Annotated in this window: 104 protein-coding genes, 6 pseudogenes and 1 riboswitch (2 of these 111 only partly in view); of the genes and pseudogenes, 42 read left to right on the top strand and 68 right to left on the bottom strand. The window is 53.0% G+C overall.

Translation table 11 applies throughout. The features are described from left to right. The 7 genes and pseudogenes from yhdP to csrD form a co-directional block, all read right to left on the bottom strand. Positions 1–1,871: pseudogene (gene yhdP / locus ACM5QY_RS06645) on the bottom strand (AsmA2 domain-containing protein YhdP) (it extends 1,956 nt beyond the left edge of the window). Between the two features lie 98 nt (positions 1,872–1,969). Next, the gene (gene rng / locus ACM5QY_RS06640) at positions 1,970–3,439 is read right to left on the bottom strand and encodes a ribonuclease G (protein ID WP_416119810.1); all 1,470 of its coding nucleotides are present in this window, start codon (positions 3,437–3,439) and stop codon (positions 1,970–1,972) included. Beyond that, positions 3,429–4,022, bottom strand: a complete 594-nt coding sequence (locus tag ACM5QY_RS06635) for a Maf family protein (RefSeq protein ID WP_416119809.1) — start codon at positions 4,020–4,022, stop codon at positions 3,429–3,431. Before ACM5QY_RS06635 ends, rng begins: the two co-directional genes overlap by 11 nt. A gap of 7 nt (positions 4,023–4,029) precedes the next feature. Further along, positions 4,030–4,518: a rod shape-determining protein MreD gene (gene mreD / locus ACM5QY_RS06630; RefSeq protein ID WP_416119808.1), complete on the bottom strand. Its 489-nt coding sequence runs from the start codon at positions 4,516–4,518 to the stop codon at positions 4,030–4,032. Then, a complete protein-coding gene (mreC, locus tag ACM5QY_RS06625; RefSeq protein ID WP_416119806.1) occupies positions 4,515–5,522 on the bottom strand; it encodes a rod shape-determining protein MreC in 1,008 nt (335 codons plus the stop codon). The genes mreD and mreC overlap by 4 nt, the downstream gene beginning before the upstream one ends. A 256-nt stretch (positions 5,523–5,778) precedes the next feature. Further along, positions 5,779–6,822, bottom strand: coding sequence for a rod shape-determining protein MreB (gene mreB, locus ACM5QY_RS06620; protein WP_013577291.1), 1,044 nt, complete (start codon positions 6,820–6,822; stop codon positions 5,779–5,781). A 355-nt stretch (positions 6,823–7,177) separates the two neighbouring features. Continuing rightward, positions 7,178–9,112, bottom strand: coding sequence for an RNase E specificity factor CsrD (csrD, locus tag ACM5QY_RS06615; RefSeq protein WP_416119805.1), 1,935 nt, complete (start codon positions 9,110–9,112; stop codon positions 7,178–7,180). Between the two features lie 395 nt (positions 9,113–9,507). Between csrD and msrP the strand changes: the two genes are divergently transcribed. From msrP to fis, 12 genes and pseudogenes are all read left to right on the top strand, one after another. Then, a complete protein-coding gene (gene msrP / locus ACM5QY_RS06610) occupies positions 9,508–10,509 on the top strand; it encodes a protein-methionine-sulfoxide reductase catalytic subunit MsrP (protein ID WP_416119804.1) in 1,002 nt (333 codons plus the stop codon). Positions 10,510–10,525: 16 nt separating this feature from the next. Then, positions 10,526–11,128 (top strand): protein-methionine-sulfoxide reductase heme-binding subunit MsrQ, encoded by a 603-nt coding sequence (msrQ, locus tag ACM5QY_RS06605; protein WP_416119803.1) that lies wholly within the window; start codon positions 10,526–10,528, stop codon positions 11,126–11,128. Positions 11,129–11,369: 241 nt separating this feature from the next. Then, positions 11,370–11,822, top strand: coding sequence for a type II 3-dehydroquinate dehydratase (gene aroQ / locus ACM5QY_RS06600; protein ID WP_013577295.1), 453 nt, complete (start codon positions 11,370–11,372; stop codon positions 11,820–11,822). A gap of 32 nt (positions 11,823–11,854) precedes the next feature. After that, positions 11,855–12,319, top strand: a complete 465-nt coding sequence (gene accB / locus ACM5QY_RS06595) for an acetyl-CoA carboxylase biotin carboxyl carrier protein (RefSeq protein WP_104924226.1) — start codon at positions 11,855–11,857, stop codon at positions 12,317–12,319. Between the two features lie 11 nt (positions 12,320–12,330). Further along, the gene (accC, locus tag ACM5QY_RS06590; protein WP_416119802.1) at positions 12,331–13,680 is read left to right on the top strand and encodes an acetyl-CoA carboxylase biotin carboxylase subunit; all 1,350 of its coding nucleotides are present in this window, start codon (positions 12,331–12,333) and stop codon (positions 13,678–13,680) included. A gap of 76 nt (positions 13,681–13,756) precedes the next feature. Beyond that, positions 13,757–14,005 carry a YhdT family protein gene (locus ACM5QY_RS06585; RefSeq protein WP_416119801.1) on the top strand — a complete coding sequence of 83 codons (249 nt, stop codon included), beginning with the start codon at positions 13,757–13,759 and terminating at the stop codon, positions 14,003–14,005. Next, complete coding sequence (gene panF / locus ACM5QY_RS06580) at positions 13,995–15,440, top strand: sodium/pantothenate symporter (RefSeq protein WP_416122831.1); 1,446 nt, start codon at positions 13,995–13,997, stop codon at positions 15,438–15,440. The genes ACM5QY_RS06585 and panF overlap by 11 nt, the downstream gene beginning before the upstream one ends. A gap of 44 nt (positions 15,441–15,484) precedes the next feature. After that, entirely contained in the window at positions 15,485–16,369 is an 885-nt protein-coding gene (gene prmA / locus ACM5QY_RS06575) for a 50S ribosomal protein L11 methyltransferase (RefSeq protein ID WP_416119800.1), read from the top strand. Positions 16,370–16,517: 148 nt separating this feature from the next. Next, positions 16,518–17,254, top strand: a pseudogene (locus ACM5QY_RS06570) (carbonic anhydrase). A gap of 131 nt (positions 17,255–17,385) precedes the next feature. After that, positions 17,386–17,691, top strand: coding sequence for a hypothetical protein (locus ACM5QY_RS06565; RefSeq protein WP_416122967.1), 306 nt, complete (start codon positions 17,386–17,388; stop codon positions 17,689–17,691). Beyond that, the gene (gene dusB, locus ACM5QY_RS06560; protein WP_104924220.1) at positions 17,655–18,620 is read left to right on the top strand and encodes a tRNA dihydrouridine synthase DusB; all 966 of its coding nucleotides are present in this window, start codon (positions 17,655–17,657) and stop codon (positions 18,618–18,620) included. The genes ACM5QY_RS06565 and dusB overlap by 37 nt, the downstream gene beginning before the upstream one ends. A gap of 21 nt (positions 18,621–18,641) precedes the next feature. Continuing rightward, complete coding sequence (fis, locus tag ACM5QY_RS06555) at positions 18,642–18,938, top strand: DNA-binding transcriptional regulator Fis (protein ID WP_004097144.1); 297 nt, start codon at positions 18,642–18,644, stop codon at positions 18,936–18,938. Positions 18,939–19,101: 163 nt separating this feature from the next. Here the strand turns inward: fis and ACM5QY_RS06550 are convergent, their stop codons facing one another. From ACM5QY_RS06550 to ACM5QY_RS06475, 16 genes and pseudogenes are all read right to left on the bottom strand, one after another. Then, positions 19,102–19,452 (bottom strand): hypothetical protein, encoded by a 351-nt coding sequence (locus tag ACM5QY_RS06550; protein ID WP_416119799.1) that lies wholly within the window; start codon positions 19,450–19,452, stop codon positions 19,102–19,104. Next, entirely contained in the window at positions 19,449–20,045 is a 597-nt protein-coding gene (locus ACM5QY_RS06545; RefSeq protein WP_416119798.1) for a tail assembly protein, read from the bottom strand. The genes ACM5QY_RS06550 and ACM5QY_RS06545 overlap by 4 nt, the downstream gene beginning before the upstream one ends. Before the next feature lie 11 nt (positions 20,046–20,056). Beyond that, the gene (locus tag ACM5QY_RS06540) at positions 20,057–21,718 is read right to left on the bottom strand and encodes a terminase large subunit (protein WP_416119796.1); all 1,662 of its coding nucleotides are present in this window, start codon (positions 21,716–21,718) and stop codon (positions 20,057–20,059) included. Further along, complete coding sequence (locus tag ACM5QY_RS06535; RefSeq protein ID WP_416122830.1) at positions 21,702–22,058, bottom strand: phage terminase small subunit P27 family; 357 nt, start codon at positions 22,056–22,058, stop codon at positions 21,702–21,704. The genes ACM5QY_RS06540 and ACM5QY_RS06535 overlap by 17 nt, the downstream gene beginning before the upstream one ends. A 262-nt stretch (positions 22,059–22,320) precedes the next feature. Then, a complete protein-coding gene (locus tag ACM5QY_RS06530) occupies positions 22,321–22,758 on the bottom strand; it encodes an HNH endonuclease (RefSeq protein WP_416119795.1) in 438 nt (145 codons plus the stop codon). Beyond that, the gene (locus ACM5QY_RS06525; protein WP_416119794.1) at positions 22,758–23,048 is read right to left on the bottom strand and encodes a head-tail connector protein; all 291 of its coding nucleotides are present in this window, start codon (positions 23,046–23,048) and stop codon (positions 22,758–22,760) included. Before ACM5QY_RS06525 ends, ACM5QY_RS06530 begins: the two co-directional genes overlap by 1 nt. Beyond that, on the bottom strand, positions 23,048–23,386 hold the full coding sequence (locus ACM5QY_RS06520) for a phage head closure protein (protein WP_416119793.1): 339 nt from the start codon (positions 23,384–23,386) through the stop codon (positions 23,048–23,050). Before ACM5QY_RS06520 ends, ACM5QY_RS06525 begins: the two co-directional genes overlap by 1 nt. Beyond that, positions 23,383–24,611 (bottom strand): annotated as a pseudogene (locus tag ACM5QY_RS06515) (phage portal protein). Before ACM5QY_RS06515 ends, ACM5QY_RS06520 begins: the two are co-directional and overlap by 4 nt. 1 nt (position 24,612) lies before the next feature. Then, positions 24,613–25,173 (bottom strand): HK97 family phage prohead protease, encoded by a 561-nt coding sequence (locus ACM5QY_RS06510; protein ID WP_416119791.1) that lies wholly within the window; start codon positions 25,171–25,173, stop codon positions 24,613–24,615. A gap of 51 nt (positions 25,174–25,224) precedes the next feature. Continuing rightward, positions 25,225–26,391, bottom strand: a complete 1,167-nt coding sequence (locus ACM5QY_RS06505; protein WP_416119789.1) for a phage major capsid protein — start codon at positions 26,389–26,391, stop codon at positions 25,225–25,227. 247 nt (positions 26,392–26,638) lie between these two features. Continuing rightward, a complete protein-coding gene (locus ACM5QY_RS06500; RefSeq protein WP_416119788.1) occupies positions 26,639–26,923 on the bottom strand; it encodes a hypothetical protein in 285 nt (94 codons plus the stop codon). A 45-nt stretch (positions 26,924–26,968) separates the two neighbouring features. Further along, the gene (locus tag ACM5QY_RS06495; RefSeq protein ID WP_416119786.1) at positions 26,969–27,487 is read right to left on the bottom strand and encodes a hypothetical protein; all 519 of its coding nucleotides are present in this window, start codon (positions 27,485–27,487) and stop codon (positions 26,969–26,971) included. Between the two features lie 480 nt (positions 27,488–27,967). Beyond that, entirely contained in the window at positions 27,968–30,634 is a 2,667-nt protein-coding gene (locus ACM5QY_RS06490) for a DUF927 domain-containing protein (RefSeq protein ID WP_416119785.1), read from the bottom strand. Further along, positions 30,624–30,827, bottom strand: a complete 204-nt coding sequence (locus ACM5QY_RS06485) for a hypothetical protein (protein ID WP_416119784.1) — start codon at positions 30,825–30,827, stop codon at positions 30,624–30,626. The genes ACM5QY_RS06490 and ACM5QY_RS06485 overlap by 11 nt, the downstream gene beginning before the upstream one ends. Beyond that, entirely contained in the window at positions 30,817–31,050 is a 234-nt protein-coding gene (locus tag ACM5QY_RS06480) for a hypothetical protein (protein ID WP_416119783.1), read from the bottom strand. The genes ACM5QY_RS06485 and ACM5QY_RS06480 overlap by 11 nt, the downstream gene beginning before the upstream one ends. Continuing rightward, entirely contained in the window at positions 31,043–31,234 is a 192-nt protein-coding gene (locus tag ACM5QY_RS06475; protein ID WP_416119782.1) for a host cell division inhibitor Icd-like protein, read from the bottom strand. Before ACM5QY_RS06475 ends, ACM5QY_RS06480 begins: the two co-directional genes overlap by 8 nt. 133 nt (positions 31,235–31,367) lie before the next feature. Between ACM5QY_RS06475 and ACM5QY_RS06470 the strand changes: the two genes are divergently transcribed. Continuing rightward, entirely contained in the window at positions 31,368–31,562 is a 195-nt protein-coding gene (locus ACM5QY_RS06470) for a YlcI/YnfO family protein (RefSeq protein ID WP_416119781.1), read from the top strand. Positions 31,563–31,755: 193 nt separating this feature from the next. Here ACM5QY_RS06470 and ACM5QY_RS06465 read toward each other — a convergent pair whose 3' ends face one another. From ACM5QY_RS06465 to ACM5QY_RS06445, 5 genes are all read right to left on the bottom strand, one after another. Further along, positions 31,756–32,568 carry an antA/AntB antirepressor family protein gene (locus ACM5QY_RS06465; protein ID WP_416119780.1) on the bottom strand — a complete coding sequence of 271 codons (813 nt, stop codon included), beginning with the start codon at positions 32,566–32,568 and terminating at the stop codon, positions 31,756–31,758. A gap of 139 nt (positions 32,569–32,707) precedes the next feature. Continuing rightward, positions 32,708–32,989, bottom strand: a complete 282-nt coding sequence (locus tag ACM5QY_RS06460; RefSeq protein ID WP_416119779.1) for a helix-turn-helix transcriptional regulator — start codon at positions 32,987–32,989, stop codon at positions 32,708–32,710. A 512-nt stretch (positions 32,990–33,501) separates the two neighbouring features. Further along, positions 33,502–34,155 carry a hypothetical protein gene (locus tag ACM5QY_RS06455; RefSeq protein ID WP_416119778.1) on the bottom strand — a complete coding sequence of 218 codons (654 nt, stop codon included), beginning with the start codon at positions 34,153–34,155 and terminating at the stop codon, positions 33,502–33,504. Further along, on the bottom strand, positions 34,152–35,381 hold the full coding sequence (locus ACM5QY_RS06450) for a tyrosine-type recombinase/integrase (protein ID WP_416119777.1): 1,230 nt from the start codon (positions 35,379–35,381) through the stop codon (positions 34,152–34,154). The genes ACM5QY_RS06455 and ACM5QY_RS06450 overlap by 4 nt, the downstream gene beginning before the upstream one ends. A 241-nt stretch (positions 35,382–35,622) precedes the next feature. After that, the gene (locus tag ACM5QY_RS06445) at positions 35,623–36,351 is read right to left on the bottom strand and encodes a GGDEF domain-containing protein (protein WP_416119776.1); all 729 of its coding nucleotides are present in this window, start codon (positions 36,349–36,351) and stop codon (positions 35,623–35,625) included. 427 nt (positions 36,352–36,778) lie between these two features. Here ACM5QY_RS06445 and ACM5QY_RS06440 point away from each other — a divergent pair, with 427 nt between their 5' ends. The 8 genes and pseudogenes from ACM5QY_RS06440 to ACM5QY_RS06405 all read left to right on the top strand — a co-directional run bounded on the left by ACM5QY_RS06440 (position 36,779) and on the right by ACM5QY_RS06405 (position 44,240). Further along, on the top strand, positions 36,779–37,207 hold the full coding sequence (locus ACM5QY_RS06440; RefSeq protein WP_416122829.1) for a DoxX family protein: 429 nt from the start codon (positions 36,779–36,781) through the stop codon (positions 37,205–37,207). Positions 37,208–37,627: 420 nt separating this feature from the next. Then, positions 37,628–38,548: a kdo(2)-lipid IV(A) palmitoleoyltransferase gene (gene lpxP, locus ACM5QY_RS06435; RefSeq protein WP_416119775.1), complete on the top strand. Its 921-nt coding sequence runs from the start codon at positions 37,628–37,630 to the stop codon at positions 38,546–38,548. A gap of 82 nt (positions 38,549–38,630) precedes the next feature. Continuing rightward, positions 38,631–38,807 (top strand): hypothetical protein, encoded by a 177-nt coding sequence (locus ACM5QY_RS06430; protein WP_192938031.1) that lies wholly within the window; start codon positions 38,631–38,633, stop codon positions 38,805–38,807. Positions 38,808–38,962: 155 nt separating this feature from the next. Then, positions 38,963–39,649 (top strand): CTP synthase C-terminal region-related (seleno)protein, encoded by a 687-nt coding sequence (locus ACM5QY_RS06425; protein WP_416119774.1) that lies wholly within the window; start codon positions 38,963–38,965, stop codon positions 39,647–39,649. 371 nt (positions 39,650–40,020) lie between these two features. Further along, positions 40,021–41,046 carry an amino acid ABC transporter substrate-binding protein gene (locus ACM5QY_RS06420; RefSeq protein WP_416119773.1) on the top strand — a complete coding sequence of 342 codons (1,026 nt, stop codon included), beginning with the start codon at positions 40,021–40,023 and terminating at the stop codon, positions 41,044–41,046. Positions 41,047–41,173: 127 nt separating this feature from the next. Continuing rightward, positions 41,174–42,352 (top strand): amino acid ABC transporter permease, encoded by a 1,179-nt coding sequence (locus tag ACM5QY_RS06415; protein WP_416122828.1) that lies wholly within the window; start codon positions 41,174–41,176, stop codon positions 42,350–42,352. A gap of 9 nt (positions 42,353–42,361) precedes the next feature. Continuing rightward, positions 42,362–43,471 carry an amino acid ABC transporter permease gene (locus ACM5QY_RS06410; protein WP_416119772.1) on the top strand — a complete coding sequence of 370 codons (1,110 nt, stop codon included), beginning with the start codon at positions 42,362–42,364 and terminating at the stop codon, positions 43,469–43,471. Between the two features lie 8 nt (positions 43,472–43,479). Then, positions 43,480–44,240: pseudogene (locus tag ACM5QY_RS06405) on the top strand (amino acid ABC transporter ATP-binding protein). 325 nt (positions 44,241–44,565) lie between these two features. Here ACM5QY_RS06405 and ACM5QY_RS06400 read toward each other — a convergent pair. Next, positions 44,566–45,360: a YaeF family permuted papain-like enzyme gene (locus tag ACM5QY_RS06400; RefSeq protein WP_416119770.1), complete on the bottom strand. Its 795-nt coding sequence runs from the start codon at positions 45,358–45,360 to the stop codon at positions 44,566–44,568. 321 nt (positions 45,361–45,681) lie between these two features. Between ACM5QY_RS06400 and ACM5QY_RS06395 the strand changes: the two genes are divergently transcribed. Next, complete coding sequence (locus tag ACM5QY_RS06395; RefSeq protein WP_416119769.1) at positions 45,682–47,100, top strand: glutamine synthetase family protein; 1,419 nt, start codon at positions 45,682–45,684, stop codon at positions 47,098–47,100. Positions 47,101–47,169: 69 nt separating this feature from the next. Here ACM5QY_RS06395 and ACM5QY_RS06390 read toward each other — a convergent pair whose 3' ends face one another. From ACM5QY_RS06390 to ACM5QY_RS06380, 3 genes are all read right to left on the bottom strand, one after another. Beyond that, complete coding sequence (locus tag ACM5QY_RS06390) at positions 47,170–48,819, bottom strand: Na+/H+ antiporter (RefSeq protein ID WP_104924212.1); 1,650 nt, start codon at positions 48,817–48,819, stop codon at positions 47,170–47,172. Between the two features lie 814 nt (positions 48,820–49,633). Next, positions 49,634–51,001: an NCS2 family permease gene (locus ACM5QY_RS06385; RefSeq protein WP_416119767.1), complete on the bottom strand. Its 1,368-nt coding sequence runs from the start codon at positions 50,999–51,001 to the stop codon at positions 49,634–49,636. 468 nt (positions 51,002–51,469) lie between these two features. Further along, positions 51,470–52,138, bottom strand: coding sequence for a glutathione S-transferase family protein (locus ACM5QY_RS06380; RefSeq protein ID WP_416119766.1), 669 nt, complete (start codon positions 52,136–52,138; stop codon positions 51,470–51,472). A gap of 266 nt (positions 52,139–52,404) precedes the next feature. On the opposite strand from ACM5QY_RS06380, the gene ACM5QY_RS06375 reads away from it, so the two are divergent. Beyond that, positions 52,405–54,498, top strand: a complete 2,094-nt coding sequence (locus ACM5QY_RS06375) for a putative bifunctional diguanylate cyclase/phosphodiesterase (protein WP_416119765.1) — start codon at positions 52,405–52,407, stop codon at positions 54,496–54,498. A 19-nt stretch (positions 54,499–54,517) separates the two neighbouring features. Here ACM5QY_RS06375 and ACM5QY_RS06370 read toward each other — a convergent pair whose 3' ends face one another. Then, positions 54,518–56,086, bottom strand: coding sequence for a methyl-accepting chemotaxis protein (locus tag ACM5QY_RS06370; protein ID WP_416119763.1), 1,569 nt, complete (start codon positions 56,084–56,086; stop codon positions 54,518–54,520). Positions 56,087–56,310: 224 nt separating this feature from the next. After that, complete coding sequence (locus ACM5QY_RS06365) at positions 56,311–57,117, bottom strand: inositol monophosphatase family protein (protein ID WP_416119762.1); 807 nt, start codon at positions 57,115–57,117, stop codon at positions 56,311–56,313. A gap of 152 nt (positions 57,118–57,269) precedes the next feature. On the opposite strand from ACM5QY_RS06365, the gene ACM5QY_RS06360 reads away from it, so the two are divergent. From ACM5QY_RS06360 to ACM5QY_RS06350, 3 genes are all read left to right on the top strand, one after another. Further along, on the top strand, positions 57,270–57,902 hold the full coding sequence (locus ACM5QY_RS06360; protein ID WP_416119760.1) for a LysE family translocator: 633 nt from the start codon (positions 57,270–57,272) through the stop codon (positions 57,900–57,902). 111 nt (positions 57,903–58,013) lie between these two features. Further along, positions 58,014–59,102, top strand: a complete 1,089-nt coding sequence (locus tag ACM5QY_RS06355; RefSeq protein WP_416119759.1) for an ABC transporter substrate-binding protein — start codon at positions 58,014–58,016, stop codon at positions 59,100–59,102. 49 nt (positions 59,103–59,151) lie between these two features. Next, positions 59,152–59,892: a molybdate ABC transporter substrate-binding protein gene (locus ACM5QY_RS06350; RefSeq protein ID WP_416119758.1), complete on the top strand. Its 741-nt coding sequence runs from the start codon at positions 59,152–59,154 to the stop codon at positions 59,890–59,892. Between the two features lie 8 nt (positions 59,893–59,900). On the opposite strand, the gene ACM5QY_RS06345 is transcribed toward ACM5QY_RS06350, so the two are convergent. Beyond that, positions 59,901–60,758 carry a PA4780 family RIO1-like protein kinase gene (locus tag ACM5QY_RS06345; protein WP_104924203.1) on the bottom strand — a complete coding sequence of 286 codons (858 nt, stop codon included), beginning with the start codon at positions 60,756–60,758 and terminating at the stop codon, positions 59,901–59,903. Between the two features lie 448 nt (positions 60,759–61,206). On the opposite strand from ACM5QY_RS06345, the gene ACM5QY_RS06340 reads away from it, so the two are divergent. Continuing rightward, the gene (locus tag ACM5QY_RS06340) at positions 61,207–62,322 is read left to right on the top strand and encodes an SDR family oxidoreductase (protein ID WP_416119757.1); all 1,116 of its coding nucleotides are present in this window, start codon (positions 61,207–61,209) and stop codon (positions 62,320–62,322) included. A gap of 131 nt (positions 62,323–62,453) precedes the next feature. Here the strand turns inward: ACM5QY_RS06340 and ACM5QY_RS06335 are convergent, their stop codons facing one another. The 3 genes from ACM5QY_RS06335 to ACM5QY_RS06325 form a co-directional block, all read right to left on the bottom strand. Continuing rightward, a complete protein-coding gene (locus ACM5QY_RS06335; RefSeq protein ID WP_416119755.1) occupies positions 62,454–63,077 on the bottom strand; it encodes a glutathione S-transferase family protein in 624 nt (207 codons plus the stop codon). 24 nt (positions 63,078–63,101) lie between these two features. Further along, the gene (locus tag ACM5QY_RS06330; RefSeq protein ID WP_416119754.1) at positions 63,102–63,632 is read right to left on the bottom strand and encodes a GNAT family N-acetyltransferase; all 531 of its coding nucleotides are present in this window, start codon (positions 63,630–63,632) and stop codon (positions 63,102–63,104) included. A gap of 97 nt (positions 63,633–63,729) precedes the next feature. After that, on the bottom strand, positions 63,730–64,608 hold the full coding sequence (locus tag ACM5QY_RS06325; RefSeq protein ID WP_416119752.1) for an AraC family transcriptional regulator: 879 nt from the start codon (positions 64,606–64,608) through the stop codon (positions 63,730–63,732). 188 nt (positions 64,609–64,796) lie between these two features. On the opposite strand from ACM5QY_RS06325, the gene ACM5QY_RS06320 reads away from it, so the two are divergent. Next, complete coding sequence (locus ACM5QY_RS06320) at positions 64,797–65,705, top strand: DMT family transporter (protein WP_416119750.1); 909 nt, start codon at positions 64,797–64,799, stop codon at positions 65,703–65,705. A gap of 115 nt (positions 65,706–65,820) precedes the next feature. Here the strand turns inward: ACM5QY_RS06320 and ACM5QY_RS06315 are convergent, their stop codons facing one another. The 3 genes and pseudogenes from ACM5QY_RS06315 to ACM5QY_RS06305 form a co-directional block, all read right to left on the bottom strand. Beyond that, positions 65,821–66,165: a type II toxin-antitoxin system PemK/MazF family toxin gene (locus tag ACM5QY_RS06315; protein ID WP_416119748.1), complete on the bottom strand. Its 345-nt coding sequence runs from the start codon at positions 66,163–66,165 to the stop codon at positions 65,821–65,823. Then, the gene (locus ACM5QY_RS06310) at positions 66,165–66,413 is read right to left on the bottom strand and encodes an AbrB/MazE/SpoVT family DNA-binding domain-containing protein (protein ID WP_195825261.1); all 249 of its coding nucleotides are present in this window, start codon (positions 66,411–66,413) and stop codon (positions 66,165–66,167) included. The genes ACM5QY_RS06315 and ACM5QY_RS06310 overlap by 1 nt, the downstream gene beginning before the upstream one ends. A gap of 186 nt (positions 66,414–66,599) precedes the next feature. Then, positions 66,600–67,288 (bottom strand): annotated as a pseudogene (locus tag ACM5QY_RS06305) (SDR family NAD(P)-dependent oxidoreductase); the annotation flags it as partial. 112 nt (positions 67,289–67,400) lie between these two features. Between ACM5QY_RS06305 and ACM5QY_RS06300 the strand changes: the two are divergent. Together ACM5QY_RS06300 and ACM5QY_RS06295 are read left to right on the top strand one after the other, a co-directional pair. Continuing rightward, on the top strand, positions 67,401–68,306 hold the full coding sequence (locus ACM5QY_RS06300) for a LysR family transcriptional regulator (protein ID WP_416119746.1): 906 nt from the start codon (positions 67,401–67,403) through the stop codon (positions 68,304–68,306). 53 nt (positions 68,307–68,359) lie between these two features. Then, positions 68,360–68,845, top strand: a complete 486-nt coding sequence (locus ACM5QY_RS06295) for a hypothetical protein (RefSeq protein WP_416119744.1) — start codon at positions 68,360–68,362, stop codon at positions 68,843–68,845. Between the two features lie 53 nt (positions 68,846–68,898). Here the strand turns inward: ACM5QY_RS06295 and ACM5QY_RS06290 are convergent, their stop codons facing one another. Both ACM5QY_RS06290 and hpxO read right to left on the bottom strand, forming a co-directional pair. Further along, on the bottom strand, positions 68,899–70,467 hold the full coding sequence (locus tag ACM5QY_RS06290) for a hypothetical protein (protein ID WP_416119742.1): 1,569 nt from the start codon (positions 70,465–70,467) through the stop codon (positions 68,899–68,901). A 142-nt stretch (positions 70,468–70,609) separates the two neighbouring features. Beyond that, the gene (gene hpxO, locus ACM5QY_RS06285; protein ID WP_416119741.1) at positions 70,610–71,767 is read right to left on the bottom strand and encodes an FAD-dependent urate hydroxylase HpxO; all 1,158 of its coding nucleotides are present in this window, start codon (positions 71,765–71,767) and stop codon (positions 70,610–70,612) included. Between the two features lie 235 nt (positions 71,768–72,002). Here hpxO and ACM5QY_RS06280 point away from each other — a divergent pair, with 235 nt between their 5' ends. Continuing rightward, positions 72,003–72,857 carry a LysR family transcriptional regulator gene (locus ACM5QY_RS06280; protein WP_416119740.1) on the top strand — a complete coding sequence of 285 codons (855 nt, stop codon included), beginning with the start codon at positions 72,003–72,005 and terminating at the stop codon, positions 72,855–72,857. A 96-nt stretch (positions 72,858–72,953) separates the two neighbouring features. Beyond that, entirely contained in the window at positions 72,954–74,372 is a 1,419-nt protein-coding gene (locus ACM5QY_RS06275; protein WP_416119738.1) for an amidohydrolase family protein, read from the top strand. Between the two features lie 98 nt (positions 74,373–74,470). On the opposite strand, the gene ACM5QY_RS06270 is transcribed toward ACM5QY_RS06275, so the two are convergent. Further along, positions 74,471–75,019: a single-stranded DNA-binding protein gene (locus ACM5QY_RS06270; protein ID WP_416119737.1), complete on the bottom strand. Its 549-nt coding sequence runs from the start codon at positions 75,017–75,019 to the stop codon at positions 74,471–74,473. A 347-nt stretch (positions 75,020–75,366) separates the two neighbouring features. On the opposite strand from ACM5QY_RS06270, the gene uvrA reads away from it, so the two are divergent. Further along, entirely contained in the window at positions 75,367–78,222 is a 2,856-nt protein-coding gene (gene uvrA, locus ACM5QY_RS06265) for an excinuclease ABC subunit UvrA (RefSeq protein WP_416119735.1), read from the top strand. A 63-nt stretch (positions 78,223–78,285) separates the two neighbouring features. On the opposite strand, the gene ACM5QY_RS06260 is transcribed toward uvrA, so the two are convergent. Together ACM5QY_RS06260 and ACM5QY_RS06255 are read right to left on the bottom strand one after the other, a co-directional pair. Further along, positions 78,286–79,467 carry an alpha/beta hydrolase-fold protein gene (locus tag ACM5QY_RS06260; protein WP_416122827.1) on the bottom strand — a complete coding sequence of 394 codons (1,182 nt, stop codon included), beginning with the start codon at positions 79,465–79,467 and terminating at the stop codon, positions 78,286–78,288. A 90-nt stretch (positions 79,468–79,557) separates the two neighbouring features. Beyond that, a complete protein-coding gene (locus tag ACM5QY_RS06255; protein WP_416119733.1) occupies positions 79,558–80,487 on the bottom strand; it encodes a LysR family transcriptional regulator in 930 nt (309 codons plus the stop codon). Positions 80,488–80,588: 101 nt separating this feature from the next. Between ACM5QY_RS06255 and ACM5QY_RS06250 the strand changes: the two genes are divergently transcribed. After that, the gene (locus ACM5QY_RS06250; RefSeq protein ID WP_416119731.1) at positions 80,589–81,209 is read left to right on the top strand and encodes a glutathione S-transferase family protein; all 621 of its coding nucleotides are present in this window, start codon (positions 80,589–80,591) and stop codon (positions 81,207–81,209) included. A gap of 6 nt (positions 81,210–81,215) precedes the next feature. Continuing rightward, positions 81,216–82,136, top strand: a complete 921-nt coding sequence (locus tag ACM5QY_RS06245) for a pyridoxamine 5'-phosphate oxidase family protein (protein WP_416119729.1) — start codon at positions 81,216–81,218, stop codon at positions 82,134–82,136. Here the strand turns inward: ACM5QY_RS06245 and ACM5QY_RS06240 are convergent. From ACM5QY_RS06240 to ACM5QY_RS06225, 4 genes are all read right to left on the bottom strand, one after another. Next, positions 82,118–82,471: an MmcQ/YjbR family DNA-binding protein gene (locus tag ACM5QY_RS06240; RefSeq protein ID WP_416119728.1), complete on the bottom strand. Its 354-nt coding sequence runs from the start codon at positions 82,469–82,471 to the stop codon at positions 82,118–82,120. The genes ACM5QY_RS06245 and ACM5QY_RS06240 overlap by 19 nt on opposite strands. A 150-nt stretch (positions 82,472–82,621) precedes the next feature. Further along, positions 82,622–83,815, bottom strand: a complete 1,194-nt coding sequence (locus ACM5QY_RS06235; RefSeq protein ID WP_416119726.1) for an amino acid aminotransferase — start codon at positions 83,813–83,815, stop codon at positions 82,622–82,624. Between the two features lie 147 nt (positions 83,816–83,962). Continuing rightward, complete coding sequence (locus ACM5QY_RS06230) at positions 83,963–84,595, bottom strand: YitT family protein (RefSeq protein ID WP_104924181.1); 633 nt, start codon at positions 84,593–84,595, stop codon at positions 83,963–83,965. A 264-nt stretch (positions 84,596–84,859) separates the two neighbouring features. Next, positions 84,860–85,324: an Lrp/AsnC family transcriptional regulator gene (locus ACM5QY_RS06225; protein WP_416119725.1), complete on the bottom strand. Its 465-nt coding sequence runs from the start codon at positions 85,322–85,324 to the stop codon at positions 84,860–84,862. A 125-nt stretch (positions 85,325–85,449) separates the two neighbouring features. Between ACM5QY_RS06225 and ACM5QY_RS06220 the strand changes: the two genes are divergently transcribed. After that, positions 85,450–86,229 (top strand): transporter substrate-binding domain-containing protein, encoded by a 780-nt coding sequence (locus tag ACM5QY_RS06220; RefSeq protein WP_416119723.1) that lies wholly within the window; start codon positions 85,450–85,452, stop codon positions 86,227–86,229. A gap of 3 nt (positions 86,230–86,232) precedes the next feature. Here ACM5QY_RS06220 and alr read toward each other — a convergent pair whose 3' ends face one another. After that, positions 86,233–87,312 carry an alanine racemase gene (alr, locus tag ACM5QY_RS06215; RefSeq protein WP_416119721.1) on the bottom strand — a complete coding sequence of 360 codons (1,080 nt, stop codon included), beginning with the start codon at positions 87,310–87,312 and terminating at the stop codon, positions 86,233–86,235. Between the two features lie 107 nt (positions 87,313–87,419). Beyond that, positions 87,420–88,826: a replicative DNA helicase gene (dnaB, locus tag ACM5QY_RS06210; RefSeq protein WP_416119719.1), complete on the bottom strand. Its 1,407-nt coding sequence runs from the start codon at positions 88,824–88,826 to the stop codon at positions 87,420–87,422. A gap of 193 nt (positions 88,827–89,019) precedes the next feature. On the opposite strand from dnaB, the gene ACM5QY_RS06205 reads away from it, so the two are divergent. Further along, the gene (locus ACM5QY_RS06205; protein WP_416119717.1) at positions 89,020–90,009 is read left to right on the top strand and encodes a quinone oxidoreductase; all 990 of its coding nucleotides are present in this window, start codon (positions 89,020–89,022) and stop codon (positions 90,007–90,009) included. Positions 90,010–90,536: 527 nt separating this feature from the next. On the opposite strand, the gene pspG is transcribed toward ACM5QY_RS06205, so the two are convergent. Beyond that, a complete protein-coding gene (pspG, locus tag ACM5QY_RS06200) occupies positions 90,537–90,773 on the bottom strand; it encodes an envelope stress response protein PspG (protein ID WP_416119715.1) in 237 nt (78 codons plus the stop codon). Positions 90,774–90,976: 203 nt separating this feature from the next. After that, positions 90,977–91,984 (bottom strand): tRNA dihydrouridine(20/20a) synthase DusA, encoded by a 1,008-nt coding sequence (gene dusA / locus ACM5QY_RS06195; RefSeq protein ID WP_416122826.1) that lies wholly within the window; start codon positions 91,982–91,984, stop codon positions 90,977–90,979. Positions 91,985–92,264: 280 nt separating this feature from the next. Between dusA and zur the strand changes: the two genes are divergently transcribed. After that, positions 92,265–92,774, top strand: coding sequence for a zinc uptake transcriptional repressor Zur (gene zur / locus ACM5QY_RS06190; protein ID WP_416119713.1), 510 nt, complete (start codon positions 92,265–92,267; stop codon positions 92,772–92,774). 168 nt (positions 92,775–92,942) lie between these two features. Here the strand turns inward: zur and ACM5QY_RS06185 are convergent, their stop codons facing one another. The 3 genes from ACM5QY_RS06185 to ACM5QY_RS06175 all read right to left on the bottom strand — a co-directional run bounded on the left by ACM5QY_RS06185 (position 92,943) and on the right by ACM5QY_RS06175 (position 94,590). After that, a complete protein-coding gene (locus ACM5QY_RS06185) occupies positions 92,943–93,152 on the bottom strand; it encodes a CsbD family protein (RefSeq protein WP_416119712.1) in 210 nt (69 codons plus the stop codon). Positions 93,153–93,493: 341 nt separating this feature from the next. Then, complete coding sequence (gene lexA, locus ACM5QY_RS06180; RefSeq protein WP_416119710.1) at positions 93,494–94,102, bottom strand: transcriptional repressor LexA; 609 nt, start codon at positions 94,100–94,102, stop codon at positions 93,494–93,496. A 119-nt stretch (positions 94,103–94,221) separates the two neighbouring features. Beyond that, positions 94,222–94,590 (bottom strand): diacylglycerol kinase, encoded by a 369-nt coding sequence (locus ACM5QY_RS06175; RefSeq protein ID WP_152327435.1) that lies wholly within the window; start codon positions 94,588–94,590, stop codon positions 94,222–94,224. A 138-nt stretch (positions 94,591–94,728) separates the two neighbouring features. Here ACM5QY_RS06175 and plsB point away from each other — a divergent pair, with 138 nt between their 5' ends. Continuing rightward, the gene (plsB, locus tag ACM5QY_RS06170) at positions 94,729–97,209 is read left to right on the top strand and encodes a glycerol-3-phosphate 1-O-acyltransferase PlsB (RefSeq protein WP_416119709.1); all 2,481 of its coding nucleotides are present in this window, start codon (positions 94,729–94,731) and stop codon (positions 97,207–97,209) included. Positions 97,210–97,294: 85 nt separating this feature from the next. Here the strand turns inward: plsB and ubiA are convergent, their stop codons facing one another. From ubiA to pgi, 4 genes and pseudogenes are all read right to left on the bottom strand, one after another. Then, on the bottom strand, positions 97,295–98,173 hold the full coding sequence (gene ubiA / locus ACM5QY_RS06165) for a 4-hydroxybenzoate octaprenyltransferase (RefSeq protein WP_416119707.1): 879 nt from the start codon (positions 98,171–98,173) through the stop codon (positions 97,295–97,297). Between the two features lie 58 nt (positions 98,174–98,231). Further along, positions 98,232–98,741, bottom strand: a pseudogene (ubiC, locus tag ACM5QY_RS06160) (chorismate lyase); the annotation flags it as partial. An 89-nt stretch (positions 98,742–98,830) separates the two neighbouring features. Continuing rightward, positions 98,831–99,238, bottom strand: coding sequence for a phosphate-starvation-inducible protein PsiE (gene psiE, locus ACM5QY_RS06155; protein ID WP_101074851.1), 408 nt, complete (start codon positions 99,236–99,238; stop codon positions 98,831–98,833). A 250-nt stretch (positions 99,239–99,488) separates the two neighbouring features. After that, positions 99,489–101,135: a glucose-6-phosphate isomerase gene (gene pgi, locus ACM5QY_RS06150; RefSeq protein WP_416119705.1), complete on the bottom strand. Its 1,647-nt coding sequence runs from the start codon at positions 101,133–101,135 to the stop codon at positions 99,489–99,491. 232 nt (positions 101,136–101,367) lie between these two features. Next, positions 101,368–101,557: riboswitch (Lysine riboswitch) on the top strand. 111 nt (positions 101,558–101,668) lie between these two features. Here pgi and lysC point away from each other — a divergent pair. Both lysC and panS read left to right on the top strand, forming a co-directional pair. After that, positions 101,669–103,057 (top strand): lysine-sensitive aspartokinase 3, encoded by a 1,389-nt coding sequence (gene lysC, locus ACM5QY_RS06145; RefSeq protein ID WP_416119704.1) that lies wholly within the window; start codon positions 101,669–101,671, stop codon positions 103,055–103,057. A gap of 94 nt (positions 103,058–103,151) precedes the next feature. Beyond that, positions 103,152–104,069, top strand: coding sequence for a ketopantoate/pantoate/pantothenate transporter PanS (gene panS, locus ACM5QY_RS06140; protein WP_104924165.1), 918 nt, complete (start codon positions 103,152–103,154; stop codon positions 104,067–104,069). A 52-nt stretch (positions 104,070–104,121) separates the two neighbouring features. Here panS and ACM5QY_RS06135 read toward each other — a convergent pair whose 3' ends face one another. Beyond that, positions 104,122–105,774: a Na/Pi cotransporter family protein gene (locus tag ACM5QY_RS06135; RefSeq protein ID WP_416119703.1), complete on the bottom strand. Its 1,653-nt coding sequence runs from the start codon at positions 105,772–105,774 to the stop codon at positions 104,122–104,124. A gap of 508 nt (positions 105,775–106,282) precedes the next feature. Between ACM5QY_RS06135 and ACM5QY_RS06130 the strand changes: the two genes are divergently transcribed. After that, the gene (locus tag ACM5QY_RS06130; protein ID WP_463366388.1) at positions 106,283–110,341 is read left to right on the top strand and encodes a S6 family peptidase; all 4,059 of its coding nucleotides are present in this window, start codon (positions 106,283–106,285) and stop codon (positions 110,339–110,341) included. 82 nt (positions 110,342–110,423) lie between these two features. Here ACM5QY_RS06130 and ACM5QY_RS06125 read toward each other — a convergent pair whose 3' ends face one another. From ACM5QY_RS06125 to ACM5QY_RS06100, 6 genes are all read right to left on the bottom strand, one after another. Beyond that, a complete protein-coding gene (locus tag ACM5QY_RS06125) occupies positions 110,424–111,080 on the bottom strand; it encodes an HAD family hydrolase (RefSeq protein ID WP_416119699.1) in 657 nt (218 codons plus the stop codon). Next, positions 111,077–112,069, bottom strand: a complete 993-nt coding sequence (locus tag ACM5QY_RS06120; protein ID WP_416119698.1) for an ABC transporter ATP-binding protein — start codon at positions 112,067–112,069, stop codon at positions 111,077–111,079. Before ACM5QY_RS06120 ends, ACM5QY_RS06125 begins: the two co-directional genes overlap by 4 nt. Before the next feature lie 2 nt (positions 112,070–112,071). Beyond that, positions 112,072–112,857, bottom strand: a complete 786-nt coding sequence (locus ACM5QY_RS06115; RefSeq protein ID WP_416119697.1) for an ABC transporter permease — start codon at positions 112,855–112,857, stop codon at positions 112,072–112,074. Positions 112,858–112,878: 21 nt separating this feature from the next. Beyond that, entirely contained in the window at positions 112,879–113,721 is an 843-nt protein-coding gene (locus tag ACM5QY_RS06110; RefSeq protein ID WP_416119695.1) for an ABC transporter permease, read from the bottom strand. Positions 113,722–113,747: 26 nt separating this feature from the next. After that, positions 113,748–114,545 (bottom strand): alkaline phosphatase family protein, encoded by a 798-nt coding sequence (locus ACM5QY_RS06105; protein WP_416119694.1) that lies wholly within the window; start codon positions 114,543–114,545, stop codon positions 113,748–113,750. A gap of 80 nt (positions 114,546–114,625) precedes the next feature. After that, positions 114,626–114,919, bottom strand: the 3' end of a protein-coding gene (locus ACM5QY_RS06100) for an ABC transporter substrate-binding protein (RefSeq protein ID WP_416119693.1). The gene runs 765 nt beyond the window's last position; 294 of the gene's 1,059 nt are visible here — the last part of the coding sequence; its start codon lies beyond the right edge, outside the window — the gene reads right to left on this strand; its stop codon occupies positions 114,626–114,628.

Raw genomic sequence — 114,919 nt, 5'->3', positions numbered from 1 at the left:
TCGATGAACAGTTTTTCTTTCAGATAGTCCGGAATATTCGCCACGACGTTATTGCCGTCGACGTTGCCCAGTTTGGTGTGCGCGGCTTTCATAAACAGGCCGTCATTCAGGAAATCGAGATCGATATCAAGATCGGTGAGCGCGGGCCATTCCGGCTGGAACTGGAAGGTCGAATGGCGCAGCGGAACCCAAACCTGGAACTGCCCTTCGTTCTTTTTGAACGGGAAATCATGCGGGTTACCGTTAAACGTCAGCGTCGCGTTATCTACCTGCCCGGCCTGGATCGCACCGCTCAGGTAATCCACCAGATGTTTGCCCATCAGCGGTTCAGGGAAATAGCGCCAGGCCTGGCCCGCATCATACAAACGAATACCGGCCAGAATGTTCAGCCACGGTTCGCCTTCGGCAGGCTGGTTGTAGCTGAAATCGCCTTTCGCCCACAACGCACTGGCTTTGACATCCACGTCTTTGCCCGACAGCGACCAGCCGTCATTGCCGTGGGTCCAGTTGAATGTACCTGTTGCCGCGCTTACGTCGAGCGGCGCACGGAACATGTCGCCATACGGCAACAGGCTGTCCTGAAGATTAACGGTCAGTTGCCCGCCCGACATGCTGCCTTTCAGGCTGCCTTTAAAGTGATTGATGCCCGGCAAAATCGTCCAGTGCTGCCAGCTGACATCGTTCCAGCTCGCATCAAAACGGGTCTGGTCAGGTTGTTTGAGCGGGATATCCAGCGCGAGGCGATCGACATTTCCGGCGGGTTTCAGATCCTGCCAGCGCTCAAGCAGCGACGGCGTCAGGAAGGAAAACGTCGGAATGATCGGCCCTAAACGTTCGAGTTGCAGGTTTGCACCACGGATTCGTAATTCTTCGCCCTGCGTGGGCCCGAGGAAATCATTGTTTTCAGGCAGATACAGCGCTTCGAGACGCCCTTTGGGCCACTCAACGCCGTCGGTTTTCAGATTCAGCTGCTGCGTGCCGAGCTGCCAGCCATTGCCCTGACGGTTGCCGTGAAGAGCCAGATTATCAACGTCCAGACGGTGTTCGTCCGCACCCGTTTTCCAGGTCGCCGAACCGTTTTTCAACAACGCATCGCCCGCATAAATATCGCCATTGCGCACTGTCAGCCAGGCCGCGAGGCTGAAATTGGCGCTTTCTAAACCGGTATTGCTGCGCAGCCAGCGGCTGAACCACGGCTTCATATCAATATCGTCGGCTTGCAGATAAATTTTGCCGTTATTGAGCAGACCGTTGGTATCGTTGAGATCCATACGCACCTGCACAATACCGTGCTGCCCGTTGAAACTGGATAAACTCAGTTGTCCCTCGGCGCGGTGGCGGTTATGCGTGTTCAGCCAGGTCAGTTGCGGGATATCAAATTCAGCGCGCGGGCCGGAAGGCGTCAGAAAAGAAATGCGGCTGTCGCGCAGATCGAAATGGTCGACCTGCCTGAGGAAGATGTCGCTGATACGGTTAGCCTGAACGCCGTGACCTTTGTTGGTATCGCCGCCCAGCGTGCTGTTGAGATCCAGCTGCAAATTATAGAAAGTGAGATCGCGGAACTGCCAGCGGAAATGCAGGAGTGATTGCCAGACGTCGAGCGCCATCGTGATGCGCTGAACCTGCCACTGAGAATCCGGCAGGGTCACATGCAGACCACGGATTTCCATGATCGGGCCAAAAGTTTGCCAGCTCGCACTGATTTGCGACAGCTGGATCGGCACGCCCGTGACGGATTCTACTTTGCTGACCAGTTGTGTCTGAAAGCGGGTAAGATGAGGCAATGCCAGACGCAAGCCACTGATTACCAAAGCCACTATCACGACAAGGGTGGCACTGGTCGTTAATAAAATACCGGGCAGTCGCCTCAAACCTCTCTCCTTGTTTCCGATTCCATACGGGTTTTCACCCGTACAGACGGCAATGGAAACCTTTAACTTCTTGATGTTGCTGGCTTGTGGCCATCAGATCACATCATCACCACGTCGAACTGCTCCTGACTGTAGAGCGGTTCAATCTGCACTTTGACCTGTTTTCCGACGAAGATTTCGACTTCGGCCAGCGCATGTGATTCTTCGCCTTTCAGCGCTTCACCGACGGCCGCAGACGCGTAAACCAGGAAACGGTCAGACTCGTAGGCATGATGCACGCGCACGATCTCACGCAGAATTTCATAGCACACCGTTTCGACCGTTTTCACGGTGCCACGCGCGTGACAGGTCGGGCAATCGCTGCATAGCACATGCTCCACGCTTTCGCGCGTACGCTTGCGGGTCATTTCCACCAGACCGAGCGCAGAGAAACCGTGAATGCCGGTTTTCACGCGGTCTTTGGATAAAGCCTGCTCGAGGCTGTGCAACACGCGACGCCGGTGATCTTCATTCGACATGTCGATGAAGTCGATAATGATAATGCCACCGAGGTTACGCAACCGGAGTTGCCGGGCGATGGCCTGCGTCGCTTCGGTATTGGTGTTGAAGATGGTGTCTTCAAGATTACGATGGCCGACAAACGCACCGGTATTGATATCCACGGTGGTCATGGCCTCTGTCTGATCGATGATCAGATAGCCGCCCGATTTCAGCTCGACCTTGCGCTCGAGCGCACGCTGGATTTCGTTTTCCACATCGAAGAGGTCGAAAATCGGTTGCTTACCGTTGTAATGCTCCAGCTTGCTGGTCATCTCAGGCATGTATTCACTGGTAAATTCCACCAGTAATTCGTAGGTCAGGCGCGAATCGACACGAATGCGATCCAGTGCTTCACCAGCAAAATCACGCAGAACACGGTGCGCCAGCGCCAGTTCGCCATACAGCTTGTACTTGGTTTTGTTTCGACGCTTGCGTTCCATGACTTTGGTCCACAGGCGTTTTAAATACGCGGCATCCTGCTTGAGCTCTTCTTCGCCCACGCCTTCGGCGGCGGTACGAATAATGTAACCGCCATGTTCGTCACAATATTCTGAGACGATACGTTTGAGGCGATCACGTTCTGCTTCGCTTTCAATGCGCTGAGATACGCCGACGTGGGATGCTCCGGGCATAAACACCAGATAACGGGACGGCAACGTAATGTCCGTCGTCAGGCGCGCGCCTTTGGTGCCCAGCGGATCTTTCACCACCTGAACCATCAGATCCTGGCCCTGATGCACCAGCTCTGCGATGTCGCGCACATGGAAATTTTTCTGCTCGTCACGCGCCACACATTCTGTGTGAGGCATGATGTCTGAAGCGTGTAAAAACGCTGCTTTTTCAAGGCCGATATCCACAAATGCTGCCTGCATTCCAGGCAATACACGGCTGATACGTCCTTTATAAATGTTGCCGGCAATCCCGCGCTTGGTCTCACGCTCAATATGGATTTCCTGCAGAATTCCACCATCAATGTAGGCCACGCGGGTCTCAGACGGGGTGACATTGACCAGTAATTCAGCTGTCATGCTTTCTCCTAAGCTCGCGTAAGGCAGAAAATTCATTTAGCAGTTCCTGAGTTTCCACCAAAGGGAGACCCACCACTGCATAGTAACTGCCGCGAATTTCACGGACGAAACAACCGCCCTTTCCCTGAATACCATAAGCGCCCGCTTTATCCATGGGCTCACCGCTCAGAATATAATGTGCAATGTCGTCGGAGGATAGTGAACGGAAGGTGACATCGGTCACAACCAGCGTACTGAGGCACTCCCGACGATCTGCAAAGGCGATGGCGGTCATCACCTGATGCTGTTTTCCAGACAATGCCTTAAGCATAACAGCGGCTTGCGCTTCGTCACGCGGCTTTTCCAACACTTTACCGTCAAGAACCACAATCGTATCGGCACCCAGCACCGGCAAATCTTCTGCTGCGACCGCAACGCCGGCTCTCGCCTTATCTTCGGCAAGACGAATAACGTAATCCTGCGGAGCTTCGTCAGGCTGACGCTCTTCTGCCACTTCGGTCACCAGACGCTCAAAAGGAAGGTCAAGCATAGCCAGTAATTCACGGCGGCGCGGTGATCCGGAAGCGAGATAAAGTGCGGTCATAACATCCTCATTGCACAGCAAACTGACGACGAATTTTACGCATCAGCAGGAACAGCCAGGGCCAAAGAACGCCGTCAACCACACTACTCCAGAACACTTCCGGCCGGAATGAAACATTCACAACAAGGAACTCGCCCCAGAACACCATGACGTCCACGGCCAGCGAAAGCACCATAACAATCAGGGCTTGCTGCCAGAGTGCCAGGTTACGGAATAGCTGGAATTTAAAGGCGACCAGATAAGCGGTAATCGCAAATGCCAGTGCCCGGATCCCCAGCGTTGAACCGAGGATCAAATCCATGATGAAGCCGACGACAAAACCGGTACCCACGTTGACGCGATGCGGCAATGCCATCACCCAATAAATCAGGATCAGCATCAGCCATGATGGCCTGAACATGTAGAGCTGCTCAGGCCACGGCATCACTTGCAATAACATGGCTATCAGGAAGGATAGCCAAATAATCCAGCGTCCGTGGCTCCGGTAACTGTTCATCGCGTAGCCCTCTGTGCAGGCGCAGCACTCACGGGTGCTGTCACCGTGCCCGTTGCCGGTGCCGGAACAGGGGCCGGAGGCCCCATATCACCCGGCGGCGGCAGAACCTGCGGCATCATTTGCATCAGACGTTCATTGGCAACCCGATGTACTTCATCCGGCGGCAGCGGGTGTTCGCCATTACGGTCAGAACCCCACAACAACAGAAGATAGCGCAGACGTTGCAGGCCGGCTGTAGGACGAGCCTGAATCACGGTATAAGCGCGCTGGTTATCCACTTTGACAGAAGACACCACGCCCACAGGGTAACCCTCAGGGAAACGCCCACCCAATCCGGACGTCACCAGTACATCGCCGACGCGAATATCAGTATTGCTTGGAAGATGTTCGAGTTGCAGATCGTCTGCGCAGCCGCTGCCGGCCGCAATCACGCGGATATCGTTACGCAATACCTGAATCGGCAACGCATGAGACGCATCGCAAATCAGCAGAACGCGGCTGGTCAGTGCGGCCACAGCCACAACCTGGCCGACTACGCCTTTGTCGCTGATCACCGGCTGCCCGATATAAACGCCGTTGTTACTGCCTTTATCGATGACAACCTGATCGCTGTACGGATCATTACTGGTGGAAAGTACCTGCGTCACCATTTTGTGCTCGTCCTGACGCAGTGGTGAGCCCAGCAATTCACGCAAACGGGCGTTTTCTTGTTTGTACTGGCCGAGCAACATCAGATCACTGTTTTTCAACAGCAATTCCTGACGCAGTGCGCGGTTTTCCAATTCAAGCTGGCCACGTGTCGCAAACGTCGAGGAAACCTGATCTAAGAATTCACGCGGGGCGTTAGATAGGAAATAGAAGGGACTTACGGCAGTATCCATATAGGTGCGGATTTTAACAAACGTACCTATTTTACTGTCGGCAACAATCAGGACAATGGCCGTAAGAATAGCCAAAAAAAGTCGCAGTTGCAGGGAAGATCCCCTGCTAAAAATTGGCTTCATAAAATATGCGAGTTCCTCGGCAACAGAAGGTTTCAGCCAGTTGAAGTCATTGCTTCATCTGACAGAAAAGGCGGCAATCTCATGGGATAGCCAAAAACACCGCCTGAACAATTACGCTCAGACAGTGTTTGCGCGGATCCACATTGAACACTGCACACTTCACGTTGCAGGTTTTACCTGACGGACAACCACCTTCCCGGGCAGACTATTCCTGCTTACAACGGGTCTTGTTAAAACAACAAGTCTTCGCTGAGAATTACTCTTCGCTGAATAAGTCGCCGCCGTGCATGTCGATCATTTCCAGTGCTTTACCACCACCGCGCGCTACGCAAGTCAGTGGATCTTCTGCGACAACCACCGGAATACCGGTTTCTTCCATCAGAAGGCGATCGAGGTTACGCAGTAATGCGCCACCGCCGGTCAGCACCATGCCACGTTCGGAGATGTCGGAAGCCAGTTCTGGCGGGCACTGTTCCAGTGCAACCATCACAGCGCTAACGATACCGGTCAGCGGCTCTTGCAGCGCTTCCAGGATTTCATTGGAGTTCAGCGTGAAACCACGAGGAACACCTTCAGCCAGGTTACGGCCACGCACTTCAATTTCATGCACTTCATCGCCCGGATATGCGGAACCGATGCTGTGCTTAATGCGTTCTGCGGTGGCTTCGCCGATCAATGAACCATAATTACGACGCACGTAATTGATGATGGCTTCATCGAAGCGGTCGCCGCCGATACGGACAGAAGAAGAGTACACGACGCCGTTCAGGGAAATCACGGCAACTTCCGTTGTACCCCCACCGATATCAACAACCATAGAACCTGTGGCTTCTGAAACAGGCAGACCTGCACCGATTGCCGCAGCCATCGGTTCTTCAATCAGGAACACTTCACGCGCGCCTGCACCTTGGGCAGATTCACGGATAGCTCGGCGTTCAACCTGCGTTGCACCAACAGGCACACAAACCAGCACACGTGGGCTCGGGCGCATGAAGCTGTTGCTATGAACTTGCTTGATGAAGTGTTGCAGCATTTTTTCAGTCACGAAGAAGTCAGCGATAACGCCGTCTTTCATCGGACGAATAGCCGCGATATTGCCAGGCGTACGGCCCAGCATCTGTTTTGCGTCGTGACCTACAGCAGCAACGCTTTTAGGTGAACCAGCACGATCCTGACGAATAGCCACAACAGATGGCTCATTCAGCACGATGCCTTGTCCTTTTACATAGATAAGGGTATTGGCGGTACCCAGGTCGATGGACAAGTCGTTGGAAAACATGCCACGAAATTTCTTAAACATAACGAAAGGATAATCCTGCAAGCTGGGGGCGGAAAATAAAATCCGCCTACTTTACCAACCACGCGAAGCAGCGACAAGGCGCAAAAACGTCCTGCTTCCGTGAAAATTGTCCGCGATGTCGCCATTCACTGGTTGTTACTTTTTGAGGCTGATGGCACTGCGAAATAATTCTGTATCGCAGGCTCGGTTTACCTCGGGCAGGCACCCAGGCGAAGTAGCAACACCGCACATAAATTCTTACACTTTCACCCACGTTTTCCGTCCATCTGCGGCCATAAAGCGTGCACCGGATACCAGATAAGGGAGTGGGTCGAAAGCTGGCTCATTCTACGTTAAATAATCCAATAACGGTCACTTAAACATCGCAGTTGTGTGAATATTTTTTACCGACCCGTTCAACAGGCTTTGGTTCGGCAAAAAAATCCCCCTGACCGCCGTGGATCCCGCTTTTCTGCAGCGTGGTCCACTCTTCTTTGGTCCGGACGCCGGCGGCAAAAACCAGCGCCTGAGTCCCCTCACAGGCACTGAGCAGACTTTGGACAAAGAGCTGATTCTCCACTCTTTTATCGATGTCACGCACTAAGCCGGGGTGAAGCTTAACCCTTTCCACCGGAAAAGTTTTCAGATAAGACGTGCTGACCACCGTCAGACCGGCCTGTGAAACTGCCAGACGACAGCCTAAACCTTGCAATAACCGGATTGCAGGCCGCAGACGGTCGGTATGTTGACAGAGATCTGCCTCAGCAAGTTCAATCAAAATTCGGTTTCGCTGCTTTCTTTCACACTGAAGCAGTGTGTCGCGCAACCAGCGAACAAATGAGCGCTGCAATAATGAATCAACCGTCATGTGAAATGCTAACGTTTCGTCCGGCCAGCGGTTAAGTAACGGAATAATCTGACTTAACATCACCCGATCAAAGCTTTGAGATAGCCCGAACTGCACCACAAGAGGAATAAATTCGGCAGCCAGCAATTCCTGCTCGCCGTCAAAAACACGCCGCTGTACCTCGCGGTGATCGAGTTTCCCGTCTCTGCCGAAAGCCGGTTTCTGATACAAACGCGGGCCGCCGCGCGCCAGCGTGTTTTCCAGCAATGTACGCCAGCGCACGCTACCACGGCCTTTCTCCGGGACATTTTTATCGAAAATAAACCAGCTATTGCTGCCCTGGAATGCCGCATGGCGCGTCGCCTGCTCGGCCATATCCATTGCCTGATCCGGCGTCTGGCCGAAACGGTATGCGGTGATCCCGATATACATCAGGGCGTCGCGGTCGATCAGTGAAGATGTCGGCAAAACGCCCAACGCATTTATTAATTGTGCGGCCATCACTTCGGCATCTTTCAGCGTGCGGTGAGGCAGCAGTACGGCGAAATCGCTGTGGAAGTAGCGTGCCAGCAGCGCATCAACGTGACGCATCACAAAAGTCGACAGCAGATTTACCATCGCCGACCGCAATTCTTCAACCACCGTCTGCCCGTGGATTTCGCGCATCATGTCAAAATCCGGTAACCGCAGCAGCATGAGCACGCCATGCGCGCCCGCTTCTTCGAGCTGCGTCGCCAGTTGGTTATCAAAAAACAGACGGTTGCTGAGCCCGGTTTGCGCGTCCTGCTGCGCATACGCGCGGATCAGCGTATCGACGCGGCTGCGCTGTTCGCGCGCTTCATTAAGATCGGTTAACAGGAGATCAATGGCGCTGCTGGCGGAGTGCGGCCATTCGCCGACGGTGCCTGCCAGCCCTTCCCGCTCACCGCGCAAAATCCTGACTGCGCGGTCTTCCAGTTTTTCCACACCGGCGGTTTCCTGGCGTAACCAGCGGAAACTGAGCAACAACATGCAGAGCATCGCCACGATGGCAATTCCGATGGTGAACGTAGAACGCAGGGAACGAATGTAACTGCTGACCGGATCGATGTAAGAAACATGCAGCGACATCGCGTGGTTTTGCATCAGCGGGAAAACGGCCGAGTCATATTCCGGCATCACACTGTCCCAGGAACGGTGTAAATCCGGGCGCTCATGGTATTCATAAACCGTGGAGTTCTCGAGTTTCACCTCGATATCGGTGACATCCAGCATGCGCATGGCCTGTGGTAGCCAGCGCTCGGCATCAGCCGGTGTGTGCGTCAGTAATGACTGATCATAAGTGGTCGCCAGCGCCTGCAGGTGCTGCTCGGTACTTTGCTTATTGAGGTAGATAAAACTAAACGTCACGCCAAGCAACATTAACAACATTGCCAGCGCGACTAACATCGAAATGAGTGCCGATAGTCTGGTAGTAAATCGCATCCCTGTGCCTTACTCGCTACGGTGAGGTGAAAACAGCGCCCTTGTTCTGTAAGCCTGCCACGAAAAAACGCCGCTACTATAAAACAGAAAAACTTGGCCGCAGGAGAAATTTACCCAACAGGCATGAAGGAATGTTTCGGGTTTAACGTCCACCGGGCTGATATTCGCCCCCGTCAGAACGTTTTGTAACCAGGAAAGTTGCATTTACATACATTCATAGCATAGCAACTCAAAAGTTAATCAATTTAGAATTCTTATATTGTTGGGGAAAATGAGCCAAAACCGGTTCATTAAAAATCGCTATTTCACTTACCTGTCTCGCAAAACCCTGTGTTTCACGCCATGCTGTCTACATAACGATAAAAACATTAATAAGATGAATACCGGAGACTGCAATGTCCAAACTTCACAAACTGACGGAAGCAGATGTCACCCCCGAGGATATCTTTCAGGATCGCCGTAAAGTTTTGCAGGCGCTGGGGATCAGCGCCGCCGCTCTGGCGATCCCGACGAGCGCGCAGGCAGATATTCTTTCCTGGTTTAAAGGGCATGACCGCCCGCCCGCGCCCGCAGGTAAAGCGCTGGATTTCACCAAACCCGCCGCCTATCAGAATTCACTCGCGTTAACCCCGAAAGACAAAGTGGAAGGCTACAACAACTTCTACGAATTCGGGCTGGACAAAGCAGACCCGGCCGCCAATGCCGGCCAACTGGTGACATCACCCTGGACGATAAAAATCGACGGAGAAGTCAATAAACCGCTCACTCTCGATATGGACGACATCATGAAACGCTTCCCGCTGGAGGAGCGAATCTACCGGATGCGTTGTGTCGAAGCCTGGTCAATGGTGGTGCCGTGGGTCGGATTCCCGCTCAGCTCGCTGCTTAAACTGGCCGAACCGACCAGCAATGCGCGCTACGTGGCATTCACCACACTTTATGATCCGGCGCATATGCCGGGGCAGAAAGACCGGTTTATCGGCGGCGGGCTGGATTATCCGTATGTCGAAGGATTACGTATAGATGAAGCGATGCATCCGCTGACCATGCTGACCGTCGGCGTTTACGGCAAAGCCTTGCCGCCGCAAAACGGCGCGCCCATTCGCCTGACGGTGCCGTGGAAATACGGTTTCAAAGGGATTAAGTCGATTGTGAGCATCAAATTTACCCACGACGAGCCGCCGACCACCTGGAACCAGATTGCGACCAATGAATACGGTTTTTACGCCAACGTGAATCCGCAGGTTGATCATCCGCGCTGGTCGCAGGCCACTGAACGGTTTATCGGTTCAGGCGGATTGCTCGACGTGCAGCGCCAGCCGACATTGCTCTTCAACGGCTATGCCGAACAGGTCGCGTCGTTGTATCACGGGATGGATTTACGCAAGTTCTATTAAGGAAGGCCGCTTTATTATGCGTCGTTTAAGCCCTGCAAATATTACCTGGCTGAAAGTAGTCATCTATCTTGCCGCCATTTTGCCGTTTTTCTGGCTCGTACTTTCTGTCGATCAGGGCTGGTTCAGCGCCGATCCGGCAAAAGATATTCAGCATTTTACCGGCAGGATGACGCTAAAATTTTTACTGGTGACGCTGCTGGTCACGCCTGTCGCGCGCTACGGAAAACAGCCGCTGCTCATCCGCACACGCCGTTTGCTGGGTCTGTGGTGTTTTGCATGGGGATCGCTGCATCTGCTAAGTTATTCGTTCCTGGAGCTGGGCATCAGCAATATACGCCTGCTCGGCAGTGAACTGATTTCGCGCCCGTATCTCACGCTGGGGATTATCTGCTGGATATTGCTGCTGGCACTGGCCTGTACTTCCACGCTGTGGGCGCAGCGTAAAATGGGCGCATCCTGGCAAAAGTTGCATAACTTTATCTATCTGATCGCCATTCTTGCGCCGATCCACTACCTTTGGTCGGTGAAAGTGTTATCGCCACAACCGATCATTTACGCAACACTTGCCGTCATCTTGCTGGCATTTCGCTATAAAAAATTCCGCCAGTGGCTGCGATAAGTGCCGGAACTTTTCTGTGTTCAGCCCCTCAAAATTCGGGTAATCCCCCTCTCATTCACAGGACGAGGGTTGATTATCTTCGCTGATAAGACCAGTATTTAGCTGCGAATTGCCACGATATCATTATAATGCCCGACCTCATGCCGAAGAGTCGGGTCGATTTGCCGCGAAATAGGTGACAAATCGGTGACATCAGGGTATTTTCTACAATCTTTGTCTAATTGCCGGAGATAGGCTCACAATGGCGCATAAGTTTGACATTTTGCTACTTAACGGTCCTAACCTGAATTTGTTAGGCACCCGTGAGCCCGAAACGTACGGACACACCACGCTCAACGATATTGTTAAAGGTTTGGAAGTTCAGGCTGCTGCCGCTGATGTGGCACTAAGCCATCTGCAATCGAACGCAGAACATGTCCTGATTGAACGTATTCATCAGGCACGCGGAAATGTCGATTTTATCTTGATCAATCCCGCGGCCTTTACCCATACCAGCGTGGCGCTGCGCGATGCATTACTGGGGGTATCGATTCCGTTTATCGAGATCCATCTGTCGAATGTACATGCCCGTGAAGCGTTCCGGCATCATTCCTATCTTTCCGACATCGCAGTGGGCGTTATCTGCGGACTTGGCGCAGATGGCTACCACTTTGCATTACAGGCAGCGGTTAACCGCTTGTCAAAAACCCACTAATTTCTACGCAAAAAGAGTACGGAATCACACCCATGGATATTCGTAAAATTAAAAAACTGATCGAACTGGTTGAAGAATCAGGTATTTCTGAACTGGAAATTTCTGAAGGTGAAGAGTCAGTTCGTATCAGCCGTGCTGCACCTGTGCAGGCTTATCCTATGATGCAACAGGCTTACGCAATGCCTGCACAACCACAGCCGGGTCTGGCTGCTGCGGTTGCGCCAGCTGCTGCGCCTGTAGAAGCGGCTCCTGCTGCAATCAGTGGTCACATCGTTCGCTCTCCAATGGTGGGTACGTTCTACCGCACGCCAAGCCCTGACGCGAAAGCCTTCATCGAAGTGGGTCAGAAAGTCACTGCGGGCGATACCCTGTGTATCGTTGAAGCGATGAAAATGATGAACCAAATCGAAGCTGACAAATCCGGTGTTGTTAAAGCAATTCTGGTAGAAAGCGGCCAACCGGTTGAATTCGACGAGCCGCTGGTCGTCATCGAATAACGAGGCGTTCCATGGTAGATAAAATTGTTATCGCGAACCGCGGCGAGATTGCCCTGCGTATTTTGCGTGCCTGTAAAGAAATGGGCATCAAAACCGTTGCTGTGCACTCCACTGCTGACCGTGACCTGAAACACGTGCTGCTGGCAGACGAAACCGTCTGTATCGGCCCTGCACCTTCAGTAAAAAGCTATCTGAACATCCCTGCCATCATCGCGGCGGCGGAAATTACTGGCGCGGCGGCTATCCACCCGGGCTACGGTTTCCTGTCCGAGAATGCGGATTTTGCTGAGCAGGTTGAACGTTCTGGTTTTATCTTCATCGGCCCGAGAGCTGAAACTATCCGCCTGATGGGGGACAAAGTTTCTGCGATCCACGCCATGAAAGCTGCTGGCGTACCTTGTGTACCCGGCTCTGACGGCCCGCTGGGCGACGACATGGATTTAAACCGTGGCTTCGCCAAACGCATCGGCTATCCGGTCATCATCAAAGCCTCTGGCGGCGGCGGTGGTCGTGGTATGCGCGTTGTGCGCGGCGACAAAGATCTGGAACAGTCCATCAACATGACCCGTGCGGAAGCCAAAGCGGCTTTCAACAACGACATGGTTTACATGGAAAAATACCTGGAAAACCCACGTCACGTGGAAATTCAGGTACTGGCAGATGGTCAGGGCAATGCCGTTTATCTGGCTGAACGTGACTGCTCCATGCAGCGTCGTCACCAGAAAGTGGTGGAAGAAGCGCCAGCACCAGGCATTACGGAAGAACTGCGTCGCTTCATCGGCGAACGTTGTTCCAAAGCCTGTGTGGATATCGGCTACCGCGGTGCGGGTACTTTCGAGTTCCTGTATGAAAACGGTGAGTTCTTCTTCATCGAAATGAACACCCGTATCCAGGTTGAGCATCCGGTTACCGAGATGATCACGGGTGTGGATTTGATTAAAGAGCAGTTGCGCATTGCGTCCGGCCAACCGCTTTCAATCAAACAAAGCGACGTGCATGTCAAAGGCCATGCGGTGGAATGCCGTATTAACGCGGAAGACCCAAACAGCTTCCTGCCAAGCCCGGGCAAAATCACACGCTTCCACGCACCTGGCGGCTTCGGTGTTCGTTGGGAATCACACATTTACGCGGGCTACACAGTGCCTCCGTACTACGATTCCATGATTGGTAAACTGATCACTTACGGCGAAACCCGTGAAGTGGCCATTGCCCGCATGAAAAATGCGCTGGCTGAGCTGATCATCGACGGCATCAAAACCAACATTGAACTGCAAATGCGTATTATGGACGATGAGAACTTCCAGCACGGTGGAACCAATATCCACTATCTGGAGAAAAAACTCGGTTTGCAGGAAAAATAAAAAAGACCGTACCGTTGTGTACTCTCTTATCAAGGCCGGATATTCCGGCCTTTTTTACGTTTTGGGGGACAGGAAAATGATCACTGATAAGCGTTTTCTGCAAGCTAACCGCGAAGCCCGCTGGGCATTTGGGCTGACGATCGCCTATCTGCTGGCGTGGTGTGTTGCGGCCTATATTCCAGATGATAAACAGGGTATTACCGGGTTGCCGCACTGGTTCGAAATGGCCTGTCTGCTGGTGCCTCTGGTCTTTATTCTTTTGAGCTGGCTGATGGTTCGCGTGATTTACCGCGATATTCCGCTGGAGGATCATGATGCAAATTGAAGTTTTATTACCGCTGATCGCCTATTTGCTGCTGGTTTTCGGCCTGTCGGTGTACGCCTATACCCGCCGCCAGCAGGGCAATTTCCTGACCGAATATTTCCTCGGTAACCGCTCCATGGGCGGCTTCGTCCTGGCCATGACCCTGACCGCCACCTACATCAGCGCCAGTTCCTTTATCGGCGGCCCCGGTGCGGCGTACAAATTTGGCCTCGGCTGGGTTTTGCTGGCGATGATCCAGTTGCCCGCCGTCTGGCTGTCGCTGGGCGTTCTCGGTAAGAAATTCGCGATTCTGGCGCGCCGTTACAATGCTGTCACACTCAACGACATGCTGTTTGCGCGCTACCAGAGCCGTTTGCTGGTCTGGCTGGCAAGCCTGAGTCTGCTGGTGGCGTTTCTGGGTGCGATGACCGTGCAGTTCATCGGCGGTGCACGTCTGCTGGAAACCGCAGCCGGGATCCCTTACGACACCGGCCTGCTGATTTTCGGCATCAGTATCGCGCTGTACACCGCATTTGGCGGCTTCCGCGCCAGCGTACTCAACGATGCCATGCAAGGCCTGGTGATGTTGCTGGGCACCATTTTGCTGCTGTTTGCCGTAATCCACGCCGCCGGTGGCCTGCATACCGCTATCGACAAACTGCAACAAATCGACCCGAAACTGGTTTCAGTCCATGGTGGAGATGACGTCCTTTCGCTGCCATTCATGGCATCTTTCTGGATTTTAGTGTGTTTTGGCGTCATCGGGCTGCCGCATACTGCCGTTCGTTGTATCTCCTATAAAGACAGCAAAGCGGTGCATCGAGGGATTGTGCTTGGCACGATTGTGGTCGCGGTATTAATGCTCGGTATGCATCTGGCGGGCGCTCTCGGACGCGCCGTTCTGCCGGATCTGAAAATCCCGGATCAGGTGATCCCCACGCTGATGATCACCGTATTGCCACCTTACGCTGCCGGGATCTTCCTCGCCGCGCCGATGGCCGCCATTATGTCGACGATCAACGCACAGCTTTTACAGTCATCTGCGACTATCGTTAAAGACTTATACCTCGGCATCAAACCGGACCAGCTGGCGAACGAGCGTAAGTTAAAACGCTTCTCGAGCTGGGCCACGTTTGTGCTGGGTTTACTGGTTCTGCTGGCCGCATGGCGTCCGCCGGAAATGATTATCTGGCTGAACCTGCTGGCCTTCGGCGGGCTGGAAGCAGTGTTCCTGTGGCCGCTGGTGCTCGGTTTATATTGGGAGCGCGCGAACGCGACAGGTGCGCTGAGCTCAATGATTGTTGGCGCGGTTTGTTATACCCTGCTCGCCAGTATCGACCTGCACATCGCCGGTCTGCATCCGATTGTGCCCTCACTTTCGCTGAGTCTGCTGGCGTTTTATATCGGCAATAAATTTGGCTCACCGGCGGGCGAAACCGCACTGAAGCCGTCCTGACCGGGCGGCACTGATTTTTACAGATTGTTAAGAAGAGAATGGCTATGCCTTGGATCCAACTGAAAATTAATACCACCGGCGATAACGCGGAAACGCTGAGCGACGCGCTTATCGACAGTGGCGCCGTGTCCGTCACCTTCCAGGATACGCACGACAATCCGGTGTTTGAGCCGCTGCCGGGCGAAACCCTGCTCTGGGGCGATACCGATGCCATCGGCCTGTACGACGCCGAAACCGACATGGAAGAAGTGGTCGCCATGCTGGAAAACGAACCGCTGCTGGGCAAAGGTTTCGTACATAAAATCGAACAGCTCGAAGACAAAGACTGGGAACGCGAGTGGATGGATAACTTTCACCCGATGCAGTTTGGTCAGCGTCTGTGGATTTGCCCGAGCTGGCGCGATGTGCCGGATCCGACTGCGGTTAACGTAATGCTGGATCCGGGGCTGGCGTTTGGTACCGGCACGCACCCGACGACCGCCATGTGTCTGCAATGGCTCGACAGTCTGGATCTGACCGACAAAACCGTGATCGACTTCGGTTGTGGTTCCGGCATTCTGGCGATCGCGGCCCTGAAGTTGGGCGCTAAACACGTTGTCGGGATCGACATCGATCCGCAGGCAATTCAGGCCAGCCGTGACAACGCCGAACGTAACGGCGTCTCAGAGCGTCTCTCGCTGTATCTGCCAAAAGACCAGCCGGAGAACCTGTCTGCCGATGTCGTCGTCGCGAACATTTTGGCAGGCCCTCTGCGCGAGCTGGCCCCCCTTATCAGCGTGCTGCCGGTTGCCGGCGGTCATCTGGGGTTGTCGGGCATTCTGGCCAGCCAGGCGCAAAGCGTAGTCGATGCTTATCGTGATAAGTTCGAACTGGATGCGGTAACCGAGAAAGAAGAATGGTGCCGTATTACGGGCGTTAAGAAAGCCTGATTTGTTGCGTACGACCCTTTCTGTTTGTGCAGAAAGGGTTAGTTTTATCCGAAAATCTTCCCCGCCCTCCTGTCACTCTGTTCCCTTCCCGCGAAAACCCTTAATATCAGCACGGTTTTTTTACTCAATGTTATGAAAGGGATATTTCATGAAACGCGCATTACTGTCAGTTGTGCTGGCCGCTTTGACATTCACAGCCGCCGCCAGCGAAACCCCGCACTGGTCTTACAATGGCGACGAAGCCCCGCAAAACTGGTCAAAACTCAGCCCGGATTTTCATCTTTGTGAACAGGGAAAAATGCAGTCTCCGATCAATATTAAAGATGCATTACAAGTTCACCCGCGTCCTCTGCAAGTCAGTTACGGATTACCCCGGTGAGCGTAATCAATAACGGTCACAGCGTGCAGGTGAATGTTCAGCAGGGGGATTTTATTACGCTGGATGGTGAGAAATTTGTTCTTCAGCAATTCCATTTCCATGCGCCAAGCGAAAACACCATCAACGGTAAATCTTTCCCGATGGAAGCGCATTTTGTGCATATGAATGCTGACGGTGAGATTGCCGTGGTAGCCGTGATGTTTGAGACCGGTGCCGCAAACCCTGAACTTGAAAAAATCTGGCAGCAGATGCCTGAAAAAATGGGTGAAACGCAACCGCTTAACGGCAAAGTTGTGCTTTCCGGTTTACTGCCAAAAGACCTGACCCATTACCGTTTTAGCGGATCGCTGACCACGCCGCCATGTTCAGAAGGCGTTCGCTGGCTGGTCATTAAACAGCCTCAGACGCTGTCTGAGCAGCAGTTAGAGAAATTCCAGCATGTCCTGCATCATGCGAATAACCGCCCCGTACAAAGCCTTCACGGCCGCGTAATCGTCGCGGAATAAAAACCTCAGCACATCAGGGCCACAGAACCGGCTTTTGTCGCCCTGAATCCTTTCCGAAAACAAGATGTTATCCCAACGTAAAATAAGTCACTTTTTAACCAAAAGGCGATCTGCATCACGGAATTTTGTGGTTGTTGCTGCTTAAAACGGCAAATCAACCCTTAGAATCAACTGTTATATCAGGATGTTTCAGAGAGATATTAGGAATTTGCCCAAGCGCACAATTTGACCGCCATCACATAACTCAATGTAAAACCAAGATAAAAGGCAAAAACACACTGAGTTTTCCCGTTGGCAAGGCTTTTTCTTATCAAATTGCTCAAAGTTTGGCCTTTCATATCGTGGCGAAAATGCGTAATATACGCGCCCTTGCGGACATCAGTATGGTCATTCCTAGTTCATGCGCATCGGACACATACAGCTTACAAATTGCCTGATTGCGGCCCCTATGGCCGGTATCACTGACCGACCATTTCGTGCCTTATGTCATGCGATGGGGGCTGGGATGGCAGTATCTGAAATGCTCTCCTCCAATCCGGAGGTGTGGCGTACGGATAAGTCACGTTTGCGCATGGTACATAACGATGAACCGGGGATCCGCGCCGTGCAAATTGCCGGTTGTGACCCCGAAGATATGGCGGCGGCTGCACGAATTAACGTGGAAAGCGGTGCGCAAATCATTGATATCAATATGGGCTGCCCGGCCAAGAAAGTGAACCGCAAACTGGCAGGATCTGCATTACTGCAGTATCCGGATTTGGTCAAACAAATCCTCACTACCGTTGTGAATGCGGTAGATGTGCCGGTCACGTTGAAAATCCGTACTGGATGGGCACCGGAACACCGTAACTGTGTACAAATTGCCCAATTGGCTGAAGACTGTGGAATTCAGGCCCTGACTATTCATGGCCGAACCCGTGCCTGCCTCTTCAATGGAGAAGCAGAGTACGACAGTATTCGGACAGTTAAGCAGAGTGTTTCCATTCCGATTATCGCGAATGGCGACATAACTGACCCGCATAAAGCCAGGGCGGTACTCGACTACACCGGAGCTGACGCTTTGATGATAGGACGTGCCGCTCAGGGGAGACCCTGGATCTTCCGGGAAATCCAGCATTATCTGGACACAGGGGAGCTGTTACCTCCACCGCCTATGGGTGAGGTTCAGCGCTTGTTAATAGGGCACGTACGGGAATTGCACGACTTTTACGGTCAAGGCAAGGGATTCCGTATCGCCCGTAAGCACGTTTCCTGGTATCTCCAGGAGCATGCCCCGAATGACCAGTTTCGGCGCTCCTTCAACGCCATAGAGGATGCCAGCGAACAGCTGGAGGCGTTGGAAGCATATTTCGAAAATCTTGCGTAACAAAAAAGAGCTGACAGAACTATGTTCGAACAACGCGTGAATTCTGACGTACTGACCGTTTCTACCGTAAACTCACAAGATCAGGTGACTCAAAAACCTCTGCGTGACTCGGTAAAACAAGCACTTAAGGGCTATTTCGCTCAATTGAATGGTCAGGACGTGAATGACCTGTATGAGTTGGTTTTGGCTGAAGTTGAACAGCCTCTGTTGGACATGGTGATGCAGTACACCCGTGGCAACCAGACTCGTGCGGCCCTGATGATGGGTATCAACCGCGGTACGCTGCGTAAGAAACTGAAAAAATACGGCATGAACTGATACTAATCAGTCAACCTATTGAAAAAAGGCGCTTTTCCTTAATTGGTTGGCGCCTTTTTTATTGGTATTTATACGGATGTTTATACATAAGTTTCTGAACAGATGGCACAACACGAAAACAAAAAAGGCCGCCTAAGCGACCTCGTTTGTCAGAAAACAATTTTCAGTTGATGCTGTTAGATGCAGCCGGGAAGTGTTCAGAGTTATGCGTCAGCGTATCTTTCATATGCGTTGCCCGAGTATCAAAAATGGCTTCTGACGCCCCTTCATAGGCTTGCAGGTACATCATGAGCACATTGTCAGTCAGTTTTTGTTGCTGATCCCAATCAACCAAGAACTGACGGAACAACGGATAGGCTTTCTCCGGGTCTTTATTCTGCCAGGTTTCTACTACCACCTCGAAAGGCGGCACAATGTAGGTGATTTCTACGTCAAGTGGGCCAGTGTTAGTCTGGATTGTGACTGGCTTGGTGAACTGTTCGCCTTCAGGCCAAATGCGTTGTGCTGAATTCATAGCTGATCCTCAACATAGATGCCAGCGGATATAATAGCCCCACCAACTCGGCGACGGCCATACCCCAAGGGAACGGGATAGCCTTGTGAGGCAGTATTCGTCACGCCACCAAAGGCATATGAGGCTTGATTAGCTGAGTCCTGCTTACTGGCAAGCCCAGTAGCTTGGGGGGAAAGCATTTGGACTACCCCACCCACTGACATTGAAAGACCACTTGCCATCAAGCCAACCCCAACAGCTGATGTTGTACCGAAAGCAAAGAAGCCAACGGCGACAAGAACAGCGCCCAGAATGGTTTGTAGCAAACCGGCTTTTTTACTGCCGATAATGACAGGGACAATTTTTATAACCTCAGATGTCACCGGGTAACCTAAATCATCTTGACCGATATTCACCTTTCCGCGAAAAACAGCATAGGTTAGGCCACGTCGCTTACTGGTCGCCATAAATTGCTCAAACCCTTTTACGGTGGCACTCAGTGCTCGGGCGGCTTCGTGAACGGTGCGGATCGAGCGCCGATGTTCTTTTCCGAACAACTCGCCTAATTGCCCATACAGTCTAATCGTTGTCATCGTTTCAGTTGCTTGACTCATAATTTCCTCGCTTATATGCCTGTAAATTCAGAAAGGCGTTGTTTGTATTTGTCAGACATGTCGAATGCAAAATCCTCGTGCTCAGCCTGCCAGGTACCGAACGCCATCAGGCCTGCGATCGCCGGGTCAATTTTGTTGGAGGATTTCTTTTTGTTGGGTTTGATATTGGCGTTGGCGTCTGACTCCATCACCACGTTACCGATAGCCCAGGCCAGCACCGGATCGCCGTTATGGCGCACAACTTTGCGGTTAACGAAAACCTCAAAGGATTTAGCTACCGGGCTGAATTTAAGATAGGTTTGCGGGAACGGTTCAACATCGAGGCCAGCCCCTTGCAACTGAGTGCGCAGGTGTGTGGCGTTCCACGTATCGAAGCCCACCAGCTTAATATTAAAGCTCTCAGCATCTCGCAGAATGTCATCGCGGATCCGGTCATAGTCGATACAGTCACCTGGCGTTGTGCGTATCCAGCCAGCCTTTACCCACTGACGATAAATGGCGCGGTTTTTGTTGGCGACGTTCTGTAGCTGTGCTTCTGGCAGGTAATGCCGGGTGAGAAGGCGGATTTCGCGGTCGAACGGGAAGGCATAACTCACGCTGGTAATGTCGCTGGTAGAGGACAAGTCAAACCCGGCGTAACACTCCATCCCGGCCAAATCCTCCTCACTGTAATCCGTCTTGCAAGCATCCCAAGCGCCGGTACCCATCCACGGCGTGGAACCCTGACACCAGATATTGAAACGCTTCGTCAGCATCTCTACCCACTGAGAGGGAATTCCGCGGGCTTTTTGAATGGTTGCTTCCAGTTTTGCCGCATCAACGGATACATCCAGATTGGGATTGGCCTTGATCCACATTTCCGGCGTGTCAACTTCGTTTTCGTCGTCTAGTTCGTAGATCAGGACAAACAGCGAATCGTTGGTTTCTTCTCCAGCCAAAATCTGACAGCAATAGTCATAATGCTGCTTACAGGCGGACACAACGTTACTGCCTGCGGTGGTGATAGCGAATAAAATCGCTTCCGGACGTGCGCCCATCCCCAGCTCAAGCGCAGAATAAACGCCGTTATCAGGGTGAAGGTGGTACTCATCCACGATAGCCAGGCTTGGGTTTGTCCCTTCAATGGTCGCCGCCTTAGCTGCTAGCGGCTTTAAAAGGCTATTGCTCTTCGGGAAAATGACCTTATGAGCCTGGATATTGACGCGCTTTTTCAGTGGCTTCGACAGCAGGCACATCTGACGGGCATCATCGAACACAATACGGGCCTGATCCCGACTCACCGCCGCCGTGTAAATATCCTGCTGGCCCTGTTCCATCACCAGGAACCAGTTAGCCAGCATCGCGGCCACAGTGGATTTAGCGTTCTTGCGCGGCACCTCGATAAAGGCGCTGCTGTATTTCCGGCGGCCAGTTTCCCGAACCTTGAAGCCCAGCAAGTTAGCAAAGGCGAACTGCTGCCATGGTTCCAGCTCAATCGGCTTACCGCGCAATGGGCCTTTGACGTGCGGGCATAGCCGTGAGAAGGCGACAAATCGCTCCACGGTTGCCATATCGAACAAATAAACCGGATTGTTGAGGTCGGCAAAATAGCGCTCTACAGCCTGTTTAACACGCTTACAGGCAAGTAGATCACCGTTTCGAACTGACTCAGCGTAATCATTCCATACGGTCAATTTCGTCCTCCTCATCAGTTTCGACTGGAGTTCTGCGGCGACTTACTGGATCAAAGCCCAGCAGAGACGACATTTTGATCATGATTTTTTCGGCATCAGATTTCGCGCTGAGTGATGGGTTTCGGCTTTCCCCACCCTGACTATTCACAATGCTGAACCCGCGCTTGGCAAGGTCTTCCACTGCTTTTCGGTACATTGAGTAATTGACGCAGTACAGTTCAAGATTGTTCCAGTCAGCGGCCGTCAGATCGCCACGTTCGGCAAGCTGTTTCGCTTTGGCTTTCCACTGCTGAGCGGCTATCTCATCAAGATAAGTCGGCGGTTTAGGTGCTCTGCTCATAATTTGTTGTTTTACCTGTCGTTTTATTTTCAAAAAAATCGCCGTGCGTAAAAATTTGAGGAGGCGGGTGGTGCCGCCGGGCGGGAGGCTCGTCTTTGAAACTCCCCCCACCCCGTCAGATGAGAATTGCTATCGGTTGCGAAAGGCCTCGCGGAGATCACGCTCTCTGTCGTCCATACGCTTGGGCGGCTTGCTGCTGCGTCGCCTGCTGAACTGTTCACGACAGCGCGTCAGTCCTGCTATCAGTTGCCTGGTCTCTTGCTCAGTCATGGTCGTACATCCAGTCATGGCGATGTCGGGCAGCGTCTTCCTGCTCACGGTATTCACCTGCCTTTCGTCTGACCTTGGTCATTGGGTCGGTGGTCGTGGTCTTACGAGAGTGGCAGGACTGGCATAACGGCTGGTGGTTACTGGCAGGCCAGAACAAGACATCATCTCCACCATCAATCGGGATAATGTGATCCACTATGGTGGCTGGCGTGTAGAGCCCAGCAGGCAGACAGTGAGCACACAGCGGATTAGCCTTGAGAAAGGTCAGACGGTATTTATCCCACTCCGACGTATAGCCACGTTCACGACGGCTTCCGCGTTTGGCGTTCTGCTGCCTCGAAGCTACTCGCTTGTGCTCGTCGCACTTGCCGCCCTTAACGCGCTTATTGCATCCCGGTTCAGTGCACCGGCTAAGTGGTTGCCACGGCATTAGTACACTCCCACATTACGGTAAACAGACCACAGCGCAGAGATTGCCAGCGGTATCTCTTTGGCTTCCACGTCGCTAATCATCGTGCGGTATTCGTACAGCAGAGAGATGTACATCAGGCATCCAATCTTGATAGCTGGCGTGAACGTCAGGCCATCATCGAATCGCTTACCGATATGCTTCTGGCAGACTTCCAGCGCCGCATCGATATACGCCTGAATCAGCACGTCCTCTTCACCGCCATCAGCCCGGCAATGCAGCTTTGCTTCAGTAAGGGTAATTTCAGCCATTATTTTTCCGTCCCCTGTTTACAGAGAATCTCAAGCCGGGTCATGCCGGTATCAGGTATTGGCGGCCCGATGATGTTTAGCGTGCTGCCAGCGTAGGCACCGCTCAGGATTTTCAGGCGTGAAGCCGCGGTGATATCCCGACGAAAGCGCACCCAGACGCGAATCGTTGCTTCAGCAATGACGGCACCGGATGAAACCAGTTCGCGCCCGCTGATACCCTTTACCTCGGCCCAGATGGTCGCTCCGTCTTCCCACTTCTCAATCAGCTGGCCGGATGGTGCGCGCGATGTAGTGAATTTTCGGATGGTAACTCTGTCTCTCAATCCTCCGGCTCTCACGCGTCGCCCTCCTTCTTGCTGCCCTTGCTCACCAGGACTTCCTGTTTCCACGCCTGGCTGAATTCATCACCACCTTCACGCGGCGGCATACCTTCCAGCAGGCGGGCATTATTCGGGCTGAGGAAGCCGTTTTTAATGCCGGTCTGGTAATTCTCATAGCGTTCTTTCGGCGTGCCGCGCAGCAGGTCAGCGGTATCAAACTCCACCTGATAGCGGATGCCGGGAACGGATGGAGACATCACCAGTGCGGATTTGATTTGTTGCTCAAAGTTGGTCAACCACGGGCGCATTGTCATGGTGGCAAAAGCGCGGCTGGCCTCACTGAAATTACTGTATGTGCTGTTGCTGTATTCCTGCAGGAAGATAGGCGACACGTTGAACATACGGGCTATGTCTTCGATGGTGAATCGCCGGGAAGCCAACCACTCAGCATCCTGATTGCTCATGCCCAGTTGTTCGTATTCCATGCCACCTTCGAGGATCGGCGTTTTACCGGCATTTCTGGCACCTTTGTAACGCTCCAATGCGTCCAAAGCCTGCTTACCCTTAGTGCTGTCGAGCCACTCTTTCGCTTTCACGATACCCGAGGCCATCATGCCGTCTTTCATGATGCTGGCGCCGTGGCGCTGCTGAGCCAACCCAAGCCCGAGTGCCTCACGGCATACGGAGATCGGCGAACGCCCCAGAAAGCCATCATCGGTGGCATAGCGCAGGTGTAGAATTTCTTCCTGAAGGTAAACCCGCACATTACCGGTATAGGGTTCGGTGATGGTGTAGCGGTATCTGCGTTCGCCAATACGCTCGGGCACAACTGATCCCGGCGCATACGGATATAAAGACTGTGGCTGACCGTCAGCCCCCACGTAATTACTGCATAGGCGTTACCGCTCAGCAGGCAGTGACGCATCATGGTGCGTTTGAACTGATACGCCGTCTGTACATCATTTGGCTGCTCGTTCAGCAGAAAATCTATCGGATGATTGCTCAGCCATTCCCGTTCTTCCTGCCCGTTCAGGTGGCGCACCTGATAGAGAAAGCACGGCATGGTGGCCACCGCTTCGCTGATAACTGAGACTGCGTTCATCACCGCCGGCAGGGATTCCGCCGTACCCGGAGACACATACTCGCCTGATCCGGTATTCGGGATCCCTGCCATCGCCATAAACTCATCTATGGTCATGCTGCGTTGTTCTGATTTACGGGCAAAAGGCCAGATGTTCCACATATCAGAGCCCCGCTAAGTCGGCCCAGAGGCGGCGGTTATCGCCAGCGCGGCGCAATTCTGGATGTTGAGCAAAGAGCGACCGGTGGGCGATCTCTACGTCAGATTCTGGGTAGGCTGGCATGGATGTGACTGTGACTTCTCGCAGCTCCGCCGCGGTGACAGTGCGCAGATAAGGGGACTGAGCGATATCCCATGCCTCTTTAAGCGCACGGAAACCAAAGCTCATGCCGGAAATATCTCCACGCTCCACCAGCGCCAGCACGTCGTTACCAAGCTGTGTATTGGGTGGGGTAAGTTCAAAACGCAGGCCAGTATCATCCTCTGACAGCACCAGCGTGCCCGATTTGGTGCGGCCCAGCAGCTGGGTGTAGTTATGCTCGAACAACGCCCGGACATCGCTACCGGAGGCCAGGCTTTCGCTAAAAGCGCCAGGCGCGAACTGCTCACGGAACTCATCCCAGATAATTTCTGAGAGGCTATTCCAGCGCACGGCATATCCCACAAGTTTTTTATTACTGGCGGTCAGTTCAGAGGTGCGGATTTCAAAATCGATTGTTTTCATTATTGGACTCCGTGCAAGCCAGAAAGGGGCCGCAGCCCCTTATGCGGAAACTCAGGAAGTTGCTTCTGAAATTTCCAGTACCTTGATCGCATTGGAGTCCACCACGCCGCCGCCCAGGTATTTATCAGTGTGAACTTTGTAAAAGCCCGGCTCGGTGATGTTGTCAGGACGGGTGCGCACGCCAGTGGTGTGATCCACGATGAAATAACCGCGTTTGAAGTCGCCCACAGCCAGGAATGGATTACCAGCAGAGGCATCAGGCATAGTTTCAAGATACTGAACCGGGCGGCCCAGCAACGTATCGGGAGAATCGGCCACCAGGCGATCGCGCCAGATGTAATCACCGTTACCGTTTTTCAGCTTCTGGAGGGTGGCGGCAGTCGTGGAATTCATTACCCACACGGCATTTTTGCGGTATTTCGCTTTCAGCTTATAAAGCAGATCAATCAGGCCATCAGAGGTCACGGCAGCCGTTTCCATTTTCTCAAGCGTACCGAACGAGCGGGTTTTGTCGCTGGTGGCCGCGCGTGGGTAAGACAACCAGCCTTTCGATTTTTTAACACCGTCGCCGTTCACCAGATCATCCTCTTCGGTGAGCGTGAATGTGTCGGCAACTTCAGAGGCAAGCCAGCCCAGAATATCTACCTCGGAGAAGTCGAGAATTTCCTGAGTGGTTTTTGGGTAGGCGTAGATTGGGTTCAGTTTGATATCCACTCGCTCAAGTTTTGGCGTGGCCGTCTCGGTCCGGTCTTCACCTTCGGTGCCGCGCTTAACGGTTGTACCACCGACAGATACCAGCTTTTGATATTCGTTGGTTTTGGTGGTCTTCACCGTCGCAATAGAGCGCATGACGCTATCATCTTGCAGCTGGCGCATAATCTCTTTGTCCAGCTCGGGAATAACGGTATAGCCACCATCAGCAGGTACCAGTGTGGTGAGTGAACGGGTGTCACCGGTCATAATGTAAGTGCGCAGTTCATCGTTGCTCACGCCTTTGCCTTCGACAGAGGTTCCGGGCAGATTGCGCTGATCGTCGGCAACAGCTTCAAGGCGGGTGATTTCAATTTCGAGGGTGTCAGCCTGGGCTCGAAGTTCGTCGAACTTCTTGCCTTCTTCATCGTTCAGGCTGCGTTTCTCACTGTCGGCTTTTTCCAGCATAGAGCGCATCTGGGTTTTGAGTGCCGTTTTCTGCTGGCGTAATTCGAGTAATTTTTTCATGTGTGGTTTCCGTAACAATAAGATGTTGAGACGTGAAACCAGCTCGGGAGGGATTTGGCCGTTTAATCTTTTTCTGCCTCTCGCAGGCTGTACTCGCTACAGCTTGATTAAACGGCCAGTGGCGGCTCACGTCTGAGTGCCACTTATCAAGATATACATGAAAAATATAAAGAAAACCCCTCAACAATAGAGGGGTAAACACTCATAAACATCAGAACAAAACATTTACAAAACTGTTAGATATTAATTATCCCAACTTTGCAGAAGTCATTTTTTCTTTAAGCTGGTGCAACTGTTCAATGAGAATATCAACCTGTTCCGTGCTTGCGGCCAAAATTTCACCAGAAAACTGATGGCGAAGACAATCGTGATGATCAACCCAGAAATAAGCCTCATTTTTAACTATTTCTCTGTAGTCGTTATCCGGCATTAGCCACAGTTTGTCAGGTATACCAAACACACTTTTATGTTCTGTAATTTCCGCAATAACACGTTTTGAGTTTTCTATGTCTTTCTGCGCTTGGCTGCTCATGATTTAACACCTCATAATTTATCTATATAAGAAAAGTGGATTAGGTCAGTCGCAATATGTTTCCGAACCATATTTACTTAAAGAACCATGGCAAACATTGCCGGTGCCATCAAAACTATGGGCTTCAATGCTACCGTCCGGGTTTACTGTGCTGAATGAATCACCACCATGCTTCTTAGCATATTCGCTGTGAACTTCGTATTGATGCTGTTTTGCTGAGTCGAGGCGCTTATATGCCTCGGCAGTTAATTTTTCGGCCTGCTGTTGCGCTTCGAGGTTTCCCGCTTTCGCAGCTGCGTATACGTCACATTGGAAAGGAATGTTCGAAGGAATTAAAGCCGAATGGGAGGTACGAGCTTTAAGATCCGATTCATAAACCTGCTTGAGATAAAAAGCGCGTTGGCCGCACAGCTGATTAGCTTTCGTTTGAGCGTTTTGCATGTCATTAGTGCTATATATTTTTACCCACCCGTATTCTCGGTCTATCTGGTCTTCCAGGACGGGACGGTTAACGCAACCAGAAATTACTACTGCAAATAAAATTATACTGACTGTTTTTTTCATAAAATTGGTTGTCCTTTTTGAATAATAATCCTTCATGAACCAAAGAGGGCTTTCCTTAACCCGATCATCCTATCTAGTGGTAATCGGTAGTCAACACGCGCAAAAAAAACAGAGCTTAAGACGTATATAAAAAGAAATGTGTTGGTTCAGTCAGTTCAGTTGGTTCAATTTGTAAAGATGATTGTTTTATAAGGCTTATTTTTCAGAAAGTGAACCAACAAACCTTCATTTTGAACCAACAAAACTACTAAACTGAACCAACAAATCTTTTCTACTTTTAAATGTTAACTTCATTCACAACAGCCAGCCAGAAAAAGAGTGTTGGTTCAAAACCACCGATTGTTGGTTCAAATATAGTAATTGTTGGTTCAGTGTTGGTTCAATTTAAAAACAACTATTCATTTAAATACAACAAGTTAATCTAAAAACATAAACCCTGAACCAACTGAACCAACAAAAAAACACTTCACACAGATACTTTTATTCTTCTACCTCTGAATCATCCTGCCGGTACTGGAGCACATAAACGTTGATCTGCCGCCCATCAATACGAGGTGATTTCCGCTGATAGCCCCTTCCACTGGCTGGGGGTTTAAGTACGCCAGCATTTTCCAACACTCGGGCGAACTGTTTTGCGTTGAACCCTTGAGAAATTTCCTTCTCAAATGCTGCCGGGAATGTGTAGAAAATCATTGGGCTTTCGTCGTGTTCTCCCTTCTGCCTATAACCTGCCAAATCCCTGATTGGTAGATCAGATGGACTATATGGGAAAGGCGCAAAACGACTCAGGCCATAAGCATTAAGAAAAGCTTCGGCCTGTTCTACTATCTGTTTGTGCTCGCGGTTTCCGGTTCCGAACTCTTTGATCCAGGCGTTAAAGCTATGCTGAATAGCGTCACGGCTTTCTTGATCGCTCCAGCCAGTAATATGCATTCCCAGCAATAATGCAGCCTCGAGAATGGCAAAGCGTTCTGATACTCGGTGGACTTGCTCACCATAGTCTGAGGGGATTAAGCCGCGCCAGCGCTCCTGTACATTTTTTACAGTTTGCTTAACCTCATTCTGATGACCTGCAAGCCACTTAATCCACTCTCGCCCGGCTGCGCCATGGTTATCCTGATATGCCTCTTTCAATGCGTCTGCGTGTTGCTTTCCGTTCTGGTATTCGTGATGCGCTACGGATTTTTCCATCGGCACATTAAGCAGTCGCACCAGTTGCCCGGCCTTCACTTTCAGCCCCCCAGCAGAAAGAAACGTCTCTATATCCATCTCACCGGTGCTGATAGCCACAGTGCGCCAGCGCTTTAAATCACGATTCCCCCCTTCTTTAGCACCTTGCAGCTTCCCTGCACCGTTGAAAAGCGTGTAAGCCGAGGTGGCAATGTCTTTAGCGCTGCTGCCCTGCCCTACCTCATCGAGTGGCAAAAGCCCGTCATTGTGTGCTTCTGCCTCATTGGCAATACCTAGAGCGGTACCGTACCACGTCAGCCGTAATGCATCCGGTTCACCATAGAGGCTGCTGGCAATATTAGCGGTGGTAGTCTTTCCGGCGCTAGATTGCTCGAAGAGATGAACACCAAATCCGTCAGCACCGACCAATCCGATCAATGGTGCTGTAAGCGCTGCTGCTACTCCCAACATCATCGAAGGATTACCGCCAGAGAGACGTGCTACTGACCCTCTCCAGCTTTCAGGCGTACCGCTAACGCTATAACCGCCAGCTGCTGCACTTCGACCGCTGAACAGCAGAGGGATTTCTGAGTCACCAATCACATCACCATCTGGCATAATGTATGCGCCGTTGTGCCACCCTGCCGCATGGCTGATTAACCATTCCTGTCCATTAACGCTACGTTGAAGCCAGTCGGCGAGAATCGCTCTTAGTGACGGCTTAGTTGTCACACTGACCCCGCCATTTTTTATCATTCTCCATCCTTCTCGGTCGCCGATATCCTCCCAAGGAATGGCACGAGTGACTGTTGCGATGTTGCCAGGCATTTTCCACCGGAGAATAAGAAATCGCTGTCTGGCGCTGTCACTGCCGTCCCCAGCAATCTCCAGAGGTGAGCAAAGCCATGCCTCAGTGTTGATGATTTCACCAGTATCCTTATCTACCTTCGGTGTAATCCAAAAAATGCCATCTTCTCGGCTTTCAACACGTGGCTTGAGTTCTTCCTCCTGCCGTGGCTTAGCTTTTTGTTTTCCACCCTCTATCGCTGTCAGTTTTCCTGCCACCTTAGTAGCCTCAAGTTGATGAATAGAATTGTTAAATGCTGCTGTGGTCGCTTCAAGCCCGGATTTCTGGTGATAATCGTTCCAGTCGGCCTTGTGATCTGTCGGTGGCAGCGATACCCACCCGTTCACAGATTTAGCGGCTTTATCGGCTGCTATTTTCCCTGTGTTAGGTTCGCCCGGCTTAATGTCGTTATCTGCGGCAACGATGATCCGTGCCTCCGAGTGTTGCTGGCGTATGACCTGCGCAACAGGCAGCAGGTTTCCGGCATCAATCGCGGCGATAATTGTCGCATCCGGGCGTATCTGCTGAACCGAAAGCGCTGTAGCAATTCCCTCTGCAATAATCACCGTTTCCGGCGTTTCACCGGAACTAACCACGTAAAAAGAGCCCTTCTTAACCGTTCCGGCCACCAGCCGCTTAATGCCATCAGGCTTAATTACTTGCGCGCCTGTCGTTGCGCCAGCGCCGTTTTTCAGCACCAGCAGCAGCGAGCCATCGGACAGCAGCGGGAAGGGGCTTTGAAGCCCCTTTGATGTAAGGTAGGCAGACTGCCCCGGAGAAGCCTTAGCGGCCAGCGCGGCAACTTTTCCTGCTACGTCCGTTTGAGGCTTCTCTCTGGCTGGTTTGGGTTCCGGCAACGGTAGTGCCATTACCCCGGCCACCAGCTCAGCCGCTTCTCTCGCGCCGCACTGGTTGACCTTCATCACTAGATCCAGCCCGGAACCCGCTCCACAGTGTGAACAGTAATAGGTTCCGCGCCCTTCCCGATCATCAAAACGGTAACGGGTATTGCCGCCACAGTTCGGGCATTCGCCTTCGCTTCGGTTGGTCGGGATATCAAGACGTTGGAAAATACTTTCCCAATGACCGTTAGCCTTTTGCCTGACTTCACCGACAAAATCATTTGGCATCAGCTGCCTCCCGCTGTGACTGTTCTTCAATAAGCCATGCAGAAACATAATCAATGAGCCCCTGTGCCAGATTCACGGCAGTTTCAATCTCTGAGGTATCCATATCTTCAATGGAACGACGCAACATCAACAAAGTCACATTCGCCTGATCAGCGCGGTCTGCTGCCTGCTGGATTGTTATTTCATGCGACATGATTAGCCCCCGGTTCCTGAGCGCCAGACCAAACTGCGGTTTCAAGTTCCTGACTGGCGAGATGCGCCAGCGTTAACAGCGCTCCGATCTGCCAGGCATCCTCTGAATCGCGGTCGCTGTATTTATCATCAAGAAGGCCGATAAGGCCGCGCAGCTGTTTGATATAACACTGAGAACTTGCAGCTGCATCGATAAGCTCCATTCGTGTCAGGTTCTTACGCATGGCAAACCTCCGCTGGTAGGCGAGCAGTGAAGACCATCACGAAACCAGCGGGAGACATTGCACGTGCTGCATGTTCATCAGATGCGGTGATGTGGATAATGGCGCTGCCAGTCGCGCAGAGAGCCAGGAAGCGGAAACGGTACTGAAATTTCGTGTGAGTTTGGGTATGCTGTGATCCAGCCATAATCGTTACTCCTATTAACGGTTTGGTCAGACGCCCCGCATGTGTTGACGCACTGTGGGGCGTTGTTTTTATAGGTTTCATCGTGGTAGTGTATGTACCTATTGATAAAAACATTACGCCAATAGGTACATACATGTCAACAATCATTAAGCGCGATAAACAACCAAAGGGAACAGGCAAAGCCCCTACATTCCAGATTCGTATCCCGCATGACTTGAAAGAACAGTTCGAGACAGAAGCAAAAAATGATGGGGTAAGCCTAGGTAACTGGCTTAAAGATTTAGGCCGTGCCGAACTAAAAAAACGTGGTATCGAACCAAAAGGCTGAACAGGCCCTCTCAAAGAGGGTTGGTTATCCTGCAACTTTGCAAGATGCTGATTTTCGCAGGTACATCCATGTGGGATGGCCTGCAAACCTAAGTAATATTTATGTTCAGCCGAACCGGAATAATTTTCCGGTTTAAACGAAGCCGAATAATGTTCGTGTTTGGTTTGCGTAACTCCGATTGAGTTGTGCAAAATCATGCAACACCTCCCACACGTTGAGCCAGCCAGCGTTGCGCCAGTTCAGTGAGTTTCGCCTTGCGTTCATCAGCGGCAGTGTCCAGATCCAGCAATGCACAATCTCGGCTCTCCAGGTAGGCCACTAGCGCCAGTTGTTCAGAGTTCATGTGGTCGCGCACCTGTTTGGCTTTGATGCCGTTCAGTTTTGCCCACACTGGCGGATGCATTCCCAACACCAAGCGATTCAGGAACGTGCATTCGTTGCTGTAGGCGTAACCTTTTTGATTTTCGCCAGTACGCTCGATGTAGCCCTTCATCGCATCAGTCAGGCTTTTGTGGTCTTCACAAGCGGCTACGCGATTTTTACGCCATGTTGCTAAAGCAGCCTGGTGTTCCTCTGGAGCAATCCGACGCAGGCGCTCTTCACAGTCAATGAAGTATTGGCGGGCTGACTTGCCCTGATCGTTACGTTCGACCATTGAAAGCTCTTTGCCCATATTCAGGCTGATAATGTAATCATGTTCGATGCGCTGGCGAGATTTTGAGCTCCCCCGTTTGGGGGCGGTCAAATCTTCAACAATTACATAATCTTTACCCTCGGCAAAACCGTACTGTTTAATTCGGGCTTTAAGCCATGTTGTGAAGTCACGGCCCACAGCCAGAAAGTCATGAAGATTTCGCCCACGCACTGACTGGATTTCTTTATCGCCGATGGTGTTCATTGTCACTGGAATCCGCGCAGCAAAGTCATTGTTGGAAATATCTTTCTGGCTGGATTCAGGGTGAGTTTGGGCGCTGCCAGCTAAGGCAGTAATTTTTTTCGATACCATTTTCAATGCTCCAATAATTTAGTTAATTAGAGCCGCCGCGACAGCATTGGGGATACTGCAATATTTTTCGTGCAAGTTACCGCAACTTAATTCTTTTCGCTGATCAGACGAATTTGCGGTTAATTGCGCAGAGATGCTGTTAAGCCGATTTGCGGCCATATGGTGTGTTTACGTTATCAACAGTTGGTGGATTGCGAACCCAGCAAAGTAGATCGCTGAGTAGCCACGCGCAAGAGTTGCGGCCAAGGGTTTTACGGGCTGGAAAACGACCTTCATTCTCCATCGTCCAAGCGGTAGAACGGGAGATAGAAGTTATGCGCTGACGCTCTTTTTCACGGCAAAGACGGTCATAGGGTTCGCCATAATCAGCTAGCATGATGCGGCGTTCTTCTGGGGTTGGGTAAGCATAAAGGTTTGTCATGTTTCTTCCACTGTTCGTGTGCTGTAGAAGAAGAGTAATGGATAGGCATCCAGTTATTCCAGTGAGTCTGGAATCTTTTGAAAGAACATACTATTTTAGTGAAAGATAATAATTCCAGTGAAAGAGTTAAAATTATGGTAACGTCATTCAATCAAGAGGTTAGGTTAAAAAATCATAATTTAAGTTGTTGTTATATCACTGGATTTAATATTATTTTTCAACATTAGCGAATAGGTAAAATGGCAACACTGTTGAAAGTTGTAAAACGAAGTAAATCGTTATCAAGTGTTATCAAGCGTTCATAGGTGTTCATAGGTGTTGTAAGGGTTTTGGAGGGGTTCAAAGGGGTTTCCATAGGTTTGACGGCGCTGTAAGTCTTACTCGTACTTCTTCAGACATATGAATCAGGTGCAAAAAGCTGCTCCTGAAAAACAAGCGTTGGCGAACAATGACGAACGCTGAGGAACTTAGGCGAACTATATCGCCCAATAATAATGGTTCCGCTTAGCTAATCACTCCGATTCATATTCAAGAGCAAGTAGAGAGTCACCTATTTTCTTGTATATAGTAGATTTCGACATTCCAGTCATAGATATTTTTTCATCTTCTGCCAACTTAACTAAATCGTTATAAATAGTAGCAATAACCGGTTTATGCACATTCCCGTATGAATGCCCGATTTTCTTAGAAAGTAGTTTCACCAACAAACCAATTAACTTATCCGTATTATCTCGCTCATCTTCCTTTCGGTGTAAACCACGCTTATTTTTACTTAGCTCAAGGCCTACCTGATAAAGTTCGACACCTCCCATTCGGAGAAGATGGTCTTTACCACTATTTCTTATGGCGACAAGCTCTACAGCTTCCAAGCATCTCCTTTGAATTGGCTCGGGGGTTAATTCGCTATCAATCATTGGATAAGCTAATGCAAACATGTAATCAGCTTCATGAGCAGCGCCATTCCCGCCTCGGAAAAGATCAGAAGCGGATAGCCACTTGCTGATATGTCGATAATAAATGTTATAAGCCTCTGTTTTATTTTCTGGAATTTCTGCCGTTTTAGTATCCGGATCTTCTCCGCATAGTAGAAGCGATAATTGCTTAACATTCAACGCTGGAGTTTTGGCTTCGCGTTCGAAGATACCAAGCTTAATAAAACTTGTCATGATATGACCTTCTTTAAATTTAAAATGACCACATTCTCATGCATCCCTGATAACACATCCAACCTTTCAATCCATTTATTTAAAGCATCGAGCTTTTCAGTTAGATATTGGCTCCGATTATAAATAGCCATCACGCCGGGCATAGAATGTCCTAATAATTGCTCTACCACATGCGGAGCTATTCCAAGCTCATTCAACTTAGTAGCCAGAGAACGGCGGAGATCGTGTAAAGTCCAAGGCTCAACTTGCTCAAGCCTTTTATGCATTTGTCGCCCCGTCTGACTTACGGCCTCAGACTTTTTCAAAGTACCTAACACATAACCAGTATTTTTAGTATTTTTATTAAGTTCTGTAATGAAGTCGCGTATTTGTAATGGTACAGGCCTGATAATTTTTTCTCCTGATTTACTATGCTCTTTTGGTACAGTCCATAACCATTGTTCTAAATCCCATTCTTGCCATTCAGATAGCCTAGCTTCTTGTGATCGACAACCAAACGTGATCAAGATAATCAAAAGTGAAGAGTAATATGGTGAGAAAAAATTTTGGTTATTTGCGGCTGTCCATAGCTGGCCTAATTCATAATCAGTCAGAACCCTGTCTCTTTTTTGTTGTTTCTTTCCTACATCAGGGATAGTTAAATCATCTAGCCAGTTACTTACTGCAAATCGACGTACACGGCAAAACTTAAGGGCTTGCTTACACATTTGAAAAACATACCCAGCAGCCACGGGAGATTCCCGCTTAATACGGTCAAAGCACTTAAGCCAATAACGAGTTTCACAATCGGATAATGCCATTTTCCCAATGTAAGGAAAGATATGCTTTTCAAGCTGGGCCTTATGCCTCTCAACATTGGTTCGGTTATTGGTGGCATATTCATTAATCCAATATGTCAAAGCCTCTTTCACAGTCACCGGTTTTAAGCTTTCTTCCATTGTAAGATTAAACTGCATCTTGGGGTCTTTACCATCAGCCAGCCAGGAACGGCATTTATCTCGGGCTTCTCGTGCCAGCTTAAGGCTCATGTCGGGATAGTTGCCAAGGGTGACGCGATACAATTTCTTACCGACCAATCGGTACGTGAACACCCAACTGATCCCGCCCACTTTAGAACATTTAGCGCTTAGACCAGCACCATCGGCAATGAACTCTATATTCTGGCGTGATGTTCCCTGAAGGTTTTTTAACCTCTTATCACTCAACTTATTGAGTTCGCCAGCCATACATGCCCCAAGTATTTATACAGATGTTTATACACATTCTGCCGCAATAATGACAAAACGTCAAAAAGCACTGGAACAGTGTAGAACCACAAAACACAGTAATACATTGAAATAAAACGTTATTAAATAACCATGAGAAAACGCGAGAACTGATAATTTGAACCTACGGCATGAACTGATACTAATCAGTCGTTGTCTTGAAAAGGCGCTTTTCCGCAAGGAGAGCGCCTTTTTTGTTGGTTCAACGTTCCCCCGAAGAACGGACAACGCCAAACTCAACCCGATCCCGGCCGCCTTCTTTGGCCTTGTAAAGCGCGGTATCGGCACTGTTGATCACCGTATCCGGCATGCAGTTTTTTTCGCACAACGCCACACCCGCTGAGATAGTGAGGCTGAGCGTCGTGTCGCCCTCAAAATTGACGAATTCATTACAGCGCACAGCCCGTAGCAAACGTTCCAGTGTGCTTTCCGCTGTTTTCTTGTCGGGGGCATCGATGATCAACATGAATTCTTCGCCGCCAAAGCGCCCGAGATAATCGCTGCTGCGAATGTTGCCGCCAATCAGCGCCGCGATTTCTACCAGAACTTTATCTCCGGTAAGGTGCCCGTAGGTGTCGTTGACGACCTTGAAGAAATCGACATCGATTAAGGAAAGATAAAATTTTTCCCTGCCTATTACCCTTAACAAATGGGTGAGTCCGCCAAAGAACAACGCATACGGACCAAAAATCAGTGACACCAAAACAATAGGACACAGCGTCAGCCCCAGCAGGGCATCGCTGCTGAGTAAAGTGTTTTTATAAATATAATTCGCAATCAGCCCGCTAAAAATGCCGATACCTATCTGGCAAATTCGGGAATCTACTTTTTTATGCGCCATCAGATACAGAGAAGGAATTGAGAGAGCAAAATAGACTACGCTGATGATATGAAAAGAGGTGGTTATCATAGGCAAGAGCAGGGTATGCATTGAATAATCCTTTACATGTTATTTGTTCCATTTCATTTAAATTGCCAAACCATATAAAATAACAATATAACTTACTGCCATTGAGGAACCAGACATTAAACATCGATATAAATAACAATAACAATAAATACTTTAAATCCTGTCGATCGTTTTATTTAATAGTTCTGCTGCTTTTTTGATGCGCCTTCAAAAAATGAATTAGCTTCAAGTTTAAAAAATTTTCTTATTGACAGGAATTAGCTATGCCTGCCCTGATTCCCCGCACCGGCTCCATCAGAGTGACCTCTTTTTTCACGCTTTTTCATGGCTCCGGATTAACTGAACAAAACTTAACCCAGATCAACCCAAATGAGAATAATTCTCTCCTTAGGTTGGCAATTAGGAATTACTTTATAGAGACAAAAAAACGTCTCTGGGAGTGACAATGATGAAGCAACTTTATATCCGTTTTACCACTGCGCTGAACAAACCTGATTTAGCCATTTTACTGCTGCGAATTACTTATGGCCTGCTGATTTTCCATGGCTGGCATAAGCTGCACGACGGTCTCGGCGGCATTCAGGGTATGCTGGCCGGGTACGGCATTCCGGCGTTCGTGGCATATGGCGTGATTATCGGAGAAGTGATTGCCCCGATCATGATGATTTTGGGGATTTTCACCCGTCTGGCCGCCTTGTCGGCGGCGGCAACGATGATCGTGGCCTGGCTGATGGTAGGCATTAACCACACTTTCGCGCTGTCACCGGTCGGTGCGTGGGCGATTGAAGATATCGTGTATTACTTCATGGCAGCCGTCGTGATTGCGCTGTACGGCAGCGGCCGTTATTCCGTTATGAATAATCCGTTATACCGCTGACTTTCCCTCGCAGCGTGTTTCCCACCCGAAGCACGCTGCGTTTTCTGTAAAGCGTGATTAAACTTCAGAAAAGCAGCCCCTTCTTTCCACAACACTTTCGTTAAAACAGCCCAAAATGGGCGTAAATAAACGGTAAAGAGTGCACTTATCGGACAACTCCCCTCTCCGGTTAGAGAGCCCGCCATGCTATACTTACGTTAAGAGTCGTGTTCGCTCCGCTCAACGCCTACGGATAGCCCTTCAGCTTCGCGATCCCGCCTTTTAGCACTGTCTGTACAAAGTAAAAATTGCGTCAACACATGTCGTTTTCAAAACATTTTTGAGCGTCTGTTGTCCCAGTTTTTGCCAGACAATTCGTATCGCGACTGAGCTATTTCCTTACGCGTAACTCCGGTTTTTTATGCAGATGATTAGGGTTTTATGACTTCTCCTCGCTTTAGTGCATCATTCTTACATCCACGCTACTGGCTCACCTGGTTTGGGTTGGGTGTCTTGTTCCTGCTGGTTCAGCTTCCTTATCCAGTCCTTTACAGGCTCGGGATCTGGCTTGGCCGCACGTCCATGCGTTTTCTGAAGCGCCGTGTGTCGATTGCCCGCCGCAACCTGCAACTGTGCTTCCCGGACTTGCCTGCCGAACAGGTCGAAGCCCGGATTGTCAGCAATTTTGAATCGCTCGGCATGGGTTTGCTGGAAACCGGGATGGCCTGGTTCTGGTCTGATGCCCGCGTCAAACGCTGGTTTGATGTCACCGGCCTGCAAAACCTGAAAAAGGCGCAGGAAAACAAACAAGGCGTGCTGGTTATCGGTGTTCACTTCATGTCACTGGAACTCGGCGGCCGTGCGATGGGTTTATGTCAGCCGATGATGGCGATGTACCGTCCGCATAACAATAAAGCGATGGAGTTTGTGCAGACCTGGGGCCGCATGCGTTCGAACAAAGCGATGCTGGATCGCAAAGATTTACGCGGCATGGTCCACGCGCTGAAAAAGGGCGAAGCCGTGTGGTTTGCACCGGATCAGGATTACGGCCCGCGCGGCAGCGTCTTCGCGCCGCTGTTTGCCGTTGATCAGGCCGCCACCACCAGCGGCACATTTATGCTGGCACGTCTGGCAAAACCAGCGCTGGTGACGGTGGTTCTGATACGTAAGCCTGACGGAAAAGGTTACGAACTGGTGATCCAGCCGCAACTAGAGGATTACCCGATTGACGACGAAATGGCCGCAGCCGCTTACATGAACCGCGTGATTGAAAAAGAGATCATGCGTGCGCCAGACCAGTATCTCTGGTTGCACCGACGCTTCAAAACTCGTCCGGCGGGAGCGCCTTCGCTTTATCGATAGCCGCTTACGCAATAAGATATCAGGCCCGATGCCACTGCATCGGGTTTTTCGTTGAAAACCTATACGCGAGACTCATCTTCTTATGGCTAAAAAACCCGATGCGACACCTTCCATCTTTGACCATCTCAAAGATGACGACAGCTTCGATCTCTGGGGCCGGTCAGGCCTCAGCACCGCGCTCAATAATGCCAAAGCGAAAGCGCCGGACAACGACCAGATCGCCGCTGCACGTAAATTAATTAAGGGCGACAAAAAATAAGGCCGGATGAAGATGTCAGGCCGCCTCCGGTAAACCCACCTTGCGTGGGTTTTTTAATGCCTGCTGTGCAACAAAAAATGCGATTGAGAATTTTTCAAACGACAAATTAATCCCATTTCTGTAACCTCTCTTTTTACCTGCCCTGGAGAGAAGTGATGAAAACCTTAGTACGTCTGGCGCTGGTCGGAGATTACAACTCCGCATTTACAGCCCATCAAGCTATCCCCCTTGCCATCGACCTCGCAGCACAACACTTCAGCATAGAAATACACGCCGACTGGCTCGCAACCAACACAATTACCCCTGAAATTCTCAACACTTACGATGCCTTTTGGTCTGTCCCAGGCAGCCCGTACCGCTCAACCGAAGGGGCGCTGAGCGCCATCCGTTTTGCCCGTGAAAATCGCAAACCTTTCCTGGGCACCTGCGGCGGATTCCAGCACGCCATCATTGAATATGCACGAAACGTCATGGACTGGCAGGATGCCGGACACGGTGAAACCGACACCGAAGGCCGTCTGGTCATCAGCGCGCTGTCTTGCGAAATGGTGGAAGTCAAAAGTGCCATCACGTTTGTGCCGGGCAGTATTCCCGCACGCGCTTACGGCAAAACGGAGGCCGAAGAAGGCTACCACTGCCGCTATGGCATCAATACAGAATTTCAGGCCGCGCTGGAGGCTCAGCCGATGAAAATGGTCGGGTACGATGCCGCCGGTGAAGTTCGCGCCATCGAATTGCCGGAACATCCGTTTTTTGTCGCCACACTGTTCCAACCCGAACGCGCCGCACTACAGGGTCGGCTTCCGCCGCTGGTGGCTGCACTCATAAAGTCCGTACTCTGAACAACATCTTTTCAAAATGTCTCTCAGGCCTTCGGGTCTGAGGGATGACTTCATCGTTTTGCCTCATTTTTTTACCCAATATGACGTCCTGTTTCCCCCTTCTTCAAAGACCGCGATCTGCACTCCAATATTGAAATATACCGCACCGTTTTAAGGCGTTCACATTGACCGCGCACCCAAACGGGGCAATAAATTTTATAACGCCCATCAATGTTACTGTGCAAAGCCTCAAGGTGACTTGATTGATCGGGCGTTTTGCATGTTGGCACTCCCTTTGCAAAGACAGGTGCAGAGGGCGTTGCCCCATAAACAGACAGGGTGCTCCGGCACTCACACAATAATAATTTTCAGTTTGTCTCACAGGACGCTTAATGAAAAAAATATTGCTCTCAACGCTGATTGCCGCAGCAAGTTTCGTGACTCTGGCTGGCCAGGCTCACGCAGGTACCACTTTGGATGCTGTTAAAAAGAAAGGATTTGTTCAATGCGGTATCAGTGACGGCCTGCCAGGCTTCTCCTACGCTGACTCCAAAGGCAAATTCACCGGTATCGATGTTGACGTCTGTCGCGCGGTGGCTGCTGCCGTGTTTGGTGATGCTGAGAAAGTGAAATACACCCCGCTGACCGCAAAAGAGCGCTTCACCGCCCTGCAGTCTGGCGAAGTGGATATCCTGTCCCGTAATACCACCTGGACCTCTTCCCGCGATGCGGGCATGGGGATGATCTTCGCCGGCGTGAACTACTACGACGGTATCGGCTTCCTGACCCACAAGAAAGCGGGTCTGAAAAGCGCGAAAGAGCTGGACGGCGCAACCGTTTGCCTTCAGGCCGGCACGGATACCGAGCTGAACGTAGCAGATTACTTCAAGGCCAACAAAATGACGTATACGCCGGTGACCTTCGACCGTTCAGACGAAAGTGCGAAAGCGCTGGACTCAGGCCGTTGCGATACCCTGGCATCCGACCAGTCACAGCTGTACGCACTGCGTATCAAACTCGGCAAACCTGACGAGTTCATCGTTCTGCCAGAAGTGATCTCTAAAGAACCTCTGGGCCCGGTCGTTCGTCGTGGTGATGAAGACTGGCTGGCCGTGGTGCGCTGGTCGCTGTACGCCATGCTGAATGCCGAAGAAATGGGCGTAACGTCTAAAAACGTTGAGCAACTGGCCGCTAACCCGACCACGCCTGACATGAGCAACCTGCTGGGCAAAACCGGGACTTACGGTGCTGATCTGAAAGTGCCTAATGACTGGGTGGTGAAAATCGTTAAACAAGTCGGTAACTACGGCGAAAGCTTTGAGCGCAACGTCGGTCAGGGCAGCGAGCTGAAAATCAAACGTGGCCAGAACGCATTGTGGAATGCAGGCGGTATTCAGTACGCACCACCAGTCCGTTAAATATCCTTCGCTTATGAAGTCAGATATTCCCGTGATTGAAATGCTTTAAGGATGTTGATGCACCGGTCGTTCCCCGGTGCATCACTTCCACGGATTTACCGCATATTGAGGTTCACCCTATATGTCGATGTCGCAACGCCCAACCGGAAAAGGATCGTTCTCGCTGACCAACCCAGCCGTTCGAGCCTGGATTTACCAAATTTTCGCGGTGGTGTTGCTGGTAGCCTGTCTCGGTTACCTGCTCCACAACACCATTACCAATCTGACTACACGAGGGATCACCTCGGGATTCGCGTTTCTTGAAAAAGGTGCCGGTTTCGGCATTGTTCAGCATCTTATCGATTTCCAGGAAGGTGACACCTACGCACGCGTATTTGTTATAGGTCTGCTGAATACATTGCTGGTTTCCGCCCTGTGTATCGTTTTCGCTTCGATTCTCGGCTTCATTATCGGTTTAGGACGTCTCTCCGATAACTGGCTGATCCGTAAAGTTTCGACGGTATACATTGAGACTTTCCGTAATATTCCACCGCTGCTGCAAATCTTCTTCTGGTACTTCGCCGTGTTGCGAAACCTGCCGGGTCCGCGTCAGAGCCTGAACGCTTTTGACACGATTTTCGTCAGCAACCGCGGCCTGTATTTGCCGTCTCCTGAACTGGCACCGGGCAGCCTCGCGGGTTTTATCGCGCTGCTGCTGGCGATTGCCGGGATCGTGGCGCTAAAACGCTATAACCATTTTCGTCAGATCCACACCGGACGCGTCTGGCGCATCTGGCCGTGGGCTGTCGTGATGCTTATCGTCCTGCCGGGGCTGGCTCACCTAATTTTCGGGCCCGCGCTGCACTGGGATATGCCTGCGCTGCGCGGATTTAACTTCCGTGGCGGCATGGTACTCATCCCGGAACTGGCGGCGCTGACCCTGGCGCTGTCGGTCTATACCTCCACGTTTATCGCGGAAGTGATCCGTTCAGGCATACAGTCGGTCTCGCACGGTCAGCATGAAGCCGCCCGTTCGCTTGGCCTGCCGAATCCGGTGACGCTGCGTCAGGTTATTTTGCCGCAGGCCATGCGGGTGATTATTCCGCCGCTGACCAGCCAGTATCTGAATATCGTGAAAAACTCCTCTCTGGCGGCTGCCATCGGCTATCCCGATATGGTGTCGCTGTTTGCCGGTACCGTGCTCAACCAGACCGGTCAGGCGATTGAAACTATTGCCATCACGATGTCCGTTTACCTGATTATCAGCCTGATCATCTCCTTCCTGATGAATATTTATAACCGGCGTATTGCGCTGGTCGAGCGTTAAGGGAAACCCATGACGATGACAACACTTCCTCCCGGAGTCAGAGCCGTCAAGCCCGGTACGCCAGTCGGGACTGCCGTGCTGTGGGCGCGCAAAAATCTGTTCTCCAGCTGGTTTAACAGCCTGCTGACACTGTTTTGTATCTGGCTGATGTGGCTGGTGATCCCTCCCCTGCTGAACTGGGTGATTTTCCAGGCCAACTGGGTCGGCACCGCAAGAACGGACTGCACCAAAGCCGGCGCATGCTGGGTGTTTATCCATGCACGTTTCGGGCAGTTCATGTACGGACTGTATCCGTTTGATCAGCGCTGGCGCATCAACGTCACCCTGATTGTCGGTCTGCTGACGCTGGCACCGATTTTCTTCAAAGCCATGCCACGTCGCGGGCGCTATATCACGGCCTGGATTGTTCTGTTCCCGATTTTCACCTGGATCATGCTGTACGGCGGATTATTGGGTCTGAGCCTCGTCGAAACCCGCCAGTGGGGCGGCCTGACGCTGACGCTGATCATTGCCGCCGTCGGTATCGCCGGTGCGTTACCGCTGGGGATTTTGCTGGCGCTGGCACGACGTTCGCGTCTGCCGATCGTGCGTATTCTGTCGGTGATTTTCATCGAGTTCTGGCGCGGTGTACCGCTGATTACCGTGCTGTTCATGTCCTCGGTGATGCTGCCGCTGTTCATGACCGAAGGAACCAACATCGACAAACTGGTGCGCGCACTGGTGGGTGTGGTGCTGTTCCAGTCGGCATATGTCGCGGAAGTGGTGCGCGGCGGTTTGCAGGCACTGCCGAAAGGCCAGACCGAAGCCGCCGAATCGCTGGCACTCGGCTACTGGAAAACGCAGGGTTTAGTCATTCTGCCGCAGGCGCTGAAAATGGTGATACCGGGTCTGGTCAACACCATCATTGCGTTGTTTAAAGACACCAGTCTGGTGATCATTATCGGTCTGTTCGACCTGTTCAGCAGCGTCCAGCAAGCCACCGTCGATCCTGAATGGCTCGGCATGTCGACCGAAGGCTACGTCTTCGCCGCTGCCGTCTACTGGATTTTCTGTTTTAGCATGTCGCGTTATAGCCAGCATTTGGAAAGACGCTTTCACACCGGGCGATCCGCACACTGAGGTAAACCATGAGCGACCATCAAGTCACTGAAAAACAAAATATGATGATCACGCTGGAAAACGTGAACAAGTGGTACGGACAGTTCCACGTATTGAAAGACATCAATCTGAACGTGAAACCGCGCGAACGTATCGTCCTGTGCGGCCCTTCCGGCTCGGGTAAATCAACGACCATTCGTTGCATTAACCATCTGGAAGAGCATCAGCAGGGGCGCATTGTGGTGGACGGCACCGAACTGAATGATGATTTGCGCAACATCGAGCGCGTGCGCACCGAAGTCGGGATGGTATTCCAGCACTTCAACCTGTTCCCGCATCTGACCGTGCTGCAAAACTGCACGCTGGCTCCGTGCTGGGTGCGTAAGATGCCGAAGAAAGAGGCGGAAGAACTGGCGATGCATTACCTCAAACGCGTGCGTATCGCCGAACATGCTCACAAATTCCCCGGTCAGCTTTCCGGCGGACAACAGCAGCGCGTGGCAATCGCCCGTTCGCTGTGCATGAAACCGAAAATCATGCTGTTTGATGAGCCGACGTCTGCACTCGATCCTGAGATGGTGAAAGAGGTGCTCGACACCATGATCACGCTGGCCGAAGAAGGCATGACCATGTTGTGCGTCACGCATGAAATGGGTTTTGCCAGAACGGTGGCCGACCGGGTGATCTTTATGGATCGCGGGAGATCGTTGAAGAAGCGCCACCGCTGGAGTTCTTTGCGAATCCTAAGTCGGCGAGGACACGGGAGTTCTTATCGCAGGTTATTCATTAACGCTTAAACACTTGGCGGTATTTAAGCCGCCTAAAGATAGATTAGTGAAAGTTTCGGTTTCTCAATAGCAGTGCTCACGTAGCCTTTCGAGCCGAAACCGACCAAAAGAGGGAAGTGCTTTCCCTCTTTTGGATTTCTCCCCGCTTTTTTACTCCGCGCTGTCGCGGGGACGACGGACGTATTCCGCAACACCCGCGTGTGGCGCAAATCTCGCCGCTGCGCGGTGCCTTCACTCGGTTTCGAGACTCAGGTCTCGAAACACTCAATCAGCAAGATTTTGAGCGCGCCATTGGGGCATTTTTGAAAAGCGTGGGGTCAGGCGTTTCTAACCAAATACAGCGTTATAGAGATTCCATTTTTTCAGATGACCCACGTACTGCAAGGGCTGGACGGGAGTGAACGAGGAAATATCGCCTTCACGCATGTGGAGTAAATCGGCGGGTGAAATCCATAATGCGTTTGAAACGGTAATCGGGTTGCCTGCGTAATTGAATGCTTCAATCACAAACTGCGAACAGAAGAATGTCTCCTGCGCATCTGCCGGATCACCAATCTGCACGGTGGCAAGCGTATCAAAACACTGGCTGCGGCCTTTGCCAAAGAATACCGGCAAATCGCAAACCCGGCGCGATAGCGTATACGGCGCGATAATCACGATGCCTTTGTAATTATATTTCTTCCCGCGTTTGCTTTGCGCGAAGAATCTTAACCGTTGCAGCTGTACATCGCTAAATCCCGGATGGCGCAAACTCACCATCGAGTTACTGTGAGACAACGCCTGTTCTAAAGAAACAATCTGCACGCCTTCACCCACCGCTTCGGCGACTTCCCCGTTCCCCAGATAAACCGATGCATGGCTGACACCCGAAAGGCTGAATAAACGGATCCCCAGCGACGTCACGCCCGTGGTCGACGAAAGCAGAATATCGCCAGGCTGAAGCTGCTCCGCGCCGATGGACACCGCGTCGTTGCTCTCAAGCGTTGAAATGCGCTGCATGTGTAACGTAGTTGCACTGGCCGAAGGCTGCAACGCCGCCTGCGGAGAAATATTCGTCTGCGTACTGCATCCCGATACGAATAAAAGACCCGCGAAAACCGCTGCCCGTGTCAGATAAATCATCTTGCATCCTTGCCATGAATTATTGAAATTCCAAATGTTCTTTTTATTAAGATTTTTCCTGCATATACAACAACTTCACAGAAAATATAACCGACGGCATTCTAGCAGAAAAAATAAACAAAATGCTGCTTAACAAAATGGTGCAAGACGTTAAAGAGGCTCGAAGACCGGGAGAAGATACCGCGCAGTGGCGAGCCTGGGGTCTTGAATTTATACTTTCTTTACGCCGGCAACTTTAATCTTTATGTTGCCGATATATCCTTTTTTCTGCGCTTAAATTAATCTCAATTTATCGCCGAAAGGTATGCGTGAAAGAAAAAAATGAATCCGACATTCAAGCCTTCACTATTAAAATACTCACCTGCTTTATTCAATACTCCGGTAATTTCAAAATTGGTAGCTAATGAAAGCCAGCTTACCCTTGAAAAAACGATGACTGATAATAGCAGCGTCTTTCGTCAGGAAGCCGAACGTTATTTATCAAACAACCCGAACACGAAACATATTGATGTTTATCTTAATGATATCAACGGTTCGTTCAGGGGGAAAAGGATGAATATTACCTCGCTGCTTTCACTGGAAAAAGGCGCGTATTTTCCTCAGTCCGTTTATTCCATGGACAAAGAGGGCAAAGTGCTGGGCAACCAGAATGATGATCTGGCCATGAATGAACCGGACAGAATATGTTTTCCCGTCGCAGGAACATTGCGTCCGTGTGGCCACAATCCGGCTGAGAATGCGCAGATATTACTGACGATGAAGAACGATCAGGGTCATCCCTATGCGCTCGAACCCCGGATTATTCTTGCTAACGTATTACGTAAATTCCATGAACATGGATTATATCCGGTGATCGCACCCGAAATAGAGTTTTATCTCGAAGACGCTCAGAACCGAAAAATACAAAATTCCGGGTGTTTTCATTTAGCCGTTCCGTCAGAACATGCCGCATTTATCGAAGAACTTGAGAAGATGGCGACGCTGCAAAACCTGCCTTTATCAGGCATTGTGTGTGAGGCAGAAGCCGGGCAGTTTGAATTAAACCTGCAACACTCCGGGCAGGTTGCGGACATTTGCGAAAACGTTCTGGCGCTTCGCCGCTTAACCAGTATCGTGGCCCACAAGTTCGGGTTTAACGCCAACTTTATGGCCAAACCGTATTCGCAGATGTCAGGCAGCGGCCTGCATTTTCATATCAGCCTGAACGACGAAGAGGGCAATAATGTTTTTGCCTCCGGCGACAAAAACCTGAATGAAATGATGCGCCTTTGTCTCGCCGGAATGCTCAATCTGATGCCTGCGTCTATGGCAATTCTGGCACCCAACGTCAATTCATTCAGACGGTTGAGAAAAAATCTGAATGAGCCGCTGTTCAATTCCTGGGGCGTAAACCAGCGTTCGGCGGCATTACGCATTCCCTGTTCAGGCGAAGCGCATCGCCGCATTGAGTACCGTCTGGCGGGGTCAGACGCCAACCCTTATCTGGCGATGGCCACCCTACTGACGGGGATGCTTTACGGGCTGGAGAAAATAGAAAACGACCCGGTGGCCGATCTCACAGCCTGCTCGCCTGTTTTGCCGTTATTCCAGCAGCACGCCCTTGATGAATTCCGGCAATGCCCGTATTTAACCGAATCGCTGGGCGAGGCATTTTCCCAACAGTGGATCCAGACCAAACTCTCTGAACTGACGTGGTTCGAAAGTATCGTCACGCCGGAGGAAAGCACATTTTCCTACTAAAAAGGGGCTTCCCGCACGTTTCGCGGGAAGCCCCTTTTTGCAGCAGATTAACGCCGGAAAGACGCCCTTTTAGACTTCTTTTTCGACCAGCAACGCTTCCAGTAAATCAAGGTCATGCAGCAGTTTTTGCAGCGTTTCGTTACTGATCTTCTGGGTAGCGCGCAGATGATAAAGCTCACCGCGTTCGGCCCGCAGCGCGGTCAGACGGAAACGGCGCTCTAAGTTTTCGAGCTTCAGCGCGGTTTCCATATCATCGCGATTCGCCGTCCGCCGTCGCAGTGTGCCTATCACGCGGGAACTGATTTCCTTCAGCGTCTGTTCGTCGATGTTTTCTTCAGTATCCGCCGCCAGACGTTCTTCCATCTTATGCAGGCTTTCTATCGCCACTTCTGCCGCCACGGATTTCGCCATGCGCTCTTCTTCGCGATACGTCGTTCCGTCGGCCACCACCACGCCTTTCAGCAGGAACGGCAAGGCAATCACACCGGCAATCAGGGAGAACAAAATGACGCCCGTCGCCAGGAACACCAGTTGATAACGCGACGGGAAGGCCGAACCGTCGGCGAGGAACAGCGGAATCGACAGCACACCGGCGAGGGTAATCGCCCCGCGAACACCGGCAAACGACGCGACCCACAGCTCACGCGTACTGTAGCTGCCAAACAGCAACGGTTTCTTTTTCAGGAAGCGGTTGCTGAAGTTTTTCATCACCCACAGCCAGACGAAACGCAGGATCAGCAGCGCAAAATAGATAATCCCGACGTCGGCAAACAGGTGCCAGGTGACGATTGACGGGTCATGCGTGGCCTGATCAATCGAGTTTTCCAGAATGCCCGGCAACTGCAAACCGAGCATGATGAACACCATCCCGTTGAACACGAATTCCAGCATCGCCCAGACGCTGTTCGCGCGCAGACGCATCGCCAGCGGCGCGTTGCGGATAATGCCTGACTGGCTGATGGTCATCCCGGCGGCGACGGCAGCCAGAATGCCCGACACGCCGATATGTTCGGCAATCAGGTAAGACGCGAACGGCAGCAGCAGCAGGAAAACGATTTGTGTCGCCGGGTCATCGCCGCTCCAGCGGCTCATGATGCGCAGCGATTTACTGTACAGCCACGTCACCGCGACACCCGCCATCAGGCCGCCGATGGCGACTTTGAGGAATTCAACGGTCGCGCCGCCCACGGTGAAAATCATGGTGCCCATCGCCACGGCGATCGCAAATTTGAGTGATACCAGGCCGGACGCGTCATTCATCAGCGCTTCACCTTCGAGCACGCCCATGATTGATTTTGGAATGCGGCCTTTGCCGACAATCCCACCCAACGCCACGGCATCGGTCGGTGACAGCACCGCCGCCAGCGCAAAGGCCGCAACCAGCGGAATATCCGGCACCATCATATAAATCAGATAACCGATACCGACGACGGTGAGTAACACCAGCACCAGCGCCAGCCCGAGAATTTCGCGCCCGTGGTGGAGGAATTCACGGGTCGGGGTTTTCCAGCCATCGGCAAACAGCAGCGGCGGGATGAAGAGGACGAGAAACAGTTCCGGGTCGAAATCCACATGCAGACCAAAACTCGGCACGGCCAGTACCGCACCGACGGCGATCTGCATTAATGGAAGAGGAACCTGAAATGGCAACATTCTGGTGACGACACCGGAGAGCGACACCACCAGAATCAAAATCAGAATGGTAAAGAAGATTTCCATGCTTTCCTTAGACTCTTGTTTTTATGATTTCAATCAGACGGGGTCTGACACATACAGGGGGAATAGTAGATCAAAAGGGGGCATGATTTAAATCGATGCGTGCGGTTGGGGGCTGCGCAGAGCTGTTTTAAAACCAAAATCAAAACCTTGAGTTGCCACTCACACTGGCTTTAAGGTCAAAACCTTGGGCTCGCCGCCCAAACTGGCCCAAAGGGTTTTAAACGAAACCCTTTGGAATCCTGCGTTTTTTTAACTGCGCGCTGTCGCTGGGTCGATGGACGTGTTCTGTTACTCCAGCGTGTGGCGCAAATCCAGGCACTTCGTGCTGCCTTCACTCGGTCTTCGAGCCATAGGTCTCGAAGCCGCTCCGTTCAGCTGGATTTTGAGCGCGCCAGCTTACCCTTCTTAAAGATAAAACCAGTCTGCATTTGAATTGAGAGAAGCCAGTGGCCGCTTTCAAAACGACGTCGAGCGAGGAGTGAGAAACGGCGAGAGTCTTTTTTCGAGCAGGTTCGAACCCGAGGCGAGAGCACCGCGCAGCGGCGGCGTTTGCGGCACTAGCTAGAGTCGCTGAAACATAGCCAGCCAGCGACAGCGCGCAGTAAAAAAAGCGAGGAGAGTGCAGAGAGGAAAAGCACTTTCCTCTCTGCTCGGTTTCGGCGCGAAAGGCCATGTGATAACCGCACATGAAAAACCGAAACTTACGCCAGTCTGTCTTTAAAAATCGCTAATAGTAGCGTGCAGATCCTCTTGACCAGAGCTAAAAGCCCCGATGCAATCGGACAAAAACCGCCCCGAATGCCCGGTCTGGCATTCAGATCGCCCATCCACCGGCATAAAACACCACCAACGCCACGGCGATAATCACCGTTCCGACGTTCAGTTTGCGCCATTCGCCGGAGAAGATGCGGCCAATCACCAGCGCGCTGAAGCCCAGCATGATGCCGGTGACAATGTTACAGGTCAGCACAATGAATACCGCACACAGTAAACCGGACATCGCATCGACGAAGTCGTTGAAGTCCAGTTTGGTCACGTTGCTGAGCATCAGCAGGCCGACGTACATCAGCGCTGGCGCTGTCGCGTAAGCCGGAACCAGATAGGACAGCGGAGACAGGAACAACATCAGCAGGAACAGCACGCCGACCACGGTGGCCGTCAGGCCGGTTTTGCCGCCTGCCGCTGTACCCGCTGCGGATTCAATGTAAACCGCAGCCGGTGATGCGCCGACCAGAGAGGCAAAAATGCTGCTTACGGAGTCAGCCGTCAGGGCTTTGCCGCCGCTGATGATCTGGCCGTTTTCGTCGAGCAGGTTTGCCTGCCCGGCAACGGCGCGGATGGTGCCGGTGGCATCAAAGACCGCCGTCATGACCAGCGCCAGAACGCTGGGCAGCACGGCGGCTTTCAGCGCGCCCATGATATCGAGGTCGAAAATGACCGATTTGCCGTCTGCGCCTGCCAGTGAAGGCATCGCGAACAGGCCCTGATATTTCACCGCTGGGTCGAAAATCAGGCCAATAATGGAAATCGCGATGATCACCAGCAAAATGCCGCCGGGAACACGCAGTTTCTCAAAACCGAAGATCACCGCCAGACCGAGCAACGTCATCACCACCGGGAAAGAGGTAAATGCGCCTAGCGCGACCGGCAAACCGTCCAGCGGGTTTTTCACCACCAGGCCAACGCCGTTAGCAGCGATTAACAACAGGAACAGGCCGATACCGATGCCGGTTCCATGCGCAACGCCGGCCGGCAGGTTGCGCAAAATCCACGAGCGGATGCCCGTGACTGAGATAATCGTGAACAGCACGCCCATCAGGAACACCGCGCCTAACGCCACCGGTACGCTGATGTGCTGACCGAGCACCAGGCTGAATGCCGTAAACGCCGTCAGAGAAATTGCACAGCCAATCGCCAGCGGCAGATTTGCCCACAAGCCCATCAGCAGGGAGCCAAAACCGGCAACCAGACAGGTCGCGACAAACACCGCGCTCGGCGAAAATCCGGCTTTGCCCAGCATGGACGGCACAACAATCACCGAATAGACCATCGCCAGAAACGTCGTTAAACCGGCGATCACTTCCTGGCGGACGTTGCTGCCACGCGCACTGATTTTGAAAAATGCATCAAACGGGCCTTTTGGCGCAACTGCGCTGCCCGTCTGAGGGTGTTGACTCGACATGGAAAATCCTCTGAATGTCTTGACTGATTAGCCGGCGTGGTCATTATGAAATCGTTTCTGCACGTTCGCTTCCTTACCCGTCGCCTGAAACCGCCGAAATCAGCGTCAGACTGACAAGGCAAACGTTTAACTCACATCGCATATGGCGGGACAAAATAATTAAGCAAACGATTATCCGGCCTTTAAACCCCTCATTTCAACTACGTTCGACGACATTTTACCGTTGTCCGGTCAATAAAAACGCGGTTGTGGTGCAAATTCATCCGGCTGGCGATTTACTGTGCGGTAACGGTTGCGCATCAGCGTTATCAGACGGGGTTTTGGCGGGATAAAAGTGCGTGGAAGGAAAAACGAAAAAAATCGCAGAGAAATTGCGCGGCAAATAACAGGATTATTTTCAGGGTTTATTATATTGCGCTCATGGCATCCCTCACCCATCGCCTGAGCGCAACAAAATAGTCCTGACAGTTAACGCAATATAGTGAAGGGTCCGCCATTTTCCAGTGCCTTTTGATAAGCAGGACGCCCCGTCACATTCGATAACCATGCATTTAAGTGTGGGTACTTCCCGAGCCCGGCGCGTGCATTTATTGCCTCTATCGGGAAACTCATCTGAATATCTGCCGCGCTGAACTGATAACCGGCGAAATAAGGATGCGTGGCGAGATGATGTTCCAGATAATCCATGTGGGTATAAATCTGTTTATCCAGATAGTTTTTCTGCACCCCCTGCCCGATCGCACCCGCAATAGGGCGAATCAGCCACGGCATCGGCGGCTTGCCTAAACGGCTGAAAATCAGTTTCATCACCAGCAACGGCATCAGCGAACCTTCCGAATAATGCATCCAGTAGCGGTATTGCTGGCGCTCAGCGAAGGCCGCCGGTTTGAGCGTCCCGGCCTCATCATAAACTTCCTGCAAGTATTCGATGATGGCACCGGACTCCGCGAGGATCAGCCCGTTGTCTTCCAGCACCGGCGATTTGCCCAGAGGATGCACTTTTTTCAGCGAAGCGGGGGCCAGCATCGACTTTTCGTCCCGCTGATAACGCTGAATTTCGTAGGGAACGCTCAGCTCTTCCAGCATCCATAAGATTCGCTGCGAACGTGAATTATCCAAATGATGCACTGTGATCATAAATATTTCCCATCCTGTTTCATTTAATTATTTGTTAACTATAGACAAGGTATGAATAGCCGGTTCAGATTCATTTAAAAACCATGATGTTTATCCGGTTTATTAACAACGAGATTCGCCCGTAAATTATTTTCATTTGATTAAAATCACTTACGGATTAATCTTAATTACACGAAAAAATTATCGTAACTTCATTCGCCTTTAATAAATCTTAATGCCATTATCGCCGAATCTAAAATAGACCCCCTGCTTGCGTGGAGCCTGACATGTTTTCCAGTAATTACAACAATGTGCTTGTAATGTTTTCGTTCATTGTTGCAATGCTTGCCTCTTATACCGCGCTTGATATGGCTGGCCGCGTTGCCACAACAGAGGGAAAGGCTTCCCGTCTCTGGTTAAGTGGGGGTGCCATTGCCATGGGCATCGGGATTTGGTCCATGCATTTTATCGGCATGCTGGCCTTTAATTCTGCAATGCCAATGGGTTACGACCCGTTCATCACGTTGCTTTCTATGGTGATCGCTATTATCTCGTCGGCCTTTGCGCTGTGGCTGGTCTGCCTGCCGCATTTACCGGCGAGACGTTTGCTGGCCGGCGCGTTGCTGATGGGCGGCGGAATTGCCGCGATGCATTACACCGGCATGGCCGCGATGCTGATGATGCCGACGATTATTTATGATTACTGGTGGGTGGCACTGTCCGTTATCGTGGCGATCGTCGCCTCGGGCGCCGCCTTGTGGATGGCGTTCCATCTGCGCCAGCAATCCCCCAACGTCCGGCTGTTACGCGTCAGCGCCGCAGTGGTAATGGGCACGGCGATTGTCGGTATGCATTACATCGGCATGGCGGCGGCGAAATTCCCGATGGACAGCCACAGTATGGCGGCGTTCAGCGGTGTGGATAACAACTGGCTGGCGCTGCTGGTGATCGTGGTGACGCTGGCGATTCTGGCGATCACGCTCATTATTTCAGTTCTCGATGGCCGTATGCAGGCGCGCACGTCCATTCTGGCGTCGTCGCTGGCGAAAGCCAACCGCGAGCTGACGCAACTGGCGCTGCACGATAATCTCACCCGTTTGCCGAACCGCCTGCTGCTGGAAGATCGCCTCGGGCAAGCCTTCCAGAAAGCGTCGCGCGGTGAATCTCAGTTTGCCGTGCTGTTTCTCGATCTCGACGGTTTTAAAGCGGTGAATGACGCGTTCGGCCACCATATCGGCGATCAGTTGCTGATCTCGGTGACAGAACGTTTGCAATCTCAGCTCCGTGCAACAGATACGCTGGCGCGTCTGGGGGGTGATGAATTTGTACTGCTGATGGAAATAACAGAACCGGCCGATGCTTCGCAACTGGCTGACCGGCTGGTGCATCTGATTGCGCGTCCGTTTTACGTTTCCCGCTACGAACTGCTGGTGTCCGCCAGTATTGGCATTGCCGTCTATCCGGGTGACGGCGAAAACGAACGCGAGCTCATCCTCAATGCGGATGCGGCGATGTATCACACCAAAAACTCCGGCCGCAACGGGCACAGTTTCTTCCAGCCGTCGATGAACGCCAACGCGCAAAATCAGTTGCAGATGCTCAATGATTTGCGTCTGGCGATTGAACACCACGAGCTGCGTTTGCATTACCAGCCCAAATTTATTGCGCCTTACGGGCCGGTCAGCGGATTCGAAGCGCTGCTGCGCTGGGAGCGCAACGGCATCACCCTTAGCCCGGACGTCTTCCTGCCACTGGCGGAAAAAACCGGTCTGATCATTCCGATAGGTGAATGGGTGCTGAACGAAGCGTGCCGGCAATTGCGCGAATGGCATCTTGCCGGACACATTCACTGGAGCGTTGCCGTTAACCTTTCCACCCTGCAGTTTGAGCAGGCCAATCTGGTGGAAATGGTGATAGACACCATCGAACGTCATCAGATCCCGGCGGAAATGCTGACGCTGGAAGTGACGGAAACCACGGCGATGCGCAACCCGGATGTCAGCGTGGAAATTCTCGAACGCCTGACGCAATACGGCGTTAAGGCGTCTATTGATGATTTCGGTACCGGCTATTCCAGCCTGCTGTATCTGAAACGCCTGCCCGCCAGCGAGCTGAAAATCGACGGCGCGTTTATTAACGATCTGATTGCGGGAAGTGAAGATGCCAGCATTGTTTCGGCGATCATTGCGCTGGGGCAGACGCTGAATCTGAAAGTGGTGGCCGAAGGCGTGGAAACCATCCAGCAGCAGGATTTCCTGACGCAACTGGGCTGCGACACGTTACAGGGCTATCTGCTGGGGCGTCCGATGACGCCGCAACAGATTGCCCAACATCCCGATTCTGACTGGGAGGCTCAGGTCAAAATCATCGATAAAATCTGACGCTGTGCAGCCCTGACGTTCAGCTTTGAACTGCCGCCGTGCGGAAAAACCGCACGGCATTGCGCAACTCGATGCTCTGTTCCGTCAGGGATTGCGCCGCAGCGGCGGCCTGTTCAACCAGCGCCGCATTCTGCTGCGTCACCCTGTCCATCTGATCAACCGCAATCCCGACTTCGTGAATCCCCGTGTGCTGTTCCGAACTCGCGGTCGAAATTTCACTGACGATCCCGGCGACTTTATTCACTGAACTGACGATATCCTGCATCGCTTTACTGGCACGATCCGCCTGCTGTGACCCCTCAGCGATTTTGCTGACCGTCCCCTGGATCAGGTCTTTAATTTCTTTCGCCGCCTGCCCGCTTTTTTGCGCCAGAACGCGGACTTCGCTGGCGACCACGGCAAATCCTTTCCCTTGCGTTCCCGCGCGGGCGGCTTCCACGGCCGCATTCAGCGCCAGTAAGTTGGTCTGAAACGCAATGCCCTCAATCACGCTGATAATGTTGATGATCTCGCGGGAACTGCCGGAAACGTCGCGCATATGCGCCTGCATTCCGGTCACAATCGCGCCGCCCTGTGAGGCTGTTTTCGACGTTTCATGCGCCAGCGCGCTGGCTTCACGGGCATTTTCGGCATTCTGGCTGACGGTCGTTGTCAGGTTTTGCATGTTTGAACTGGTCTGCACCAGCGATGCCGCCTGTTCTTCCGTGCGCTGCGACAAATCGATATTGCCTTGTTCGATTTCGCTGGCGGCGTGATTGATGGACTCGCTGCCTTCCATAATCTGATGAATGGTTTTGTTGAGCTGCTGATTCATCCCTTCCAGCGAGGCCAGCAGGCTGCCGGTATCGCCCGGTTTGAGCGCAATTTTCGCCGCCAGATTTCCGGCGGCGATTTCACGCATGATCGACGCCGCATACGCCGGTTCGCCACCCAGCTGTTTCACCAGATTGCGCGCCAGCAGTAACGCCATCGCCAGCGAGACAAGAAAGGTGAAGCCCACCAGCGCCAGGAACATCATGCTGGCATTGTGATAACGGCTGCGGGCCTGCGCGGCGGCCTTTTCACTGTTTGCCAGCTCGTCGCTGACCAGCGTCGCCAGATCGGCCATCAGCTGTGTGCGGTATTTGCGTGAGTTGTCGCCGCTGATTTGTGTCGCCTGCGCAATGTCGTTGCGCTCAACGGCGGCAATGACGGCGTCGTTAGCCAGCGAGAACTGCTCAAAGTTATTCACGATTTGCGTAAACAGCGCGGATTTACTGCCGCCGCTGTCCAGTTTGTGGTAGGCATTTTCGGCGGCTTTAAAATTCGCCACGGCCTGCAAGATTTCGCCCCGGTGGCCGTCGCGCGACGCCCCCTGTGGCGAGGCGATGTACTGCACCTGTTGCAGCCGCAATTCGGCCAGCGTCCCGCGCATGACTAACGGATACTGAACGCCGGGCAGCCGGTAGGCGCGGTAACTTTCAATTTGCTGATTGCTGCCGTTGAGCAGCCAGGCAGACATCGCTGCGAGGATCAGCATCAGACCCAGAACGAGCGCGAAAGCACCCAGTAAGCGCGTCAGTACAGAGAGATTGGTTATTTTTTTCATCCGGACACTTCGTTAAGTCAGTGACTTGAAACTGTGATAACGGCAACCGGAGGAAGAACTTTAGGATAAATGAAACTATATTTCACTTTGTTAAACACTGACTTTCAAAATGTAATTCGGGCGTTACTGAACGAATTTTTCGTGTTACCTGCGGGGGATGAAAACTTGATGTGGCTGGCATTTTTGGCGTTACGCTCGTTTATGCTGAGAATAACGCCAGAAGGTTATTGGGGTGCAAAATCCGGCCATAACGGCTGAACCACGGACAGCAGATGGGCCGTTACGGTGGCTACGGACATGTGGCGATAATTCTCGGTGCCGTCCGGCAATTGCGTGAATTTCACCACGGTTTCCAGCCCGGCTTCCTGACATAACACCGCGCCTCCGGCGATATCCCACAACGTGGTACGCCGTTGCAGATGGCCGTCGATAATCCCTTTGGCGGCAAACACCATGCCGACAGTCGTACAGCGGTAACAATGCACCGACCATTCTGCCGCGCGCAGCCCCTGATAAAATGCCGACGCCTCATCCAGCTTGTCGTCCGAACTGTCCCCCAGCGACACAATCTGGACATCGCCAAAACGGTCGTCGCGGCAGAAAGGTTTACCGTTATGGAAAATGCCCTTTCCGGATTCTGCGGCAAAAAGTTCGTTCAGCACCGGCAACGCAACCACGCCGATCACCGGTTTTTTCTGTTCGACCAGTCCGAGCGAAACGCCCCACAGCGGCGAACCGCGCAGGAAATTCGACGTACCGTCGATCGGATCAATCACCCAGCAGGCCGCATCCGTAAGCGTGCCGCCCAGCTCTTCGCCGATAATCGCATCCTGCGGAAAATGCTGTGCCAGCTGCGCGCGGATAAACTGTTCAACCGCCACATCGGCTTCCGAAACAAAATCCTGCGTCCGTTTACTGCTGACTTCGATACTGTCCCGGCGGTTGAAAAAACCTATCGCCAGTTCTGCCGCCTGAGCCGCAATCTGACTGGCTAACGCCAGCTTTGCGGACATCGTAGTGTGAGTCATCATAAATCCTGATTTTTCAGTCTGAAGAAAAAATACGCGGTCATAGAATGCACCGGATTTGATGAATAAAAAATGACAACTGGCCGCTTGCCAAAACAACGCAAAATCTTCTATATCTGTGTGCTTAACTTTTCAGCGTGAAGCCGGAGAAAACCATGCCAGATGCCGCCCATTGGATCCCCTTTTTACTGATTTGTATTGGTCTGGTGTTAACACCCGGCCCGAATATGATTTACCTGATTTCGCGCTCGCTGTGCCAGGGGCCGAAAGCCGGGCTGATTTCCCTCGGCGGCGTGGTGCTGGGTTTTCTGTTTTACATGTTGTTTGCCGCGCTCGGCATTACCGCGCTGCTGATGGCGGTGCCGTTTGCCTATGACGCCCTGCGGATCGGCGGCGCAGCGTACTTGCTCTATATGGCGTGGCAGGCGGTGAAACCCGGCGGACGCTCGCCGTTTCAGGTCAGAGATTTGCCGCGCGACAGCAACAGAAAACTGTTTACCATGGGGCTGGTGACAAATTTACTGAATCCGAAAGCCGCAGTGTTGTACCTGACGTTATTACCGCAATTCATCGTTCCTGAGCAAGGTCACGTCCTCATGCAATCTCTGGTGCTGGGCATCACGCAAATCATCGTCAGCTTTACCTTCAACGCCCTGATCGCGCTCTCGGCGGGAAATATCGCCCTGTTTCTGGCTGGCCGCCCGTTGTGGATGGTGCTTCAGCGCTGGTTTATGGGCGCAGTGCTTGGCGGGCTGGCGGTGCGTATGCTGCTCGACGGACGTAAATAGCGCCATAAAACAGATAAAGCCGTTTCTGAAAGCGGCTTTGTCTCCGGTCATATTCAGTCTCTGACTAACGCTATATAATCCTCTGCACAACGAAAACAGAGGAATTCATACGTGCGCGCATTCACTTCCAAATTACTGCCATTCGCTTTACTGCCCGGCCTTGTCCTGAGCTTTTCATCGCAATCTGCCCTGGCTTCACGCCAGATCACCGACCAGCTCGGGCGTCAGGTGACGATCCCCGATCAGGTTGATCGCGTTGTCGTGCTGCAGCACCAGACGCTGAATCTTCTGGTCCAGCTTGATGCTACAAAAGATATCGTCGGCGTGCTCAATAACTGGCAGCAACAGCTGGGCAGCGGGTATGTACGTCTCGCGCCGTCTCTGGAAAAAACGCCGGTGGTGGGCGATTTAACCAGCGTGAATCTTGAAAGCGTGGTCGCCCTGCATCCGCAGGTGGTGTTCGTCACCAACTATGCGCCGCAGGAAATGATCGACCAGATCAGCCAGACCGGTATCGCGGTGGTCGCCGTTTCTTTGCGTGATGATCCGAAAGGGGAAGAACATAAGATGAATCCGGTGCTGCCGGATGAAGATCGGGCGTATAGCGAAGGATTGAAAAAAGGGATCCAGCTGATCGGGGAAGTGGTCAACCGTCAGAAACAGGCGCAGTCATTGATCGACTATACTTTTGCTCAGCGCCAGTTAACCGGCACGCGGCTAAAAACGATCCCGGCTGACCAGCGCATTCGCACTTACATGGCTAACCCTGACCTGACCACTTACGGTTCCGGCAAATATACCGGGCTGATGATGTCCCATGCCGGTGCGTTTAACGTCGCCGCGGCGACCGTGAAAGGCTACAAGCAGGTATCACTTGAGCAGGTGATCGTCTGGAACCCGCAGGTGATCTTTGTGCAGGACAGGTATCCGGAAGTTGTCAGTCAGATCAGCAACGATCCGAAATGGCAGAGCATTGATGCGGTCAAAAATCATCGCGTTTATCTGATGCCGGAATACGCCAAAGCGTGGGGCTACCCGATGCCCGAAGCGCTGGCGATCGGTGAATTGTGGATGGCGAAAAAACTGTATCCGCAAAAATTCGCCGACATCGATATGCAAAAACAGGCTAACGCTTATTATCAGCGCTTCTACCGGACAGACTTCAAACCTGCCGCCGAAGCGGCGCACGCGGGAAAATAACCTCGTCCCGGTGCCGTACTTTTTTGGGGTAATGTGACAAGGAGATCTGATGACAAACTCAATCAAAGTGCTGGCTGCAGGCAGTCTGCGCCGCGCATGGGCACCGTTGTGTGAGGCTTTCCAGCAAAAGACCGGCAGCAAGGTTGTGACGGAATTCGGCCCCGCCGGGCTGCTGCGCGACAGAATTGAACAGGGGGAAAAAACCGACTTATTCGCTTCGGCCAACACCGCGCATCCGCTGGCGTTGCAGCAGCACGGCAAGGCGCTGGAGGTCGAAGCCTTCTGCGGAAACAGTCTGTGCGTGACGGCGCGCAAAGGGCCGGCGCTGGACAAGCTCAACTGGTTGAGTGTTTTACTGGATCCGCGTTTTCGCCTGGCGACATCAACACCGCAAAGCGATCCTTCCGGCGATTACACCTGGCAGATGTTTGAGCTGATTGAACGGCGTCATCCGGGCGCGGGCGAAGCCTTGCGCAATAAAGCGCTGCGTCTGGTCGGTGGTGAGAAATCGGCAAAAATCCCGGAAGGGAAACTGGCAGCAGAATGGCTGATTGGCAGCGGGCAAGCCGACGTGTTTATCGGCTACACCAGTTACGCGGCTTCGCTGCGGGAAAACGATGCGCTGGAGGTTTACAACATTCCGGCCGATTACAACGTGCGAGCCAGGTATGCACTCGCGACGTGTACGGAAAAAGCCAAACCGCTGGCAGAATTTATTCTTGCAGAGACCGGCCAGCATATTTTGCAGAATGCCGGTTTCTGTGGGAAACACTCGGTGATGCAGGAATAGTCGTCGGGTTAGTGGTCTAAATCACGCTCTTTCATTGCGCGCTGACGGTCATAATACTCATCTTCAGCGGCGATGATTTCATCGAGCAGGGAATCCACATCGGCTTTATGCGTATCTTCGGCAAACAGGCCGGTCAGAGGCGTTTCCGGGGTCAGTTTACCGTCCTCGTATAGCGCCCAGATTTCTTTCGCATAACGCGTTTCCAGCAACTGCGGTGCGAACTGACCATAATATTCGGTCATGTTATTCACATCGCGTTCAAACATCGATTCGGCATGATTGTTCGCGGCGGCGTCCACGGCCTGCGGCAGGTCAATTATCACCGGCCCGTCGGCATCCATCAGCACGTTAAATTCTGACAAATCCCCGTGAACAATCCCCGCGCACAACATGCGCACGATATTGCGGATCATGGTTTCGAAATCCGCCACGGCTTCTTCTTCGGTCAGAATGACGTCGCTCAGACGCGGCGCAACCACGCCGTCAGCGTCCGTGATCAGCTCCATCAGCAGCACGCCATCCAGACAAATGTACGGTTGCGGCACGCGCACCCCGGCGTTCGCCAGACGGAACAACGCATCCACTTCAGCCGTTTGCCAGGACTCTTCCTGCTGCTTACGTCCGAACTTTGACCCTTTTTGCATCGCACGCGCGTTGCGGGTATTACGGACTTTGCGGCCCTCCTGATATTGCACGGCTTGCTTGAAGCTACGCTGCGTTGCTTCTTTATAAACTTTTGCGCAACGGATCTCTTCACCGCATAAAACGGTGTAAACGTCGGCTTCTTTGCCACTTTTCAAACGACGGACCACATCGTCTATCAGGCCGTCATCCACCAGAGGTTGGATTCTATTTGGGATTTTCATGCAGCCTTGTACCTCATTTCAGCGCATGAGGGAATGACCTGCGCAATATTCCCTGCATTACACACCAGACACGCCGTTCGCGTCATCCTTTCTTAATCCTTCTTTTTCACTATACTCAAGCCTACAGTCTAACGTAGTGGCGGTTGAGTGGATACTTTCTGCACGCAGGTTCTTGCCATTCTGCGATGAAAATGTTGTCCGGTGCCCGCTGATATCCCGTTAGCGCCCCGCTTTAATTTGACTTAATTATTTTATTCACACCTGATAATTATTTCCTGTTGTAAGTAATGGTACCCGATTATTTAATTTTCATGACAACGGAACCTTTTCCCTTTTTTAAGCTTTTCGTGCTGTTGAGGTTGTGTTTACTTGCGGCAAAATCTGGTATACGTTCCGTTTAGAATAAGGGTGATACTGTGCCGTTAATTTCCCGTTGCAGGTCATCATTATGAACACTATTTTAATTACAGGCGCTACTGGTTTCGTCGGCGGAGCTGTCGTTGAATATATTCTCCGTCAGCAATTAAGTTCTAAAAACCAATTATTACTTTTAGTCAGGGCTGACAATAATGCGACGGGACTCGCCAGAATTATCGACAATTTGAAAAAATTCGGATTATCAGACGAACTGCTTGCGACTATTAGCGAGCAATCTATATTAACCGGCGATCTTGCCGAACCCGAAAAATTTATTCAAGACCCGCGTTTAGATACTGTCACGCATGTTATTAACTGCGCCGCGATTGCTTCATTTGGCAATAACCCGGCTATGTGGCGTGTCAATGTTGAAGGCTCGCTGATTTTTGCCAAACGTATGGCAGAGGTCCAGGGCTTACAGCGGTTTGTCCACGTCGGCACCGCGATGGCGTCAATGCCGGATAAAGACAGCGTGTTTTATGAAGGCATGCCAGACAACGAGCACAACGAAGACCTGGTGCAGTACACGGCGTCCAAGCGCGCCATCGAAAATCTGGTGCGCAGCGAATGCCCGAATCTGCCGTTTGTGGTCGCCCGTCCGTCAATCATTGTGGGCCACACGCAGTATGGCTGCCAGCCGTCGAGCAGCATATTCTGGGTCTTCATGATGGCGATTAAACTGAAGAAATTTACCTGCACGCTCGACGATCAGGTGGATGTCATTCCGGTCGATTATTGTGCCATGGTACTGGTTAAACTGTGCCTTGCAGCTGAACTCAGCCACAGTTTCTATCATATTTCTTCCGGTGAAGAAATGTGTACGCCATTCCATGAAATAGATACGTCTGTTGCAAAAGCCAATAATACGTCACGTATTATCAGTGAATATCAGCAGATCAGTTATCAGGAATTTACCGGCATCCGCAAACAATTTAAAGACGTGCTCGGCCCGTGTAATGATAAAATCATTCTGCGTGCAATAAAGCTTTATGGCGGCTTTGCACAATTAAATGTGAAATTTGATAACTCACGCTTGCTGAATATGGGTATTCCTAAACCCGCTGCATTCAAAAGTTATATTGATAAATGTGTTTCGTCTACTCGCGGTCAGACAATAACTGAACTGATGAGAGTGGACTTTAAATAAACCGATGCGTCTGTTTGAGTCATCAAACGACCCTCTGTTTTTTATCGCTGCCTGAAAGACAAAGAGGACGGTTTAGAATACCACGACGCCGCAAAGGACATTGCGGCGTCGTTTTTTTACGGCACGGCGGCTCAGACCAGGCCGTTTCGCCCATAAAGCCGGAAGCCTTCACGCTGGTTTAACCGGTCATAATAGGCGGATACCGCAGGCAATGCCGGGCGCGACATCGGTGTCATTGACCAGCGGTTTACCGCCAGCCCGAGCGGAATATCTGCCAGCGTAAAATTATCGCCCAGCACGTAATCGCCGCTGTGCTGTAATTGCGCTTCAAACATCTGCATGTGGCGGTTCCATTCGCTGACACTGGCATCAATCAGCGCCTGATCCTGATGCTGCGCGCTGTTGCGCGCCAGCGCCATAAACGCATAACGCCATGAATTATTCAGTTCGCCCGCCTGCCAGTCCATCCACTGTTCCGTCAGCGCACGACGTTTCGGGTCAGAAGAAAGCAAATCCTCGCGCCCTTCTCTGGCAACCAGATAACGGCAAATCACGTTGGATTCCCACAAAACAAACTCGTCGTCGAGCACCACCGGCACCATCGCATTCGGGTTCAGCGCCTTAAATTCCGGTGTCTGCGTGGACTGAAATCCCGCGCCAAACTGCTCCTGCTCAAAATCCAGCCCCAGCTCGTGGCAGGTCCACAAGACTTTACGCACGTTGATTGACGGCGATTTACCCAAAATCTTCAGCATGACTTCCCCTAAATGTGGAACCGATTAACGGCGGATAAAAATCCGCGTTTTTTCACCGTGATACGTCGTGTCTGTTTGTGCAACAAAACCACACTTCTCCGCCAGCCGGATTGAGGCCTGATGTTCCGGTGCGATAATGCAGCACAGCGGACGATCAAGACGGGTTTCAGCCCAGTTCAGCACCGCCTGCGCGGCCTCAAAAGCATAGCCTTTGCCATGATATTTTGGCGAAACTACCCAGCCCATTTCCGCCATGCCGTTCAGCGAAGGCGTGGTTTCACGCTGATAATCGGCCAGGCCGATTTCCCCGACAAACGCCCCTTCGGCACCTTCATGTTTTTCAAACACAATCCAGTAGCCAAAACCGAGCATCGACCAGTGGCCGGGATAACGCAGCAACCGGCTCCAGCTGGCCTCGCGGGTGGACGGCGTGCCGCCGATATATTTCACGACGGCCGGATCGGCCCACTGCGCGACGATATCTTCGAAATCATCCACGCAATGGGCGCGCAAAATCAAACGTTCGGTTTCAAGAACGGGTGCCTGAGTCAGCATAGTTTTCCCTGGAGTTTTTCTGATTTGTTCCGATGGCCTTTAACTTAGCATTGGAATTGTTCGGTCGGAAAGCGGGGTTTGGGGCCGGAAAAGAAAATCACACAATAATGCCGCTGCGCAGCGCCGAAGGCGTTATGCCGCGCACCGATTTAAAGCGGTGACTGAAATGGCTGGCGGAGCTGAACCCGCATTCCAGAGCAATTGAAGTGATATCCCGCGTGCTGTTCTTCAACAGATTTTCTGCCTGAATCAGCCGCGCATTCATCACATACTGGTGCGGTGCCATGCCCATGCTGAGCTTAAACATGCGGGCAAAATGAAACTCGCTGAGTTCCGCCAGCAGCGCCAGTTCCGGCAGCAATAACGGCTCGGCCAGATGCGCGTGAATATAGTCTTTTACACTGTTGAGAATGTACGGCGCGAGCCCGCCGCGCACCACCGGCAGCGCCCACTGCAACTGCGTGTAATTTTTGACCAGATGCGCCATCAGCAGATTTGCTGCGCTGCTCAGCATCAGCTGATTGCTGTTTTCCTGCCACTGGCTGCTGAGCAAAAAGTGGCGATACAAGAGCGTAATCTGCGGATCTTCCTCAAAGGTGCGTTCTTCCACCAGAATCGACGCCGGGCTGCGATCCCACGTCTGTTCCACCAGATGCCGCAGATGATCGTCAGAACAATACAGATGCACAAACGATAAATCGTCGCGCACATCCCAGCTCGACATGCTGTCTTTTGGCATCAGGCAAAAACGATCCGGCCCGCCGCCATTACGCCAGCCGCCGCGGGTTTTGTGATAACACTCATACCCGTCGGCGACGTAAAGACTCAGCGTATGGTGGTCCGGACTTTCCTGCGTCACGATGTCATTTTTGTTCGACCAGGCCGCCAGCTGAATGCCGGAGCCCAGCGCCACACTGTCGTGCAGAACCGCTTTGTGCTTACGCAGCGTTTCGAAAGCCTGATAAACCTTCGCCATGATGAGCACCGTGTGGAGGAAAGAGGAGATTCAGTTTACGTTTTCAGGCACCGGTTGAGCCAGATTTTGCTGCCACTGAACCGCAAAAAATGCGCAAGAATATGCAACTCACCGCAATCCGCTGAAATCCCGTTGCGCCTTATTCCGGCAGACTTACGTTCAATCAATACTTTGCGTGAGAGAAGTCCATGAATGTGTTTTTGTATATCTCGGTGATTATGATCTGGGGCACCACCTGGTTTGCGATTTATCTGCAACAGGGCGACGTGCCGGTAACCGTTTCGATTTTTTACCGCTTCCTGCTTTCCGCCGTGATTATGCTGGTAGCGCTGCTGGCCGCCCGCCGTTTGCGCCGTCTGGCACTGAAAGATCATCTGTTTTGCATGGTGCAGGGTTGCTGCGTTTTTTGCTTCAACTTTTACTGTTTCTATCATGCGGCGGCGTACATAACCAGCGGGCTGGAATCAGTGATTTTCTCAATGGCGGTACTGTTTAACGCCTTTAACGGGATGCTGTTTTTCCGCCAGAAACTGGCACCGGCGGTCATGCCCGCATCCCTCCTCGGACTGGCGGGCATAGTGACCCTGTTCTGGCACGACCTGAGCGCCGCCCATATCGCACCGGAATTACTTAAAGGCATCGGCCTCAGCCTGCTCGGTACTTACGGCTTCTCGCTCGGCAATATGATCAGCTCGCGCCATCAGCGCCACGGTCTGGACGTGCTGTCCACCAATACCTACGCGATGTTTTACGGTACGGCAGTGATGGGCGCGCTGAGTCTGGTTCAGGGCGCGTCCTTCGCCCTCGACCTGCGACCGCAATACATCGGCTCGCTGGTTTACCTATCGGTGTTTGGCTCGGTGCTGGCCTTTGGCATGTATTTCACGCTGGTCGGACGCATCGGCGCGAGTCAGGCGGCTTACAGCACGCTGTTGTTTCCGCTGGTCGCACTGACGGTTTCCACGTTCTGTGAAAGTTATCAGTGGCATACCAACGCCGTTATCGGGCTGGCACTGATTCTTATGGGCAATCTGGTGATGTTTTTCCGCCCGTCGTGGCGGGAGATTTTTCGCCGGAAAGCGGCGTTAACCGGCTAAGACGCCAGCCCGTCGAACTGCCTGAGGATCCGGCTCATCACCTGTTTCATTTGCGCGATAGCCGCAGGCCGTGGCGCTGGGAATTGAAGCCGAAAGCTGGCCGGGAAGGCAACCTTCAGGCCAGTAAACTTTCACCGCCAATCAGCGGGATAATTCGGGCGAGTACATCGTTAAAGACACCTTCTTCAGCAACGGCGATGAATTTAGCCTGCCGCTGACGCCAGTCCATCGTGTGGATAAGCGTTGTCGCCACCACGCACGGCGAGCTCAGATTATTCACAGGCACTTCAGTTGGCGCACCTCTGACACTGGTGCTCACAGGCATGCAAATCACCAGCCCGGTGACCTGATTGTATGTTTCATGAGACAAAATCAGCGCCGGGCGATATTTGCCAATTTCCTTTCCCTTGGTAGGCTCAAAATCGAGCCAGCAAATATCCCCGCGCTTTGGTAAATACATTAATAATCAAGCTCCTTGTCAGTGGGTTCAGCTAATTCGTCCGCGTGAGCAGTATACGCGCTCAAACCTGATAACAAGCTCGCCTCCGTGACCTTTTGCTTCTCGGCTTTTCGAATTTGCAGCCCTTCTTCAGAAACCTCAATGTCAACGACATCGCCTTCTTCAAATTGTGGAATTGACTTCAAATTTCCTGAAAGACGTAACGCGATGCTGTTACCCCATTTCTGTAATGTCGCCTGAGTCCGCATGTTCATGACCTCACTGTATGTATCTACAAAGAGTATACATCCAAAAGTCTGCGGGCGTATTCCCCATGCAGACTTTTGCGAGCGGCCTTCCGGTTTTAGTGATGCCTTTAAAGCCGCCTCTCTAAATAATCCCCCGTTCACTTTCAGCGTCTGGCCGTTGACCCATGCGCCGTCGGGGCCCGCGAGGAAGGACACAACGGATGCGATGTCTTCCGGCTGGCCGAGGCGTTCGAGGGGGCGGCTTTGGCAATGTTTTCGATCAACTGATCGGATTTACCGTTGAGGAATAAATCCGTTGCCGTCGGGCCCGGCGCGACGGTGTTGACGGTGATTTGGCGGCCACGCATTTCTTTGGTCAGTACGCGGCTCAGCGCTTCCACCGCGGCTTTGGTCGCGGCGTAAACGCCGTAGGTTGGCTGATATAAACCCACCACCGTAGAGGAGAAATTGATAATGCGTCCGCCGTTATGCAGGTGTTTTGCCGCTTCGCGCAGGGTGTTGAACGTGCCTTTCAGGTTGATGTCGATCAGGCGGTCAAACGCAGCATCGTCGGTGTCAGCGATAGCCGAAAGCGTCATGATCCCGGCGTTATTCACCAGCACATCCACGCCGCCAAAGGCTTGCTGTGCGCGGGCAAACATACGGCTGACCGCAGCAGCATCACTGACATCTGCCTGCGCGGCGATGGCTTTTCCGCCTGCCTGTTCGATTTTGCTTACTACCGCGTCAGCTTCTGCCTCGCCGCGTGAATAGTTCACGATGACCGTGAAACCGTCCAGCGCCAGACGCTCAGCGATGGCCGCGCCGATACCGCGTGATGCGCCGGTGATCAGCGCGACTTTATTGTGAGCCGGATTTTGAGTGGGAGAAGTCATAATGTTTTCCTCTGGGTCTGTTGAAGTGTGGCGACAGACAAAGAGTAGTGGATTGACGCTGCCGGATAATTACCCGATATTCGTTATCACTATCCGGTAAAAGCGAACAATCATGGATAAACTCGACAGTATGCGGCTGTTTACCCGCGTGGTGGAGCTGCGCAGTTTTACGCAGGCCGCGCAGGATCTGAACCTGAAACGTTCGACAGTGACCGACGCCATTAAGCAGCTCGAAGTGCGGCTGAACGTTCGTTTGCTGCAACGCACCACCCGCCATGTCAGCCCGACGCTGGACGGCGAGGCATATTATCAGCGTTGTCTGCGCATTCTGGCCGACGTGGAAGATGCCGAGATGGATTTCGCCGGTGCGCAGCCCAAAGGTTTATTGCGGGTGGACGTCCACGGTTCGCTGGCCAGGCATTTTCTTCTGCCCGGTCTGCCGGATTTTCTGGCTCAGTATCCTGAGATTGAATTTTACCTGAGTGAAGGCGACCGGTTCGTAGACCTGGTCCGGGAAGGTATCGACTGCGTGATCCGCGCGGGCGAACTGAAAGACAGTGATATGGTGGCGCGCCCGCTGGGAACGCTGCCGGAAATCACCTGCGCCAGTCCGGCGTATCTTGCGCATTTTGGTACGCCGGAAACACCGGATGACCTCGCAACCCACCGGATGATTGGCTACCGCTCAAGTGCAACCGGCGGGCTGTTGCCACTGGTTTTTCATCAGAACGGAAAAGCGCGGGAAGTGATTTTGCCGACCCGTTTGTCGGTCAACGGTGCGGAAAGCATGAAAGAAGCGGCGCGGCGCGGAATGGGCATTATACAGGTGCCGCATTACGGTTTAACCGACGATCTGGCGCAGGGCACGCTGGTGCAGATTCTGGCGGATTACCCGGTCGGCGCGTTGCCGGTTGCGCTGCTTTACCCCCGTAACCGCCAGCTATCGCCCCGTGTGCGGGTATTTATCGACTGGATGGTGAAGGAGTTTGTGCGGCGCAGTCGTGTACTGACGGGATAGACCGTCTGGATGAATGCGGAGTATGTTAGAAAGCTATCGATTGGGAGAAACCGATGACCACACCCGCTGTATTACTGCATATCGGCCAAGAAGAGACGCAAATTATCGTCAAAAATTCCACGGCTGAAGACAAGATGTTGCCGCTGACGCTGGGCTCGCAGCTGACGTCCGTGGGCTATTTCCGCCACACGCCGCCAACGCCGGACGAAATGGAAACCGCCATTATGGTGGTGGAAGATGAAATTATCCGTATCCGGCACGACATTCCCGCCGGCGCGGCGCTGTTCAGCACAGACAACGATATCCGCGCGCTGGCACGCATTGCCGGTGTGGCAGAAAACGAGGTGATGACGCTGTCGCTCGACGCCGTCGAACGGACATTTGACCGGCTGGCGCTGGTGATCAACGGACGCCCTGCGCACTTTGAAGGGCTGCCGGACGGCAATGATTTCGCGGCCACTTTGCTGATTTTGCGCGAGTTCATGCACCATCTGCAATTTGCAGAAATCACCGTGCAGGGAACGAAATTTGAGATGTAAGCAGAAAGCATAACAGCCTCATGCGCGGCTGTTACTCTTTTAGTGACCCCGATTCAGGCCGAGGTATTTTTCAGTTGCGCGGGGTCAGATTCCAGCAACACCAGACCGCTGAGATCCGGCAGCGACTGGTGCGCCAGATAATCCCGGAACGACATGCGCGGCGCATCGTTTTGCCACGCAGATTGCAGCTTGCCAAGCAAATCCGTGGTTTTTGACGTTTCCACCGGCGTCGTCGTGTCGGATTCCAGCCAGCCTTTCACATACTTCTGAATATGCGTTGAGGTGCTGGCGGACTGATCCACAAACGCACTCACCAGCGCCCCTTTGTGGTACTGAACCGACGTCTCACTTTCGGCTTTATCATCAATCTGATAGTACAAATAATTTTGCGAATTTTTGTCAGTCGTCAGGTTCAGCTGAAGCCCCGGCGTTAATGGCTGATGGAAGCTCGCGACCAGATGTGACTGCTGCTTCTGCGTGATATTGCGGTTCTGCGTGCTGTCGCCTGTGATTGTGCTGGCCTGCGAAACCTCGTAGGAGAACGTATCCACTTCGCTGAGCTTCATCGGATTGGTTTTATGCGTTGGCGTCTGCGTGACTGACGCGGTGAAATCCGCCAGCCCGGTCATCATGTTCTTATCAGTTTTGGTCAGCGAGAAATAAACCGGTTCTGAACCGCTGCTTTTGTACGTTGTCGCCGTTTCGCCGTAATTGCTGTTGAGCGCCGTAAACGCGTCTTTAAACATGTCCATCAGCGAGGCGTCGGCATTGCCGCGCGCTCCCACACTGCTGAACTGTTTCAGATACTGATTCAGCGCCTGTTTCTGCTGTGACTCCGTGCCGAGAAGTGCACGTTTGCTCATGTCCACGCTGATATCCACCGTGCCGAGCTCGCCGGTGGATTTCACTGAACGCGTGCTGGCGTCGGCGTGGAAATCCAGCGTTTGGGTCGTGATTTTGCCCAGCGTGGCATGCAAATCAACGGAAGACAGGACCGACGTATCGAATTGGGTTAATCCGCTCAGATCCAGCTTCGGCGGTTGCGCGGTCAGCCCGTCAATGGCTTTCTGAAAACCGTCGGCCAGACCGGCCAGAGCAGTGCGATCGGCCTCCGTCAGCGTGCCTTTGGTGACGCTCACCTGCACGCCCAGACCGTCGGCATCGCTGCCCAGGGTGATATCCACCAGTGCGCCGCTGGCCGTTTTCACGCTCAGGGTGATCTGGTTATCCGCTTTGGTATGAAGTTGCGATTGCGCACTGCTGACGGCGGAAGCCGAACCCGCCGTCTGCTTTAAGACCGATTGCGAATAACTGCCTGCCTCCGTGGCAAACCGCGCCATCAGCGCCGCGCCCAGCCCGGCGAAACGCGCTGCATTGCCTGCCGAACTGAAGTTACCCGCCAGCTTCGACGAGATAAGATCGGCGGACGCATTTTCCCACACCAGTGGCGGTTTGGTGATGGCGTAAACGGGCGTGCTGCTGGTCGCCTGCCCGATCGTCACGGAAGTCGACTGCGTCGCCGCCGCTTGCTGGCTGGCGACGGCGGTCACGGTTGCCGTGGTTTTGGTGGCGGCCAGCAGCGGAGTGGCTGACTGATTGCCTGTCGCAGAAATGATTGTCATCCCGATAGTTCCCTTGTGTTGCGCCATAGCGCCAGTGGATACCCTGATCCTTCTGATGCTATTTTCGGCAAAACCACAGGAAACTTTAAGGACATGTAAAAGTCTGTTTCTGAAAATGCGAACTGCGACGCCCGGCGTTATGTCATTCCAGCGGACCGCCCAGAATGGTTTCGCACATGCCGGAAAGAATACGTTCGCCGGTTTCCTGCTTCAGATCTTCATACCACTGGCCGGTGACCGCCATGTCTTTGCCGTGCGTGACGTCGCAGCGTTTACGCGCTTTCAGCACCAGATCTTTCACGCGATACGCCCGCTTTTCCTGATAGCGCAGCAGCGCGTCTTCAATGCCTAACGAATTGGTTTGCAACGCATTGGCCAGCACCACGGCGTCTTCCATTGCCGCGCAGCCGCCCTGCCCGATATCCGGCGTCGTGCTGTGGCCGGAGTCGCCGAGCAGCGCAATCCGCCCTTTCACCAGTTGCATAAACGGTTCGATATCATGAATTTCAATCCGGTTGGTGGTATCAGGGTTAATCAGTCCGATAAGTTTCTGCACCGGTTCTGCCCAGCCGGAAAAATAGCGCTCTAAATCGTCGTGCACCGTAGTGCGGTCTTCCGGCAGGCCTTTTGGCAGCGGAACATCAAAGAAAAAGTAGAAACGGTTGTCGCTCACCGGCATCAGTGAAACGCGTTTGCCTTCGCCGACGAACGTCGTCCACTGATCGGCAGGCGCGATGCTTTCATCGATTTCCACCAGCCCGTTCCAGTTAACGTAACCGGCATAGCGGCGCTCGGTGGCGTAGCCCAGAACGTGCTGACGCAGGACAGAATGCGTGCCGTCGGCGGCAATCAGCACATCGCCGGTCGCGGATGTTCCGTCGTCAAACCAGGCAGTAACGCTGTCTGCGGATTCTTCCACGTGCGTAACCCGTTTGCCAAACTGCACCTGATCGCGGCCATAGGTGTCGAGCAACATCGACTGAAGTTCCGCGCGCGCCACCGGATACGGCTGCTCACCCACGCTTTGAATCAGCGGATCCATTGAGAACCGCGTCAGGGTCTGGCCCTGCTGATACTCTTTGTAGGCCATGAAACGCATCTGGCCGCCCAGCTTGCGGAGCGGCTCTTTCATCCCGAGGTAATTCAGGCATTTGACGCCGTTCGGCCAGATAGAAATCGCCGCGCCCACCGGTTTCATCTCTTTCACCGCCTCGTATACCGCCGTTTCGATACCAAAACGCTTCAGCGCAATCGCCGCACATGTCCCGCCAATACCGCCACCAATCACGATCGCTTTCATATTTTTCTCCTTGAAGTCTCACAAGGAAAAAGCAATTTCTGTACCAGAAAGCGGATTTGCGCAATAAGCCTTGTATACAATCTTAAGGAAAATGGATGCCCGCCGCAGAATGACCCGAATGCGCTAAAACAAGGCGCAGCGACCGCGAAATGAGCCAGTCGGGTGCGTGGGTATGAAGATTGATACTCTTCGAACTATTCAGATTTCAAATACCACAACCAGAAGTAGTGATGAAATGAATCGCGATCCCATGTTCAGCCCGCAACAGTTGCTCAGTTTTGTAGCCGTGTGCGAAACCGGCAGTTTTACCCGCGCCGCCGACCGCGTTTATCTTTCGCAATCGACGGTCAGCCAGCAGATCCGACGGCTCGAAGACGCGCTGGGTAAACCGTTGCTGGAACGCACGTCGCATCAGGTTCAGCTCACCGAAGAAGGCGAGCGGCTGCTTGGCTATGCGCGGAGGATTATCGCGCTCAACGGCGAGGCGCACGACGCGCTGAGCGATCAGTGGCCGGACGGCATTGTACGTCTCGGCGTGCCGGAAGATTTTGCGGCCGCCACCACGTCTTTGCTGGCGCAGTTTTGCCGCGAGCATCCGCATATCCGGCTGGACGTCACCAGCGGCTTAAGCCACGAACTGCGCCGCGCGTGGCAGCAGGACATGCTGGATATTATTCTGGTGAAACAGCTGACCGGCGAGAAAGCCAATGCGCCGCGCCCCGAGCCGATGCTGTGGCTCGACAGCGCCGGGTTTCCGGCTTTTGAGCGCGATCCGGTGCCGCTGGTGCTGTTTCCGCTCAACGGTTTGTATCGCGAAGAATTGTGTCAGGCACTGGACGCCATCGGGCGCAGCTGGCGGATCAGTTACAGCAGCGCCAGCCTCGCCGCGCTGGTCGCCGCAAGCGCCGCCGGGCTGGGTGTCACGCTTCTGCCCGCCAGCTGTGTCACGCCGGAACACCGTATTCTCGGCGCAGAAAGCGGCTTACCCACCGTGGATAACGTCGAACTGGCGCTGTTTTACCGCCCGGACGCCACGGCGGCGCAAATCGCGCTGGCGGGAAAATTGCGCGAGTTTTGCCAGCTCAGCTGAGCATTGCGTTTCCCACTGACAGGCAGTGGGAAATATCGCAGCCGGAACCGGAGAGATCTTTTAGGGTGAAGAGAAAAGCAGCATCCTCTGAGCATCATGAATAAGGAATTCGACGTGCAAAACCCTCAGCAACAAAGCCGCAGAAATTTTCTCTCAAACAGTGCGAAAGTCACTGCCACCGGTGCCCTGCTGGCCTCCGGTATGGCTTCGGCGTCCACCGCCCGCGCCGGTCAGAAAAGTGAAAAATGCGACGATCCCCGTCAGGCGACAACGATTTCTGCCACGCACTACCAGCTGCGTAATGTCCGGCTGGAAGAAAGTTTCGAGCGCGAAGGCGACATCGTCATTGGCACGCAAACCGCTCTGTACAATCTCGACATCAGTAACGGCAAGATTGTGGTGATTCAGCCCGCGAAAGACGCCCCCGCCAGCACGTTACCGGCTTTTGACGCCAGAGGGCTGCTTCTTCTGCCCGCCACACGCGATATGCATATTCACCTCGATAAGACGTTTTACGGCGGCAAATGGGAAGCACCGCGCCCGCGCAAAGGCAAAACCATCATGGATATGATTGCCCGCGAGCAGGTGCTGATCCCCAAACTGCTGCCGACGTCGGTCGAACACGCCGAAGCAATTATCGGGTTGCTGCATTCCAAAGGCACCACCGTGGCACGCAGCCACTGCAATATCGACCCGGTCAGCGGCCTGAAAAGTCTCGAACATCTGAAAATCGCCCTGGAAAAACATCAGCAGGATTTCAGCTGTGAAATTGTGGCGTTTCCGCAACACGGTTTGCTGCATTCGAAAGTTGACGGCCTGATGCGCGAAGCCATGCAAATGGGCGTGCAGTACGTCGGCGGGCTGGATCCGACCAACGTTGACGGCGCAATGGAAAAGTCGCTGGACGCGATGTTCCAGATTGCGCTCGACACGAATAAAGGCGTGGATATTCATCTGCATGAAACGACGCCTGCCGGGATTGCCGCAGTGAAATATATGATTCAGACCGTAGAGAAAAACCCGCAACTGAAAGGCAAGGTGACCCTCAGCCACGGTTTTGCGCTGGCGATGATGCAGGGCGCAGAGCTGGATGACGTGATCGCCGGGCTGTCCGAACAGCAGTTCACCGTGGCGTCCACCATTCCGCTCGGCAAACTGAACATGCCGCTGCCGATGCTGAGCCAGCAAGGCGTATTCGTCATGACCGGCACCGACAGCGTGATCGACCACTGGTCACCGTTCGGCACGGGCAGCATGCTGGAAAAAGCCAGCCTGTACGCCCAGCTCTACGGCAATTCCGACGAATTCGGCCTGACACGCTCCCTCGCCATCGCCACCGGCAATGTCCTGCCGCTCGACGACGCCGGAAAACGCCAGTGGCCCGCACTCAACGACAACGCCGAAATGATCCTGGTCGACGCCAGTTGTTCCGCCGAAGCGGTCGCGCGGGTGTCCGACGTCAAAGCGACATTCCATCAGGGAAGACTGGTGTTTGGCGCGGTAGAGAAGGTTTAAGGTTCGAGATCCTCTGGCGTTGAAAAGCAAAAAGCCCCTCGCGGGGCTTTTTGTTGTACTGATACAGATGCCTGGCATCGATGCCCGAAGGCACAGAATCAGAACGGGATATCGTCGTCGAAATCCATTGGGGGTTCGTTGCTCTGTGCTGGCGCGTTGTTTTGCGCAGCCGGACGAGCCGCCTGCTGGCCGCCGCTGAACTGGTTGCCGCCTTGTGGCTGCTGAGGCTGACCCCAACCGCCTTGCTGGCCGCCGCCTGCGGATGCCTGACCGCCACCGGCTGGTGCGCCGCCGCCGGTACGGCCGCCGAGCATCTGCATGGTGCCGCCCACGTTAACCACGATTTCGGTGGTGTATTTTTCTACGCCAGCCTGATCGGTCCATTTACGGGTTTGCAGTGCACCTTCGATGTAAACCTGTGAACCTTTTTTCAGGTATTCACCGGCAACTTCGGCTAATTTGCCGAACAGCACAACACGGTGCCATTCTGTTTTCTCTTTCTGCTCGCCGGTGGCTTTGTCACGCCAGCTTTCGGAGGTTGCCAGCGTCATGTTGGCAACAGCGCCGCCGTTTGGCATGTAGCGGATTTCTGGATCTTGTCCGAGATTACCGACGAGAATAACTTTGTTTACGCCTCTGCTGGCCATGTGGATTCTCCTGATGATGTATGTCGTGGCTGAAACCACAGTTTGAGATGTGAGAGACTCACTTCGTATCATTATAACCACAAAACGCTGCCGTCATAACCACAAAACGTAGCCGCACTCCAACGGATATGATTAGCTGGAAGATTCCTTCCAGATTGCTCAGCAAACGTTCCGCTGTTACATCGAGTACTGGATATACATTCAGGTTTTGGGGTGGCATGGGCTGTGATTTGTGTCATAATTGCGCGTTACGTTCTTCTCTGTGCCTGATTCGCTGACCAGCGCGATGCCACCCTTTGCGACGGTCACCGGCACGGTGAGCTATCAAGTTAATCCGGGAATGATGAATGGATAAGATCGAAGTTCGGGGCGCACGCACCCATAATCTCAAGAATATCAACCTGATTATCCCGCGCGACAAACTGATTGTTGTCACCGGCTTATCCGGTTCAGGCAAGTCCTCTCTGGCGTTCGATACGCTGTACGCCGAAGGCCAGCGCCGTTACGTCGAGTCGCTGTCTGCCTATGCACGCCAATTTTTATCCTTAATGGAAAAACCGGACGTCGACCATATTGAAGGTCTGTCACCGGCGATTTCTATTGAGCAAAAATCTACATCGCATAACCCGCGTTCCACCGTCGGGACCATCACCGAAATCCACGACTACCTGCGTCTGCTGTTTGCCCGCGTGGGCGAACCACGCTGTGCGGAACACAATATTCCGCTGTCCGCGCAGACCGTCAGCCAGATGGTCGATAACGTGCTCGCGCAGCCGGAAGGCCAGCGTCTGATGCTGCTCGCGACGATCGTGAAAGACCGTAAAGGCGAGCACACCAAAACACTGGAGAATCTGGCGTCGCAGGGCTATATCCGTGCGCGTATCGACGGTGAAGTGTGTGATTTGTCGGATCCGCCGAAGCTGGAATTGCAGAAAAAACACACCATCGAAGTGGTCGTTGACCGCTTTAAAGTGCGTGATGATCTGGCGCAGCGCCTCGCGGAATCCTTCGAAACCGCGCTGGAATTGTCAGGCGGTACGGCGGTAGTCGCCGATATGGATGACCCGAAAGCCGACGAAATGCTTTTCTCCGCCAACTTCGCCTGTCCGGTGTGTGGCTACAGTATGCGCGAGCTCGAACCGCGTATGTTCTCGTTCAACAACCCGGCCGGTGCCTGCCCGACCTGCGATGGTTTGGGCGTGCAGCAATTCTTCGATCCGGATCGCGTGGTGCAAAACCCCGAGCTTTCCCTGGCCGGTGGCGCAATCCGCGGCTGGGATCGCCGTAACTTCTATTATTTCCAGATGCTGCGCTCACTGGGCGAGCATTACGATTTCGATGTGGAAGCGCCGTTTAACGAGCTGAGCAGCGACGTACGACACGCCATCCTGCACGGTTCCGGCAAAACCACCATTGAATTCAAATACATCAACGATCGCGGTGACACATCAATCCGTCGCCATCCGTTCGAAGGTGTGCTGCACAACATGGAACGCCGTTATAAAGAAACGGAATCCAGCGCGGTGCGCGAAGAATTGTCGAAATACATCAGCAACCGCCCTTGTACTTCCTGCAAAGGCACGCGTCTGCGTGAAGAAGCGCGCAACGTGTTTGTCGAAGAAACCACGCTGCCGGAAATCTCTGATTTCAGCATCGGCCATGCGATGGATTTCTTCCGCAACATGAAGCTCAGTGGTCAGCGCGCACAAATTGCTGAGAAAGTGCTGAAAGAAATCGGCGATCGCCTGAAATTCCTGGTGAACGTTGGCCTGAATTATCTCTCGCTGTCCCGTTCAGCCGAAACGCTGTCCGGCGGTGAAGCCCAGCGTATCCGTCTGGCGAGCCAGATTGGTGCCGGCCTGGTGGGCGTGATGTACGTGCTGGACGAACCGTCCATTGGTCTGCATCAGCGCGACAACGAACGTCTGCTGGAAACCCTGATCCACCTGCGTGATCTCGGCAATACGGTCATCGTGGTCGAACACGACGAAGACGCGATCCGCGCCGCCGACCATATTATCGATATCGGCCCGGGTGCTGGCGTCCACGGCGGTGAAGTGGTGGCGGAAGGCACCGCAGAAGATATCATGGCGAACGAAGCGTCACTGACCGGTCAGTTCCTCAGTGGCAAACGTGAAATTTCTGTGCCTGCACAGCGTGTTCCTGCGGACGCAACGAAAGTGCTGAAACTCTCAGGCGCGAAAGGCAACAACCTGAAAGATGTCACGCTGACGCTGCCGGTCGGTCTGTTCACCTGTATCACCGGCGTGTCCGGCTCCGGGAAATCGACGCTCATCAACGACACGTTGTTCCCGCTGGCACAGCGCGAACTGAACGGCGCAACCATTGCCGAAGCCGCGCCGTACCGTGAAATCGAAGGTCTGGGGCATTTCGATAAAGTGATCGACATCGACCAGAGCCCGATTGGCCGTACGCCGCGCTCGAACCCGGCGACGTACACCGGTATTTTCACGCCGGTCCGCGAACTGTTTGCCGGTGTGCCGGAATCCCGTTCACGCGGTTATACACCGGGGCGTTTCAGTTTCAACGTCAAAGGCGGGCGCTGCGAAGCCTGTCAGGGCGATGGGGTGATTAAAGTCGAAATGCACTTCCTGCCGGATATTTATGTGCCGTGCGATCACTGCAAAGGCAAACGCTATAACCGCGAAACGCTGGAAGTGAAATACAAAGGCAAGAGCATTCACGAAGTGCTGGAAATGACGATTGAAGAAGCTCGCGAATTCTTCGACGCCGTCCCTGCCCTTGCGCGTAAATTGCAGACGTTAATCGACGTCGGCCTGACGTATATCAGCCTCGGCCAGTCAGCGACCACGCTGTCCGGCGGTGAAGCGCAGCGTGTGAAACTGGCGCGTGAGCTTTCCAAACGCGGCACCGGCCAGACGCTGTATATTCTCGACGAACCGACCACCGGCCTGCACTTTGCCGACATTCAGCAATTGCTGGAAGTGCTGCATCAGTTGCGCGATCAGGGCAACACCATTGTGGTGATTGAACACAATCTGGACGTGATTAAAACCGCAGACTGGATTGTCGATTTGGGGCCAGAAGGTGGTGCAGGCGGCGGTCAGATTCTGGTTGCCGGTACGCCGGAAACGGTCGCGGAATGCAAAGAATCGCACACCGCGCGCTTTCTGAAACCGCTGCTCGAACGCCACAGCCAGCAGGCGAAGAAAACAGCTTAATGTTTTTGGCTTCCTCCCCTGTAAAGGGGAGGAGCTAAAACCAATCCGCATTTCCGCTAAACCTTACTTAAATATCTTCTGCACAAACTCCGCGAACGCCGGGCGCCAGACGTCCATTTCATGACCGAGATTCGGGTATTCGTGGTAATCGAACTTAATTTTGCGTTGCTCAAGTTCTGATTTCAGTCCCGCGATATCTTTGCCCGTCACCACGTCTTTTTCCCCGACAACGACCGTGAAGTTTTTCAACTGTGCGTTAATTTTATCGGGTTCGGCGAAACGCTTTTCAACCTCTGCGTTTGGCACGGTCGTTGTGCTGACGCCGCTCAATGTTGCCAGCCAGCCGAACTGGTCGAGATGCGTCATGCCGCTGACCAGCGTCTGATAGCCGCCCTGCGAAAGCCCGGCTAACGCACGTCCGGCGGCGTCATCGCGCACGCGGAAGGTTTTTGAAATCAGCGGGATAATGTCGCCGGTCAGCTCTTTATCTGCTGCCGCCGCATTGCGCGGATAGAATTCTTTGCGACGGTCTTTGGTGACGTAATCTTCCGGCACCACGCCTTTGGCGTCAGTTTCCGTATCAGGGATCACCACCAGCATCGGTACGATTTTTTTCTCTGCCAGCAGGTTATCCATGATTTGCGGAATGCGCCCCTGATCCAGCGCCGAGCGGCCGGTATCGCCAAAGCCATGATAGAAATACAGCACCGGCAGCGGTGACGAAGCATCGGTGTAACCCGGTGGCGTCCAGACCGCGACCTGACGTTCAGCATTGAGCGCCGCAGAGTGATAGGTCAGCGTACGGACTTCGCCGTGTGCCACGTTTCTCACATCCAGAATACCGCCCGGCACCAGTATCAGGCTGGTGTTCACCTGACGCTGCGGTTTCGGCATTGCGCTGCCCGGATCGGCAATCCGCAGGCCATCCACGTTAAAGAAGTATTCATAAAGATTGGGTTTCTGCTTATCCGACGTCCAGCTCCAGACGCCTTTATCGTCTTTAGTCATCTGATGCGGAATATAAGTCACCGGGGTTGCGCCGGTCACCACGTCCACATGCTCCGCAGCGGGCGCATACAGCCGGTAGGTAATGGTGAGATCCGGGTTCACCGCCGTGATGTAGCTCTTCGCCGGAACGGACGCGTCGGCGTCCTGCGGCAGGCTTTGCGCGGCAACGGTCAGGGGCAGCGGCGCACTGAGCGCCAGTATCAAAAGCGTGGCGAGATTCAGCCGGTTATGGGTCATCATCCTTTCCTTCTGGGTTGTCGTGAGCAAACGGACAATCTGTCCTGAAGTAACTCACTGTTTTTGCACAACTCTCAGAGTAGGTTATTTTCACAACACCGGATCGTGACCTGCATCACTTTTTAAAGGATGCAGTTGCGGCAGCACGCTCAGGCGCTGAAAAGCGAAGTCCCAGAATGTGCGGACTTTGCGCGGCATTTGTTGCACCTGCTGTGCCACCAGTTGCACCGGCAATGGCAACGGTTCGAAATCCGTCAGCAGCCGGACCATGCTTCCGGCCTGCAAATCTTCGCTCACCTGGTAGGACAGCAACCGCGCAATCCCGCGCCCGCTGCGCACTGCCAGCAACTGGGATTCGACATCATTGAGCAGCAAGCGCGGTGAAAGCCGGACGCGCAGATCGTCTTCGTGCGGTCCGAATCGCCATTCGCGGATTTGCGTGCGCAGCGTGCCCATGATGGTCTGATGCGTGGCGAGATCTGACGGATGCTGCGGCAGGCCGTGCTGCGCCAGATACGCCGGGCTGGCGACCAGCACGCGGGTGACTTCGGCCACTTTACGCGCCACTTTGCCTGAATCCTCCTGATGACCGATGCGCACCGCCAGATCCAGCCCTTCGTCGATGAGATCCAGATTCCGGTCGCTGAGCATCATCTCAATCTGCATGTCCGGGTTCTGTTCGAGAAATTCCATCACCAGCGGCGCAACGTGTTTACGCCCGAACTGCACCGGTGCCGTCAGCCGCAACAGGCCGCTCAGCTGGGTTTCAGCGGTATCTTCGACGGCGTCCTGATACTGGCTGAGCAGCAGCCTTGCCTTTTCGGCCAGACGTGCGCCCGCTTCTGTCGGCGCCAGGCTGCGGGTGGTACGTTCGACCAGCCGCGCGCCGAAGCGGTGTTCCAGCGAAGCAATCGCGCGCGTGATCGCCGGCGGCGAACGGTGAAGTTTACGGGCGGCTTCCGCCAGACTGCCATACTGAAGTACGGCGACAAAAATCGCCATTTCGTCCAAACGGTCCATAGATTCTTCCACAAAGTGAAACACTCAATTTCAATCTTCGTGGATCACAATCATTTCGCGCAAGAGTAATGTTTATACGACACAGACAAAGGAGACATCCCATGCCCGCCATCCAGCTATTCGGCACGCCGCTTTCCGGCCACTGCCACCGCGTCACCTTATTGCTTAAGATGCTCAATCTGCCTTATGAGCTGAAAGAAGCCGGGGCCGCCGAACGCAAAACAGAAGAATTTGCTCATCTGAATCCGTTGCAGCAGGTGCCTGTTTTGGTCGATGGCGAGCACGTCATCACCGACAGCAACGCCATTCTGGTGTATCTGGTGAAACGCTACGCGCCGGACAGTCACTGGCTGCCGGAGGATCCGCTGAAAGCGGCGGAAGTGCAAAAATGGTTGTCCCGCGCCGCCGGTGAAGTGCGCTTTGGCCCGGCGTCAACGCGGATGGTGAAACAGTTTTCCGCGCCGGAACCTTATGAGTACGCACTGGCGCTGACGGCGAAATTCCTGCCGCAGCTGGAAAAGCATGTTGAATCGCATGAGTTTCTGGCGACAGACCGCGCCACGATTGGCGATCTGGCCTGCTACAGCTATATCGCCGCAGCGCCGGAAGGCGGTGTTTCGCTGGAAGAGTATCCGGCGATCCGGCGCTGGCTGAAACGGATTGAAAATCTGCCGGGCTTTACGCCGCTTCCTGCATCGCCGTTGCCCGAAAGAGCGCGGTAAGCCACCATGAACAGCGTATTCCATGCCGGGGAAATCCTGGCGCAGGATCTGGCGGGGTTCGATGTTTCTGCGCACGGGATACGCGAGGCGATGCCGGAACAGCACCGGTTATTTTTTGCCGCGCTGCCTTATCTGTTTGTCGCCACGCTGGATGAAAATGACTGGCCGGTGGCGACGATTCTGACCGGTCCCGCCGGTTTTATTCGCGCGCCGGATGACAAACATCTGCGGGTGAACGCGCCACGGCGTCCAGACGATCCGGCGCAGGCCACACTGGAGCCGGGGAAACAGGTCGGTGCGCTGGGGATCGATTTCTCCAACCGCAGACGAAACCGGGCAAACGGCAGGATCGGCCGCATGGACAAAAACCGGATCGAGATCCTCATCGATCAGAGTTTTGGCAACTGTCCGAAGTACATTCAGATCCGCAAACTGACGGACGTTCCGGTAAACCAACCGCTGCCCGCACGCGAAGACATGACGGAACCGGACGAAAACGCCCGCGCGCTGATTGCGCGTGCCGATACTTTTTTTATCGCCAGCCACGCGCACGGCGGAACCGATGTGTCGCATCGCGGCGGTCAGCCGGGGTTTGCGCATCTGGTGGGAAACCGGCTGTGGGTGCCGGACTACCGGGGAAATCAGTATATGAATACGCTGGGAAATCTGCTGGCCGAGCCCCGCGCCGCACTGCTGTTTATCGATTTCGCGAGCGGCGACATTTTGCATTTGCAGGGGCATACCAAAATTCACTGGCAGCCGGAGGAAATCCCCGGTCCGTCAGGCGCGGAACGTTACTGGAGTCTGGAGATCACCCGCCTCTGGCGCTTTCGCGCAGCGCTGCCGTGGCGCGGAGAAGCCCCGGATTATTCGCCAGCAACGCTGGGTACCGGCCAGTGGCCGGGCGATCAGAGTCCGAATTCATGACGGGTGTTTTGCGGTAAACCGGAAACGACCATTTGGTAAGAGCTGTCGATCAGAGAATAAAACTGGGAATCCGGCAAACTGCCATCGAGCACAACAGTATTCCAGTGCGCTTTGTTGAGATGCTCGCCCGGAAGAATACAGGTATGTTCCGCGCGCAGCTTTCCGGCCATTTCGGTGCTGGTTTTCAGCGAAACGGCTTCATGTCCCTGACAATCGCAGAACATCGCGAACATCACGCCGCCCACTTTGATCTGATCCGCACCACGCTGGTTCTGCGTGCTTTGCTCTGCTCCGGGTTTTCCCATGCAGTATTCGAGCAATTCCGAACTGGTCATTTTTGCCTTTCTCCGTCTCTGAGGTTGGCGATTCCATTACCGAAATCGTCTATTTAGTGTGCAGCAACATAGAGAAAAAGAAAGGGATGAGATCGCAAATACGAAAAAGGGCTGACATCGCTGTCAGCCCTTTTCGTGTAGAACGGGGATTTATTGCACGGCAGCGAAGGCTTCGGCGACCTGTTTCACGTTATGGTGATTCAGGCCTGCCATGCACACGCGACCGCTGAGGATCAGGTAAACACCGAATTCTTCACGCAGACGGACAACCTGTTCTTCGCTGAAACCGGTGTAGCTGAACATGCCGCGCTGTTGCAGCAGGTAATTGAAATCCCGGCCCGGTAAAGCGACTTTCAGGCTGTCGACCAGCGTATGGCGCATTTCGAGAATACGGGTGCGCATTTTCTCTACTTCGTCTTTCCACTGTGCGTTCAGCACGCTGTCGTTCAGGACTTTCGCCACCACTTTCGCCCCGAAATTCGGCGGGCTGGAGTAGTTACGGCGCACGGTCGCTTTCAGCTGACCCAGTACGCGGCCAGCGGCTTCGCTGTCTTCGCACACCACGGACAACCCGCCTACACGCTCACCGTAGAGGGAGAAAATCTTCGAGAAGGAGTTGCTGACGAAGCAGTTCACACCCGCAGACGCCATCGCGCGGATCGCGTAAGCATCTTCATCGATGCCTGCACCAAAGCCCTGATAAGCAATGTCGAGGAACGGGATCAGCTCACGCTGTTTCGTAATTTCGATCACCTGATCCCACTGGGCTGGCGTCAGGTCAGAACCCGTCGGGTTGTGGCAGCACGGATGCAGCAGCACGATACTTTTCGCTGGCAGGGTTTTCAGGCTGTTGGTCATCGCCTCAAAGTTTACGCCCAGCGTTTCAGGGTCAAAGTACGGATAGGTGTGCACTTTAAAGCCCGCACCACCAAAAATGGCCACGTGGTTTTCCCAGGTCGGGTCGCTCACGTAAACTTCTGAATTCGGGAAATAAAACTTCAGGAAGTCAGCGCCCACTTTCAGCGCGCCGGAACCGCCAACGGTCTGAATGGTCGCGATACGCTGTTGTTTCAGCGCCGGATGTTCCGCGCCAAACAGCAGTTCCTGAATGCCTGCGCGGTACGCGGGCAAGCCTTCCATCGGCAGATACACTGACGCGGCCTGTGGCCCGGCGTTCAGCTGTTGCTCTGCGTTTTCCACCGCAGCCAGTTGCGGGATAATACCCTGCTCGTCGTAATAGAGACCGATGCTCAGGTTCACTTTGTCTTGTCTTGGATCGGTCTTAAAACTTTCCATCAGCGACAAAATCGGGTCACCGGCATAGGCATCGACATGTTGGAACACGGTATACATCTCCTTGGTTTGGTTAAGTGGCGCGGCAATCCACGCCCGTCATACCGGCGCATCGCTGCTCTTTCACAGACTATCAAAGTTCGTTAAAAAAGATGACAACATTGTTGTCAATTTTCGCACAGCCACACAGCTTTTGCGTCAGACGCTGTAACGCCCCGGACGATGATTCATGGCGATAATCAGATTGACGATCACCGCGCCCAGAATGGAGGCGATCAGCATTTCAACACTGACCACAAACAGCGACGCCAGGACGATACAGCAGTCGACGCCCATCTGGAGTTTTCCGGCGCGGATACCGTATTTATCTTGCAGGAACAGCGCGAGAATATTCACGCCGCCGAGGCTGGCTTTGTGGCGGAACAGGACGATAAACCCGATCCCCATGATGACGTTGGCAAACAGCGTGGCGTAGAAAGGTTGCAGATGATCGAAGTGAACAAACAGCGGGTGCAAATCCGAGAATACGGAGACCAGCGCCACCGCCGTGAATGTTTTCAGCGTGAACTGCCAGCCCATGCGGCGGATGGATAAATAATAGAACGGTAAGTTGATAATAAAGAAAGCCGTACCGAAGGAGACGTGCGAAATATAATGCGCCAGAAACGCCATCCCCGCCGTACCGCCGGTCAGCGCGCCGACCTGACGCAGCATCACCACGCCAAATGACACCATCAGCGTGCCAATGATAATCGCCAGCGCATCTTCAACCAGCGTGTGCCCGCGGTGTGGTTGTTCAGCGGTGGGCTTAATATTGTCTAAACTTGCCATAATTCCCGATTCCCCAGAAAAAGATACTCAAAAGGCTTTTTGAGATAATTATGGAGACGGAGAATTAAGGCAATATTTACGCACGTAATTTGCATTAAAAAACGAAAATAAGATTTTGTGACGCGTTAATTAATCTTTACATGCACGGACTGCGCATTTTAATTCACTTACATGCACCAGAAACGGGAGCGCGCACCAAAATAAGTCACCATAATAGTGCGTAATAAACAGCGGATTTTGTGTATTACGCTGGCGTTATATTTATCAGACTAACGTTAAAAGACCGTTTTCTTTTAACCGGTTAAGCACAACCGATGTTTTCACGTGCGCCACACTTTTGTGTACAGACAGGATTTGGCTGATCAATGTGCTCAAACCGGCTAAATCCTTCACTGCCACTTTCAGTAAGTAGTCCGCATCACCGGTCGTTTTGTAGGCATCGATAATGGCATCGACTTCCCCGAGCATGCTGTGGAATGCGTCAACCTGCGCGGGTAAATGATTGATAAGCCTGACTTCAATCAGACCAATCATGCCCAGACCGAGCGCTTCCGGCGCCAGACGCGCATGATAGCCGAGGATTAACTGCGCCTGTTCCAGACCAATCCGGCGACGTGAGCATTGTGATGCCGACAATCCGACCAGATCGCTTAATTCCTGATTGGTCAGTCTTCCGTTAGCTTGTAATAAGGTCAGAATTTTCAGGTCGTAATCATCAACGCTGTACATAGCACTTTTCCTGTCGTTTTAATTTTTGTTTATAGTGATTTAACTTTGCAAAGACTATACCGGTTAAATACTTATCGGCTGTTTTTTCTTATACTTGCGCATGATTTAATCTCAAGGAAAGAATAATGAATAAGATCCTCTATCCTCTGGCATTTCTCGCCGTAATACCCGCGCTGGTTCACGCAGATGCCACGTCTTCCCGTCTTGAACGTGTATTACAAAAAGGCTCACTGAACGTCTGTACCACCGGCGATTACAAACCGTACACCTTTTTGAAAGAAGACGGCCAGTACGAAGGCATTGATATCGCCATGGCGGAATCACTGGCAGCCAGTCTGGGCGTAAAACCGACCTGGGTGCCGGTCACCTGGAAATCCCTGCCGGATGAAATGAACGCCGGGCATTGTGATATCGCGATGGGCGGTATTTCAGTCACGCTGAAACGCCAGCAAAAAGCGTGGTTTGCCAACGTGTTAGATCAGGACGGAAAAATCCCGCTGGTACGGTGCGAGGACGTGCGTAAATACCAGACAGTGGAGCAACTGAACACCGCTTCTGTTCGCCTGATTGAACCGGCGGGCGGCACCAATGAAGCTTTCGTTCACAGCCATCTGCCAAAAGGCACGCTGACGCTCAGCGATAACGTGACGATTTTCCAAAAGCTGGTGGATAAGAAAGCAGACGTGATGATTACTGATGCGTCCGAAGCGCTGTATCAGCAGAAACGCTATCCGAAACTGTGTGCGGTGAACCCGAAGAAGCCGCTGCAATATGGCGAGAAAGCCTACATGCTGCCGCGCGATGACAGTAGCTGGAAGATGTATGTCGACCAGTGGCTTCACCTGAGTAAAGCCACTGGCGAGTATCAGCAGATTGTCAGCCAGTGGCTGGCGGTGAAGAAGTAAACGTCAGTCGCCAGTATACTGGCGGCAGACCCTTTCGCTGAGCTGCGTAACCAGTTCATACGCACTGATGCCGGTTGCCTGCGCAACGCGCTCAACCGGCAGACTTTGTCCCCAGAAGATCACCTCATCACCGACTTTATCCGTCGCATCCGGCCCTAAATCCACCGTGATCATGTCCATCGAAACGCGCCCGACCAGCGGCACAATGCGGCCATTCACCTGCACCGGCGTGCCACTTGGCGCACTGCGCGGATACCCGTCGCCATACCCCATCGCCACCACGCCCAGTCGTGTGTCGCGTTCGCCGGTCCAGGTGCTGCCGTAACCGACAGGCTCACCGGCAAAATGTTCGCGCACCGCAATCAGGCTGGAGGTCAGCGTCATCGCCGGTTGCAGGCCAAAATCGCTGGCGTCGCCGGTCTCCAGCGGCGATACGCCGTAAAGGATAATCCCCGGACGCACCAGACTCATGTGCGACTGCGGCCAGAGCAGGATCCCGCCGGAAGCGGCAATCGATTTTTGCCCCGGCTTACCGGCGGCAAACGCATTAAAACAGGCCAACTGCTTCGGCGTGGCATCGCTTTCCGGCTCATCGGCACGGCAGAAATGACTCATCATATTGACCGGCTGAACGACATTTTTGCAGGCGCTCAGGCGCTGATAAAATGCCTCAGCCTGCGCCGGATGCACGCCTAAACGGTGCATACCGGTGTCGATTTTCAGCCAGACATTCAGCGGGCGCGCCAGCTCCGCGTTTTCCAGCGCGTCGAGCTGTTCGATGCTGTGAACGGCGGTATCGAGCTGATGTTCCACCAGCAGCGGCAATTCATCCGGTGAGAAGAAACCTTCGAGCAGGAGAATGGGTTTAACAATGCCCGATTTGCGCAGCGATAACGCTTCGCTGAGCCGGGACACGCCGTAATAGTCGGCATCCTGCAGGCTGTGCACAGTTTCCAGTAAGCCGTGCCCATAAGCGTTTGCTTTCACGACCGCAACGAGACGACTTTGTGGCGCCAGATGACGCACCCGTTGCAGATTGTGTCGCAGAGCGCGGCGATCAATGACAGCCGTAGCCGCTTTCATTTTGAGTCCTTTAATGAAATGGAGAGTTTCCGAAAGCGGGGTTGAGAACCAAACCCCGCCTGACCTCCCCTTCTGAATGGGGAGGGATAAAATCTCAAACCGGGAGATTAATCCTCGTCGTATTGCGGGCCGCCATAGTTATCAAACCGCGACCACTGCCCGTTAAACGTCAGGCGAACGGTCCCGATCGGGCCGTTACGTTGCTTACCGAGGATGATCTGCGCAATGCCTTTTTCTTCACTGTTATCGTGATAAACCTCGTCACGATAGATGAACATGATCAAGTCGGCATCCTGCTCGATGGAGCCAGATTCACGCAAGTCGGAGTTGACCGGACGTTTGTCCGCACGCTGCTCCAGGCTACGGTTCAGCTGCGACAGCGCGACCACCGGCACCTGCAATTCTTTCGCCAGCGCTTTAAGCGAGCGGGAGATTTCGGCGATTTCCAGCGTACGGTTATCGGAAAGCGCAGGAACACGCATCAGCTGTAAGTAGTCGATCATGATCAGGCTCAGGCCGCCGTGCTCACGGAAAATACGGCGTGCGCGGGAACGGACTTCAGTTGGCGTCAGGCCGGAGGAATCATCGATATACATGTTACGTTTTTCGAGCAAAATCCCCATGGTGCTGGAAATACGCGCCCAGTCTTCATCGTCAAGCTGGCCGGTACGGATTTTGGTCTGATCGACGCGGGAAAGCGACGCCAGCATACGCATCATGAGCTGGTCGCCGGGCATCTCCAGACTGAAGATTAAGACCGGTTTATCCTGCATCATCGCTGCGTTTTCGGCGAGGTTCATCGCAAACGTGGTTTTACCCATCGACGGACGCGCCGCCACGATAATCAGGTCAGATTTTTGCAGCCCGGCGGTTTTCTTGTCGAGATCGGCATAACCGGTGGATACGCCCGTCACGCCGTCGTGCGGGCGCTGGAACAGTTCTTCGATACGGGAAACCGTGCTTTCCAGAATGCGGTCGATGCTTTTCGGGCCTTCGTCTTTACTGGCGCGGCTTTCGGCAATCTGGAATACGCGGGATTCGGCTAAATCCAGCAGGTCTTCGCTGCTGCGCCCTTGCGGATCATAACCGGCATCGGCAATTTCGTTGGCGACGGAAATCATTTCGCGTACTACGGCACGTTCGCGCACGATATCGGCATAAGCGCCGATGTTTGCCGCACTTGGGGTGTTTTTAGAGAGTTCTGCCAGATAGGCGAAACCGCCGACTGAGTCTAAATCGCCTTTTTGTTCGAGCGATTCAGACAGCGTAATCAGGTCGATGGGTTTGCTCATTTCCAGCAAACGCTGCATTTCGGTGAAAATCAGGCGATGCGGACGGCTGAAGAAGTCATTGCTGACCACACGCTCCGCGACGTTATCCCAGCGTTCGTTGTCCAGCATCAGCCCGCCCAGAACGGATTGCTCAGCCTCCAGCGAATGCGGCGGAAGCTTCAGGCCTTCCATCTGACGATCGCGGGTTTCGTTCTGTTGATTGGTCGGTTTTTTTGCTGCCATCTGTGGATTAGTTCCTGCTGTAAACGCCTGTTTTATGAGCGTCGGGCTTCCAAAAACCGGAAGCTCAACGTGCGCGTTAGTATAGGTTGTCATGTCTCATTTCAAAAGGGTATTAACCCTTTGAGCCTAAAATCTGGATTGTCACAGGCATTTAGCCTAGGGTTGAAATCAGACTCCATCACAAGGGAAAAACATGGCAAAGCGCATCCAGTTTTCTGAAACAGGTACACCTGACGTTCTGCAATACGTTGATTATCAGCCACAAGAACCACAGGCCGGTGAAGTTCAGGTTGAGAACAAAGCGATTGGTATTAACTACATCGATACCTATGTGCGCAGCGGATTGTATCCGCCAGCCAATTTCCCGGCCGGTTTGGGCACCGAAGCGGCGGGCGTTGTCACCAAAATCGGCAGCGACGTGACCGGCATCAAACCGGGTGACCGCGTGGTGTATGCGCAGTCTGCACTCGGTGCTTACAGCGAAATTCACAATGTGCCGCAGGAAAAAATCGCCCTGCTGCCGGATGCCATCAGCTTTGAACAGGCGGCGGCATCATTCCTGAAAGGGCTGACAGTTTACTATTTGCTGCGCCAGACGCATGAAGTGCAGGCGGGCGAAACCATTTTGTTCCACGCAGCCGCAGGCGGTGTCGGGCTGATTGCCAGCCAGTGGGCAAAAGCGCTGGGCGTAAAACTGATCGGGACTGTCGGTTCCGATGAAAAAGCCGCACGTGCCAAAGAAGCCGGTGCCTGGGCGACGATTAACTATCAGAAAGAAGATATCGCCACCCGCGTGGCCGAACTGACCAACGGCGAAAAAGTCGGCGTGGTCTACGATTCTGTCGGCAAAGACACCTTCGAAAAATCGCTGAACAGCCTGAAGCGCCGTGGCTTGCTGGTTAGCTTTGGGAATGCATCGGGGCCGGTTAAAGGTGTGGATCTGGCGATCCTCAATCAGAAAGGCTCGCTGTTCGTCACGCGCCCTTCGCTCAATGGCTACGTGACCAACCGTGAAGAACTGGCGAAAGCCAGCGGTGAACTGTTTTCACTGATTGCCAGCGGCGCGATTAAAGTGGACGTCAGCGACGCACAGAGATTCCCGCTTTCCGAAGCGAAACGCGCCCACGAAACGCTGGAAAGCCGCATCACGCAAGGTTCAAGCCTGCTGATCCCCGGCAAGTAATTAACAGGCATATCGGCCAAAAGATCCCCTAAGTCATTGGCGTTACAGCAAGGCAGAAAACGAGACAATCCCGATGAGCTTACTCCGGTAAGTGATTCGGGTTGTTGAGTGCGGCTAACGCAGCTGTGGCGTCAAGGACGACGGGGAAGCGAATGCAAAAAAGGCTTCCGGATGGAAGCCTTTTTTACTGCCTGATACAGACGACCTCTGAATTCAGACGGGTACTGCTGTAGGGTACTGCCGGGTAAATCCGCAGGGCGTTGTCACTTATGCGACTATTGTGTGCCTCACCGGACTTGATGAATTCAGTTTGCGGCCTGCTGACCACGTATGAATTCTATCCTAACAGTCACCCATGTTAAAAAATATGATTTATGCATTTCGACCGCACATTCTGATCCAGCTTGTGACCGTTAGCACATAAGTAAAAGTTATAGATGTAACGTTTACATTTTTTTGTGCTCAAAACGCCGCCATCATCTTTTTTATTTCATGCAGTTATGCGTTCCGCTTATCTTCTGCCCTTTTTATGGCAGGCGGCGACGGCGATATTTTGGTTGGTCAGGCCGGATAAATGTCCGGTAAATCCAGACGGCGAGAACCGCCAAAATCAGCCACGGCAACATTTTAATAACAATCACAAAGAAGCCGCCCAACATCATCAGACCAAATGCCACGATCAGCGCCGCCACCATGCCCAGCAGGGAAATGCCGGTCAGCATCAGCATAAAGAAAAAACCAAGCACGAAGAGAATTTCCAGCATCGGGTGCTCCTTAATAAGCCAGTGTGCAGTAAGACGTAATGTCAAAACACGATGAAGCTATTACAAGAAGCGTGCCAGAGTGACGGGATGAATAATTAACTGATTTAACAGGGGAAAGTTTTTCGCAGACGCAAAAGGTCTGCGAAAAAATAGTCAATATGACTAACTGATGGTGAATTTACTCACGTCAATTTTGAAGACGCTTACGCCTGAACCGGCACTTCCTGCGGCTGGCTGACCATCGATAGCGCCTGCTCAACCACGTCAATGCCCGCGCCCGCTTTGTGTGCGTGTTCACTGAGATGACGGCGGAACTGACGCGCGCCCGGCACGCCCTGGAACAGGCCCAAAATATGGCGGGTGATGTGGCCCAGATAAGTACCTTTGCTCAGCTCGGCTTCGATGTATGGATACAGCGCGCGGATAATCTCCGGAGCGGTTTTCACCGGAGCCTGAGAGCCGAACAGTGCCTGATCGACGTTCAGCAACATGCCCGGATTCTGATAGGCTTCACGGCCAACCATCACGCCGTCCATGTGTTGCAGATGCGTTTTGGCTTCTTCCAGCGTTTTGATGCCGCCGTTAATCTCCATCGTCAGATGAGAGAAATCACGCTGAAGCTGATAAACACGCGGGTAATCCAGCGGCGGGATTTCGCGGTTTTCTTTCGGGCTCAGGCCGGAAAGCCAGGCTTTGCGGGCGTGAATGATAAAAGTATCGCAGCCGCCGTTTTCAGACACCTGACGGATGAAATCGCAGAGGAATTCGTAGCTGTCCTGATCGTCAATCCCGATACGGGTTTTGACGGTGACCGGAATGGACACCACGTCACGCATCGCTTTAATGCAATCCGCCACCAGCGACGCCTGCCCCATCAGGCAGGCACCGAACATGCCATTCTGCACGCGGTCCGACGGGCAACCGACGTTCAGGTTGATCTCGTCATAGCCGCGTTCTTCGGCCAGCTTCGCGCAATGCGCCAGATCGGCCGGATTGCTGCCGCCCAGCTGCAAAGACACCGGATGTTCTTCATTGCCAAAGCCCAGATAATCGCCTTTGCCATGAATGATCGCGCCGGTGGTGACCATTTCGGTGTACAGCAAGGTCTGGCCGGTCATCAGGCGGTGGAAATGGCGACAGTGACGGTCGGTCCAGTCGAGCATCGGCGCAACGGAAAAACGCTGAGCGGAAAAAGGCTGGGTTAAGGACATGGCGTTATGGGGCATTGCGTGTTGAGTTTCTGACATCGGCCTGACATTCGCTGAGGGGTTCGTGGCGCTCCCACCGGCACGATGGCCAGAGAGAAGGTAATCGCTGATTATACCACAGAACAAAGATTCGGCATCTTGCGCGGTTTAACGGGCTAACTCTCCCGCGCGCCCTCACAACTGAACGGCGCATAATTCGTCGATCTGGCTGAAGCATGATAAAATTAAGAATGGCTGCATGATGTGGCCTATTCATCCCAATCTGCGCTCAGAGAATGTTGCTATGACCCTGAATAATCCGGAAAAATTACTTTCACAAGCTGAAGAACTTTGCCAGCAGCGCAATGTTCGTCTTACGCCACAGCGGCTGGAAGTTTTGCGACTGATGGCGCAACAACCCGGTGCCATCAGCGCCTATGATTTGCTGGATCTGCTGCGCGTCAGCGAGCCGCAAGCCAAGCCGCCAACGGTTTACCGGGCGCTGGATTTCCTGCTGGAACAAGGGTTTATTCATCGGGTTGAATCGGCTAACAGCTATGTTCTCTGCCATCATTTCGAAGAGCCGAGCCATACGTCCGCGCTGTTTATCTGCGACCGCTGCGGGCTGGTCACGGAGAAAACCACTGACGGCATCGAAGAACGTCTGGCGAAACTGGCGATAGAATCAGGGTTTGAGCTGCGTCATTCAGTTGTTGAAGCGCATGGCTTGTGTGCGGAATGCAAAGTCGTTGAAACCTGCGACAGCCACGACCATTGCGAACATGACCACAGCATCGTGGTAAAAAAACGCTGAGAAAACAGATTTATATTAGCTGGAGTTTCGTAAGAAATTGAAGCGGACGGGTTTACAGCAGCAGAACTGAAAGGTTGGGTACATCCTTGTACCCGTATCCTGAATGCGTTCCGGGTAGGAGCAATAATTCTCAGGATACGTCACTGATACGCGAGGGGGAGTCGCGTGTTACCAGTGATGTTTGTTTTTCGATTCCCATTCCTTGAGCTCTTTCTCGGCCTGATCCTTCTGATAGCCATAACGCTCCTGAATCTTACCCACCAGTTGATCACGTTTACCTTCAAGCACTGTCAGGTCGTCGTCAGTCAGCTTGCCCCACTGTTCTTTCACTTTGCCTTTCAACTGCTTCCAGTTACCGTCGGCTTGGTCCTTATTCATAAAATATCTCCTGTTACCTTGGGTTGTGGAACTGCGCATTCGGTGTGCAGCCCGTACTTAACACTTCAAAGCTTAGTAGAGAATGCCAATTAATCTTCCTAAAGCAGGGATAAAAGCCACTATTAGGATTAATCCAAAGCAGGAAATAACGTGAAGACAGAATCTATCTTACTGAATAAGGCCGGTAATTTAGTGAGCAGACAGTGCAGAAGGCAAAGGGTTTTCTCGGGAAAATTTCAGGAAAGGGCATAAAACGACACCGCCCCGAACGGGGCGATGCTGGAACTTACAGGTGCGTCAGAGGCGGCTAACGCACCTGTAACGTAAAGATTGAACGCAGATTAGATCCAGTTGCCGTTACGAATAACGCCCACTGCCAGACCTTCAATGCTGAAATTCTGTTCGCGCAAATCAACCACAATCGGTTGAAATTCGCTGTTCTCAGGCAACAACTGAACGATACTGCCCTGTTTCTTCAGGCGTTTAACCGTGACTTCATCATCAATACGCGCAACGACAACCTGACCATTTCGGACATCCTGCGTTTTGTGTACTGCCAGCAGATCGCCATCCAGAATACCGATATCACGCATCGACATCCCGCTGACGCGCAGCAGGAAATCCGCACTCGGTTTAAACATGGCCGGATCGACCTGGTAATGGCCTTCGATGTGCTGCTGAGCCAGCAGCGGTTCACCGGCGGCAACGCGGCCAATCAGCGGTAAACCTTCTTCTTCTTCCATCAGCAAACGAATACCGCGCGACGCACCGGAAACGATCTCGATAACGCCTTTACGCGCCAGCGCTTTCAGGTGTTCTTCCGCCGCATTCGGGGAACGGAACCCGAGACGGGATGCAATCTCTGCGCGGGTCGGTGGCATACCGGTGGTGGAGATATGATCGCGAATAAGGTCGTAGACCTCTTGTTGTCTGGTCGTTAAAGCTTTCATTCCGCCCCCTGGTTGTTTATACAGTCTAGCTGTGAGTATATACAGCTAAACGGCCAATGAAAACCTAAGATTGAATAAAAACAGGGCATAACGGCAATTCCTGGAATGCAGATTCCAAATCAGAACCATCGCGGCCAAAAGATGCTGACCCAGACAAAAATCGCCAATATGATGGTCAGAAGTACGGCAGCGGAGCCAATATCTTTGGCGCGCCCTGACAGCACGTGAAACTCCGGCCCGATACGGTCAATCGCCGATTCTATGGCACTGTTAAGCAGTTCGGTCACACACACCAGCACAACGGAGCCGATCAGCAGGATGCGTTCTATACTGCTCACATCCAGCCAGAAAGATAATAAAATGAGCGGGATAGCAACACTGGCTTCCTGCCGAAAAGCGGCTTCATTTTGCCATGCGGCCTTCAGGCCTTTCCAGGAATAACCTGCGGCTTTATAGATGCGGGTAAATCCGGTGACTTGGTTCGCCATTCTGTTACTGCTCCTTGAGATATTGTCCTGCGGGTTTTGCGCATTTTAGCGGTTTAATGGTATCTCATCACCACAGATCTCCTCTGATCTTTCTGGTATCCTTGCGGCGAAATGGCTAACAAGAGGCTTCACGTTTTTATGTCAGGTTGGCGTAGACTTTATTACACATTATTGAATTTACCGCTTTCATTGCTGGTAAAGAGCAAGGTCATACCTTCAGATCCGGTTACCGAGTTGCACTTAGACCCGACCCGGCCAATTCTGTACGTATTGCCTTATAACTCCAAAGCCGATTTGCTGACATTGCGCGCGCAATGTCTGGCCGAAAATCTGCCCGATCCCCTTATCCCGCTGGAAATCGACGGAACGCTGCTGCCGAGCCACGTGTTTATTGCCGAAGGCCCGCGTGTTTTCTCCTATTACACGCCAAAGCAGGAATCGGTAAAGCTGTTCCACGATTATCTGGATTTGCACCGCAATAACCCGGATCTGGACATTCAGATGCTGCCCGTGTCGGTGATGTTTGGCCGTGCGCCGGGTCGAGAAGGCCACGATACGCCGCATCTGCGCGTGCTGAACGGCATCCAGAAATTCTTCGCCGTATTGTGGCTGGGGCGCGACAGTTTCGTCCGTTTCTCCAATACCGTTTCGCTGCGTTATATGGCAACCGAGCACGGGACAGACAAAACCATCGCACAAAAACTGGCGCGTGTTGCACGTATGCACTTCTCCCGTCAGCGTCTGGCGGCAGTGGGCCCACGTCTGCCGGCGCGTCAGGATTTGTTCAATAAGCTGCTGGCGTCCAAGGCCATCGAAAAAGCCATTGAAGATGAAGCGCGCAGTAAGAAAATTTCACACGAAAAAGCCCAGCAAAACGCCATCGCGCTGATGGAAGAGATTGCGGCTAACTTCTCGTATGAAGCCGTGCGCCTTTCTGATCGCGTGCTGAGCTGGACGTGGAACCGCCTGTATAAAGGCATCAACGTCAATAATGCGGAACGTGTGCGTCAGCTGGCGCTGGAAGGTCAGGAAATTGTGTATGTGCCCTGCCACCGCAGTCACATGGATTACCTGTTGCTGTCGTACGTGCTGTATCACCAGGGGCTGGTTCCTCCGCACATTGCTGCCGGTATTAACCTGAATTTCTGGCCTGCCGGCCCGATTTTCCGTCGTCTGGGCGCGTTCTTTATCCGCCGGACGTTCAAAGGCAACAAACTGTATTCGACGGTATTCCGTGAATATCTGGGCGAGTTGTTCAGCCGTGGCTATTCGGTCGAATACTTTGTCGAAGGCGGCCGTTCGCGCACCGGGCGTTTGCTCGAACCGAAAACTGGTACGCTCTCAATGACCATTCAGGCCATGCTGCGCGGCGGTTCACGTCCAATCACGCTGGTACCGATCTACATCGGTTACGAGCACGTGATGGAAGTGGGTACTTACGCGAAAGAATTACGCGGTGCGACCAAAGAAAAAGAAAGCCTGACCCAAATGCTCAATGGGTTACGCAAACTGCGTAACCTGGGTCAGGGTTATGTGAACTTTGGTGAGCCACTGCATCTGACCACGTACCTGAACCAGCATGTCCCTGCCTGGCGCGAAGCTATCGATCCTATCGAAGCGCAACGCCCGAGCTGGCTGACGCCAACGGTTCAGGATCTGGCAGAACAGATTATGGTGCGCATCAACAACTCAGCGGCGGCAAATGCCATGAACCTGTGTTGTACCGCGCTGCTGGCATCGCGTCAGCGTTCACTGACCCGCGAACAGCTCACCGAGCAGATTGACTGCTATCTGCAACTGCTGCGTAACGTGCCGTATAACGCCGATTCAACGGTGCCGGATCTGACTGCCGACCAGTTGCTCGATCACGCCCTGAACATGAACAAGTTCCAGGTCGAGAAAGACACCATCGGCGACATCATTGTTCTGCCGCGCGAACAAGCAGTGCTGATGACGTATTACCGCAACAACATCCACCATATGCTGGTGTTGCCATCGCTGATTTCCAGCATCGTGATGCATCACCGCCATGTGAGTCGTGCTGAGTTGCTGCGTCAGGTCGAACTGATTTATCCGATGCTGAAAGCCGAGCTGTTCATGCATTTCGATAAAGCGGAGCTCCCGCAGGTTCTGGATGTTCTGACGCTGGAACTGGCGCGTCAGCAGATCATTCATCTGGAAGACGATGAGCTGACGCTGAACCCGGCGCGTATCCGCACGCTACAACTGCTGGCGGCGGGTGTCCGTGAAACGCTGCAACGCTACGCGATTACGTTCTCCCTGCTCACTAACAATCCAAGCATCAACCGCGGTGCGCTGGAAAAAGAGAGCCGGATTATGGCGCAGCGTTTGTCCGTGCTACACGGCATTAACGCCCCTGAATTCTTCGACAAAGCGGTGTTCTCCACGCTGGTCGGCACGCTGCGCGCGGAAGGGTACATCAGCGACAGCGGCGATGCGATTCAGGAACAGACGCGCGAGATTTACAACATGCTCAGCGATCTGATGACGTCGGATATCAAACTCACCATCGAAAGCGCCGGTATGCCTTCTGAGCTGCCACAAGCCACTGAGCCACCGGCTGAGCCGAAGATGGATGTGCGCGATACCGACCACTGATTCACGTTAAGATCATTGCGGTAACGCCATAAAGCAAAACGCCCGGCTTATAAAAAGACCGGGCGTTTTTTATTGCCTGAATGTCTCAGAAGCTGAAAGCAGACAAACTCATCAGGATGCCAAGGAACAGCACCAGCCCGACGTAGTTGTTCTGGCGGAAAGCCAGGAAGCAGGCATCGCGCTCACGTTTAGCAATCAGCTTTTGCTGATGCACAAACAGCGCTGCCGCCAGCAACAATGACCACCAGAACGGTGCGCCAAGCTGGGAAAGATGGCCGATAATGCCCATCAGAACCAGTGTCGCCAGTTGCAACAGACCGATAATCAGCGTGTCATAACGACCAAATAATATCGCCGTGGATTTCACGCCAATCTTTAAATCATCATCACGGTCGACCATCGCGTATTGCGTGTCGTATGCTACCGTCCAGCAAATGTTCGCGATGAACATCAGCCAGCAGCTCAAAGGCAGCGTCCCGCTCACAGCAGCGTAACCCATCGGGATCGCCCAGCCAAACGCTGCGCCCAGGACAAACTGTGGCAGGTTACTGACCCGTTTGATGAACGGGTAAACCCAGGCCAGCGCCAGCCCCGCAAGGGACAGCAGAATGGTCATCCGGTTCAGCGTCAGAACCAACAGGAAGGACACCAGCACCAGCCCGACGAACAAGATTTTTGCCTGTTTGCCGGTGATCGCACCGCTCGGCAGAGGACGGTTAGCGGTGCGTTTTACGTGTCCGTCGAATTTACGGTCCGCGTAGTCATTGACCACACAACCCGCCGCACGCATGAAGAACACGCCCAGCACAAAGACCAGTAAAATTTTGGCAGAAGGCGCGCCCTCACCGGCCAGCCACAGCGCCCAAAGCGTCGGCCACAGCAGCAGTAAAGAACCGATCGGTTTATCAATGCGCATCAGGCGGCAGTAATCCCGCCACGTACCCTGCGTCATACTTCCTGACACTCTCTGTTCTCCTTGTCGATTGGTTTGACTCATACCTCGCCCACTTTGCCCTCGGGCGGTGAACTGGCGAGTCCGGCAGAAAAATTTCTGTCAGAAGCAGGGGCTTATCCGACAGGCAAAGTCGTGAGCGACGCGCCCACAAACTGCCCTGCTCAGTATCTATTTGCCCCAGATGAATATAATCACGGGTCAGGTTGTTGCCGCTAAACAGGTAACGACCCAGCGGCACAGTGCCTAAATCAACCAGCGCCAGATCCGGCCCGGTCAGCGTTTCTTCCGGGATCACCGTGCGCCCGAGCAGCCAGGGTTCGGCATCACCAAACAGGATCACTTCGCGAACCCAATAACGGGCGCTTTCCGGTAACTGCTGCGCTTCACTTTCACCCAGTTCAGCGCGGCTCACAAAGCATTCGTTTTTTGGTTTCACGGTGACGGTAACACCCTGCTTTTCAAACCGGCGGGTCATGGAGCCCATTTCCATCAGCCAGTCGGCAACATCGGCAGGCACGTCGCTCAGATCTTGAAACCAATGAATCGGGGGTTGTACAGGAGAATGGGAATCAGACATCAACGGCTCCAGGGTGGAGGCATTCATACCCCCAATTAATTATCTGCCTCGCATTCTAGCGCATGAATGCAAGGCAGTAATCGCCTCATTTATTCGCGACGCAGACGTTCGCCGTTAGCGAGATAAAGTGTCACGACCAGGACGAGGATGGCACAGGCGTAAACCAGTGTGTCGTAAGGACTTTTATGGTCAACGATAATCAGGCGGATAATCGCTGTGATGCCGATATAAATAAAGTAACGCAGCGGGAAGTGATATCCCGAAGAAAAGTACTTAATGATCAGCGCAATAAATTCGAAATAGAGGAAGTAAATCACGATACCCTCTATCAGCAGATACGATGACGACTGATCGTTGTTGACGAACAAAACCATCGCCAGATGATAGGTTTCGCGTCCGATAAAGATCATCAGAATAACGGCCAGCCCCAATAAGAAAACGTTCAAAATTCGCTGCATGATGACTGAAATCATCGTCGCCCGTTTTGATCCTGCCATGTGATCTACATCCCACTTTTGTTATGAATACCCGCAGAATACCACAGAGTCCGTGCCGGAAAAGCGGCATTAAAAAAGGGCCAGCCTGTTGAGGCTAACCCTTTTATTTAGAAATATTTCGACCTGTCCCTCTAAATCACTCGGGCTGGATCAGGGTGGCAAGGGAACGAAGCCCCGGGAGCTTACATAAGTAAGTGACCGGGGGAGTTCACGCAGCCAACGCTGAAACAGTCTGAAGGATGACGAGGGATTAGCGCCAGTTTTTGAATCGGTTAATCAGGCCGTTAGTCGAGCTGTCATGCCCTTTAACATCTTCGCTGCCTTCCAGCTCTGGCAGAATGCGGTTTGCCAGCTGTTTACCCAGTTCCACACCCCATTGGTCGAAGGTGTAGATGTTCAGGATAGCGCCCTGCGTGAAGATTTTGTGCTCGTACATCGCGATCAACGCACCCAGGCTGTATGGCGTGATTTCGCGCAGCAGGATGGAGTTGGTCGGACGGTTACCTTCGAACACTTTAAACGGCGCGACGTGTTTAACGTCTTCCGGCTTTTTACCCTGTTCGGCGAATTCTTTCTCGACGACGTCCAGAGATTTACCGAATGCCAGCGCTTCAGTCTGTGCAAAGAAGTTAGACAGCAGTTTTGCGTGGTGATCGCTCAGTGCGTTGTGGCTGACCGCAGGCGCGATGAAGTCACACGGGACGATTTTAGTGCCCTGGTGAATCAGCTGATAGAACGCGTGCTGACCGTTGGTGCCTGGTTCACCCCAGATGATCGGGCCCGTCTGGTAATCCACCGGATTGCCGTTACGGTCAACGAATTTACCGTTGGATTCCATGTTGCCTTGCTGGAAGTACGCCGCAAAACGGTGCATGTACTGGTCGTATGGCAGGATAGCTTCGGTTTCAGTGCCGTAGAAATCGTTGTACCAGATACCAATCAGCGCCAGCAGAACAGGCAGGTTTTTCTCAGCCGGAGTATTCGCGAAGTGGTTATCCATCGCGTGAGCACCGCTCAGCAGCTGTTCGAAGTTTTCGAAACCGATGGACAGTGCGATGGACAGACCAATCGCAGACCACAGTGAGTAACGGCCGCCGACCCAGTCCCAAAATTCGAACATGTTGTCGGTGTCGATACCAAACTCGCTGACCGCTTTACCGTTGGTAGACAGCGCCGCGAAGTGTTTCGCCACGTGTTTGTTGTCGCCAGCGGTTTTCAGGAACCAGTCGCGCGCGCTGTGAGCGTTGGTCATGGTTTCCTGCGTGGTGAAGGTTTTTGATGCCACCAGGAACAGCGTGGTTTCCGGGGACAGGTCTTTCAGCGTTTCGGCGATGTGCGTGCCATCCACGTTGGAGACGAAATGCATATTCAGGTGATTTTTGTACGGACGCAGCGCTTCGGTCACCATGAACGGGCCGAGGTCTGAACCGCCGATACCGATGTTCACCACATCTGTAATCGCTTTACCGGTGTAACCTTTCCAGTCGCCGCCGATAACACGTTCGGTGAAACCTTTGATTTTCGCCAGAACCGCATTTACTTCCGGCATGACGTCTTTGCCATCCACAACGATTGGCGTATTGCTGCGGTTACGCAGGGCGACGTGCAGAACGGCGCGGTCTTCCGTGCGGTTGATCTTCTCGCCAGAGAACATCGATTTGATCGCGCCCTGAAGGTCAGTTTCTTTGGCCAACGCCTGCAGTTTATCCAGCGTTTCTGCCGTAATACGGTTTTTAGAGAAGTCGACCAGCATCTGGTCTTCAAAAGTGGCAGAGAACCTGGAGAAACGATCACCATCTTCAGCAAACAGATGGCTAATTTGCACATCTTTCATCGTGTCGAAATGCTGCTGCAGGGCTTGCCAGGCAGCGGTCTGAGTTGGATTGATATTTTTCATAGCAATGCTCTTAGGCTGAGAATAAATATGAGGTAACTGTCCCGATTGTAACCTGTAGTTCCCGAGATGAGATGCCTTTTCTTGCGATAGGTCAGATCTGTTGAATCACAATGACAGAGAACAATATTAGATGAGAATCGGTCAAAATGTGGTGCAAGAGGCCTGTTGCCGTTGACAGAAAGGCGAGAACCCGTTATTCCTAGGCACCTAACTCATGCGAGCGTTTTACGCGTGAGCCAGAAGAGGCGCGTCGCCCAGGAAGTGTATCGGAGGAGCCGAAATCCTGCGAGGGTACATCAGGGGGAGCGACGCCGAGGTCTGAAAGCCTGCGGAAGGCATAAGATCGGCTACAGGGGCTGAATCCCCTGGGTTGTCACCGGGCATCCGCGAGGATGCCGACAAGGTGGAGCGCTTCTGGGTGTATCGTAGCATCTCTACGCCTGCTCCCGTTATCCGCCCTCCCTTGTGCCAATTCTTATAGAATTATGGAATCGATGGCCGTCTGGTATGACGACCCTGACACGAGGTTTTACATGAATTACGCAGCATCCCGCAACGCCAATCCGCAGCCTCTGGGCAACGTTATCGTCGCCAAATTCGGCGGTACCAGCGTAGCGGACTTCGACGCCATGAACCGCAGCGCAGACATTGTTCTTGCGCGCCCTGAAGTGCGTCTGGTCGTTCTCTCCGCCTCCGCGGGCGTCACCAATTTATTAGTCGAGCTGGCCACAGGCAAAGAAACCGAGCGCCGGGTGTTCCTGCTTGATGAAATCCGCCGCATTCAAAACGCCATTATCGACCGCCTCGATAATCCGACGGTGATCCGTGAAGAAATCGGCCGCATGCTGGAAAATATCGCCATGCTGTCCGAAGCCGCGAGCCTTGCGACGTCCACGGCCCTGACCGATGAACTGGTCAGCCACGGCGAACTGATGTCCACCTTGCTGTTTGTTGAAATCATCCGCCAGCGCAATGTACCGGTAGAATGGTTTGACGTGCGTAAAGTGATGCACACAAATGATCATTTTGGCCGCGCAGAGCCGGACACTCAGGCGCTGACAGACCTGACGCTTCAGCAATTGCAGCCGCGTTTACAGGACGCGCTGGTGATAACCCAGGGCTTTATTGGTTCAGAAGGAAAAGGCCGTACCACCACGCTGGGCCGAGGCGGCAGCGACTATACCGCGGCCTTGCTGGGCGAGGCTCTGGGCGCCGTCCGCGTGGATATCTGGACGGACGTGCCGGGTATTTACACCACTGACCCGCGTCTAGTGCCTGCGGCGAAACGTATTGATCGCATTGCGTTTGAAGAAGCGTCTGAGATGGCGACATTTGGTGCCAAAGTGCTGCATCCGGCCACGCTGCTCCCAGCGGTGCGTCGCGGTATTCCGGTATTTGTCGGTTCCAGCAAAGATCCGTCAGGCGGCGGCACGTTAGTGTGTGACAACACTGAAAACCCGCCGCTGTTCCGCGCCATTGCCCTGCGTCGCCGACAAACGCTGGTCACGCTGCACAGCCTGACCATGCTGCATTCACGTGGTTTCCTCGCCGATGTGTTTAGCATTCTGGCACGCCACAATATTTCTGTGGATCTGATCACCACATCAGAAGTCAGCGTGGCGCTGACGCTCGACACTACCGGTTCCACCTCGTCAGATGCCAGCCTGCTGACCACGTCACTGCTGACCGAACTGTCATCACTATGCCGCGTGGAAGTGGAAGAAAACCTGGCGCTGATTGCGATTATCGGCAACAAATTATCGCAGGCCTGTGGCGTCGGCAAAGAAGTCTTCGGCGTGCTGGATCCGTTCAATATCCGCATGATTTGCTACGGCGCAAGCAGCTACAACCTGTGCTTCCTGGTGCCGGGCAGTGATGCCGATCAGGTCGTAAAAACTCTGCACCGCAACCTATTCGAATAATAACGGGCGCGGTATCTGAGAAGACCGGGCCTTGTGCCCGGTCTTTTTTTGTCTGTACTTTTGCAAAACAACAAAGACAAGGATCATCCTCACCATGTTAGCCAAAATAACCCGCCTTTTCCCGCTGTGGGCCGTGCTGTTGTCGGTCGCCGCGTACTACTCGCCCGGCACGTTCACCCCTATCGGGCCTCACGTTTCAACCCTGCTGATGCTGATTATGTTCGCGATGGGCGTCACGCTGGAATTCGGTGATTTCAAACGTGTACTTTCCCGCCCGGCGCCGGTCGCAGCGGCCACGTTCCTGCATTATCTGGTCATGCCGCTGGCGGCCTGGGTGCTGGCGAAACTGTTCCATATGCCGCCGGATCTGTCCGCCGGGATGATTCTGGTGGGCAGCGTCGCCAGCGGAACCGCATCCAACGTGATGATTTATCTGGCGAAAGGCGATGTCGCGCTTTCGGTGACCATCTCCGCCGTCTCCACGCTGGTCGGCGTGTTTGCCACGCCGTTGCTGACGCGTCTTTATGTCGATACGCACATTAAAGTCGACGTGGAAGGCATGCTGCTGAGCATTTTGCAGATCGTGGTGATCCCGATTTTAGCGGGCCTGATTATTCATCATCTGTTTACCAAAACGGTGAAACGCATCGAGCCGCTGCTGCCACTGTTTTCGATGGTGTGTATCGTGGCAATCATCAGCGCCGTTGTCGCGGGCAGCCAGGGCTTTATTGGTTCTGTGGGTCTGATCGTGATTGTGGCGGTGATCCTGCATAACGGCATCGGCCTGCTGAGCGGCTACTGGGGCGGGAAACTGTTTGGATTTGACGAGACAACCTGCCGCACGCTGGCGATGGAAGTCGGGATGCAGAACTCGGGTTTAGCCGCCACGCTGGGGAAAATGTACTTCACGCCGCTGGCCGCTTTGCCGGGTGCGCTGTTCTCGGTCTGGCACAACCTTTCCGGTTCTTTACTGGCCGGTTACTGGTCCGGTAAGCCGGTTAAAAAAGACTGACAGGCCAAAAAAAACCGGGCGCATCGTTCGCGCCCGGTTCATGAATCGGAGATTAAACCCGCTTCATATCATCGCTATTTTCACGCTGTTCATCTTCCTGCTCGTCCTGATCCAGCACGTTATACGCCACCGCACAAAACAAGGAATTCAGGCGTTTCATATCGCCCAGCAACCCGAGATGCAGCGAACTGGTTTCGATACTCTGCACGTTATGCTGATGCAGACGGTCAACGTGCGCATGCGCATAACGGCGGTCGAGAATACGGAAACGATGTTTTGAGCGGCGTAAACGGCGTGCGCTGGTCAGGTCGTTTGACAGGAAAACGCCCAGGCTCAGACGCAGGTTATCCAGCAATTTTTCATGCAATGCTTCGAGTTCCACCAGGCCTTCCGGCGAGAAAGCCCGGCGCGTGGTGTGGGATTTCGCAGTGATATCCCCGGTCATTCGCTCGATAATGTCGCCCGCCTGTTCCAGGTTGAGCGCCATTTCGATGATCTCCGCCCAACGGCGTGAATCGTCTTCGCCCAGCCCTTCTTTATTAATTTGCGCCAGATAAAGTTTGATGGCGGTGTACAGCACATCAACGTCGTCATCGAGACGTCGTACTTCGCGATCCTGCGCCAGTTTTCCGTGCATCACTTCACGGTTGAGGATCAGCATGTGTTCGACCACATCACCCATGCGCAGCGTTTCGCGGGCGGCATTCGCCAGCGCCAGCGTCGGGGTATCAATTGCGCTCACATCCAGATGGCGCGGGCGCAGACGCGGATCGTCCTCCGGCACATCGGCAATCATCATCTCGCAGATTTTTGCCATCGGGGCGGTCAGCGGCACCATGGCCAGACAGCGGATCAGGTTGTAGAACATGTGGAAATAGATCACCAGCTCTTCATCGGGAATGCCCAGACGCGCCAGTTGTGTTGACAGCAACCCGACGAACGGCAGAACGATAACACAACCAATCAGCTTAAACAGCGTGCTGCCCAGCGCCACACGCCGCCCCGCCGCGTTCATTTTGCTGGCGTTGATCATCGCCAGCAGGCCGCTGCCCAGATTGGCACCGATGACCAGACACAGCGAGACTTTGAGAGAAATCACCCCGGTCGCGGCCAGCGTTGCCGTCAGCAAAACGGCGGCCAGACTGGAGTAACTGATAATGGCGAATATCGCGCCGGTCAGGGCGTCGAGCAGTACGTCGCCGGTCAGCGAGGAGAACAACACTTTGACGCCGGACGCCTGCATGATCGGCGTTGCCGCCGCCACAATCAGTTCCAGCGCCAGTAAAATCAGGCCAAGCCCGATACAGACGCGCCCCATTTGCCCGGCGCGGGTTTGTTTACGGCTGAGGAAAAAGGCCACACCGACGAAAATCAGCAGCGGAGAAAGCCAGGAGAGATCGAAGGTCAGGATACGCGCCATCACGGCGGTCCCGACATCGGCACCGAGAATAATCACCAGCGCGGGCGCGAGCGCCACCAGCCCCTGAGAAACGAAAGACGTTACCAGTAACGCCGTGGCGTTGCTGCTTTGCACCAGCGCGGTGACGCCAATACCGGCCACAAACGCCAGCGGCTTTTTCTCAATACTGTTGCTCAGAACGCGACGCAGATTGGCGCCGAAAACGCGCATGATGCCGGTGCGCACGATGTGCGTCCCCCAGACTAACAACGATATAGCAGACAGAAGATGTAAAAGGGTTAACACGAACGCAGGACTCCTGTTATGGCTGGCTGTAAGGAACGCCACCAGCTTATTGGAACACCCTAATCTAACAGATTTAACTGTAGACTACGCGCCTAAGAAGAACACAAGTGGCGAAGAAACAACCGCAAAGTTAAGGCGTATTAACTTTATTATTAAGAACAGCGAAATTGTTAATACAAAGACTGTCGTTTAGAATCCGCGCGAAGACATTAACCCCGCCTTTATATTCACTAAATAATATTACCTTAAAGATTAACACCACAATTTAAACAATCGTAAATAAAATAACCACGTAATCAACGCGTTGTTTAATTCAAAATAAAAGATGAATTATTCAGACAAGTAAGTCGGAAATGAATTTCACCAGGAACGACACATCTTATCAATAAATGGGTTTTTATTGATGAAAGTCACGCTCCCCATAAATACTCAAGGAAATGGACTTATGAAGTATGACTTATTTGTTAGCGTAATAACTCTCTGTACATTTGGCGCAGAGGCCGGTGTTATGAATGAAAATATTCCTGTTCAGGAATACCGCGATTTCGCCGAAAACTTAGGGAAGTATAAACCCGGTGCAGAAAACGTAGAAGTCTTCAATATGGACGGTACTTCTGCAGGATTCCTTCCTTTTTCTATTCCCGATTTTTCCAGCGCATCAAAAACCGGGTATACCACACTCATCGCCGGTACTTATGTCGCAACCGTTAAGCATAATGGATGGTACGAGAACACCAACTTTGCGACCGGCGCAAAATACAATAATGATTATCTTGTTATTAATTACAATAACCATCCTTCAGAAGATTTCAGCGCAGCGCGTTTAAATAAAGTCGTTACTGAAGTTGCCCCTGTCGAAATGGTTGATCCTGCGGATGTTTACGATAAAAGAAATACAGGGCGTTATACCTATTTTGCTCGCGTCGGTGGCGGCTACCAATATCAGATTGATGCAACAGGGCAGCATCTGAATTTGCTGACACCTTATCCTTATGCGTGGAAAAGTGCAGGAACGTTAAATCCCTCCAAAATGACCCCAAATGGCATCACCTGGCTCAACAATGATACCAATTCACCTTTAGATGCCGCCGGTAATTCAGGAGACAGTGGCAGCCCGATCCTGGTTTATGACAACGTCGATAAAAAATGGAAAATGTATGGCGTCCTCACTTCAGGCACCCTGGTTGAGAATGGTGCGACGCACACCTCAAGTACAAATGCATTAGCGCTTCAGACCGATTTCATTAACAGTATATTTGCCCAAAATACCGATCCCGATGTGACTGATATCGCCGACAACGGTGATATTCACTGGGCGGGCACAGGCGCGGTGGGCGATATCGTGCAGGGCGATACGGCCTGGAAATGGCACGGCGCTGACCCAGATTTGCCAGGGCAATTTGTCCTCACCATCGACAAAATTATCGCCGGTGATGTCGGTACGGATGTTCGTAACCCGTCGCTGGACGCCTCTAAAGATTTGCGTTTCAACGGAGATGGCGGCCTGATTGTGCTGGATACCAGTATTAATCAGGGAGCCGGAAAACTGCAGTTCTCCAATGATTATCGGGTGGTCTCCGCGGAAGGCGCTGGAAATACCTGGATGGGTGGCGGCATTGAGGTTGATGCCAGTAAAACCGTCGACTGGGAAGTTAACGGTGTGGCGGGAGACAGCCTGCATAAAATCGGTGCCGGTACGCTGTACGTTAACGCAACGGGCGACAACTCAGGGGCATTAAATGTCGGTGATGGCACCGTTGTACTCGCCCAGCAAGACGACGGCGCAGGCCACCATCAGGCATTTTCGTCCGTGACAATAGTAAGCGGGCGCTCCACCGTGCAACTTGGCGGCGAAAGTCAGGTCGCCTCCGACCAAATCTTCTTTGGTTATCGCGGGGGCGTGCTGGATCTCAATGGTTACGACATGAGTTTCACGACAATCAATCATAGCGATGCCGGTGCCACTGTCATTAATGCCAACGCGAATGACAGTTCAACGCTGACGCTGGCGAATACAAAATCCGAAACCTTTATGGGTCAGTTGGGATCTCCCGATAACCAACAGGGAATGAACGTGATTTTGAATTCTACAAAAAGTACCCATAACTATTCCCTCACCGGCGGCGCTTATCTTAATGATCTGGCCATCATCAACGGTAACCTGACATTGGCCGGAAGCCAGACGCCTCACGCCGGCGGAGCGGTTTTCAGTAATGACTGGATAGATGAAACGTATCAGATCACCACATTGAACCTGAATAAGGGCGGCCAGCTCACGTTGGGCGAACATGGAACGCTCAAGTCTGATATTACGCTTGGCGAAAATTCAACATTACAGATGCGTAGCCGCAGCACGCTTGCCGGAAATGTTGTGCTGAGTGATAACGCCACACTGTCTGTTATCGCCGGTGATGCCAGCGATAAGAGCACGGCCGGTTCTGCAGACGCTATTATTACCGCCGCACTGGAAGGGACAGGCGGCCTGATTAAAGACGGCTGGGGAAAACTTCTGATGTACGGCGACAATACATTTTCCGGTGGTACGACCGTTAAGAACGGAGATTTCGTGCTGGAAGGTTCGCTGACGTCGGCGCTGACATTGGAAAACGAGACTTCATTTTCCGGCAACGCCAGCATTGCTGACCTGATATTACAAGACAACGTCGCTCTGACACCGTATTACGATCACGGTCAGGCCGCCACAGACAGTATTACCCCTGCGGCAATGCGGGTAAGCGGGAATCTGTCGACCGGCGACAATGATGTGATCAATCTGCGCGCGCAACTCAATGCCGATGATTTGCAGTACGACCGGCTGCTGATAGACGGCGATATTGTCGCCGATAGCAAACCCATCACGGTCTCCGTGACGCCGAATGGCAGCGGGATCTTTACCGACATTGATAACGATGGTGCAGCGGATAATGAGGAAGGGATTTCCCTGATTCAGGTCGGCGGCCATGCCGGTAAAGACGCCTTCGCGCTGGCGGGAGGATACGTCGCACGGGGCGCTTATGCCTATACGCTCTACGCTTTTGCTCCGGGGCGCAGCGCGGCCGGTCAGCGTGACGTTGCAGGTTCCGGAACCCAGTACTGGGACTACCGTCTGCAAAACAGAATGCTGAGTGAAAATGACAATACCGAACCTACTGCCGATCCAATCCCTGATCCCGATGACGGCGGCACGACGCCAGTCCCCGATCCCGATGACGGCGGCACGACGCCAATCCCTGATCCCGATGACGGCGGCACGACGCCAATCCCTGATCCCGATGACGGCGGCACGACGCCAGTCCCTGATCCCGATGACGGCGGCACGACGCCAATCCCTGATCCTGATGACGGCGGCACGACGCCAGTCCCTGATCCCGATGATGGCGGCACGACGCCAATCCCTGATCCTGATGACGGCGGCACGACGCCAATCCCTGATCCTGATGACGGCGGCACGACGCCAATCCCTGATCCTGATGACGGCGGCACGACGCCAGTCCCTGATCCTGATGACGGCGGCACGACGCCAGTCCCTGATCCCGATGACGGCGGCACGACGCCAGCCCCTGAACCGGATAACGGAGATAAAACACCGACACCTGAAAACAGTGACAGCCGCTCTGCGGTAACGCCACAGGTGCCATCGTATTTGTCCCTGCCGTCAGCGTTACTCAGTTATAACAGCCGTCTGAATACAAGTTTCCACGATCAGGTTCTGCTGCTCGATGATAAGAGGATCAACATTTTCTTCCAGTATCTCAACGGAGAAGATACATATCACTCGGCGCTGAGTTTTAAAGATTACGGGTACGACTACAAGCAAAAACAGGAAGGCTGGTTATTCGGCGGCAAGGTGTTGCAACTTGAGGACGAAACGCAATCTCTCGGGCTGAACGTTGGACTTTCCCGCGCAGAGCTCGACGTGACGCCGGATGCCGCAGATGGCGACAGCAAAACGCACTACACCGCGTGGGATCTTTCAACGCTGCTCGTTTATAAACAAAACGACGGTTTACTGGCGGAATGGGAACTGGATGCGGCGAAATATGACGGCACGGTTTCGACAGATCTTCGTGGTGGCGATGTGGCTGATATCCATGCCAAATCGTTTGGGACAACGCTGGACTTAGGTTATCAGTTCACCTTCGGGCAGCATCAGCTCACGCCTCTCATTGGCGCCGGAGTTCAGTACCTGAAAGTAGACGACTTTACCGATGTTGATGACGCACATGTCAGTTATGGCAATATCGTACGGCCCACCGGTCATATCGGGCTGCGGTATCGCTATGACTGGGACAGCGCGCAAGCCGGTAAATGGGCCGTCATCATGAGCACGCGTCTATTTAAAGACTTCAGTCATGACGAAACCGTCACCATAAGAGATGTACATAGTAGTGATTCCAGTGACTTCGCAACCGGTACGCCGGGAAGCGCGGCACTGCTGGATGTCGGTCTGGTGAATACGCTTTTGCCGAATGTCTCTCTGAGTGTCGGCGGGGAATATCAGAAACGTCTTGAGGAGGAAGGAATTGATTACTGGCAGGTCACGACTGGCGTCAAAATCAGCTTTTAATTAACGCCTCAGAAACCGACGCTGCGTAAGAATTTCCCGCCCTTCATATAAAGCGGACGGGAAATTTCAGGTTTATGTCTGTTTAACGCCAGGCATAAACCGGCCAGCCCGCCTGCTGTGCGTGCCGGAGCAGTACAGCATCTGGATTCACTGCCACGGGCTGCCCTACGCGGGTCAGTAACGGCAGGTCATTGTGAGAATCCGAGTAGAAGCGGGCTTCTTGTAACAAGGTTTCGTCCTGATTGATGAGATTCAGCAAACGTGAAACTTTGCCTTCACGATAGGTCATCGTCCCCTGTGTCGCGCCGGTAAAGCGCCCGTCCTGTATTTCAACACCGATCGCCAGCGTTTCATCGACACCGAGAAAACGGGCAATCGGCCGGACCAGATGTTCGCCGGACGCGGAAATAATCACCGTCCGGTCACCCTGATCGCGATGTTCAGCCAGACATTCACGCGCCTGCGCATAAATACGCGGGGCAATCACATCCTGAATATAATTCGCGACCATCGCCGCGACGTCACTTTCACGGCGGTCAATCAGCGGCACCAGAGTACAACGCATATACTCCTGCATATCCATTTTGCCGACTGCATATTGCTGCATCAGCGCGGCATCTTGTTGCAGGAAAGCCTGCTCATCGGCCACCCAGCCTTTTGCCACCATGTAGGCTGACCACAAGCTTGAACAGTCACCGCTAATCAGGGTTTCATCGAGATCAAACAGCGCCAGTTTCATGCAACTTCCCGTAACGTAACAAGATCTAACTCCAGACCTATATCGCTGCCATCGGCGCGAAGAGAGGCTACAGAGCGGTTTAAGACATCCACAGAAAGCTCAACGCCGTGCGCTAAAACACGATACCGCACGACGTTACCCAGCAGGCTGTGGCTGAGAATTTTAGCCGGAATGCCCTGTTCGGCCGTGCAAATCGTCACGGACTCCGGACGAATGGCGACACGCCCAGTATACGTCTGGCCCGTCAGCGCCAGCGCCTGCGCGGCACTCAGCAAATTATAGCTGCCAATAAAACCGGCGGCAAAAGCATCGACTGGCTCAGTATAGAGGGTTTCGGCATCCGCGTTTTGGACGATTTGTCCTTTGTTCATCAGCACAATCCGGTCTGACATGGTCAGGGCTTCTTCCTGATCGTGCGTCACAAAAATGGCGGTGAGGTTCATTTCGCGCTGGATACGGCGGATTTGTTCGCGCAAATGCTTACGGATACGGGCATCCAGCGCCGACAACGGTTCATCGAGCAATAGCAGGCGCGGCTGTGTCACCAGCGAACGCGCCAGCGCCACACGCTGACACTGGCCACCGGAAAGCTGATGCGGATAGCGCCTGGCGTAATCGTTCATTTCCACCAGTTCCAGCACTTCACCCACGCGACGATGGACTTCGGAAGCGGGTATTTTCTGCATTTTCAGGCCAAACGCGACGTTGGCTTCCACTGTCATATTGGGGAAAAGTGCATAGCTCTGGAAAACCATGCCGATCCCGCGCTGTTGCGGCGGCAGCGGCACGATGTCCTGCCCCTTAATCAGAATTTTGCCACTGTCGACGGATGTCAGACCGGCCAGACAGCGCAGCAGCGTGGATTTCCCGCAGCCGCTCGGCCCCAGCAGCGTCACAAATTCTCCCTCTTTTGCGGAGAAATCGATGTTGTTGAAAATCTGAGTTGGGCCGTAAGACTTGTTAAGTTGAGTGACCTGTAAATACGACATAATCAGCTCTTTCCTTTGTTCAGCATGTTTGCCACCCAGGTGAAAATCAGGACGACCATGAAATAGGAGATAACCAGTGCGCTGGTGAAATGGCCGCTGCCATTGCGCATGTTATAGAGATAAACCTGAACCGTTTCGTAACGACTGCCCGCCAGCAGGTTGGCGAAAACAAACTCGCCAATCAGGAAGGAAAATGACAGCAATACGGCGATAGTTCCGCCCTTGCGTAAGTTCGGCAACACCACCAGCAGCGCGGCTTTCCAGGTGCTGGCCCCCAGCAAATGCGCGGCGTCCATCAGGTCACGCAGGTTTATCGCCTGCATGTTGTTGGAGATGGCGCGGTAGATAAACGGCAGCGCTATCGTGAAGTAACAGCCGATCAGGATCCACGGCGTTCCGGTCAGTGCGAAAGGCCCTCCGGAATAGAGCTGCATCAGGCCGACGGATGACACCACCGGCGGCACGGCAAACGGCAGCAGGATAAGAATATTCATGAGCGCATCGAGCTTTGGGAAATAGTAAGCAATCACAAACATAAGCGGAAGGATCAGCACCAGTGACAGGAAAAGCGTGCCAAAACAGACCAGCAGCGAATGCCAGAGTGCAATCAGGAAGCGCGGATCGCTCCACAATTCCACCAGCCATTTGAGCGTGAAACCGCTCGGCAAAATCGTGGCTCCCCATTCCAGCACCAGCGCATAAACCAGCGTCGCCAGCAGCGGCAACATCAAAACAATCAACAAAATCCAGATCACCACACGGTGGTAAATCGCTTCAGATCGCGACATCTCACGTTCCTTTTTCGGCAATCAGCTACGCTGACTGAGATAACTTTTGCGCAATAACCACTGATGGATCAGCGTGATAAAGGCCATCAGCACCACCAGCAGCATCGCCAGCGCGCTCCCCATATTCGGGTCGAGGGAAATATCACCCGACACCAGCGCAGCAATACGGACCGGCACCACGTTGAAGTTACCGGTGGTCAGCGCGTACACCGTGGCGTAAGCGCCAAGGGCGTTGGCGAGCAAAATGACGAAAGTGCCCAGCAGCGCCGGAAACAAAACCGGAATGCCGATGTACCGCCAGTAGCTCCAGCGCCCGGCACCCAGCAGTGCAGCCGATTCGCGCCAGTCCTCGCGTAGCGCATCAAAGGCCGGATACATCAGCAAAACACCCAACGGGATCTGGAAATAGGTGTAGAGCACAATCAGCCCGTCTTTCGAGTAGAGGTCGAAATGCTCCATCAGGCCGTATTTACGCAGCAATAACGTCAGGCATCCGTTCAGGCCGAGCAGGATGACGAAGGCAAACGCCAGCGGCACGCCCGCAAAGTTGCTGGTCATGTTAGTAAACGACATCACAAAATCATGAAGCTTTGTCGGGCCTAGCTGTCGAAGTGAGTAACTGCCCACTAACGCAATAATCAAACCGTACAAACTCGACCAGATCGAGATATCCAGCGAGAAGCGCATCGCCTGCAGATAAAACGGAGAGGTCAGAATGTCGGTGTAATTGCCCAGCCCCCACGCTTCATAGGTTTCGCTGTAAAAACTGCTCACCGCAATCCAGGCCAGCGGCGCCAGCTGGAAAGCGATGAAAAACACCAGAAACGGCAACATGAACAGCGCCGCAATCCGCTTACCTTTCATCGGGAATCCTTTAAAAGTGAGGGAGTTCAGGCCAGTAATGCCGCGCAGTGAGGCTTATCGTGGGCAATATTGAGGATCTGACAAACGGTACCGCACAGTTGGGTTTGTAACGGCGCGGCGTCTTTGAGGCTGAACGCGCTGCCGAAAACATACAGCGGTACCTGACGTTCTTCCGGCAAAATCCCGCCGTGGCTGCGGTCATCGTTCATGCCGTGGTCGGCAGTGACAATCACCTGATAACCGGCTTCCAGCCAGTCGCCCAAATAGTGCGAAAGAATGCCATCCGCTGTGCGCGCTTTGTTGCGGTATTGCGGCGTCGAAAGCCCGAATTTGTGGCCCGCATCATCAATGTTCATCGGGTGGATCAGCAGAAAATCAGGGTCGTGTCGACGGCGCAGGCTCTCCGCATCGTCGAATAAATGCGAATCAGGATAAGCGTCATCGTAATAAAAATGACCGTGCTGAATAGCCAGGGATTCGTCGCTGGTATGGCGATCGCGCGGCGGGTCAAACGGCGTGCGGTTATACAGCTCGCTGACCCAGTGATAGGCCGCAGCCGCCGTCGTCAGACCGGCGTCGCGGGCATAATGAAAAATACTGCGTTGTGTCGATAAGCGGTCAACGTGGTTATGCACGATGCCGCTTTCCACCGGCGTGATGCCGGTGAGGATACATTCGTAAAGCGGCCGGGACAGCGAGGGCAATTCGCATTCCAGTTGATACAAACGCCCGCGCCCGGCGGCACATTGCGCCTGCAAATATCCCATTGCGTCTTGGGCGACCTGATAATTCAGGCCATCGAGTACTACCAGAATGCTCTTCATTACACTTTTGCCTTTCTTGCAGGTGTTGTCATTAATCAATGCTTTCGCTGCCCGGTCTTTCTATTTTTTAATTCAGGAAATTATTGCTGCATGTTGATCATGACGTTTTCCTGCCACAGGCGAGGCAGCGTTTTGGCGCTCTTATCCCATGCAGCCGGATCAGCAATCGGATGGGCATTTTTATATTCACTGGATGGCAGCAGTTTCGCTTTCACGTCGTCTGGCAGAGTGATGTGATCGGCACGGATTGGACGGGCATAGCCACGCGCCAGGTTGATCTGACCGGCATCGGAGAAGATGTATTCACGTGCCAGTTTAGCGGCGTTCGGGTGTTTACCGAATTTGTTGATGATGGTGGTGTAACCCGAGGTGAT

The organism is Rahnella sp. PCH160 (assembly GCF_047784855.1).
Lineage (GTDB): Bacteria > Pseudomonadota > Gammaproteobacteria > Enterobacterales > Enterobacteriaceae > Rahnella.
Note: the sequence above shows the minus strand (reverse complement) of the source record. Positions and strands in the feature narration are given on the sequence as shown.

Excerpts from the sequence above, each read along its gene's own strand:
- ACM5QY_RS06460 (WP_416119779.1), bottom strand. The coding sequence starts at position 32,989 with ATGACAAACCTTTATGCTTACCCAACCCCAGAAGAACGCCGCATCATG.
- ACM5QY_RS06330 (WP_416119754.1), bottom strand. The coding sequence starts at position 63,632 with ATGCTGACTCAGGCACCCGTTCTTGAAACCGAACGTTTGATTTTGCGC.
- ACM5QY_RS06260 (WP_416122827.1), bottom strand. The coding sequence starts at position 79,467 with ATGACCCATAACCGGCTGAATCTCGCCACGCTTTTGATACTGGCGCTC.
- psiE (WP_101074851.1), bottom strand. The coding sequence starts at position 99,238 with ATGGCAGGATCAAAACGGGCGACGATGATTTCAGTCATCATGCAGCGA.
- ACM5QY_RS06415 (WP_416122828.1), top strand. The coding sequence starts at position 41,174 with ATGTCGCAACGCCCAACCGGAAAAGGATCGTTCTCGCTGACCAACCCA.
- ACM5QY_RS06410 (WP_416119772.1), top strand. The coding sequence starts at position 42,362 with ATGACGATGACAACACTTCCTCCCGGAGTCAGAGCCGTCAAGCCCGGT.
- ACM5QY_RS06450 (WP_416119777.1), bottom strand. The coding sequence starts at position 35,381 with ATGGCTGGCGAACTCAATAAGTTGAGTGATAAGAGGTTAAAAAACCTT.
- ACM5QY_RS06120 (WP_416119698.1), bottom strand. The coding sequence starts at position 112,069 with ATGTCGTATTTACAGGTCACTCAACTTAACAAGTCTTACGGCCCAACT.
- zur (WP_416119713.1), top strand. The coding sequence starts at position 92,265 with ATGACCCTGAATAATCCGGAAAAATTACTTTCACAAGCTGAAGAACTT.
- ACM5QY_RS06270 (WP_416119737.1), bottom strand. The coding sequence starts at position 75,019 with ATGGCCAGCAGAGGCGTAAACAAAGTTATTCTCGTCGGTAATCTCGGA.
- ACM5QY_RS06425 (WP_416119774.1), top strand. The coding sequence starts at position 38,963 with ATGAAAACCTTAGTACGTCTGGCGCTGGTCGGAGATTACAACTCCGCA.
- alr (WP_416119721.1), bottom strand. The coding sequence starts at position 87,312 with ATGAAAGCGGCTACGGCTGTCATTGATCGCCGCGCTCTGCGACACAAT.
- ACM5QY_RS06400 (WP_416119770.1), bottom strand. The coding sequence starts at position 45,360 with ATGATTTATCTGACACGGGCAGCGGTTTTCGCGGGTCTTTTATTCGTA.
- dusB (WP_104924220.1), top strand. The coding sequence starts at position 17,655 with ATGCGCATCGGACACATACAGCTTACAAATTGCCTGATTGCGGCCCCT.
- panS (WP_104924165.1), top strand. The coding sequence starts at position 103,152 with ATGTTAGCCAAAATAACCCGCCTTTTCCCGCTGTGGGCCGTGCTGTTG.
- ACM5QY_RS06220 (WP_416119723.1), top strand. The coding sequence starts at position 85,450 with ATGAATAAGATCCTCTATCCTCTGGCATTTCTCGCCGTAATACCCGCG.
- ACM5QY_RS06300 (WP_416119746.1), top strand. The coding sequence starts at position 67,401 with ATGGATAAACTCGACAGTATGCGGCTGTTTACCCGCGTGGTGGAGCTG.
- ACM5QY_RS06115 (WP_416119697.1), bottom strand. The coding sequence starts at position 112,857 with ATGTCGCGATCTGAAGCGATTTACCACCGTGTGGTGATCTGGATTTTG.
- ACM5QY_RS06365 (WP_416119762.1), bottom strand. The coding sequence starts at position 57,117 with ATGATGACTCACACTACGATGTCCGCAAAGCTGGCGTTAGCCAGTCAG.
- ACM5QY_RS06290 (WP_416119742.1), bottom strand. The coding sequence starts at position 70,467 with ATGACAATCATTTCTGCGACAGGCAATCAGTCAGCCACTCCGCTGCTG.
- ACM5QY_RS06440 (WP_416122829.1), top strand. The coding sequence starts at position 36,779 with ATGAAGCAACTTTATATCCGTTTTACCACTGCGCTGAACAAACCTGAT.
- ACM5QY_RS06205 (WP_416119717.1), top strand. The coding sequence starts at position 89,020 with ATGGCAAAGCGCATCCAGTTTTCTGAAACAGGTACACCTGACGTTCTG.
- ACM5QY_RS06255 (WP_416119733.1), bottom strand. The coding sequence starts at position 80,487 with ATGGACCGTTTGGACGAAATGGCGATTTTTGTCGCCGTACTTCAGTAT.
- accC (WP_416119802.1), top strand. The coding sequence starts at position 12,331 with ATGGTAGATAAAATTGTTATCGCGAACCGCGGCGAGATTGCCCTGCGT.
- ACM5QY_RS06125 (WP_416119699.1), bottom strand. The coding sequence starts at position 111,080 with ATGAAACTGGCGCTGTTTGATCTCGATGAAACCCTGATTAGCGGTGAC.
- ACM5QY_RS06455 (WP_416119778.1), bottom strand. The coding sequence starts at position 34,155 with ATGACAAGTTTTATTAAGCTTGGTATCTTCGAACGCGAAGCCAAAACT.
- dusA (WP_416122826.1), bottom strand. The coding sequence starts at position 91,984 with ATGTCCTTAACCCAGCCTTTTTCCGCTCAGCGTTTTTCCGTTGCGCCG.
- lysC (WP_416119704.1), top strand. The coding sequence starts at position 101,669 with ATGAATTACGCAGCATCCCGCAACGCCAATCCGCAGCCTCTGGGCAAC.
- ACM5QY_RS06175 (WP_152327435.1), bottom strand. The coding sequence starts at position 94,590 with ATGGCGAACCAAGTCACCGGATTTACCCGCATCTATAAAGCCGCAGGT.
- ACM5QY_RS06380 (WP_416119766.1), bottom strand. The coding sequence starts at position 52,138 with ATGATCACAGTGCATCATTTGGATAATTCACGTTCGCAGCGAATCTTA.
- aroQ (WP_013577295.1), top strand. The coding sequence starts at position 11,370 with ATGGCGCATAAGTTTGACATTTTGCTACTTAACGGTCCTAACCTGAAT.
- accB (WP_104924226.1), top strand. The coding sequence starts at position 11,855 with ATGGATATTCGTAAAATTAAAAAACTGATCGAACTGGTTGAAGAATCA.
- ACM5QY_RS06500 (WP_416119788.1), bottom strand. The coding sequence starts at position 26,923 with ATGAGCAGCCAAGCGCAGAAAGACATAGAAAACTCAAAACGTGTTATT.
- ACM5QY_RS06280 (WP_416119740.1), top strand. The coding sequence starts at position 72,003 with ATGAATCGCGATCCCATGTTCAGCCCGCAACAGTTGCTCAGTTTTGTA.
- ACM5QY_RS06485 (WP_416119784.1), bottom strand. The coding sequence starts at position 30,827 with ATGTCGCATGAAATAACAATCCAGCAGGCAGCAGACCGCGCTGATCAG.
- msrQ (WP_416119803.1), top strand. The coding sequence starts at position 10,526 with ATGCGTCGTTTAAGCCCTGCAAATATTACCTGGCTGAAAGTAGTCATC.
- ACM5QY_RS06320 (WP_416119750.1), top strand. The coding sequence starts at position 64,797 with ATGAATGTGTTTTTGTATATCTCGGTGATTATGATCTGGGGCACCACC.
- ACM5QY_RS06310 (WP_195825261.1), bottom strand. The coding sequence starts at position 66,413 with ATGCGGACTCAGGCGACATTACAGAAATGGGGTAACAGCATCGCGTTA.
- pgi (WP_416119705.1), bottom strand. The coding sequence starts at position 101,135 with ATGAAAAATATCAATCCAACTCAGACCGCTGCCTGGCAAGCCCTGCAG.
- uvrA (WP_416119735.1), top strand. The coding sequence starts at position 75,367 with ATGGATAAGATCGAAGTTCGGGGCGCACGCACCCATAATCTCAAGAAT.
- ACM5QY_RS06420 (WP_416119773.1), top strand. The coding sequence starts at position 40,021 with ATGAAAAAAATATTGCTCTCAACGCTGATTGCCGCAGCAAGTTTCGTG.
- ACM5QY_RS06130 (WP_463366388.1), top strand. The coding sequence starts at position 106,283 with ATGAATGAAAATATTCCTGTTCAGGAATACCGCGATTTCGCCGAAAAC.
- ACM5QY_RS06505 (WP_416119789.1), bottom strand. The coding sequence starts at position 26,391 with ATGAAAAAATTACTCGAATTACGCCAGCAGAAAACGGCACTCAAAACC.
- ACM5QY_RS06635 (WP_416119809.1), bottom strand. The coding sequence starts at position 4,022 with ATGACCGCACTTTATCTCGCTTCCGGATCACCGCGCCGCCGTGAATTA.
- ACM5QY_RS06225 (WP_416119725.1), bottom strand. The coding sequence starts at position 85,324 with ATGTACAGCGTTGATGATTACGACCTGAAAATTCTGACCTTATTACAA.
- ACM5QY_RS06480 (WP_416119783.1), bottom strand. The coding sequence starts at position 31,050 with ATGCGTAAGAACCTGACACGAATGGAGCTTATCGATGCAGCTGCAAGT.
- rng (WP_416119810.1), bottom strand. The coding sequence starts at position 3,439 with ATGACAGCTGAATTACTGGTCAATGTCACCCCGTCTGAGACCCGCGTG.
- ACM5QY_RS06360 (WP_416119760.1), top strand. The coding sequence starts at position 57,270 with ATGCCAGATGCCGCCCATTGGATCCCCTTTTTACTGATTTGTATTGGT.
- ACM5QY_RS06325 (WP_416119752.1), bottom strand. The coding sequence starts at position 64,608 with ATGGCGAAGGTTTATCAGGCTTTCGAAACGCTGCGTAAGCACAAAGCG.
- ACM5QY_RS06295 (WP_416119744.1), top strand. The coding sequence starts at position 68,360 with ATGACCACACCCGCTGTATTACTGCATATCGGCCAAGAAGAGACGCAA.
- csrD (WP_416119805.1), bottom strand. The coding sequence starts at position 9,112 with ATGCGATTTACTACCAGACTATCGGCACTCATTTCGATGTTAGTCGCG.
- ACM5QY_RS06445 (WP_416119776.1), bottom strand. The coding sequence starts at position 36,351 with ATGCATACCCTGCTCTTGCCTATGATAACCACCTCTTTTCATATCATC.
- ACM5QY_RS06370 (WP_416119763.1), bottom strand. The coding sequence starts at position 56,086 with ATGAAAAAAATAACCAATCTCTCTGTACTGACGCGCTTACTGGGTGCT.
- mreC (WP_416119806.1), bottom strand. The coding sequence starts at position 5,522 with ATGAAGCCAATTTTTAGCAGGGGATCTTCCCTGCAACTGCGACTTTTT.
- ACM5QY_RS06185 (WP_416119712.1), bottom strand. The coding sequence starts at position 93,152 with ATGAATAAGGACCAAGCCGACGGTAACTGGAAGCAGTTGAAAGGCAAA.
- mreD (WP_416119808.1), bottom strand. The coding sequence starts at position 4,518 with ATGAACAGTTACCGGAGCCACGGACGCTGGATTATTTGGCTATCCTTC.
- hpxO (WP_416119741.1), bottom strand. The coding sequence starts at position 71,767 with ATGAAAGCGATCGTGATTGGTGGCGGTATTGGCGGGACATGTGCGGCG.
- ACM5QY_RS06110 (WP_416119695.1), bottom strand. The coding sequence starts at position 113,721 with ATGAAAGGTAAGCGGATTGCGGCGCTGTTCATGTTGCCGTTTCTGGTG.
- ACM5QY_RS06335 (WP_416119755.1), bottom strand. The coding sequence starts at position 63,077 with ATGCTGAAGATTTTGGGTAAATCGCCGTCAATCAACGTGCGTAAAGTC.
- ACM5QY_RS06245 (WP_416119729.1), top strand. The coding sequence starts at position 81,216 with ATGAACAGCGTATTCCATGCCGGGGAAATCCTGGCGCAGGATCTGGCG.
- ACM5QY_RS06545 (WP_416119798.1), bottom strand. The coding sequence starts at position 20,045 with ATGAGTCAAGCAACTGAAACGATGACAACGATTAGACTGTATGGGCAA.
- ACM5QY_RS06250 (WP_416119731.1), top strand. The coding sequence starts at position 80,589 with ATGCCCGCCATCCAGCTATTCGGCACGCCGCTTTCCGGCCACTGCCAC.
- pspG (WP_416119715.1), bottom strand. The coding sequence starts at position 90,773 with ATGCTGGAAATTCTCTTCGTGCTTGGTTTTTTCTTTATGCTGATGCTG.
- ACM5QY_RS06530 (WP_416119795.1), bottom strand. The coding sequence starts at position 22,758 with ATGCCGTGGCAACCACTTAGCCGGTGCACTGAACCGGGATGCAATAAG.
- ACM5QY_RS06345 (WP_104924203.1), bottom strand. The coding sequence starts at position 60,758 with ATGAAAATCCCAAATAGAATCCAACCTCTGGTGGATGACGGCCTGATA.
- dnaB (WP_416119719.1), bottom strand. The coding sequence starts at position 88,826 with ATGGCAGCAAAAAAACCGACCAATCAACAGAACGAAACCCGCGATCGT.
- lpxP (WP_416119775.1), top strand. The coding sequence starts at position 37,628 with ATGACTTCTCCTCGCTTTAGTGCATCATTCTTACATCCACGCTACTGG.
- ACM5QY_RS06230 (WP_104924181.1), bottom strand. The coding sequence starts at position 84,595 with ATGGCAAGTTTAGACAATATTAAGCCCACCGCTGAACAACCACACCGC.
- ACM5QY_RS06495 (WP_416119786.1), bottom strand. The coding sequence starts at position 27,487 with ATGAAAAAAACAGTCAGTATAATTTTATTTGCAGTAGTAATTTCTGGT.
- panF (WP_416122831.1), top strand. The coding sequence starts at position 13,995 with ATGCAAATTGAAGTTTTATTACCGCTGATCGCCTATTTGCTGCTGGTT.
- ACM5QY_RS06390 (WP_104924212.1), bottom strand. The coding sequence starts at position 48,819 with ATGGAAATCTTCTTTACCATTCTGATTTTGATTCTGGTGGTGTCGCTC.
- ACM5QY_RS06240 (WP_416119728.1), bottom strand. The coding sequence starts at position 82,471 with ATGACCAGTTCGGAATTGCTCGAATACTGCATGGGAAAACCCGGAGCA.
- mreB (WP_013577291.1), bottom strand. The coding sequence starts at position 6,822 with ATGTTTAAGAAATTTCGTGGCATGTTTTCCAACGACTTGTCCATCGAC.
- ACM5QY_RS06550 (WP_416119799.1), bottom strand. The coding sequence starts at position 19,452 with ATGAATTCAGCACAACGCATTTGGCCTGAAGGCGAACAGTTCACCAAG.
- ACM5QY_RS06350 (WP_416119758.1), top strand. The coding sequence starts at position 59,152 with ATGACAAACTCAATCAAAGTGCTGGCTGCAGGCAGTCTGCGCCGCGCA.
- plsB (WP_416119709.1), top strand. The coding sequence starts at position 94,729 with ATGTCAGGTTGGCGTAGACTTTATTACACATTATTGAATTTACCGCTT.
- ACM5QY_RS06395 (WP_416119769.1), top strand. The coding sequence starts at position 45,682 with ATGAATCCGACATTCAAGCCTTCACTATTAAAATACTCACCTGCTTTA.
- msrP (WP_416119804.1), top strand. The coding sequence starts at position 9,508 with ATGTCCAAACTTCACAAACTGACGGAAGCAGATGTCACCCCCGAGGAT.
- ACM5QY_RS06430 (WP_192938031.1), top strand. The coding sequence starts at position 38,631 with ATGGCTAAAAAACCCGATGCGACACCTTCCATCTTTGACCATCTCAAA.
- ACM5QY_RS06475 (WP_416119782.1), bottom strand. The coding sequence starts at position 31,234 with ATGGCTGGATCACAGCATACCCAAACTCACACGAAATTTCAGTACCGT.
- ACM5QY_RS06275 (WP_416119738.1), top strand. The coding sequence starts at position 72,954 with ATGAATAAGGAATTCGACGTGCAAAACCCTCAGCAACAAAGCCGCAGA.
- ACM5QY_RS06315 (WP_416119748.1), bottom strand. The coding sequence starts at position 66,165 with ATGTATTTACCAAAGCGCGGGGATATTTGCTGGCTCGATTTTGAGCCT.
- ACM5QY_RS06470 (WP_416119781.1), top strand. The coding sequence starts at position 31,368 with ATGTCAACAATCATTAAGCGCGATAAACAACCAAAGGGAACAGGCAAA.
- ACM5QY_RS06465 (WP_416119780.1), bottom strand. The coding sequence starts at position 32,568 with ATGGTATCGAAAAAAATTACTGCCTTAGCTGGCAGCGCCCAAACTCAC.
- ACM5QY_RS06535 (WP_416122830.1), bottom strand. The coding sequence starts at position 22,058 with ATGAGCAGAGCACCTAAACCGCCGACTTATCTTGATGAGATAGCCGCT.
- prmA (WP_416119800.1), top strand. The coding sequence starts at position 15,485 with ATGCCTTGGATCCAACTGAAAATTAATACCACCGGCGATAACGCGGAA.
- ACM5QY_RS06510 (WP_416119791.1), bottom strand. The coding sequence starts at position 25,173 with ATGAAAACAATCGATTTTGAAATCCGCACCTCTGAACTGACCGCCAGT.
- ACM5QY_RS06490 (WP_416119785.1), bottom strand. The coding sequence starts at position 30,634 with ATGCCAAATGATTTTGTCGGTGAAGTCAGGCAAAAGGCTAACGGTCAT.
- ACM5QY_RS06585 (WP_416119801.1), top strand. The coding sequence starts at position 13,757 with ATGATCACTGATAAGCGTTTTCTGCAAGCTAACCGCGAAGCCCGCTGG.
- ACM5QY_RS06525 (WP_416119794.1), bottom strand. The coding sequence starts at position 23,048 with ATGGCTGAAATTACCCTTACTGAAGCAAAGCTGCATTGCCGGGCTGAT.
- ACM5QY_RS06375 (WP_416119765.1), top strand. The coding sequence starts at position 52,405 with ATGTTTTCCAGTAATTACAACAATGTGCTTGTAATGTTTTCGTTCATT.
- lexA (WP_416119710.1), bottom strand. The coding sequence starts at position 94,102 with ATGAAAGCTTTAACGACCAGACAACAAGAGGTCTACGACCTTATTCGC.
- ACM5QY_RS06340 (WP_416119757.1), top strand. The coding sequence starts at position 61,207 with ATGAACACTATTTTAATTACAGGCGCTACTGGTTTCGTCGGCGGAGCT.
- ACM5QY_RS06385 (WP_416119767.1), bottom strand. The coding sequence starts at position 51,001 with ATGTCGAGTCAACACCCTCAGACGGGCAGCGCAGTTGCGCCAAAAGGC.
- fis (WP_004097144.1), top strand. The coding sequence starts at position 18,642 with ATGTTCGAACAACGCGTGAATTCTGACGTACTGACCGTTTCTACCGTA.
- ACM5QY_RS06105 (WP_416119694.1), bottom strand. The coding sequence starts at position 114,545 with ATGAAGAGCATTCTGGTAGTACTCGATGGCCTGAATTATCAGGTCGCC.